This window comes from Streptomyces sp. NPDC051310 (assembly GCF_044455245.1).
GTDB lineage: Bacteria > Actinomycetota > Actinomycetes > Streptomycetales > Streptomycetaceae > Streptomyces.
In genome coordinates this window covers 1-89,066 of record NZ_JBITEO010000030.1, presented here as the reverse complement: position 1 = coordinate 89,066, position 89,066 = coordinate 1, and the positions used below count along the sequence as shown (strand labels likewise).

General features: G+C 72.7%; 82 protein-coding genes, 7 tRNA genes and 1 pseudogene. 20 read left to right on the top strand and 70 right to left on the bottom strand.

The features are described 5' to 3' along the window. Positions 1 to 131: 131 nt before the first annotated feature. The 8 genes from pyrF to pyrR form a co-directional block, all read right to left on the bottom strand. Positions 132 to 974 carry an orotidine-5'-phosphate decarboxylase gene (gene pyrF, locus ACIA79_RS31035; protein ID WP_399431720.1) on the bottom strand — a complete coding sequence of 281 codons (843 nt, stop codon included), beginning with the start codon at positions 972 to 974 and terminating at the stop codon, positions 132 to 134. Beyond that, complete coding sequence (locus ACIA79_RS31030) at positions 971 to 2,074, bottom strand: quinone-dependent dihydroorotate dehydrogenase (RefSeq protein ID WP_399431723.1); 1,104 nt, start codon at positions 2,072 to 2,074, stop codon at positions 971 to 973. Before ACIA79_RS31030 ends, pyrF begins: the two co-directional genes overlap by 4 nt. 75 nt (positions 2,075 to 2,149) lie before the next feature. After that, on the bottom strand, positions 2,150 to 5,461 hold the full coding sequence (gene carB, locus ACIA79_RS31025; protein WP_399431719.1) for a carbamoyl-phosphate synthase large subunit: 3,312 nt from the start codon (positions 5,459 to 5,461) through the stop codon (positions 2,150 to 2,152). Next, positions 5,454 to 6,593 carry a glutamine-hydrolyzing carbamoyl-phosphate synthase small subunit gene (carA, locus tag ACIA79_RS31020; protein WP_399431718.1) on the bottom strand — a complete coding sequence of 380 codons (1,140 nt, stop codon included), beginning with the start codon at positions 6,591 to 6,593 and terminating at the stop codon, positions 5,454 to 5,456. The genes carB and carA overlap by 8 nt, the downstream gene beginning before the upstream one ends. After that, the gene (locus ACIA79_RS31015) at positions 6,590 to 7,156 is read right to left on the bottom strand and encodes a hypothetical protein (protein WP_399431717.1); all 567 of its coding nucleotides are present in this window, start codon (positions 7,154 to 7,156) and stop codon (positions 6,590 to 6,592) included. The genes carA and ACIA79_RS31015 overlap by 4 nt, the downstream gene beginning before the upstream one ends. Continuing rightward, positions 7,153 to 8,439 carry a dihydroorotase gene (locus tag ACIA79_RS31010; protein WP_399431716.1) on the bottom strand — a complete coding sequence of 429 codons (1,287 nt, stop codon included), beginning with the start codon at positions 8,437 to 8,439 and terminating at the stop codon, positions 7,153 to 7,155. Before ACIA79_RS31010 ends, ACIA79_RS31015 begins: the two co-directional genes overlap by 4 nt. Beyond that, on the bottom strand, positions 8,436 to 9,422 hold the full coding sequence (locus ACIA79_RS31005; RefSeq protein WP_399431715.1) for an aspartate carbamoyltransferase catalytic subunit: 987 nt from the start codon (positions 9,420 to 9,422) through the stop codon (positions 8,436 to 8,438). Before ACIA79_RS31005 ends, ACIA79_RS31010 begins: the two co-directional genes overlap by 4 nt. Positions 9,423 to 9,544: 122 nt before the next feature. After that, the gene (pyrR, locus tag ACIA79_RS31000; RefSeq protein WP_399431714.1) at positions 9,545 to 10,123 is read right to left on the bottom strand and encodes a bifunctional pyr operon transcriptional regulator/uracil phosphoribosyltransferase PyrR; all 579 of its coding nucleotides are present in this window, start codon (positions 10,121 to 10,123) and stop codon (positions 9,545 to 9,547) included. Positions 10,124 to 10,320: 197 nt separating this feature from the next. On the opposite strand from pyrR, the gene bldD reads away from it, so the two are divergent. Beyond that, on the top strand, positions 10,321 to 10,821 hold the full coding sequence (gene bldD / locus ACIA79_RS30995; RefSeq protein ID WP_028431622.1) for a transcriptional regulator BldD: 501 nt from the start codon (positions 10,321 to 10,323) through the stop codon (positions 10,819 to 10,821). A gap of 183 nt (positions 10,822 to 11,004) precedes the next feature. On the opposite strand, the gene nusB is transcribed toward bldD, so the two are convergent. The 14 genes from nusB to ACIA79_RS30925 form a co-directional block, all read right to left on the bottom strand. After that, positions 11,005 to 11,433 carry a transcription antitermination factor NusB gene (gene nusB, locus ACIA79_RS30990; protein WP_399431713.1) on the bottom strand — a complete coding sequence of 143 codons (429 nt, stop codon included), beginning with the start codon at positions 11,431 to 11,433 and terminating at the stop codon, positions 11,005 to 11,007. 2 nt (positions 11,434 to 11,435) lie between these two features. Beyond that, a complete protein-coding gene (gene efp, locus ACIA79_RS30985; protein WP_031078254.1) occupies positions 11,436 to 12,002 on the bottom strand; it encodes an elongation factor P in 567 nt (188 codons plus the stop codon). Positions 12,003 to 12,077: 75 nt separating this feature from the next. Then, complete coding sequence (locus ACIA79_RS30980) at positions 12,078 to 13,184, bottom strand: aminopeptidase P family protein (protein WP_399431712.1); 1,107 nt, start codon at positions 13,182 to 13,184, stop codon at positions 12,078 to 12,080. Positions 13,185 to 13,266: 82 nt separating this feature from the next. Next, on the bottom strand, positions 13,267 to 14,109 hold the full coding sequence (locus ACIA79_RS30975; protein WP_399431711.1) for a Pro-rich N-terminal domain-containing protein: 843 nt from the start codon (positions 14,107 to 14,109) through the stop codon (positions 13,267 to 13,269). 132 nt (positions 14,110 to 14,241) lie between these two features. After that, entirely contained in the window at positions 14,242 to 14,682 is a 441-nt protein-coding gene (locus ACIA79_RS30970; protein WP_399431710.1) for a type II 3-dehydroquinate dehydratase, read from the bottom strand. After that, a complete protein-coding gene (gene aroB, locus ACIA79_RS30965; RefSeq protein ID WP_399431709.1) occupies positions 14,679 to 15,773 on the bottom strand; it encodes a 3-dehydroquinate synthase in 1,095 nt (364 codons plus the stop codon). Before aroB ends, ACIA79_RS30970 begins: the two co-directional genes overlap by 4 nt. Further along, positions 15,770 to 16,330, bottom strand: a complete 561-nt coding sequence (locus ACIA79_RS30960) for a shikimate kinase (RefSeq protein WP_399431708.1) — start codon at positions 16,328 to 16,330, stop codon at positions 15,770 to 15,772. Before ACIA79_RS30960 ends, aroB begins: the two co-directional genes overlap by 4 nt. Continuing rightward, complete coding sequence (gene aroC / locus ACIA79_RS30955; protein ID WP_399431707.1) at positions 16,327 to 17,511, bottom strand: chorismate synthase; 1,185 nt, start codon at positions 17,509 to 17,511, stop codon at positions 16,327 to 16,329. The genes ACIA79_RS30960 and aroC overlap by 4 nt, the downstream gene beginning before the upstream one ends. Positions 17,512 to 17,727: 216 nt before the next feature. Then, positions 17,728 to 18,603: a shikimate dehydrogenase gene (locus tag ACIA79_RS30950; protein ID WP_399431706.1), complete on the bottom strand. Its 876-nt coding sequence runs from the start codon at positions 18,601 to 18,603 to the stop codon at positions 17,728 to 17,730. Further along, positions 18,581 to 20,230, bottom strand: coding sequence for an endolytic transglycosylase MltG (gene mltG, locus ACIA79_RS30945; RefSeq protein ID WP_399431705.1), 1,650 nt, complete (start codon positions 20,228 to 20,230; stop codon positions 18,581 to 18,583). Before mltG ends, ACIA79_RS30950 begins: the two co-directional genes overlap by 23 nt. A 101-nt stretch (positions 20,231 to 20,331) precedes the next feature. Continuing rightward, positions 20,332 to 20,796, bottom strand: coding sequence for a Holliday junction resolvase RuvX (gene ruvX / locus ACIA79_RS30940; RefSeq protein ID WP_399431704.1), 465 nt, complete (start codon positions 20,794 to 20,796; stop codon positions 20,332 to 20,334). Beyond that, a complete protein-coding gene (gene alaS / locus ACIA79_RS30935; RefSeq protein WP_399431703.1) occupies positions 20,796 to 23,465 on the bottom strand; it encodes an alanine--tRNA ligase in 2,670 nt (889 codons plus the stop codon). Before alaS ends, ruvX begins: the two co-directional genes overlap by 1 nt. Further along, positions 23,465 to 23,797, bottom strand: a complete 333-nt coding sequence (locus ACIA79_RS30930; RefSeq protein WP_399431702.1) for a DUF6167 family protein — start codon at positions 23,795 to 23,797, stop codon at positions 23,465 to 23,467. The genes alaS and ACIA79_RS30930 overlap by 1 nt, the downstream gene beginning before the upstream one ends. Before the next feature lie 7 nt (positions 23,798 to 23,804). Beyond that, positions 23,805 to 24,242 (bottom strand): DUF948 domain-containing protein, encoded by a 438-nt coding sequence (locus ACIA79_RS30925; protein ID WP_399431701.1) that lies wholly within the window; start codon positions 24,240 to 24,242, stop codon positions 23,805 to 23,807. Between the two features lie 195 nt (positions 24,243 to 24,437). On the opposite strand from ACIA79_RS30925, the gene ACIA79_RS30920 reads away from it, so the two are divergent. Continuing rightward, complete coding sequence (locus ACIA79_RS30920; protein ID WP_399431700.1) at positions 24,438 to 26,591, top strand: ATP-binding protein; 2,154 nt, start codon at positions 24,438 to 24,440, stop codon at positions 26,589 to 26,591. Positions 26,592 to 26,685: 94 nt separating this feature from the next. Here ACIA79_RS30920 and rpsD read toward each other — a convergent pair whose 3' ends face one another. Continuing rightward, positions 26,686 to 27,300 (bottom strand): 30S ribosomal protein S4, encoded by a 615-nt coding sequence (gene rpsD / locus ACIA79_RS30915; protein WP_010470463.1) that lies wholly within the window; start codon positions 27,298 to 27,300, stop codon positions 26,686 to 26,688. 194 nt (positions 27,301 to 27,494) lie between these two features. On the opposite strand from rpsD, the gene ACIA79_RS30910 reads away from it, so the two are divergent. Beyond that, complete coding sequence (locus tag ACIA79_RS30910) at positions 27,495 to 28,193, top strand: DUF2470 domain-containing protein (protein ID WP_399431722.1); 699 nt, start codon at positions 27,495 to 27,497, stop codon at positions 28,191 to 28,193. On the opposite strand, the gene ACIA79_RS30905 is transcribed toward ACIA79_RS30910, so the two are convergent. The 4 genes from ACIA79_RS30905 to ACIA79_RS30890 form a co-directional block, all read right to left on the bottom strand. Further along, positions 28,194 to 29,552 carry a replication-associated recombination protein A gene (locus tag ACIA79_RS30905; RefSeq protein ID WP_399431699.1) on the bottom strand — a complete coding sequence of 453 codons (1,359 nt, stop codon included), beginning with the start codon at positions 29,550 to 29,552 and terminating at the stop codon, positions 28,194 to 28,196. 56 nt (positions 29,553 to 29,608) lie between these two features. After that, on the bottom strand, positions 29,609 to 30,229 hold the full coding sequence (locus ACIA79_RS30900) for a vitamin K epoxide reductase family protein (protein WP_399431698.1): 621 nt from the start codon (positions 30,227 to 30,229) through the stop codon (positions 29,609 to 29,611). 132 nt (positions 30,230 to 30,361) lie between these two features. After that, a complete protein-coding gene (gene hisS / locus ACIA79_RS30895; protein ID WP_399431697.1) occupies positions 30,362 to 31,624 on the bottom strand; it encodes a histidine--tRNA ligase in 1,263 nt (420 codons plus the stop codon). 12 nt (positions 31,625 to 31,636) lie between these two features. Continuing rightward, positions 31,637 to 32,353, bottom strand: a complete 717-nt coding sequence (locus tag ACIA79_RS30890; protein ID WP_399431696.1) for an MBL fold metallo-hydrolase — start codon at positions 32,351 to 32,353, stop codon at positions 31,637 to 31,639. 152 nt (positions 32,354 to 32,505) lie between these two features. On the opposite strand from ACIA79_RS30890, the gene ACIA79_RS30885 reads away from it, so the two are divergent. Continuing rightward, positions 32,506 to 33,285, top strand: a complete 780-nt coding sequence (locus ACIA79_RS30885) for a peptidylprolyl isomerase (RefSeq protein ID WP_399431695.1) — start codon at positions 32,506 to 32,508, stop codon at positions 33,283 to 33,285. 220 nt (positions 33,286 to 33,505) lie between these two features. After that, complete coding sequence (locus ACIA79_RS30880) at positions 33,506 to 34,735, top strand: DUF349 domain-containing protein (RefSeq protein WP_399431694.1); 1,230 nt, start codon at positions 33,506 to 33,508, stop codon at positions 34,733 to 34,735. 72 nt (positions 34,736 to 34,807) lie between these two features. Here the strand turns inward: ACIA79_RS30880 and ACIA79_RS30875 are convergent, their stop codons facing one another. From ACIA79_RS30875 to pgsA, 16 genes are all read right to left on the bottom strand, one after another. After that, positions 34,808 to 37,291: a RelA/SpoT family protein gene (locus ACIA79_RS30875; RefSeq protein ID WP_399431693.1), complete on the bottom strand. Its 2,484-nt coding sequence runs from the start codon at positions 37,289 to 37,291 to the stop codon at positions 34,808 to 34,810. Between the two features lie 264 nt (positions 37,292 to 37,555). After that, the gene (locus ACIA79_RS30870; protein WP_399431692.1) at positions 37,556 to 38,101 is read right to left on the bottom strand and encodes an adenine phosphoribosyltransferase; all 546 of its coding nucleotides are present in this window, start codon (positions 38,099 to 38,101) and stop codon (positions 37,556 to 37,558) included. Continuing rightward, a complete protein-coding gene (secF, locus tag ACIA79_RS30865) occupies positions 38,098 to 39,210 on the bottom strand; it encodes a protein translocase subunit SecF (RefSeq protein ID WP_399431691.1) in 1,113 nt (370 codons plus the stop codon). Before secF ends, ACIA79_RS30870 begins: the two co-directional genes overlap by 4 nt. A gap of 1 nt (position 39,211) precedes the next feature. Further along, positions 39,212 to 40,960 (bottom strand): protein translocase subunit SecD, encoded by a 1,749-nt coding sequence (secD, locus tag ACIA79_RS30860; protein WP_399431690.1) that lies wholly within the window; start codon positions 40,958 to 40,960, stop codon positions 39,212 to 39,214. Between the two features lie 149 nt (positions 40,961 to 41,109). Next, positions 41,110 to 41,568 carry a preprotein translocase subunit YajC gene (gene yajC, locus ACIA79_RS30855; protein WP_399431689.1) on the bottom strand — a complete coding sequence of 153 codons (459 nt, stop codon included), beginning with the start codon at positions 41,566 to 41,568 and terminating at the stop codon, positions 41,110 to 41,112. Positions 41,569 to 41,732: 164 nt separating this feature from the next. Next, the gene (gene ruvB, locus ACIA79_RS30850; protein WP_399431688.1) at positions 41,733 to 42,812 is read right to left on the bottom strand and encodes a Holliday junction branch migration DNA helicase RuvB; all 1,080 of its coding nucleotides are present in this window, start codon (positions 42,810 to 42,812) and stop codon (positions 41,733 to 41,735) included. Positions 42,813 to 42,856: 44 nt separating this feature from the next. Continuing rightward, on the bottom strand, positions 42,857 to 43,465 hold the full coding sequence (gene ruvA / locus ACIA79_RS30845) for a Holliday junction branch migration protein RuvA (protein ID WP_399431687.1): 609 nt from the start codon (positions 43,463 to 43,465) through the stop codon (positions 42,857 to 42,859). Continuing rightward, on the bottom strand, positions 43,462 to 43,995 hold the full coding sequence (ruvC, locus tag ACIA79_RS30840; RefSeq protein ID WP_031078305.1) for a crossover junction endodeoxyribonuclease RuvC: 534 nt from the start codon (positions 43,993 to 43,995) through the stop codon (positions 43,462 to 43,464). Before ruvC ends, ruvA begins: the two co-directional genes overlap by 4 nt. Before the next feature lie 103 nt (positions 43,996 to 44,098). Continuing rightward, the gene (locus ACIA79_RS30835) at positions 44,099 to 44,851 is read right to left on the bottom strand and encodes a YebC/PmpR family DNA-binding transcriptional regulator (RefSeq protein WP_399431686.1); all 753 of its coding nucleotides are present in this window, start codon (positions 44,849 to 44,851) and stop codon (positions 44,099 to 44,101) included. A 114-nt stretch (positions 44,852 to 44,965) separates the two neighbouring features. Then, the gene (pdxT, locus tag ACIA79_RS30830; RefSeq protein WP_399431685.1) at positions 44,966 to 45,556 is read right to left on the bottom strand and encodes a pyridoxal 5'-phosphate synthase glutaminase subunit PdxT; all 591 of its coding nucleotides are present in this window, start codon (positions 45,554 to 45,556) and stop codon (positions 44,966 to 44,968) included. Then, a complete protein-coding gene (gene pdxS / locus ACIA79_RS30825) occupies positions 45,556 to 46,470 on the bottom strand; it encodes a pyridoxal 5'-phosphate synthase lyase subunit PdxS (RefSeq protein WP_031078311.1) in 915 nt (304 codons plus the stop codon). The genes pdxT and pdxS overlap by 1 nt, the downstream gene beginning before the upstream one ends. A gap of 207 nt (positions 46,471 to 46,677) precedes the next feature. Continuing rightward, positions 46,678 to 47,217, bottom strand: a complete 540-nt coding sequence (locus tag ACIA79_RS30820) for a hypothetical protein (protein WP_399431684.1) — start codon at positions 47,215 to 47,217, stop codon at positions 46,678 to 46,680. A gap of 125 nt (positions 47,218 to 47,342) precedes the next feature. Then, a complete protein-coding gene (locus ACIA79_RS30815) occupies positions 47,343 to 48,074 on the bottom strand; it encodes a class I SAM-dependent methyltransferase (protein WP_399431683.1) in 732 nt (243 codons plus the stop codon). Positions 48,075 to 48,346: 272 nt separating this feature from the next. Then, positions 48,347 to 49,510, bottom strand: coding sequence for a glycosyltransferase family 4 protein (locus ACIA79_RS30810; RefSeq protein ID WP_399431682.1), 1,164 nt, complete (start codon positions 49,508 to 49,510; stop codon positions 48,347 to 48,349). Next, the gene (locus tag ACIA79_RS30805) at positions 49,507 to 50,454 is read right to left on the bottom strand and encodes a phosphatidylinositol mannoside acyltransferase (protein WP_399431681.1); all 948 of its coding nucleotides are present in this window, start codon (positions 50,452 to 50,454) and stop codon (positions 49,507 to 49,509) included. Before ACIA79_RS30805 ends, ACIA79_RS30810 begins: the two co-directional genes overlap by 4 nt. Next, positions 50,451 to 51,110, bottom strand: coding sequence for a phosphatidylinositol phosphate synthase (gene pgsA, locus ACIA79_RS30800; RefSeq protein ID WP_399431680.1), 660 nt, complete (start codon positions 51,108 to 51,110; stop codon positions 50,451 to 50,453). The genes ACIA79_RS30805 and pgsA overlap by 4 nt, the downstream gene beginning before the upstream one ends. Positions 51,111 to 51,516: 406 nt before the next feature. Between pgsA and ACIA79_RS30795 the strand changes: the two genes are divergently transcribed. After that, entirely contained in the window at positions 51,517 to 53,718 is a 2,202-nt protein-coding gene (locus tag ACIA79_RS30795) for an elongation factor G-like protein EF-G2 (RefSeq protein WP_399431679.1), read from the top strand. Between the two features lie 225 nt (positions 53,719 to 53,943). Beyond that, positions 53,944 to 55,590 carry a hypothetical protein gene (locus ACIA79_RS30790; protein ID WP_399431721.1) on the top strand — a complete coding sequence of 549 codons (1,647 nt, stop codon included), beginning with the start codon at positions 53,944 to 53,946 and terminating at the stop codon, positions 55,588 to 55,590. A 69-nt stretch (positions 55,591 to 55,659) separates the two neighbouring features. Here ACIA79_RS30790 and ACIA79_RS30785 read toward each other — a convergent pair whose 3' ends face one another. The 4 genes from ACIA79_RS30785 to ACIA79_RS30770 all read right to left on the bottom strand — a co-directional run bounded on the left by ACIA79_RS30785 (position 55,660) and on the right by ACIA79_RS30770 (position 60,226). Next, positions 55,660 to 56,223, bottom strand: coding sequence for an HIT family protein (locus tag ACIA79_RS30785; RefSeq protein WP_399431678.1), 564 nt, complete (start codon positions 56,221 to 56,223; stop codon positions 55,660 to 55,662). A gap of 84 nt (positions 56,224 to 56,307) precedes the next feature. Continuing rightward, positions 56,308 to 58,284 carry a threonine--tRNA ligase gene (gene thrS / locus ACIA79_RS30780; protein WP_399431677.1) on the bottom strand — a complete coding sequence of 659 codons (1,977 nt, stop codon included), beginning with the start codon at positions 58,282 to 58,284 and terminating at the stop codon, positions 56,308 to 56,310. Between the two features lie 119 nt (positions 58,285 to 58,403). Beyond that, positions 58,404 to 59,630: a hypothetical protein gene (locus ACIA79_RS30775; RefSeq protein ID WP_399431676.1), complete on the bottom strand. Its 1,227-nt coding sequence runs from the start codon at positions 59,628 to 59,630 to the stop codon at positions 58,404 to 58,406. Further along, the gene (locus tag ACIA79_RS30770) at positions 59,630 to 60,226 is read right to left on the bottom strand and encodes a DUF4365 domain-containing protein (RefSeq protein ID WP_399431675.1); all 597 of its coding nucleotides are present in this window, start codon (positions 60,224 to 60,226) and stop codon (positions 59,630 to 59,632) included. The genes ACIA79_RS30775 and ACIA79_RS30770 overlap by 1 nt, the downstream gene beginning before the upstream one ends. Before the next feature lie 154 nt (positions 60,227 to 60,380). Between ACIA79_RS30770 and ACIA79_RS30765 the strand changes: the two genes are divergently transcribed. Beyond that, positions 60,381 to 61,109 carry a 3'-5' exonuclease gene (locus ACIA79_RS30765; RefSeq protein ID WP_399431674.1) on the top strand — a complete coding sequence of 243 codons (729 nt, stop codon included), beginning with the start codon at positions 60,381 to 60,383 and terminating at the stop codon, positions 61,107 to 61,109. A 58-nt stretch (positions 61,110 to 61,167) separates the two neighbouring features. Here the strand turns inward: ACIA79_RS30765 and ACIA79_RS30760 are convergent. Both ACIA79_RS30760 and ACIA79_RS30755 read right to left on the bottom strand, forming a co-directional pair. After that, positions 61,168 to 61,239: transfer RNA gene (locus ACIA79_RS30760), tRNA-Val, on the bottom strand. Positions 61,240 to 61,289: 50 nt separating this feature from the next. After that, positions 61,290 to 61,739, bottom strand: coding sequence for an SRPBCC family protein (locus ACIA79_RS30755; RefSeq protein ID WP_399431673.1), 450 nt, complete (start codon positions 61,737 to 61,739; stop codon positions 61,290 to 61,292). A 90-nt stretch (positions 61,740 to 61,829) separates the two neighbouring features. On the opposite strand from ACIA79_RS30755, the gene ACIA79_RS30750 reads away from it, so the two are divergent. Further along, positions 61,830 to 64,157, top strand: coding sequence for an SCO7613 C-terminal domain-containing membrane protein (locus ACIA79_RS30750; RefSeq protein WP_399431672.1), 2,328 nt, complete (start codon positions 61,830 to 61,832; stop codon positions 64,155 to 64,157). 63 nt (positions 64,158 to 64,220) lie between these two features. Here ACIA79_RS30750 and ACIA79_RS30745 read toward each other — a convergent pair. Together ACIA79_RS30745 and ACIA79_RS30740 are read right to left on the bottom strand one after the other, a co-directional pair. Beyond that, a tRNA-Val gene (locus ACIA79_RS30745) sits at positions 64,221 to 64,295 on the bottom strand. 72 nt (positions 64,296 to 64,367) lie between these two features. Beyond that, positions 64,368 to 64,835 (bottom strand): TIGR02611 family protein, encoded by a 468-nt coding sequence (locus ACIA79_RS30740; RefSeq protein WP_399431671.1) that lies wholly within the window; start codon positions 64,833 to 64,835, stop codon positions 64,368 to 64,370. A 190-nt stretch (positions 64,836 to 65,025) separates the two neighbouring features. Between ACIA79_RS30740 and ACIA79_RS30735 the strand changes: the two genes are divergently transcribed. Together ACIA79_RS30735 and ACIA79_RS30730 are read left to right on the top strand one after the other, a co-directional pair. Further along, positions 65,026 to 65,439, top strand: coding sequence for an SsgA family sporulation/cell division regulator (locus tag ACIA79_RS30735; protein ID WP_003959770.1), 414 nt, complete (start codon positions 65,026 to 65,028; stop codon positions 65,437 to 65,439). A 324-nt stretch (positions 65,440 to 65,763) separates the two neighbouring features. Continuing rightward, positions 65,764 to 66,324: a CGNR zinc finger domain-containing protein gene (locus ACIA79_RS30730; protein WP_399431670.1), complete on the top strand. Its 561-nt coding sequence runs from the start codon at positions 65,764 to 65,766 to the stop codon at positions 66,322 to 66,324. Positions 66,325 to 66,334: 10 nt separating this feature from the next. Here ACIA79_RS30730 and ACIA79_RS30725 read toward each other — a convergent pair whose 3' ends face one another. Together ACIA79_RS30725 and ACIA79_RS30720 are read right to left on the bottom strand one after the other, a co-directional pair. Continuing rightward, positions 66,335 to 66,544: a hypothetical protein gene (locus tag ACIA79_RS30725; RefSeq protein ID WP_399431724.1), complete on the bottom strand. Its 210-nt coding sequence runs from the start codon at positions 66,542 to 66,544 to the stop codon at positions 66,335 to 66,337. A 74-nt stretch (positions 66,545 to 66,618) separates the two neighbouring features. Next, the gene (locus ACIA79_RS30720) at positions 66,619 to 67,068 is read right to left on the bottom strand and encodes a hypothetical protein (RefSeq protein ID WP_399431669.1); all 450 of its coding nucleotides are present in this window, start codon (positions 67,066 to 67,068) and stop codon (positions 66,619 to 66,621) included. Positions 67,069 to 67,239: 171 nt separating this feature from the next. Between ACIA79_RS30720 and ACIA79_RS30715 the strand changes: the two genes are divergently transcribed. After that, a complete protein-coding gene (locus ACIA79_RS30715; RefSeq protein WP_399431668.1) occupies positions 67,240 to 67,773 on the top strand; it encodes a DsbA family protein in 534 nt (177 codons plus the stop codon). Positions 67,774 to 67,810: 37 nt separating this feature from the next. On the opposite strand, the gene ACIA79_RS30710 is transcribed toward ACIA79_RS30715, so the two are convergent. The 3 genes from ACIA79_RS30710 to ACIA79_RS30700 are packed head-to-tail and all read right to left on the bottom strand — an operon-like array spanning position 67,811 to position 70,551. Then, on the bottom strand, positions 67,811 to 68,650 hold the full coding sequence (locus tag ACIA79_RS30710; protein WP_399431667.1) for a GNAT family N-acetyltransferase: 840 nt from the start codon (positions 68,648 to 68,650) through the stop codon (positions 67,811 to 67,813). 36 nt (positions 68,651 to 68,686) lie between these two features. Next, positions 68,687 to 69,499, bottom strand: coding sequence for an aminotransferase class IV (locus tag ACIA79_RS30705; RefSeq protein WP_399431666.1), 813 nt, complete (start codon positions 69,497 to 69,499; stop codon positions 68,687 to 68,689). Next, positions 69,496 to 70,551 carry a chorismate-binding protein gene (locus tag ACIA79_RS30700; protein WP_399431665.1) on the bottom strand — a complete coding sequence of 352 codons (1,056 nt, stop codon included), beginning with the start codon at positions 70,549 to 70,551 and terminating at the stop codon, positions 69,496 to 69,498. The genes ACIA79_RS30705 and ACIA79_RS30700 overlap by 4 nt, the downstream gene beginning before the upstream one ends. 145 nt (positions 70,552 to 70,696) lie before the next feature. On the opposite strand from ACIA79_RS30700, the gene ACIA79_RS30695 reads away from it, so the two are divergent. The 5 genes from ACIA79_RS30695 to ACIA79_RS30675 all read left to right on the top strand — a co-directional run bounded on the left by ACIA79_RS30695 (position 70,697) and on the right by ACIA79_RS30675 (position 71,155). Then, a tRNA-Gly gene (locus ACIA79_RS30695) sits at positions 70,697 to 70,769 on the top strand. 35 nt (positions 70,770 to 70,804) lie between these two features. Further along, a tRNA-Cys gene (locus ACIA79_RS30690) sits at positions 70,805 to 70,878 on the top strand. 1 nt (position 70,879) lies between these two features. Then, positions 70,880 to 70,951: transfer RNA gene (locus ACIA79_RS30685), tRNA-Val, on the top strand. Between the two features lie 20 nt (positions 70,952 to 70,971). After that, positions 70,972 to 71,043: transfer RNA gene (locus ACIA79_RS30680), tRNA-Val, on the top strand. 40 nt (positions 71,044 to 71,083) lie between these two features. Next, positions 71,084 to 71,155, top strand: a tRNA-Val gene (locus ACIA79_RS30675). Positions 71,156 to 71,204: 49 nt separating this feature from the next. Here the strand turns inward: ACIA79_RS30675 and ACIA79_RS30670 are convergent. The 4 genes and pseudogenes from ACIA79_RS30670 to ACIA79_RS30655 form a co-directional block, all read right to left on the bottom strand. Further along, positions 71,205 to 71,474, bottom strand: a complete 270-nt coding sequence (locus ACIA79_RS30670; RefSeq protein ID WP_399431664.1) for a zf-TFIIB domain-containing protein — start codon at positions 71,472 to 71,474, stop codon at positions 71,205 to 71,207. A gap of 40 nt (positions 71,475 to 71,514) precedes the next feature. Beyond that, the gene (locus ACIA79_RS30665) at positions 71,515 to 72,477 is read right to left on the bottom strand and encodes a phosphotransferase family protein (RefSeq protein ID WP_399431663.1); all 963 of its coding nucleotides are present in this window, start codon (positions 72,475 to 72,477) and stop codon (positions 71,515 to 71,517) included. A 175-nt stretch (positions 72,478 to 72,652) separates the two neighbouring features. Then, positions 72,653 to 72,850 (bottom strand): hypothetical protein, encoded by a 198-nt coding sequence (locus ACIA79_RS30660; RefSeq protein WP_391812660.1) that lies wholly within the window; start codon positions 72,848 to 72,850, stop codon positions 72,653 to 72,655. Between the two features lie 196 nt (positions 72,851 to 73,046). Further along, a pseudogene (locus ACIA79_RS30655) lies at positions 73,047 to 73,281 on the bottom strand (hypothetical protein). A gap of 242 nt (positions 73,282 to 73,523) precedes the next feature. Between ACIA79_RS30655 and ACIA79_RS30650 the strand changes: the two are divergent. After that, on the top strand, positions 73,524 to 74,705 hold the full coding sequence (locus tag ACIA79_RS30650) for a serine/threonine-protein kinase (RefSeq protein WP_399431662.1): 1,182 nt from the start codon (positions 73,524 to 73,526) through the stop codon (positions 74,703 to 74,705). A 215-nt stretch (positions 74,706 to 74,920) separates the two neighbouring features. Here ACIA79_RS30650 and ACIA79_RS30645 read toward each other — a convergent pair whose 3' ends face one another. The 8 genes from ACIA79_RS30645 to ACIA79_RS30610 form a co-directional block, all read right to left on the bottom strand. Further along, on the bottom strand, positions 74,921 to 75,739 hold the full coding sequence (locus ACIA79_RS30645) for a TrmH family RNA methyltransferase (protein ID WP_399431661.1): 819 nt from the start codon (positions 75,737 to 75,739) through the stop codon (positions 74,921 to 74,923). A 78-nt stretch (positions 75,740 to 75,817) separates the two neighbouring features. After that, positions 75,818 to 77,062, bottom strand: a complete 1,245-nt coding sequence (gene cobA, locus ACIA79_RS30640; protein WP_399431660.1) for a uroporphyrinogen-III C-methyltransferase — start codon at positions 77,060 to 77,062, stop codon at positions 75,818 to 75,820. A gap of 507 nt (positions 77,063 to 77,569) precedes the next feature. Next, a complete protein-coding gene (gene cobT / locus ACIA79_RS30635) occupies positions 77,570 to 81,058 on the bottom strand; it encodes a nicotinate-nucleotide--dimethylbenzimidazole phosphoribosyltransferase (protein WP_399431659.1) in 3,489 nt (1,162 codons plus the stop codon). 308 nt (positions 81,059 to 81,366) lie between these two features. Further along, entirely contained in the window at positions 81,367 to 82,599 is a 1,233-nt protein-coding gene (gene cbiE, locus ACIA79_RS30630) for a precorrin-6y C5,15-methyltransferase (decarboxylating) subunit CbiE (RefSeq protein ID WP_399431657.1), read from the bottom strand. 65 nt (positions 82,600 to 82,664) lie between these two features. Then, positions 82,665 to 83,297, bottom strand: a complete 633-nt coding sequence (locus ACIA79_RS30625) for a GNAT family N-acetyltransferase (RefSeq protein WP_399431656.1) — start codon at positions 83,295 to 83,297, stop codon at positions 82,665 to 82,667. Positions 83,298 to 83,555: 258 nt separating this feature from the next. Then, on the bottom strand, positions 83,556 to 84,416 hold the full coding sequence (locus ACIA79_RS30620) for a MetQ/NlpA family ABC transporter substrate-binding protein (protein WP_399431655.1): 861 nt from the start codon (positions 84,414 to 84,416) through the stop codon (positions 83,556 to 83,558). Between the two features lie 65 nt (positions 84,417 to 84,481). Then, positions 84,482 to 85,153 (bottom strand): methionine ABC transporter permease, encoded by a 672-nt coding sequence (locus ACIA79_RS30615; RefSeq protein WP_399431654.1) that lies wholly within the window; start codon positions 85,151 to 85,153, stop codon positions 84,482 to 84,484. Beyond that, entirely contained in the window at positions 85,150 to 86,226 is a 1,077-nt protein-coding gene (locus tag ACIA79_RS30610) for a methionine ABC transporter ATP-binding protein (protein WP_399431653.1), read from the bottom strand. The genes ACIA79_RS30615 and ACIA79_RS30610 overlap by 4 nt, the downstream gene beginning before the upstream one ends. Before the next feature lie 586 nt (positions 86,227 to 86,812). On the opposite strand from ACIA79_RS30610, the gene ACIA79_RS30605 reads away from it, so the two are divergent. Both ACIA79_RS30605 and ACIA79_RS30600 read left to right on the top strand, forming a co-directional pair. Beyond that, positions 86,813 to 87,172, top strand: coding sequence for a hypothetical protein (locus tag ACIA79_RS30605; protein ID WP_399431652.1), 360 nt, complete (start codon positions 86,813 to 86,815; stop codon positions 87,170 to 87,172). Positions 87,173 to 87,208: 36 nt separating this feature from the next. Next, positions 87,209 to 87,586 carry a hypothetical protein gene (locus ACIA79_RS30600; protein WP_399431651.1) on the top strand — a complete coding sequence of 126 codons (378 nt, stop codon included), beginning with the start codon at positions 87,209 to 87,211 and terminating at the stop codon, positions 87,584 to 87,586. Here ACIA79_RS30600 and ACIA79_RS30595 read toward each other — a convergent pair. Further along, positions 87,564 to 88,040, bottom strand: a complete 477-nt coding sequence (locus ACIA79_RS30595; RefSeq protein ID WP_399431650.1) for a GNAT family N-acetyltransferase — start codon at positions 88,038 to 88,040, stop codon at positions 87,564 to 87,566. The genes ACIA79_RS30600 and ACIA79_RS30595 overlap by 23 nt on opposite strands. A gap of 39 nt (positions 88,041 to 88,079) precedes the next feature. Continuing rightward, the gene (locus ACIA79_RS30590) at positions 88,080 to 88,820 is read right to left on the bottom strand and encodes a sigma-70 family RNA polymerase sigma factor (protein ID WP_399431649.1); all 741 of its coding nucleotides are present in this window, start codon (positions 88,818 to 88,820) and stop codon (positions 88,080 to 88,082) included. Positions 88,821 to 89,066: the final 246 nt, after the last annotated feature.

The following is an 89,066-nucleotide window of genomic DNA, read 5'->3' as shown; positions in this document are numbered from 1 at the left end:
GCCACGCCGGCTCGTGCTGGAACTGGTGGGTGTTCTCCAGCGTGTTCGAGCTGTTCACGGGGCCTTAACATTGCCCCGGCGCCCCGCGGTAGGTGGGGCGGGGGCCGCCGCGCGCGAGGCTCCCGTGCCGGTCAGGCGCCGGTCGCCTCGCGCACCTCGTCCGCGTACCGCAGGGCCGCCTCGCGCAGCGCCGCCGCGTCCGGGCCGTGGCGCAGCACGCCCCGGCTGACGTTCGGCACGACGTTGCGCACGGCGGCGCCGAAGACGCGCGGCAGGTCCGCCGGGGTCGCGCCCTGCGCGCCGATACCGGGCGCGAGCAGGGGGCCGTTGATGTCGAGGTCGTACGAGGAGAGGTTCCCGAGCGTGGCGCCGACGACCGCGCCGAAGGAGCCCATCGGCTCGGCTCCGGCGTTGTCCCGGGCGAGGTGCGCGAGCATGGTCGCGCCGATGGTGCGGCCGTCCTCGCCCGTCGCCCGCTGCACCTCGGCGCCCTCCGGGTTGGAGGTGAGGGCGAGGACGAAGAGCCCGGCGCCGCTCTCGCGCGCGAGGTCGACGGCCGGCCGCAGCGAGCCGTAGCCCAGGTACGGGGAGACGGTCAGCGCGTCCGAGAAGAGCGGGGAGTCCCCGCGCAGGTAGGTCTCGGCGTAGGCGGCCATGGTGGAGCCGATGTCGCCGCGCTTGGCGTCCATGACGACCAGCGCCCCCGCGTCCCGCAGGTCCGCGACGGCCCGCTCCAGGACGGCGATGCCGCGCGAGCCGAACCGCTCGAAGAAGGCGCTCTGCGGCTTGAAGACGGCGACGGTGCCGGCGAGGGCGTCGACGACCGTGCGCGTGAAGGTCTCCAGGCCCGCCACATCGTCGTTCAGGCCCCAGTCGGCCAGCAGGGAGGCGTGCGGGTCGATGCCGACGCACAGCGGCCCGCGGGCGTCCATGGCGGCGCGCAGACGGGCGCCGAAGGGGGCGAGCGGGCTCATGCGGTGGCCTTTCGGGTGTCGGCGCCGACGGCCTCGGCGAGGGAGGCGTACGGGGAGGCGTGCAGCCGGGCGGCGAGGCCCTTGTGGATCGCGCGGGCGTAGAACGGGCCCTCGTAGATGAAGGCGCTGTAGCCCTGGACGAGGGTGGCGCCGGCGAGGATGCGCTGCCAGGCGTCCTCGGCGTTCTCGATGCCGCCCACGCCCACGAGGGTGAGGCGGTCGCCCACGCGCGCGTAGAGGCGGCGCAGGACCTCCAGGGAGCGCTCCTTCAGCGGCGCCCCGGACAGGCCGCCGGTCTCGCTCGTCAGGTAGGCGGGGGACTTCAGGCCCGTGCGGCCGATGGTGGTGTTGGTGGCGATGATGCCGTCCAGGCCGAGCTCGACCGCCAGGTCGGCGACGGCGTCGACGTCCTCGTCGGCCAGGTCCGGCGCGATCTTGACGAGGAGGGGCACGCGGCGGCCGGTGACGGTGCGGTCGGCGGCCTCGCGGACGGCGCTCAGCAGGGGGCGCAGGTGCTCCACGGCCTGGAGGTTGCGCAGGCCGGGCGTGTTCGGCGAGGAGACGTTGACGACGAGGTAGTCGGCGTGGCGGGCGAGCCGCTCGGTCGACTTCACGTAGTCGGCCACAGCCTCGGCCTCCGGGACAACCTTGGTCTTGCCGATGTTGACGCCCACGACCGTCCTGAAGACCGGCACGCGTGTGCGCAGGCGCTCGGCGACGGCGGCCGAGCCGTCGTTGTTGAAGCCCATGCGGTTGATCAGGGCCCGGTCCGCCACGAGGCGGAAGAGGCGCTTCCTGGGGTTGCCGGGCTGCGGCTCGCCCGTGACCGTGCCGATCTCGACGTGGTCGAAGCCCAGCATGGCCATGCCGTCGATGGCGACGGCGTTCTTGTCGAAGCCGGCCGCGAGGCCGAAGGGGCCGTGCATGCGCAGGCCGAGCGCTTCGGTGCGCAGCTCCTTGTGGCGCGGGGCCAGGACGGCGGCGACGAAGGTGCGCAGCACGGGGACGCGGCCGGCGAGGCGGATCCAGCGGAAGGCCAGGTGGTGCGCCTGCTCGGGGTCCATCCGCGTGAAGACGAGGTGGAAGAAGAGCTTGTACATGTGTGTCCTCATGAACGACTTCATGAGAAGGGGGACACCGGTCTGCTGCCGGTGCCCCCCTCCCCCGTGGGCTGGTCAGTCCTCGCGGGCCGCGATCAGGTGCTGGGCGTGCTCCTGGAGGGAACGCACCCCCACCCCGCCGTGGTTGAGGGCGTCGATGCCCTGGACGGCGGCGGCGAGCGCCTGGACCGTCGTCAGGCACGGGACGCCGCGTGCCACGGCCGCGGTACGGATCTCGTAGCCGTCGAGGCGGCCGCCGGTGCCGTACGGGGTGTTGACGATGAGGTCGACCTCGCCGTCGTGGATGAGGCGCACGATGGTCTTCTCGCCGCCGGGGCCCTCGCCCTCGGACAGCTTGCGCACGACGGTGGCGTTGATGCCGTTGCGCTTGAGGACCTCGGCGGTGCCGGAGGTGGCGAGCAGCTCGAAGCCGTGGGCGACCAGCTCGCGCGCCGGGAAGATCATGGAGCGCTTGTCGCGGTTGGCGACCGAGATGAACGCGCGGCCCTTGGTGGGCAGCGGGCCGTAGGCGCCGGCCTGCGACTTGGCGTAGGCCGTGCCGAAGACGGCGTCGATGCCCATGACCTCACCCGTGGAGCGCATCTCCGGGCCGAGGACGGTGTCCACGCCGCGGCCGTGCACGTCACGGAAGCGCGACCACGGCATCACGGCCTCCTTGACGGAGATCGGCGCGTCCAGCGGCAGGGTGCCGCCGTCGCCGTGCTTCGGCAGCAGGCCCTCCGCGCGGAGCTCGGCGATGGTGGCGCCCAGCGAGATGCGGGCGGCGGCCTTGGCCAGCGGTACGGCGGTCGCCTTGGAGGTGAAGGGGACGGTCCGGGAGGCGCGCGGGTTGGCCTCCAGGACGTACAGGATGTCCCCGGCCATGGCGAACTGGATGTTGATCAGGCCGCGGACGCCGACGCCCTTGGCGATGGCCTCGGTGGAGGCGCGCAGGCGCTTGATGTCGAAGCCGCCGAGGGTGATCGGAGGAAGGGCGCACGCCGAGTCGCCGGAGTGGATGCCGGCCTCCTCGATGTGCTCCATGACGCCGCCGAGGTAGAGCTCGGTGCCGTCGTACAGGGCGTCGACGTCGATCTCGATGGCGTCGTCGAGGAACCGGTCGACCAGGACCGGGCGGTCCGGGGAGATCTCGGTGGACTCGGCGATGTACGTCTCCAGGCGCGCCTCGTCGTAGACGATCTCCATGCCGCGGCCGCCGAGCACGTACGACGGGCGGACGAGGACCGGGTAGCCGATCTCGTCGGCGATGGCCTTGGCCTCGGCGAAGGTGGTGGCGGTGCCGTGCTTGGGCGCCGGCAGACCGGCTTCCAGCAGGACGCGGCCGAAGGCGCCGCGGTCCTCGGCGGCGTGGATGGCCTCCGGGGAGGTGCCGACGACCGGTACGCCGTTGTCCTTGAGTGCCTGGGCGAGGCCGAGCGGGGTCTGGCCGCCGAGCTGGACGACGACGCCGGCCAGCGGACCCGCCTGCTGCTCGGCGTGGACGATCTCCAGCACGTCCTCGAGCGTCAGCGGCTCGAAGTACAGGCGGTCGGAGGTGTCGTAGTCCGTCGAGACGGTCTCGGGGTTGCAGTTGACCATCACGGTCTCGTAGCCGGCGGCGCTGAGCGCGAAGGAGGCGTGGACGCAGGAGTAGTCGAACTCGATGCCCTGGCCGATGCGGTTCGGGCCGGAGCCCAGGATGATGACGGCGGGCTTCTCGCGCGGCGCGACCTCGCTCTCCTCGTCGTACGAGGAGTAGAAGTACGGCGTCTTCGCGGCGAACTCGGCGGCGCAGGTGTCGACCGTCTTGTAGACCGGGCGGACGCCGAGGGCTTGGCGGACCTCGCGGACGACGTCCTCGCGCAGACCGCGGATGGCGGCGATCTGGGCGTCGGAGAAGCCGTGGCGCTTGGCCTCGGCGAGCAGGTCGGCGTCGAGGCGGTCGGCGGCGGCCAGCTCGTCGGCGATCTCCTTGATCAGGAAGAGCTGGTCGACGAACCACGGGTCGATCTTCGTCGCGTCGAAGACCTCCTCGGGGGTCGCGCCGGCGCGGATGGCCTGCATGACGGTGTTGATGCGACCGTCGGTCGGGCGGACCGCCTCGCGCAGCAGCTCGTCCTTGTCACCGGCCGGGCCGGTGAAGGCGAACTGGCTGCCCTTCTTCTCCAGCGAGCGCAGGGCCTTCTGCAGGGCCTCGGTGAAGTTCCGGCCGATGGCCATGGCCTCGCCGACCGACTTCATGGTCGTGGTCAGCGTGGAGTCGGCGGACGGGAACTTCTCGAAGGCGAACCGCGGCGCCTTGACGACGACGTAGTCGAGGGTGGGCTCGAAGGACGCCGGGGTCTTCTCGGTGATGTCGTTGGGGATCTCGTCCAGCGTGTAGCCGACGGCGAGCCGCGCCGCGATCTTGGCGATCGGGAAGCCGGTGGCCTTCGACGCGAGCGCGGAGGAGCGGGAGACGCGCGGGTTCATCTCGATGACGATGACCCGGCCGTCCTCGGGGTTGACCGCGAACTGGATGTTGCAGCCGCCGGTGTCGACGCCGACCTCACGGATGATCGCGATGCCGATGTCCCGGAGGGTCTGGTACTCGCGGTCGGTGAGCGTCATCGCCGGGGCGACGGTGATGGAGTCACCGGTGTGCACGCCCATGGGGTCGAAGTTCTCGATGGAGCAGACGACCACGACGTTGTCGTTCTTGTCGCGCATCAGCTCCAGCTCGTACTCCTTCCAGCCGAGGATGGACTCCTCCAGGAGCACCTCGGTGGTGGGAGACAGGGTCAGGCCCTGGCCGGCGATGCGGCGGAGCTCCTCCTCGTCGTGGGCGAAGCCGGAGCCGGCGCCGCCCATGGTGAAGGAGGGGCGGACGACGACGGGGTAGCCGCCGAGCGTCTCGACGCCCTTGAGCACGTCGTCCATGGAGTGGCAGATCACCGAGCGGGCGGACTCGCCGTGGCCGATCTTGGCGCGGACGGCCTCCACGACGCCCTTGAACAGGTCGCGGTCCTCGCCCTTGTGGATGGCCTCCACGTTGGCGCCGATGAGCTCGACGCCGTACTTCTCCAGGACGCCCTGCTCGTGCATGGAGATCGCGGTGTTGAGCGCGGTCTGGCCGCCGAGGGTGGGCAGCAGCGCGTCGGGGCGCTCCTTGGCGATGATCTTCTCGACGAACTCGGGGGTGATCGGCTCGACGTAGGTGGCGTCGGCGATCTCCGGGTCGGTCATGATCGTCGCCGGGTTGGAGTTCACCAGGATGACGCGCAGTCCCTCGGACTTGAGGACGCGGCAGGCCTGGCTGCCGGAGTAGTCGAACTCGGCTGCCTGACCGATGACGATCGGGCCGGAGCCGATGACCAGGACGGACTGGATATCGGTGCGCTTAGGCACGCTCGGCCTCCATCAGGGATACGAAGCGGTCGAAGAGGTACGCGGCGTCGTGCGGGCCGGCGGCCGCTTCGGGGTGGTACTGGACGCTGAAGGCCGGCTGGTCGAGCAGCTGGAGGCCCTCCACCACGTTGTCGTTGAGGCAGACGTGGGAGACCTCGGCGCGGCCGTAGGGGGTGTCGGACACCTTGTCGAGGGGGGCGTCGACGGCGAAGCCGTGGTTGTGCGCGGTGACCTCGACCTTGCCGGTCGTGCGGTCCTGCACGGGCTGGTTGATGCCGCGGTGGCCGTACTTCAGCTTGTACGTGCCGAAGCCGAGCGCGCGGCCCAGGATCTGGTTGCCGAAGCAGATGCCGAACAGGGGCGTCCTGCGCTCCAGCACGGCCCGCATGACGGAGACGGGACCGTCGGCGGTGGCGGGGTCGCCGGGGCCGTTGGAGAAGAACACACCGTCGGGGTCGACGGCGTACACGTCCTCGGCGGTGGCGGTGGCGGGCAGCACGTGCACCTCGATGCCGCGCTCGGCCATCCGGTGCGGGGTCATGCCCTTGATGCCGAGGTCGACGGCGGCCACGGTGAACTTCTTCTCACCGATGGCGGGGACGACGTACGGCTCGGTCGTGGCGACCTCGGCGGCGAGGTCGGCGCCCTTCATCTGCGGGGCGGCCTGCACCTTGGCGAGCAGGGCCGCGTCGTCGGCGACGGCGTCGCCGGAGAAGATCCCGACGCGCATGGCGCCGCGCTCGCGCAGGTGGCGGGTGAGGGCGCGGGTGTCGACGCCGCTGATGCCGACGACGCCCTGGGCGGCCAGCTCCTCGTCGAGGGTGCGGCGGGAGCGCCAGTTGGACGGGATGCGGGCGGGGTCGCGGACGACGTACCCGGCGACCCAGATCTTCCCGGACTCGGGGTCCTCGTCGTTGACGCCGGTGTTGCCGACGTGCGGCGCGGTCATCACGACGACCTGGCGGTGGTAGGACGGGTCGGTCAGGGTCTCCTGGTAGCCGGTCATGCCGGTGGAGAAGACGGCCTCGCCGAAGGTCTCCCCCACGGCCCCGTAGGCACGGCCGCGGAAGGTGCGGCCGTCCTCCAGGACGAGTACGGCGGGAACCCTGGTTCCCCTGGTGGAGGTCGTCATCGTGCGGTGCCTTCCGTCGTGCTTGCGTTGTTCATGGAGGTGAGGGCCTCGACCCAGGCCGTGTGGTCGGCCGCCGTGTCGGAGCGGAAGCCGGAGTCGATCAGCGTGCCGCCGTGCTCCCAGGTGACGACCAGCAGGCCGCCTTCGGCGAGGACCTTGCCCGCGATGCCCTTGTCGAGCCGGGCCCCGCGCAGCTGCCCGGCCGGCACGAAGAAGTCGCGCGCCCCGGGGCGTACGACGTCCAGGCCGGCGTCGGTGAGCGTCAGCTCGGCACGGCTGCGGGTACCCAGTCCGTGGGCGACGATCCGGTCGAGCCACTGTCCGGCGGTGGTGGAGCCGTGGTAGCGGCCGCTCATGGTCAGCAGGGGGGCGCCGGGCGCCCCGGGGGCGGTGGGCAGGTCCGGGAGGCCGGACTGGAGGCTGCCGCGCCACTTCCAGCCCTGGCGCATCAGCCAGTAGACCAGGGCGATGAAGAGCAGCAGTCCGGCGACCCAGCCGAGCCGGGCGGCCCAGTCGGTCACCTCGGCGGATTTCTGCTCCGCGGCCAGTTCGATGAGTGTCACGCCAGCTTCCCGTCCATCAGCGTCGCCCGGCCCCGCAGGAAGGTGTGGGTGACGCGCCCCGGCAGCTCACGGCCCTCGTAGGGGGTGTTGCGGCTGCGGGAGGCGAAGCCCGCGGGGTCCACGGCTCCACGGTATGCCGGATCGACCAGGGTGAGGTTGGCGGGCTCACCAGCCGAGACGGGGCGCCCGTGGCCGGTGGCCCGGCCGATCCGCGCGGGCGCGAAGGACATGCGGTCGGCGACGCCGGCCCAGTCCAGCAGCCCGGTCTCGACCATGGTGTGCTGGACGACGGAGAGCGCGGTCTCCAGGCCGACCATGCCCATGGCGGCCGCGGCCCACTCGCAGTCCTTGTCCTCGTGCGGGTGCGGGGCGTGGTCGGTGGCGACGATGTCGATCGTCCCGTCGGCCAGGGCCTCGCGCAGCGCCATGACGTCACGCTCGGTGCGCAGTGGCGGGTTGACCTTGTAGACCGGGTTGTACGTGCGGACCATCTCGTCGGTCAGCAGGAGGTGGTGCGGGGTGACCTCGGCGGTGACGTCGATGCCGCGGGACTTGGCCCAGCGGACGATCTCGACGGACCCGGCGGTCGACAGGTGGCAGATGTGGACGCGGGAGCCGACGTGCTCGGCGAGGAGCACGTCGCGGGCGATGACCGACTCCTCGGCGACGGCCGGCCAGCCGCCGAGACCCAGCTCGGCGGAGACGACGCCCTCGTTCATCTGGGCGCCCTCGGTGAGGCGGGGCTCCTGGGCGTGCTGGGCGACGACGCCGCCGAAGGCCTTCACGTACTCCAGGGCGCGGCGCATGATCACGGCGTCGTCCACGCACTTGCCGTCGTCGGAGAAGACGGTGACACCGGCGGCGGACTCGTGCATGGCGCCCAGCTCGGCGAGCTTCTTGCCCTCCAGGCCGACGGTGACGGCGCCGATGGGCTGCACGTCGCAGTAGCCGTGCTCCCGGCCGAGCCGGTAGACCTGCTCGACGACACCGGCGGTGTCGGCGACCGGGAAGGTGTTGGCCATGGCGAAGACGGAGGTGTAGCCGCCGCTCGCGGCGGCACGGGTGCCGGTGAGTACGGTCTCGGAGTCCTCGCGGCCCGGCTCGCGCAGGTGGGTGTGGAGGTCGACCAGGCCGGGCAGCAGGATGCGCCCCTCCGCCTCGACGACGGTCGCGCCCTCGGCGCTCAGGCCGGCGCCGACCGCGGCGATGGTCCCGCCGTCGATCAGGACGTCCTGGGCCTCGCCGCCGAGTACCTTCGCACCACGGATCAGGGTCTTGCTCATCGGTCTTGCTTCTCCTCGGTACGGGGGTTGGCGACGGCGGATTCGTTCCCGCCCAGCAGCAGGTAGAGGACGGCCATGCGGATGGAGACGCCGTTGGCGACCTGCTCGACGACCGTGCAGCGGGGGGAGTCGGCGACCTCGGCGGTGATCTCCATGCCGCGCACCATGGGGCCGGGGTGCATCACGACGGCGTGCTCGGGCATCTTCGCCATCCGCTCGCCGTCCAGGCCGTAGCGGCGCGAGTACTCGCGCTCGGTCGGGAAGAACGCGGCGTTCATCCGCTCGCGCTGGACGCGCAGCATCATCACGGCGTCCGACTTCGGCAGGGTGCTGTCGAGGTCGTACGACACCTCGCAGGGCCAGCTCCCGACGCCGACGGGGACGAGGGTGGGCGGGGCGACGAGGGTGACCTGGGCGCCGAGGGTGTGCAGCAGGTCGACGTTGGAGCGGGCCACCCGGCTGTGCAGGACGTCGCCGACGATCGTGATGCGCTTGCCGGACAGGTCCTGGCCGAGCCCGGCGTCCCGGCCGATCAGGCGGCGGCGCATGGTGAAGGCGTCCAGCAGGGCCTGGGTGGGGTGCTGGTGCGTGCCGTCGCCGGCGTTGATGACGGCGGCGTCGATCCAGCCGGAGGTGGCGAGCCGGTACGGGGCGCCCGAGGCGCCGTGCCGGATGACGACGGCGTCGACGCCCATCGCCTCCAGGGTCTGCGCGGTGTCCTTCAGGGACTCGCCCTTGGAGACCGAGGAGCCCTTGGCGCTGAAGTTGATGACGTCGGCGGAGAGGCGCTTCTCGGCGGCCTCGAAGGAGATGCGGGTGCGGGTGGAGTCCTCGAAGAAGAGGTTGACCACGGTCCGGCCGCGCAGGGTGGGCAGCTTCTTGATCGGCCGGTCGGCGACCCTGGCCATCTCCTCGGCGGTGTCGAGGATGAGGACGGCGTCGTCGCGGGTGAGGTCGGCGGCCGAGATGAGGTGGCGCATCATCGGGGGTTTTTTCTCCGGTTTTGTGGAGTTCGAGGGCCGAGGGGTGTCCCGTCGAGGGGCCCGGGAGACATGCGGGCGCGCAGCACGGCGCACCGTACGCACTGGGTCGTACGGAGCGGGGGCTACTGCTCGCCGACCGGGGCGGTCTCCCGCACGCCGAGCAGCACGGTGTCGCGACCGTCCTCCTCGGCGAGCTGGACCTTGACCGTCTCGCGCAGCGACGTGGGGAGGTTCTTGCCGACGTAGTCGGCGCGGATGGGAAGTTCGCGGTGGCCGCGGTCGACGAGGACCGCGAGCTGGACGGCGCGGGGGCGGCCGAGGTCGCCGAGCGCGTCGAGGGCGGCGCGGATGGTGCGGCCGGAGAAGAGCACGTCGTCGACGAGGACGACGAGGCGGCCGTCGATGCCGTCACCGGGGATGTCGGTGCGGGCGAGCGCACGGGCGGGGCGCATGCGCAGGTCGTCGCGGTACATGGTGATGTCGAGCGAGCCGACCGGCGTGGTGCGGCCGGTGATCTGCTCGAGCTTGTCGGCCAGCCGGCGGGCGAGGAAGACGCCCCGCGTGGGAATGCCGAGGAGGACGACGTCGTCGGCGCCCTTGGCGCGCTCGACGATCTCGTGGGCGATGCGGGTCAGTACCCGCGCGATGTCGGGGCCCTCGAGGACGGGGCGCGCGGCATCGGACTGCTGAATGGCGTCCATACGAAACGGACCTCCTTCTCCGCCTCACGGGACGGACCTTAAAGGACGTCGGAATTGCGCCATCCACCGTACCAGGGCGGAGCGACTGCTCCCGCACCGCCCGCGGAAGACCGTCGGTACGGACCATTCGGCTTGACGCAAGCAGGTAACGCTGCGTAACCTCACAGTGAGTTACCACTCTTCGTCCCGGGAGCTATATGTCCAGCGAATACGCAAAACAGCTCGGGGCCAAGCTCCGCGCCATCCGCACCCAGCAGGGCCTCTCCCTCCACGGGGTGGAGGAGAAGTCGCAGGGCCGCTGGAAGGCCGTGGTGGTCGGTTCGTACGAGCGCGGCGACCGCGCCGTGACCGTACAGCGCCTCGCCGAGCTGGCCGACTTCTATGGCGTCCCGGTGCAGGAGCTCCTGCCGGGCACCACGCCGGGCGGGGCCGCCGAGCCGCCGCCGAAGCTCGTCCTGGACCTGGAGCGCCTGGCGCACGTCCCGGCCGAGAAGGCCGGCCCGCTGCAGCGTTACGCCGCGACGATCCAGTCGCAGCGCGGCGACTACAACGGCAAGGTGCTGTCGATCCGCCAGGACGACCTGCGGACCCTCGCCGTCATCTACGACCAGTCGCCGTCGGTCCTCACCGAGCAGCTGATCAGCTGGGGCGTTCTGGACGCGGACGCGCGTCGGGCGGTCGCCCACGAGGACGCCTGAGCCACCACCGGCTCAGCAGAAACGTTGCCGCCGGGTGCGGCGGGAGCCCCAGGGCATCCCGCCGCACCCGGCGGCTTTCTGCGTGCCGCACCCGGGGCCGGCCGGCTTCGGGTACGCCGAAGGGCCCGTCGCGCGCGGACAACGCGCCACGGGCCCTTCGTGCGGCCGTACGGCGTCGGGAGGTCAGTCCCGGCGCAGGCTCGGCTTCAGGTCCTTGAAGCGGCCGAGGAGGCCGTTGACGAACGACGGGGAGTCGTCCGTCGAGAACTCCTTGGCGAGCTGCACCGCCTCGTCGATGGCGACGGCGTCCGGGGTGCCGTCCTCCCAGATCAGCTCGTACGCACCGAGGCGCACGATGTTCCGGTCGGCGACCGGCATCCGGTCGAGCGTCCAGCCCACCGCGTAGGTGGCGATCAGCTCGTCGATCCGGCGGACGTGGTCGGCGTAGCCCTCGACCAGCTGCATCGTGTACTCGCTGACCGGCGGCTGCCGGTCGTCGGACCGTGCGTGCCGGATCCAGTCCGCGAGGACGTTCCGTACGCCGGTGCCGCGCTGGTCGGCCTCGAAGAGGATCTGGAACGCACGCTTGCGCGCGTTGCTCCGGGCAGCCACGGTTAGCTGTTCACCCGGCCGAGGTAGTCGCCGGAACGGGTGTCGACCTTGATCTTCTCACCGGTGGTGATGAAGAGCGGGACCTGGATGGTGTAGCCCGTCTCCAGGGTGGCCGGCTTGGTGCCGCCGGTGGAGCGGTCGCCCTGGACGCCCGGCTCGGTCTCCTGGATGGTGAGCTCGACGGCGGCGGGGAGCTCGACGTAGAGCACCTCGCCCTCGTGCGTGGCGACGGTGGCGGTGAAGCCCTCGATCAGGTAGTTGGCGGCGTCGCCGACGGCCTTGCGGTCGACGTGCAGCTGGTCGTAGGTCTGCATGTCCATGAAGACGAAGTACTCGCCGTCCATGTACGAGAACTGCATGTCGCGGCGGTCGACGGTGGCCGTCTCGACCTTCACACCGGCGTTGAAGGTCTTGTCGACGATCTTGCCGGAGAGCACGTTCTTGAGCTTGGTGCGCACGAAGGCCGGGCCCTTGCCGGGCTTGACGTGCTGGAACTCGACGACGGACCACAGCTGGTCGTTGTCGAGCTTGAGCACCATGCCGTTCTTGAGGTCGTTCGTGGTGGCCACGGTTGCGGAATCTCCTGGACTGACGCTGGTGGACGACCGAGGCGTGGTGCCCTGCGCGCTGACAGGGAGCGAGCCCTAGAGCGCGAGCAGCTCCTTGGTCGTGATGGTGAGTAGCTCGGGTCCGCCGTCCGCCTCCTGGCGTACGACGAGCGTGTCATCGATCCGGACCCCGCCCCGGCCCGGGAGGTGGACCCCCGGTTCGACGGTGACCGGCACACAAGCGTCCAGTTTACCCATGGCGGAGGGGGCGAGCTGCGGGTCCTCCTCGATTTCGAGCCCCACGCCGTGTCCGAGGAACGGTGCGACCGCGTCGGAGTACCCGGCCGCGTCCAGGATCTGGCGGGCCGCGCGGTCCACGTCGCGGTACGCGGCACCGGGCGCGAGGGTCTGGCGGGCAGCCCGCTGAGCGGCGAAGACGAGGTCGTAGAGCTCGATCTGCCAGTCGGCCGGCGCGGTGCCGATGACGAAGGTGCGCCCGATCTCGCAGCGGTAGCCGCGGTAGTTGGCGCCCAGGCAGACGGAGAGGAAATCACCCTCCTCCACACGGCGGTCGGAGGGCCGGTGCCCGCCGCGGCCCGCGTTGGGCCCGGTGGCGACGGAGGTGGGGAACGCGGGGCCGTCGGCGCCGTGGTCCACCAGGCGCCGCTCCAGTTCCAGCGCGAGGTGCCGCTCGGTACGGCCCACCAGGATGGATTCGAGGAGCTCGCCGAGCGCCTGGTCGGTGATCTCGGCCGCGATGCGCAGGCAGGTGATCTCGTCCTCGTCCTTGACGATCCGCTCCTGCTCGATGGCGTGGCCGAGGTCGCTCAGGCGCGTCCGGGGCGCGACCGAGCTCATGGCGCGGTGGCGCGTGACCGTCAGGTGGTGCTCCTCGACGGCGAGCGCGTCCGCCCCCGCCTTGGCGGCGAAGTCGACGGCCGCCACCGCCGGGTCGCCGCCGGACGGCGGCAGGACCACCTGGCGCAGCTGTTCGTCGAGACGGCCCTCGGCCGGGTCGCCGGTGGGCGTGCGGGGGCACACGAGGACGTCGTCCCCGGCGCCGACCAGGAGCACCGCGCCGGGGGGCGAGCCGCCCGCGAGGTAGCGGACGTTCGCGGGGCGGGAAACCAGGGCCGCCGCTGTCCCGGACGCCGCGCACCGGTCGCGCAGCCGCGCACGGCGGACCGCATACACCTCTGACATGTCACGAGCCTACGAGCGCCCGCGCTCCTCGGCAGGTCGGGCAGGTCCGGACGGGTCCGCCGGGGCGCCGTGGGCGCGGGGGTCAGTACGCGGGTGGGCTGGAGATGGCCCGGGCGAGCACGTCGTCGAGGACGCGGGCCGTGGTCTCGACGTCGTACGTCGAGTTGTCGATGATCGGCAGGCCCGACCCGTACCAGCCCGCCATGCGGCCGTGGATGCCGGCCACCTCCTCGTCGGAGAGGCGTCGGTTGCCACTGCGTTCGGCGTTGCGCTCCAGGACGATCTCCAGGCCGGGCAGGAGCACCACCGGGAGCAGGCCGGGGCCGACGTGCCGCTTCCAGCCGCCGAGCCCGACGACGGGTCGGTCGGGGAAGACGGCGTCGTCGAGGATGCAGGAGATGCCGTTGGCCAGGAAGTTGCGCGCGGCGAAGCCGCAGGTGCGGCGGGCCAGGCGGTACTGCGCCTCGGACTGGTCGTTCCAGCCGTCCTGGGGGTCGGCGAAACCGGCGCACACCCATTCGCGGACGTCGTCGAGGCTGATGTGCGCGGTGGGGACGCGGCGGTTCTTGGCCCAGTACCGGGCGACGGTCGTCTTGCCCGCGCCGGCCGGGCCGATGAGCAGCACCGCGAGGGTGGCGCTCCCGGTGCCGTGTTCGGGGTGCGGGGGCGTCGGTGCGGCCACCGGGCCGCCGGGCGGCAGGTGGATGTGGCCGGTGGCGTCCCGCGGCGGCGCCGGCTGCGGGGGCGCGGTCTGCGGGGCGGCGGCGGTCCAGCCCGGGGCGGGCGGGGTGTGCGGGACGGGCGGCGGCGGCCCGTGCGGGGTGGGGGGCTGAGGGAGCGGGGGGTGTGCCTGGTTCATCCATGCGGCGGCCGCGTGCCCCGGCTGGTGGGGGGGCGGGAGCGGAGCCCCCACTGCGTGCTGCATCCGGTGCCACTCCGTCTCGTCCGATCGGCGCTGGTGGGGCGGCCGTTGGGGTCGCCCGTCACCGAACCGTACCCTCCCCGGCCGCCGCAGTGGGAACGGCCGGGGTGGGCGGGCCGTGCCCGGTGGCCGGGGTCAGTCCGTGAGCTCGTCGGCGAGGGCGCGCAGGGCGAGCCGGTAGGAGCCGATGCCGAAGCCCGCGACCGTACCGCTGGCGACCGCCGCGACGACGGAGGTGTGCCGGAACTCCTCGCGCGTGTACGGGTTGGAGATGTGCACCTCGATCAGGGGCGCGGTGCGCTGCGCGGCCGCGTCCCTCATCCCGTACGAGTAGTGCGTGAAGGCGCCGGGGTTGAGGACGACCGGGAGCGAACCGTCGGCGGCCTCGTGGAGCCAGCGGATCATCTCGCCCTCGTCGTTCGTCTCGCGCACGTCGACGTCGAAGCCGAGCTCCCTGCCCAGGGACCGGCAGGCGTCGACCAGTCCGGCGTAGGAGGTGGAGCCGTACACGTCGGGCTCGCGCGAGCCGAGGCGGCCGAGGTTGGGGCCGTTGAGCACCAGCACCCTGCGGGTCACGCGGAGACCTCCCCGTAGGCGGCGACGAGCACGGCCGGGTCGGGGCCTTCGAGCACCGTCGGCCTGGCGAGGCCGTCGAGGACGATGAAGCGCAGCAGGTCGCCGCGGGACTTCTTGTCGACCTTCATGGTCTCCAGCAGCTTGGGCCACTGGTCACCGCGGTAGGTCAGCGGCAGGCCCACCGCTTCGAGGACGGTGCGGTGGCGGTCGGCGGTGGCGTCGTCCAGCCGGCCCGCCAGGCGGCCGAGTTCGGCGGCGAAGACCATGCCGACGGAGACGGCGGCGCCGTGGCGCCACTTGTAGCGCTCGTTCTTCTCGATGGCGTGGGCGAGGGTGTGGCCGTAGTTGAGGATCTCGCGCAGCCCGGACTCCTTGAGGTCGGACGACACCACGTCGGCCTTGACCCGGATGGAGCGCTCGATGAGCTCGGCGGTGTGCGGGCCCTCGGGGGTGCGGGCGGCGGCCGGGTCGGCCTCGATGAGGTCGAGGATCACCGGGTCGGCGATGAAACCGGCCTTGATGACCTCGGCCAGGCCGCTGACGTAGTCGTGGACGGACAGCGAGTCGAGGGCGGCGAGGTCGCACAGGACGCCCGCGGGCGGGTGGAAGGCACCGACGAGGTTCTTGCCCTCGGCGGTGTTGATGCCGGTCTTGCCGCCGACGGCCGCGTCGACCATGGCCAGCACGGTCGTCGGTACGGCGATCCAGCGCACCCCGCGCAGCCAGGTGGCGGCGACGAACCCGGCCAGGTCGGTGGTGGCGCCGCCGCCGACGCCGACGATGACGTCGGTGCGGGTGAAGCCGGTCTGGCCGAGCGCCTTCCAGCAGTACGCCGCGACCTCGGCGGTCTTGGCCTCCTCGGCGTTCGGCACCTGGATGGCGATCGCCTCGTACCCCTGCTCCGCGAGGTCGGCACGCAGCGCCTCGCCGGTCTCGGCGAGCGCCTCGGGGTGGATGACGGCGACGCGCTTGGCCCGGGGGCCGACGAGGGCGGGGAGTTCGCCGAGCAGCTGCCGGCCGACGAGCACCTCGTACGGGTCGGTGCCGGCCGTGCCGCCGACCTGGATACGGGTCACTGCCTGGTCCGTCACTTCTTCTCCTGCCGGGGGTCCGGGGCTTCTCCCCCGGGAAGGGCCGTCTTCGGTCCGAGGGCGTCCAGGACCGCCTGGGCGACCTCGTCGGGGGTCTTGTCGTCGGTGGCCACCACCACGCGGGCCACCTCGGTGTACAGGTGCCGGCGGGCCTCCATCAGCTCGCGCCACTGGCGGCGCGGGTTGACGGCGAGCAGCGGGCGGGCGGTGTTGAGGCCGACGCGCCGCACCGCCTCCTCGACGTCCATCGACAGGTAGGCGACCGGGAGCCCGGAGAGCAGCGCGCGGGTGCCGGCGTCGAGGACGGCGCCGCCGCCGAGGGCGAGGACACCGGTGTGCTCGGCGACGGCCGTGCGGACGGCTTCGCGCTCCAGCTCGCGGAAGTACTCCTCGCCCTCGTCGACGAAGATGTCGGCGATCTCGCGGCCCTGGGCGGCGACGATGTCGGCGTCGGTGTCCCGGTAGGGCACGCCGAGCCGTTCGGCGAGCAGCGCGCCCACGGTGGACTTGCCGGAGCCCATCGGTCCGACCAGGACGATCAGCGGGCCGGTGCTCACCGGATGTGGAGGTTGTCGAGGTACGAGCGGACGTTGCGGCGGGTCTCGGCGACGCTGTCGCCGCCGAACTTCTCCGCGACCGCGTCGGCCAGGACCAGCGCCACCATGGCCTCGGCCACGATGCCGGCGGCCGGGACGGCGCAGACGTCGGAGCGCTGGTGGTGCGCGGCGGCGGGCTCGCCGGTGACGACATCGACGGTCTTCAGGGCCCGGGGCACGGTGGCGATCGGCTTCATCGCGGCGCGGACGCGCAGCAGCTCGCCGGTGGTCAGGCCGCCCTCGGTGCCGCCGGAGCGGCCGGAGGTGCGCTTGATGCCCTCGGGGGTGGAGACGATCTCGTCATGGGCCTGGGAGCCGGGCACGCGGGCCAGCTCGAAGCCGTCGCCGACCTCGACGCCCTTGATCGCCTGGATGCCCATCAGGGCGGCGGCGAGCCGGGCGTCCAGACGCCGGTCCCAGTGGACGTGGGAGCCGAGGCCGACGGGCACGCCGTAGGCGAGGACCTCGACCACGCCGCCGAGGGTGTCGCCGTCCTTGTGGGCCTGGTCGATCTCGGCGACCATCGCCTTCGACGCGTCCGCGTCCAGGCAGCGCACCGGGTCGGCGTCCAGCTTCTCGACGTCGGCCGGGGTCGGGTAGACCCCGTACGGCGCCTTGGCGGCCGCCAGCTCGACGACGTGGCTGACGATCTCGATGCCGGCCGTCTCCTTGAGGTACGAGCGGGCCACGGCGCCCAGCGCGACGCGCGCGGCGGTCTCGCGGGCGCTCGCGCGCTCCAGCACCGGGCGGGCCTCGTCGAAGCCGTACTTCTGCATGCCGGCCAGGTCGGCGTGGCCGGGGCGCGGCCGGGTGAGCGGGGCGTTGCGGGCGGATTCGGCGAGCTCGGCCGGGTCGACCGGGTCGGCCGCCATGACCTTCTCCCACTTGGGCCACTCGGTGTTGCCCACCATGACCGCGACCGGCGAGCCCATGGTGAGACCGTGCCGGACGCCGCCGAGGAAGGTGACCTGGTCCTGCTCGAACTTCATCCGCGCACCGCGTCCATAGCCGAGCCGGCGCCGGGCCAGGTGGTCCGCCACCATCTCCGTGGTGACCGGGACGCCGGCGGGAAGGCCCTCCAGCGTCGCCACCAGTGCGGGGCCGTGCGACTCCCCCGCGGTCAGCCAGCGCAACCTGCTCAACGGTGCTCCTCATGCTCGCGCCTCGACTGGGACGGCGGCCGGGTGCGCGGCCCTGGCCCGCCTCACCCCCGATCCTCCCACGTCCGGGGCCCCGGCCGGTCGGCGGTCCAGCAGTCGGACGCGTCCGTGGACGGGGCGCCGCCCTGGTGGGAGGCGGTGGCGGGCGGCCCTGTCCGGAAGACGAACCCCGGGGGGTGCCTTGTCGATCGGGCCGGATCAGTGAGCGGTGAGCCCCTCCTGGTGACCGGCCTGGTGACCGGCGAGGGCGTGCTCCCCGGCGGCCCTCATGGCGGCCAGCGGGACGGGCGAGCGGCCGGTCATCTGCTCGACCTGGAGGACGGCCTGGTGGACGAGGAGGTCGAGGCCGCCGACGACGGCGCCGCCGCGCGCCGACCAGGCGGCCGCCAGCGCGGTGGGCCACGGGTCGTACAGCACGTCGAAGAGGGTGCCGGGGCGTTCGGGGACCGCGGCGGCGAGGGCGTCGGTGGTCCCGGCGGGGGTGGTGGCGATGACGAGCGGGGCCCGGAAGGCGTCCGCTGCCCGCTCCCAGCCCGCGGTGCGGACGGGGACGCCGAGCCGTGCGCCCCAGCCGCGCATCTCGGCGGCCCGGGCCTCGCTGCGGACGTACGCGGTCACCGGCCCGGTGCAGATGCGGGACAGTGCGGCGAGCGCCGAGGAGGCGGTCGCGCCGGCGCCGAGGACGGCGGCGGACGCGACCTCCTCCACGCCCCGCTCGCGCAGTGCGGCGACCATGCCGGGGATGTCGGTGTTGCCGCCGACGCGGCGGCCGTCCCCGGTGAGGACGACGGTGTTGACCGCCTCGACGGAGGCGGCCGTGTCGGTGATCTCGTCGAGCAGGGGTATGACCGCCCGCTTGAGGGGCATGGTCAGCGACAGCCCCGCCCAGGATCCGTCCAGCTTCTCGAAGAACCCGGGGAGCCCCGCCTCGTCCACCTGGAAGCGGTCGTACGACCAGTGCGTGAGACCGAGCTCCCGGTAGGCGGCCCGGTGCAGCACCGGGGAGAGGGAATGGGCGATGGGCGATCCGAGGACGGCGGCCCGGCGGGCGTCAGTCGCTGCCCTTGCTGTCATTGAATTTGTCCTTCAGCTTCAGGAACTCGGCGTGCGTCTTCGCGAATTCCGTCTTGTTCATGCCGTCGGTCGCGACGAAGTACATCCAGCCGTCCTTCGTCGGGTTCATGGCGGCTTCCAGGGCCACGAGTCCGGGGTTGGAGATCGGCCCCGGAGTGAGACCCCGCTGGGTGTAGGTGTTGTACGGGTCCTGATTGCTGTTGATCTCGGACTCGCTGATGTCGATGTTGCTCTCGCCCTGGAGGTAGTTGAAGGCGGAGTCGAACTGCAGGAGCTGGTTGGTCTCGGTGTTCGTGGGCTTAAGCCGGTTGTACACGACCTCGCTCATCCTGCGGAAGTCGTCGTCCGTCTTCCCCTCGGCCTGGACGAGGCTCGCGACGGTCAGCAGCTCCCAGGGGTTCTTCAGGCCGAGCCCCTTGTACTTGCCCTCCAGGTCCACCTTGCCGTACTCGGCGTTGGCGCGGGCCACCATCTTCTTGAGGACGTCCTCGGGCTTGGTGCCCTTGGCGACCGGATAGCTGGCCGGGAAGAGGAAGCCCTCGAGCGGGTCCTTGACCTCGGGGTGGCCGGTGGCCCACTCCGGCAGGCCCAGCTTCGCGGCCTTCGTCTCGGCCACCGCCGCGGTCGTGCCGGCCTTGACCCCCAGGCGCCGGTCGATCTCGGCGTACACCCAGGAACTGCGCTTGCCCTCGGGGACGACCAGGGCGTTGCGGCTGGACGGCTGCAGCATCAGCTCCACGGCGCTCGCCGCGGACATCTCCTTCTTGAGGGTGTAGACGCCGGCCTGGATCAGCTTGCCCTTGGGGTTCCTGTCCTGCGCGGAGACGAACGCGCCCTGGCTCTTCACCACACCGTTCTTGACGAGGATCGCGGCGATCTCGTAGCCGCCGGCGCCCTGCGGGATCTCCACCTGGACAGTTTCGCCGGTGCCCGTGCCCTCGAAGTCGGGTGCCTCGCCGAACTGGCTCTGCCAGAACTGGTAGCCGAAGTAGCCCACTCCGCCCGCGCCGCCGACCAGGACGAGCGCGACGAACAGGCAGGCCACGCCGTTGCGGCTCTTGCGCTTGCCGGTCTTCTTGGACTTCTTGGACTGGTCGCGCCGCTGGCGGCGGGTGCCCGCGGGCTCGTCGCCCCCGGACCCACGGCCGTCGCCTTCGGAGCCGCGGCCGTCGTCGCGGCCGTCGTCACCGTCCGAGAAGAACGGGTGGTTCTCCTCCTCCGGCTCCTGGTACTGCTGCGGCTCGTCGTGCGCCGCCGCCCGCTGCTCGGGCGCCCGCCGCCGGCCGGGAGGCTGCGGCGGCGGGTACGCCTCGGGGGTGCCGTAGGGGTCCGGGCGGCCGCCCCCGTAGGGGTCGGCCGGGCCGGGGGGCGTTCCGTAGGGCATCGCCGTGTGCTGGCCGCTGTCCCAGCCGGCGTCGTACTGCCGGTCGTTGTAGCCGGCGTAGTCCTGGTACTGGTACTGCTGCTGCTCGCCGTACGGTGCCTCGGGCTGCTGCTGGGGCTGTGCCTGCGGCTGCTGGTAGTACTGCTGGGCGTCGGCCTGCTGACCTCTCCATCCCTGGTCCCCGTACAACGGGTCCTCGGGATGCCACGGTTCGGAGCCGGAGCCCCGTCCATATCCAGTCATCGATCCCCAAACGGCCGCGAGGCTTCCGGACGATCCGCCTCTACGTTGTGCGGCGGTTGTTCGAACGCCACCGCATCGCGCGGAACGTTACCGTATCGCGATCAGATGACCACTTCGACGCTCTCTCCAGGCGGATTACCGGATACCCGTTCGGTCTCCAAAGCATTCTGGAGGATGATCACAGCGGCTGCCTGATCGATGACGGACCGGCCTTTTTTGGACTTCACGCCCGAGGCGCGCAGGCCCTGCGACGCGCTGACCGTGGTCATTCTCTCGTCCACCAGCCGCACGGGCACGGGTGCGAGGGAGCGGGCGAGCTCCTGGGCGAAGACCCGGACCTTGGCCGCGGCCGGACCCTCGCCCCCGCTGAGGGAGCGAGGGAGCCCGACCACGACCTCGAGCGGTTCGTACTCCTCGGCGATCTGCCGCAGCCGCCGGTGGGCGGCAGGGACGTCCCGTCCCGGCACGGTCTCCACCGGTGTGGCGAGGACCCCGTCGGGGTCGCACGAGGCGACCCCGATGCGGGCGTCCCCGACGTCGATCGCGAGGCGGCGGCCGCGTCTCATCAGGCGGTGTCCCCGACGAGCCGCTCCACCGCGTCGATGGCCTCGCCGATGGCGCCGGCGTTCTGGCCGCCGCCCTGGGCGACGTCCGGCTTGCCGCCACCGCCGCCCCCGAGGGTCTTGGCGGCGGTGCGCACCAGCTCGCCGGCCTTGAGCCCGCGCTCGCGGGCGGCCTCGTTGGTGGCGATCACCGTCAGCGGGCGGCCGCCCGCGGTGGTGAACAGGGCGACGACGGCCGGGCGGTCGCCCGGGATGCGGCCGCGGACGTCGAGGACCAGCTTGCGCAGGTCGTCGGCGGAGGTCCCGTCCGGCACCTGGCCGGTCACCACGGCGACGCCACGGACGTCCTTGGCGCCCTCGACGAGGCCGGCGGCGGCCTGGAGGACCTTCTCCGCGCGGAACTTCTCGATCTCCTTCTCGGCGTCCTTCAGCTTGCCGAGCATGGCGGAGATCTTCTCGGGCAGCTCCTCGGCGCGGCCCTTGACCAGCTCCTGGAGCTGGGCGACGACCGTGTGCTCCTTGGCGAGGAAGTTGTACGCGTCGACGCCCACGAGGGCCTCGATGCGGCGCACGCCGGAGCCGATGGACGACTCCCCGAGCAGCTTCACCAGACCGAGCTGGGCGGTGTTGTGGACGTGCGTACCGCCGCAGAGCTCCTTGGAGAAGTCGCCGATGGTGACGACGCGGACCTTCTCGCCGTACTTCTCGCCGAACTCGGCGATGGCGCCCTGCCGCTTGGCCTCGTCGATCGGCATGACCTCGGCGTGCACGTCGAGCTCGCGGGCGAGGACCTCGTTGATCTTCTGCTCGACGTCGGTCATGACCGTCTGCGGCACGGCGGACGGCGAGCCGAAGTCGAAGCGGAAGCGGCCGGGCTGGTTCTCCGAGCCGGCCTGGGCGGCCGTCGGGCCGAGGGCGTCACGCAGCGCCTGGTGGGTCAGGTGGGTGGCGCTGTGGGCGCGGGCGATGGCGCGGCGGCGCTTGACGTCGATGGTGGCGTAGGCGGTGGAACCGACGGTCACCTCGCCGACCTGGACCGACCCCTTGTGGACGGAGACGCCCGGGACCGGCTGCTGCACGTCGCGCACCTCGATGACGGCGCCGCTGTGCAGCCGGATGCGGCCGGTGTCGGCGATCTGGCCGCCGCCCTCGGCGTAGAACGGGGTGCGGTCGAGAACGACCTCGACGTCGTCGCCCTCGGTGGCGGCGGGCGAGGGAACGCCGTTGACGAGCAGACCGACGACGGTCGTCTCGCCCTCGGTGTTGGTGTAGCCCACGAACTCCGTGGCGCCGGAGGTGTCGGCGATCTCACGGTAGGCGGAGACGTCGGCGTGGCCCGTCTTCTTGGCCCGGGCGTCGGCCTTGGCGCGGTCCCGCTGCTCCTGCATCAGGCGGCGGAAGCCGGCCTCGTCCACGGACAGGCCCTGCTCGGCGGCCATCTCCAGGGTGAGGTCGATCGGGAAGCCCCAGGTGTCGTGGAGCAGGAACGCCTTGTCGCCGGGCAGGACCGTGCCGCCGGCGGCCTTGGTCTCGGTGACGGCGGTGTCGAGGATGTTGGTGCCGCCCTTGAGGGCCTTGAGGAAGGCGGCCTCCTCGGCGAGGGCGACGGTCTCGATGCGCTTGCGGTCGGTCTCCAGCTCCGGGTACTGCTCGCCCATGGTCCGGATGACCGTGTCGACGAGCTCGCCGACGACCGGGCCCGAGGCGCCGAGCAGGCGCATGTTGCGGACGGCGCGGCGCATGATGCGGCGCAGGACGTAGCCGCGGCCCTCGTTGCCCGGGGTGACGCCGTCGCCGATGAGCATCACGGAGGTGCGCATGTGGTCGGCGACCACGCGCAGCGAGACGTCGCTCTCGTGGGCCTGCCCGTAGCGGACGCCCGTCAGCTCGGTGGCCTTGTCGATGACGACCTTCAGGGTGTCGGTCTCGTACATGTTCTGTACGCCCTGGAGGATCATCGCCAGGCGCTCCAGACCGAGGCCCGTGTCGATGTTCTTGCTCGGCAGGTCGCCGAGGATCTCGAAGTCGTCCTTGCCGGTGCCCTGGCCGCGCTCGTACTGCATGAAGACCAGATTCCAGATCTCCACGTACCGCTCGTCGTTGACGGCGGGGCCGCCCTCGGCGCCGAACTCCGGGCCGCGGTCGTAGTTGATCTCGGAGCACGGTCCGCAGGGGCCGGGGACGCCCATGGACCAGAAGTTGTCCTTCTTGCCCAGGCGCTGGATGCGCTCGGCGGGCACGCCGACGACGTTGCGCCAGATCTGCTCGGCCTCGTCGTCGTCCTGGTAGACGGTGATCCAGAGCCTCTCGGCCTCCAGACCGTACCCGCCGTGCTCGACCGGGCTGGTCAGCAGCTCCCAGGCGAGCTTGATGGCGCCTTCCTTGAAGTAGTCGCCGAAGGAGAAGTTGCCGCACATCTGGAAGAACGTGCCGTGGCGGGTGGTCTTGCCGACCTCTTCGATGTCCGGCGTGCGCACGCACTTCTGCACGCTGGAGGCGCGGGTGTACGGCGGCTTCTCCTCACCCAGGAAGTAGGGCTTGAACGGCACCATGCCGGCGTTGACCAGGAGCAGAGTCGGGTCGTCCGCGATGAGCGACGCCGAAGGGACGACGGTGTGCCCGCGCTCCTCGAAGAAGCTCAGCCAGCGGCGGCGGATTTCAGCCGACTCCATCAGTGGTCCTCATTCCGGTTGTTCGAGTGGTGGTGGGGATGGGGGTGGGGAGCGCCGTCGAGCGCCGCGGACCGGCGCGGCGCGGGGAGCGCCGGATCGTCGACCGGTGCCGCCAGACCGAGCGCCTCGCCCAGTTCCGCTTCGCGCTGGAGCATGCCCGCCCGGACGTCGAGCGCGAAGTCCTTGAGCCGGTGGCCGGCTTCGATCGCCTTGTCGGCGGCCTGCGCGGCGAGGCTCTCGGGGGTCAGCTGCTTCAGCTTGCGGTTGACCTTGGTGGTGGCCCACACACCGGCTGCGGCGCCGGCGGTGAACCAGAAAGCACGGCGGAACATCCCTGCGTCAGCCCTTCCGCTTGGTCCTGTTGCTGCGGGCCGACGGGACCGTACGGCCGACGATGACCGTGCGCCGGGACGGTCCGGCCGGCTTGTCGTCCTTGTTCCGGCTCATCGCCCGGCGTACGCCGTAGCCGAAGGCCGCGACCTTGACCAGCGGTCCGCCGAACGTCGAGGCGACCGTGGTGGAGAGCGCGGAGGCGTTGGACGTGACTTCCTGGACGTCCGACGCGATGGCGTCCACCCGGTCGAGCTGCGTCTGCGCGGCGCGGACGGTCACGGAGGCGTCCGCCAGCAGCGGGACCGCCTGCTCCGTCACCTCCGCCACGAGTTTGGTCGTCGCCCTGAGCGTCTGGGCCAGCCTCACCAGCACCACGGCCAGGAAGGAGACCAGGATCGCCCAGAAGACGGCCACCAGAATCCCGGCAACCTCTCCACCGGTCACTGCGCACCGCTCTCTGCTCGTCGATTCGTCGAACTCGGTCGAACTCGTCGCATGGATGCTTCGAAAGTCGTCCTCCGAGCCTATCGCGCCCGCGCTCGCTCCCCGTACCGCATTCCCCGTGGCCGCAGCGGGAGTCGATCGGTCCGATTGTACGGAGTGCGGTCACCTCGGTACGCTCCGTGTTCCATGTGTTCCATGCGACGGAGCAACCTCCCGGCCGAGCTGAACCGGTTCGTCGGACGCGACCGCGAACTCGCGGACCTCGCGGGGCTGCTGGCGGAGTTCCGGCTCGTCACGGTGGTCGGTGTGGGCGGGGTGGGCAAGACGCGGCTCGTGACGCACGCGGCCGCTGCGGTGGCCGCGGAGGCGAAACGCTCCTGCGACGGGGTCCGGCTCGCCGAGCTGGCGACGCTGCGCGACCCGGGGCTGCTGGAGTACGCGCTGGTCGAGGCGCTCGGGCTGACGGACCACACCTCCAGGCCGCCGCGGGAGGTGCTCGTGGAGCACCTCGCGGATCGCCGGCTGCTGCTGGTCCTGGACGGCTTCGAGCACCTCGTGGAGGCATGCGCCCCGCTCGTACGGGAGTTGCTGCGCCGGGCACCGGGGCTGACGGTGCTGGCCGCCGGGCGCCGGCCGCTGCGGGTCCGCGGTGAGGCCGTGCTCCCGCTGACGCCGATGTCCGACGAGGACGCGGTGCGGCTGTTCCTGGACCGGGCGGCCGCGGCCGTGCCCGGCTTCCGCGCGGGCGGCCAGGACCCCGCGGCCGTACGGGAGCTGTGCCGGCGGCTCGACGGGATCCCGCTGGCGCTGGAGCTCGCGGCCGGACGGCTGCCGGCCCTCGGCCTGGACGGGCTGCTGCACCGGCTCGACGACCGCTTCCAGCTGCTCACCTGCGGAGACCGCGGCGAGCCGGAGCGCCACCGGACGCTGCGGCTCGCCATCGGCTGGAGCCATGAACTGTGCACGCCCGAGGAGCGGCTGCTGTGGGCGCGGCTGCCGGTCTTCGCCGGGCAGTTCGACCTGGAGGCCGTGGAGTACGTGTGCGGCGGGCCGGAGCTGCCGGCCGAGCGGGTGCTGGACGTGCTCGCCGAGTTGCTGGCGCAGTCCGTGGTGCTGCGGGAGGACACGGCGGCGGGCGTGCGGTACCGGATGCTGGACACGGTCCGGGCGTACGGCGCGGAGTGGCTGGCCGAGCTGGGCGACGAGGACCGGCTGCGGCGGCGGCACCGCGACTGGTACCTCGGCCTGGCCGCCTGGTGCGAGCTCGACTGGTTCGGCCCGAATCAGGCGGAGGTGGCGGCGTGCGCGGACAGCGCCCTGCCGAACCTGCGGGCCGCGCTGGAGCGGTGCCTGGACGAGCCGGAGGAGGCGCACCTGGCGCAGCACCTGGCGGGCACGCTCTGGTTCTACTGGGTGGGGTGCGGCCGCCTGGCGGAGGGCCGGCACTGGCTGGACCGGGCGGTGGTGCTGGAGTCGCCCGGGCACGACCGGGCGCGGCTGAAGGCACTGTGGGTGCTCGGGTACGTCGCGATCCTGCAGGGCGACAACACGGCGGCGGTCGCCGCGCTGTACGCGTGCGAGGAGGACGCGGCGCGGACGGGGGACGCGCTGGCCGCCGCGTACACCACCCACCGGATGGGCTGCCTGGCGCTGCTGTCCGACGAGATGCCACGCGCCGAGGTGCTGCTGGCCCGGGCGGTGTCGGCCTACCGCGAGCTGGGCGAGCTGAACAGCCAGGTGCTGATGGGCCGGGTCGAGCTGGCCATGGCGAAGGTGTTCCTGGGGGACCTGGAGGGCGCTGAGGCGCTCTGCGAGGAGGTCCGCGAGGTGTGCGAGGAGCGCGGCGAGCAGTGGACCCGCGCGTACGCGCTGTACGTGCTGGCCTATGCCGCCTGGACCCGTGAGGAGCACGGCGAGGCGCGGCGCCTGCTGGGCGAGTGCATCACCATCGACCACACCTTCCACGACCTGGTCGGTCTGGTGCTGGCGGTGGAGCTGCTGGCCCTCGTGACGGCGAGCGAGGGGGATCCCGCGGAGGCGGCGGTGCTGCAGGGCGCGGCCGCCCCGATGTGGGAGGCGGTGGGCCTTCCCCTGTTCGGTTCGGGCCACTTCGGCGCGCCGCGGGCGCTGTGCGAGCGGCGCGCGGTGGAGCTGCTGGGCGCGGAGCGCTTCCGGTCGTACGAGGCGGAGGGGCGGGCGCTGGCCCTGGACGCGGCGGTGGTCCGGGCCCTGTCGGGACGCCCGGCGCCGTCCGCGCGCCCGTCGGTGCGGGGGGTCCAGGCGTTGCGGCCGCCCCGGCGCCGGCCCGCCGCGTCGCCGGCGCCCCGCCCGGGTGAGGGCCAGGCCTGACGGCGGGCGCCGGGAGAACGCGGAAGCCCGCCGCCCCTCCGCCGGGGAGGCGGGGGAACGGCGGGCTGTCGACCGCGGTGGTGCTACGCCAGGGTCAGCGGGCGTAGTACTCGACGACCAGCTGCTCGTCGCAGATGACCGGGATCTCCTTGCGGTTCGGCTCGCGGTCCAGGCGGAAGGCCAGGGCCTTCAGGTTGACCTGGAGGTAGCGCGGGGTCTCGCCGTCGGGGGCGAAGCCACCCTCGCGCGCGACCTGGAAGAGGGTCTTGCTGCGGCTGCGCTCGCGGACCATCACGACGTCGTCGGGACGGACGCGGAACGACGGCTTGTCGACCTTCTGGCCGTTGACCTCGATGTGGCCGTGGACGACCATCTGGCGGGCCTGGTAGATGGTGCGGGCGATGCCCGAACGCAGGACCAGGGCGTCGAGACGGCGCTCGAGCTCGACGACCAGCGCCTCGCCCGTCTTGCCCTCGGCCTTCTTCGCGCGGTCGTAGGCGCGGGCCATCTGGCGCTCGCTGATGTCGTACTGGGCGCGCAGACGCTGCTTCTCGAGCAGACGGACCTTGTAGTCCGAGTTCTGCTTGCGGCCACGGCCGTGCTCACCCGGCGGGTACGGGCGGGCCTCGAAGTACTTGACAGCCTTCGGCGTCAGCGCGATGCCGAGCGCACGCGACTTCTTGACCTTGGGACGCGACTGGTTAGGCACGTTCTCCAGACCTCCGATATAGGTTAGGTTAGGCTTACCTTAATCAAGGAGATCGCATGTCGAGCCCTGGGAACACCACGCGCATCACAGACAGCAGCACAAAGAACGATGCTCCTGCTTCGCAGAGCATCGATGTGACGGAGGTCCGATCAGCTCATGGTCAGCCGCGTCCCAGCGGGCTTGAAATCGCCCGGATGCCGTCAGCAGCCGAGCGCACACGAACTCTCGTACAGAGTACATGCTCCGCGGTGCTCATCGTTCCCGGGGCCGAGGGCGCCCGCCCCGACCAGCTCGTCCCCGACGCCCGCACCGTGGGCGCGGACGGCGAGGTCTTCCTGCTCTTCCCGGCCGACGCCCCGCCCGTCCGCGCCGCCACCCACGCCCAGGACGACGAACTGCCCGCCGTCCTGGAGCTCACCGACGTCGCCCCGGTCGCCGTACCGCACCGCATCCGCGGCCGCGCCTGGGTCTCCGGCTGGCTCACCTGCGCGCCCGGCATCGCCGCACCCGGCCTGATGATGCTGCGGCTGGAGGTCGGCGAGGTGTACGTCGACGACCTGTGGGGCGACGCGGCGGTCGACCCGGAGGACTTCACGCGCGCCCGGCCGGACCCGCTCGCCGCGTACGAGACCGATCTGCTCCAGCACCTGGCCGCCGCCCACGACGACCACCTCCAGGCGCTGGCCTCCCTGCTCGGCCACCGCGCCGGCGGCCCGTCCGCCGTGCGCCGGGTGGTGCCGCTGGCGCTGGACCGGTTCGGGCTGCGCGTGCGGTGCCGGGACGCGGCGGGGCGCTCCTTCGACGCGCGCTTCGACTTCCCCGAGCCCGTGCGGGACATGCCGGGCCTGCGCCGCGCCATGCACACGCTCTTCGAGGCGGCGGCGCACGACTGACTACGCGCCGCCTTCGCCCCGCAGCCGCTCGCGCACCTTCTCCACCACGTCCGCGTACCGCGCCTCCGCGCCGTACCGGGTCGGCTCGTAGTACCGCTTGCCGTGGATCGCGTCGGGCGCGTACTGCTGGGCGGCGATGCCGCCCGGGACGTCGTGCGGGTAGACGTACCCCTGGGCGTGGCCCAGCTTGGCGGCGCCCTTGTAGTGACCGTCCCGCAGGTGCGGCGGAACCGGTCCCGCCAGCCCGCCGCGGACGTCCGCCCGGGCGGCGGCTATCGCGGTGGTCGCGGTGTTCGACTTCGGCGCCAGCGCGAGGGCGATGGTGACGTGGCTGAGGGTCAGCGCCGCCTCCGGAAAACCGATCATGGCGACCGCCTGTGCCCCGGCGACGGCCAGCGGCAGCGCCGCCGGGTCCGCCAGCCCGATGTCCTCGCTCGCCGAGATCATCAGCCGCCGGGCGATGAACCGCGGGTCCTCCCCCGCCTCGATCATCCGCGCCAGATAGTGCAGCGCCGCGTCCACGTCCGAGCCGCGGATCGACTTGATCAGCGCGCTCGCCACGTCGTAGTGCTGGTCGCCGTCCCGGTCGTACTTCACCGCCGCCCGGTCGACCGTCTCCTCCAGGGTGGCCAGGGTGATGTCCGGCTCCCCCTTCGCGAGGGCCGCCCCGGCCGCCGCCTCCAGCGCGGTCAGGGCCCGGCGGGCGTCACCGCCCGCGATCCGCAGCAGATGCGCCTCGGCGTCGTCCGGCAGCGTCACCGCGCCGCCCAGACCGCGCTCCTCCGTGAGCGCCCGCCGCAGCAGTCCGCTCACGTCCTCGTCGGTGAGCGGCTCCAGCGTCAGCAGCAGGGAGCGGGACAGCAGCGGGGAGATGACCGAGAAATAGGGGTTCTCGGTGGTCGCCGCGATCAGCGTCACCCACCGGTTCTCCACCGCCGGCAGCAGCGAGTCCTGCTGGGCCTTGCTGAAGCGGTGGATCTCGTCCAGGAAGAGGACGGTCTCCTTGCCGAAGCCTCCGGCGGCGCGCCGGGCGCCGTCGATGACCGCCCGCACCTCCTTGACGCCGGCCGTGATCGCCGACAGCTCCACGAACCGCTTGTTGGTCGCCTTGGAGACCACGTACGCCAGGGTCGTCTTGCCGGTGCCGGGCGGGCCCCACAGGATCACGGACGAGGCGCCGGCCGGGCCGCCCGCGCCCTCGCCGACCAGCCTGCGCAGCGGTGACCCGGGCTTCAGCAGGTGCTGCTGGCCGACGACTTCGTCCAGGGTGCGCGGGCGCATCCGGACCGCCAGCGGACTGCTGGACGGGTCCTTCTCCTGGCGTTCCTCTGCTGCGGCGGTGAAAAGGTCGGGCTCCACATCCAGAAGCCTATGTCAGCCCACCGACAGTCCCGGCGGGGCCGGTCGCCCGGCCCTCAGCCGGTCCAGAAGTCCCACCAGCGGGTGAGGACCAGCATCCCGATGATCCCGATGTGCAGGACCGGCAGCACCCAGGTGAACTCGTCGAAGAAGCTCCGCAGCGCCCGCGGCGCAGGCAGCAGGCCGCCGCACACGTTGTGCGAGGTGACGTACCAGAACATCACGATGGTGGCGACCCAGGCCAGGCTGCACCACAGGCACAGCGAGTTGATCTCGTACAGCGACTGGTACATGAGCCACATGCAGAAGCCGACGCCGAACAGGGTGCCCGCGTTCAGGCCGAGCCAGTACCAGCGGCGGTAGCGCGCGCCCGCCAGCAGACCGACGCCGATGGCGATCACCATGCCGTACGTGACCAGGCCCAGCATCGGGTTGGGGAACCCGAAGACGGCGGCCTGTTCGCTCTTCATGATGTTGCCGCAGGAGACGATGGGGTTCAGGCTGCAGCCCGGCGTGAAGTTCGGGTCCTCCAGCAGCTTGAACTTGTCGAGGGTGATCACCCAGGCCGCGAGCAGCCCCGCCGCGCCCGTGACCACCAGCATCCACGCGAACGCCCGGCTCGCTCCCGTACCCGTGCCGGGGTCCGAGGACACGTCGTCAGCCGTCGCAGTCGTCATATCGCCGTTCCTCGTTCGGGGGCCGGTGGGGCAGTGGTCATTTTGCCGCACGGGGGAGGCTGTCCGCCGTTCGGTGGACATAAGGAAGGCGAGGACCGGCCACATCCGGTCCTCGCCCCTGCCTCGTGCGGATCAGGCGTAGCGGGTCTGGAGCACCTGGACGATCTCGTCCACGGCCACCGCCTGCTGCTCGCCGGTCTCCATGTCCTTGAGCTGCACCACGCCGTCGGCGAGGTCTCGCTCGCCCGCCACGACGGCGTACCGCGCGCCGGACCGGTTGGCGTTCTTCATGGCGCCCTTGAGGCCCCGGCCGCCGAAGGAGAAGTCCGCCGCGACACCCGCCCGGCGCAGCTCGGTGACGATGCCGAACAGGACCCGGCGCGCCTCCTCGCCCAGCGGCACGGCGTACACGCTGGTGGGGGCCGGCAGGTCCAGGCCGATGCCCTCCGCCTCCAGCGCCAGGACCGTGCGGTCGACGCCGAGCGCCCAGCCGACGGACGGCAGCGCGGGACCGCCGATCATCTCGGACAGGCCGTCGTAGCGGCCCCCGCCGCCCACCGCGGACTGCGAGCCCAGGCCGTCGTGGACGAACTCGAAGGTCGTCCGCGTGTAGTAGTCCAGGCCGCGGACCAGCTTCTCGTCGTCCTCGAAGGCGACGCCCGCCGCGGTCAGCAGCGCGCGCACCTCCTCGTGGTAGGCCTTGCACGCGTCGCACAGGTAGTCGCGCAGCAGCGGCGCGCCCCCGAGCTGCTTCTGCACCTCGGCGCGCTTGTCGTCGAGGACGCGCAGGGGGTTGATCTCGGCGCGGCGGCGGGTGTCCTCGTCGAGGTCGAGGCCGCGCAGGAAGCCCTGGAGGGCGTCGCGGTAGACGGGGCGGCACTCCTTGTCGCCGAGCGAGTTCAGCAGGATGCGGAATTCGCTCAGGCCGAGGGAGCGGTACGCCTGGTCGGCCAGGATGATCAGCTCGGCGTCGAGGGCCGGGTCCTCCGCTCCGATGGCCTCGGCGCCGACCTGCGAGAAGTGCCTGTAGCGGCCCTTCTGCGGGCGCTCGTAGCGGTAGTACGAACCCGAGTACCAGAGCTTGACGGGCAGGTTGCCGGACTTGTGGAGGTTGGCCTCCAGCGCCGCGCGCAGCACGGACGCGGTGCCCTCGGGACGCAGGGCGAGCTTGTCGCCGCCCTTGGTCTCGAAGGCGTACATCTCCTTGGTGACGATGTCGGTGGACTCACCGACACCGCGCGCGAACAGCTCGACGTTCTCGAAGCCGGGGGTCTCGACGTATCCGTAGCCGGAGTTCCTCAGCGGCGCGGCGATGGCCTCGCGCACCGCCAGGTAGGTCGCGGAGTCCGGCGGGAGCAGGTCGTACGTGCCCTTGGGGGCCTGGAAAGTACTCACGGAAGTCTCTCGTCACATTCCTCGTCGGGGAGCGTCGCTGGCGCTCCCCGTCTGACGGCCGGCGGCCACCTCCCGCAGGAAGGGGTTGGTGGCGCGCTCGCGGCCGATGGTGGTCTGGGGGCCGTGGCCGGACAGCACCACGGTCGAGTCGTCGAGCGGCAGGCACACGCGGGCCAGCGACGCGAGCATCTCGTCCATGTCACCGCCGGGCAGGTCGGTGCGTCCGATGGAGCCGGCGAAGAGCAGATCGCCCGAGAAGAAGACCGGCGGGATGTCCGCCGCCTCGGGCATCGCGAAGGTCACCGACCCCTTGGTATGGCCCGGCGCGTGCGCGACAGAGAACTCCAGACCCGCGAGCTTCAGCTTCGCCCCGTCGGTGAGCTCGTGGACGTCGTCCGGCTCCCCCACGGTCAGCTCGCCCATGAGGGGCATCCCGATGGAACGGCCGAGGGCCTTCTCCGGGTCGCTCATCATGTACCGGTCGGCGGGGTGGATCCACGCGGGTACGTCATGGGCGCCGCAGACGGGGACGACGGAGGCGACGTGGTCGATGTGGCCGTGGGTGAGCACGACGGCGACGGGCTTCAGCCGATGCTTCCTGAGCGTCTCCTCGACTCCCTGGGTGGCCTGGTGGCCCGGGTCGATGATCACGCACTCCTCGCCGGCGGCGGGGGCGACCACGTAGCAGTTGGTCCCCCAGGCCCCGGCGGGGAACCCGGCAATGAGCACGATCGTCCTTAAAAGTCGTCCGGCGGAATGTCTGCAGGAGGAATGGCAGCAGATCAGAGCCTACCGGCGCTGCGTGTTCCACAGCCAACCCGTATACGGTACGGGCACACTCCGCCAGGACAGGTACGGACGACCGACAAGGAGAAGACCCGGTGGTCACCAGCGATCAGCGGCGGCGCCAGCTCGCCAGGGAGAAGTACGAGCGGCAGCTGCAGCGCCGCGAGGAGGCCCGTAAGAAGGCCAAGCGCCGCAACGCGATCATCGCCGCCGCGCTCGCCGTGGTGCTGGCCGCGGGCGCCGCCGCGTACGCCTCGGTCGGGCTCTCCGACGGGGACACCAGGAGCGACGGTGCGACGGCCTCGGACACCCCCTCGCCCGCGAAGAGCGAATCGGCCGAGCCGAAGATGGCGATCGACGCCAAGGCGAAGTACACGATGGCGCTGACGATGAACCACGGCAAGGTCGAGGTCGCGATGGACGCGGCCAGGACACCCCGCACGGTGAACTCGTTCAAGCACCTCGCGGACAAGAAGTACTTCGACGGGACCAAGTGCCACCGGCTCACCACGCAGGGCATCTTCGTGCTCCAGTGCGGCGACCCGACGGGCAACGGCACGGGCGGGCCCGGCTACACCATCCCGGACGAGAACCTGAACGCCCTGGGCAAGGCCGGCGCGGACGGCGCCGTGACCTTCCCCGCCGGCACCGTGGCGATGGCCAACACCGGTCAGCCGGGCAGTGGCGGCAGCCAGTTCTTCCTGGTCTACAAGGACACCAAGCTGCCTCCGCAGTACACCCCCTTCGGCACCATGGACGCCGCCGGCCTGAAGGCGGTCCAGGAGATCGCCGCGGGCGGGGTCGAGGGCGGCGCCACGGACGGCGCGCCCAAGAAGGCCGTCACCATCGAGAAGGCCACCGTCACCAAGGCGTGAGGCCGGGCCGGGCGTACCGTCCGGCCCAGGGCCCGGCCGCGGCGTGAACTGACGGATTTCGGTCGCGCTGAGTGCGGACAGCCGGGCGGCCGGTCGCCTAGATTGGCGTTGTGCAGCGCGGGTCGAAACGCGCTGTGGAGGGCGGGCGAGGCCCGCCGGGAAACTGTGGACGATGCCCAGGGGGCAAACCCCTCGCGCGGCATCATGTGGAGGAGGCGCTGTGAGCAGCGACCCGTGGGGCCGCGTCGACGAGACGGGCACCGTGTACGTGCGTACAGCCGACGGCGAGCAGGTCGTCGGATCGTGGCAGGCCGGATCTCCCGAGGAGGCACTGGCCTACTTCGAGCGCAAGTACGAGGGCTTGGTGGTCGAGATCGGCCTCCTCGAGAAGCGGGTGAAGACCACCGACCTGTCGGCCAAGGACGCGATGGCCGCGATCGACCACATCCGCCACCAGGTCGACGAGCACCACGTCGTCGGCGACCTCGAGGCGCTGCGCAAGCGGCTCGACAAGCTGGTCGAGACGGTCGAGGCGCGCCGCGAGGAGCGCAAGGCGCAGAAGGCCCGCCAGACCGACGAGGCGCGCAAGGCCAAGGAGGCGCTGGTCACCGAGGCCGAGGAGCTGGCGCAGAGCGAGCAGTGGCGGGCCGCGGGTGAGCGGCTGCGGGCGCTGGTGGACACCTGGAAGGGCCTGCCGCGGCTCGACCGGAAGTCCGACGACGAGCTGTGGCACCGCTTCTCGCACGCCCGCTCGGCGTTCTCCAAGCGGCGCAAGGCCCACTTCGCCTCGCTGGACGCGCAGCGCGAGGAGGCCCGCAAGGCCAAGGAGAGGCTGGTCGCCGAGGCCGAGGCGCTCTCCGGCTCCACCGACTGGGGGGTCACGGCCGCCCGGTACCGCGAGCTGATGGCGGAGTGGAAGGCGGCGGGCCGTGCGCAGCGCGAGCACGAGGACGAGCTGTGGAACCGCTTCCGCGGTGCGCAGGACGTCTTCTTCGCGGCGCGCAGCGAGGTCTTCGCGGAGCGGGACGCCGAGCAGGCGGAGAACCTCAAGCTGAAGGAGGAGCTCGCCGGCGAGGCCGAGAAGCTGCTCCCGGTGACGGACCTGAAGGCGGCCCGCGCCGCCTTCCGGACCATCAATGAGCGCTGGGAGGCCATCGGCCACGTCCCGCGCGACGCCCGGTCGAAGGTCGAGGGCCGGATGCACGCCGTGGAGCGGGCCATCCAGGAGGCCGAAGAGGCCGAGTGGCGGCGGACGAACCCGGAGGCCCGCGCGCGTGCGGAGGGTCTGACGGGGCAGCTCCAGGACGCGGTCGACAAGCTGAAGAAGCAGATCGACGCGGCCCGGGCGGCGGGCAACGACGCCAAGGCGGACAAGCTGACGCGTGAGCTCGAGGGCCGTCAGGCGCTGCTGGACCAGGCGCTGAAGGGCCTGCAGGAGTTCGGCGGCTGAGGCGCGCGGTACCTCCATGAGGAAGGGCCTCCCCACGGCGGGGAGGCCCTTCTTCGTGCCGGCTGTCCGCCGTTACGGCCGGCGGGCCGAGGTCACGCGGTAGACGTCGTACACGCCCTCGACGCCCCGCACGGCCTTGAGGACGTGGCCCAGATGCTTGGGGTCGCCCATCTCGAAGGTGAAGCGCGAGGTGGCCACCCGGTCGCGGGAGGTCTGGACGGCCGCCGACAGGATGTTGACGTGCTGGTCGGACAGGACTCGGGTGACGTCCGACAGGAGCCGGGAGCGGTCCAGCGCCTCGACCTGGATGGCGACCAGGAAGACCGAGGACTGGGTGGGCGCCCACTCGACGTCGAGGATCCGCTCGGGCTGCTGCGACAGCGAGTCCACGTTGACGCAGTCGGCGCGGTGAACCGATACGCCGCTGCCGCGGGTGACGAAGCCGATGATCGGGTCGCCCGGCACCGGGGTGCAGCAGCGGGCGAGCTTGACCCAGACGTCCTCGACGCCCTTGACGACCACACCCGGGTCGGCCTTGGCGCGGCGCTTGGCGCGGCCCCGGCTCGGCGGGGCCGACTCGGCGATGTCCTCGCTGGCGGCCTCCTCGCCGCCGAGGGCCTGCACCAGCTTCTGCACGACGCCCTGGGCGGCGACATGGCCTTCGCCTATGGCGGCGTACAGCGACGAGATGTCGGGGTAGCGCATCTCGTGCGCCAGCGTGACCAGCGAGTCACCGGTGAGGATGCGCTGGATCGGCAGGTTCTGCTTGCGCATGGCGCGCGCGATGGCGTCCTTGCCCTGCTCGATGGCCTCGTCGCGGCGCTCCTTGGAGAACCAGGCGCGGATCTTGTTGCGGGCACGCGGCGACTTGACGAAGCCGAGCCAGTCGCGGGACGGGCCCGCGCCGGCGGCCTTGGAGGTGAAGACCTCCACCAGGTCGCCGTTGTCGAGGGTCGATTCGAGCGGCACGAGCCGGCCGTTGACCCGGGCTCCTATCGTGCGGTGGCCCACCTCGGTGTGGACGGCGTACGCGAAGTCGACGGGGGTGGCACCTGCGGGCAGCGCTATGACGTCACCCTTGGGGGTGAAGACGAAGACCTCGTTGCGGGAGAGGTCGAAGCGCAGCGACTCGAGGAACTCGCTGGGGTCCTCGGTCTCCTTCTGCCAGTCGAGCAGCTGGCGCAGCCACGCCATGTCGTTGATGTGGTCGTCCTTGCCGGCCTTCTTCGGCACATCGGTGCGCACCTTGGAGGCGCCGGCGACCGCCTCCTGCTTGTACTTCCAGTGGGCGGCGATGCCGTACTCGGCGCGGCGGTGCATGTCGAAGGTGCGGATCTGCAGCTCGACGGGCTTGCCGTTGGGGCCGATGACCGTCGTGTGCAGTGACTGGTACATGTTGAACTTCGGCATCGCGATGTAGTCCTTGAACCGGCCGGGGACCGGGTTCCATCGCGCGTGGACGGTGCCGAGGGCGGCGTAGCAGTCGCGGACCGTGTCGACCAGGACGCGGATGCCCACCAGGTCGTAGATCTCCGCGAAGTCCCGGCCGCGGACGATCATCTTCTGGTAGACGCTGTAGTAGTGCTTCGGGCGTCCGGTGACGGTGGCCTTGATGCGGGCGGCGCGCAGGTCGGCCTGGACCTCGTCGGTCACTATCGCGAGGTACTCGTCCCGCTTGGGGGCGCGCTCGGCGACGAGGCGGACGATCTCGTCGTACATCTTGGGATAGAGGATCGCGAAGGCGAGGTCCTCCAGCTCCCACTTGATGGTGTTCATGCCCAGGCGGTGGGCGAGCGGCGCGTAGATCTCGAGGGTCTCGCGGGCCTTCTTCTCCTGCTTCTCCCGCTTGAGGTAGCGCATGGTGCGCATGTTGTGCAGGCGGTCGGCGAGCTTGATGACCAGGACGCGCGGGTCCTTGGCCATGGCGACGACCATCTTGCGGACGGTCTCGGCCTGCGCGGCCTCGCCGAACTTGACCTTGTCGAGCTTGGTGACGCCGTCGACGAGGAGGGCGACCTGGTCGCCGAAGTCCTTGCGCAGCTGCTCCAGGCCGTACTCGGTGTCCTCGACCGTGTCGTGCAGGAGGCCCGCCATCAGCGTGGCCGGGTCCATGCCGAGCTCGGCGAGGATGGTGGTGACGGCGAGCGGGTGCGTGATGTACGGGTCGCCGCTCTTGCGCTTCTGGCCGCGGTGCCAGCGCTCGGCGACCTGGTAGGCGCGCTCGATCTGGCGGAGGGTCGCGGTCTCGATCTTGGGGTCGTTGCTGCGGACGATGCGCAGCAGGGGTTCGAGGACCGGGTTGTACGGGGACGACCGCTGCACTCCGAGCCGGGCGAGGCGGGCGCGCACGCGGTTGGAGGAGCCGCCGGAGCGGGCGGCGGAGGGCGGCGTGGGCTTCGGGGCCGAGACGGGCGTCGGGCCGGTCGCGCGCTGTGGCGCCGCCGGCTTGGCCGTACCCTCCGCGGGCTTGTTCTGGGGCGTGGCTGGGGCCGCCGCGGCCTGGTCGGCCCGCTGGTCGGGTTTCGCGGCGGAGAGTGGCTGGGCCTCGTCTGGCAAGAGCGCTCCTCGTGCGGGTCCGGGTCCCCCGGTCGAGCCCGGACACCCATGGTATCGACCCGGGCGGGCCGGTGCTCACGAGCCCGTACCGCACGACGACGGCGGGGGGGGGGGGGGGGGGGGGGGGGGGGGGCGGCCGGCCGGGGGGGGGGGGGGGCGGGGGCGCGCGGCGGGGGGCCCCGGCCCCCCCCCCCCCCCCCCCGGCCGCGGGGGGGCGGGCGGGGGGCCCCCCCCCCCCCCCCCCCCCGGCGATGTCGCGCCTGGTCAGAGCGTGATCAGGGCCTCCAGCGGAGCGCCGCGCAGAGCGGGCTCCAGGCGGGCCCGGCCGCCGAGGAAACCGAGTTCCATGAGGACCGCGACACCCGCGACCTCGGCGCCGGCCCGCCGGATGAGTTCCAGCGAGGCCTCGGCGGTGCCGCCGGTGGCCAGGACGTCGTCGATGACCATGACGCGGTCACCGGCGGCCAGGTCCTCGGCGTGCACCTCGATCTCGGCGGAGCCGTACTCCAGGTCGTACGCCTGGCTCAGGGTGGCGCCGGGGAGCTTGCCCGCCTTGCGTACCGGGATGAAGCCCAGCTCCGCGGTGACGGCGACCGGTGCGGCGAGGATGAACCCGCGCGCCTCCAGGCCGACGATCTTCGTCGCGCCGCTGCGGAGGCACAGCTCGGCCAGCGCGCCGGTGAGCGCGTGGAACGCCTGCGGGTCCGCGAGGAGCGGGGTGATGTCCTTGAACACCACGCCCGGCTTGGGATAGTCCGGGACGTCCCGGATGCGGCTGAGCAGCAGCTCCTGGGTGCTGACGGCGGTCACCGGCGCTTCCCCCGGCCCCGGGTGGGCTGGCGGCGCTGGCCGACGACGGCACCGGCGGGGGTGACGTCCTCGGGACCGCCGTCGTGGGCGCCGTCCGTGTCCTCGGTGCCGTCCGCGCCCTCGGGGGATTCGCCCCGGGTGGCCGCGGCGGCCCGCTTGGCGAGGACGCGCTTCTTCAGGGCCTTCATCTGCGGGTCGCGTTCCTTGAGGTCGGCGACGAGCGGCGTGGCGATGAAGATCGAGGAGTACGCACCGGCGGCGAGGCCGACGAAGAGCGACAGCGAGATGTCGTTCAGCATGCCGGCGCCGAGCACGCCGCCGCCGATGAAGAGCAGGCCGGCGACCGGCAGCAGCGCCACGACGGTGGTGTTGATGGAGCGCACCAGGGTGCTGTTGAGGCTGCGGTTGGCGATCTCGCTGTAGGTCCAGCGGGTCTGCTTGGTGATGTCCTTCGAGCCCTCCTTGAGACCGTCGAAGACGACGACGGTGTCGTAGAGGGAGTAACCGAGGATCGTGAGCAGACCGATCACGGTACCGGGGGTGACCTCGAAGCCCACCAGGGCGTAGATGCCGACGGTGATCGTGAGGTCGTGGATCAGGGCGATCAGCGCGGCGAGGGCCATGCGCCACTCGAAGGCGATGGCGAGGTAGATCACCACGAGGATCATGAAGACGCCGAGGCCGGTCCACGCCTTGTTGGCGATCTGCTCGCCCCAGCTGGGTCCGACGAGCTCGGCGTTGAGCTTGTCCTCCGAGACCTTCAGGTCGTCGGCCAGGGCGGTCTTGATCTTGTCCGCCTGGGCGGTGTCCACATCGCTGATCTGGATGCGGAGCCCGCCGGTGCCCAGCTCCTGGACGATCGGGATGTGCCCGGAGACCTCTTCGGCGACCTCGCGGGCCTCGGTCACGGACACCGCGGTCCTGGGCGTCGTGATGACCACGCCGCCCTTGAACTCGATGCCCATGTTGAGGCCCTGCACCATCAGGCCCGCGACGGCCGTGATGGTGATCAGGATGGAGATGCCGTACCAGATCATGCGCTTGCCGACGAAGTCGTAGCCGACCTCACCGCGGTACAGGCGGGCGCCGATGCTGCCGAGTCGTGACATCTCACGCCTCCTTCGGGTCGATGGTCGGGGCGGCGGCGCGGCGCGAGCGGCGCAGCGGCGGCTTGGCTCCGAGCCGCTTCGGGTCCAGACCCGACCACGGGTGGCCACTGCCGAAGAACTTCGTACGGGCGAACAGCGTCATCAGCGGCTTGGTGAAGAGGAACACCACGACGACGTCGAGCAGGGTCGTCAGGCCGAGCGTGAACGCGAAGCCCTGCACCTTGCCGACGGTGACGATGAACAGCACCGCGGCGGCGAGGAACGAAACGAAGTCGGAGACGAGGATGGTGCGCCGGGCACGCGGCCAGGCACGCTCGACGGCCGGGCGGAGCGTACGGCCTTCCCGGATCTCGTCACGGACGCGTTCGAAGTACACGATGAACGAGTCCGCGGTGATGCCGATGGCGACGATGGCACCGCACACGGCCGGCAGGTTCAGCGCGAAGCCGATGGCCGGGCCGAGCAGGGACATCAGCGCGTAGGTGAGGATCGCCGAGGCGAGGAGGCTGAGGAGGGCGATCACCGACAGGCCCCGGTAGTACACGACCAGGTAGATCACGACGAGGGCGAGGCCGATGGCACCGGCGATCAGACCGGCCTTGAGCTGCTCGCCGCCGAGCGCGGCGGTGACGGTGGTGACGCTCTCCTCGACGAACGACAGGGGCAGCGCACCGTAGGACAGGATGTTGGCCAGGTCGGTGGCGGAGTCCTGGTTGAAGCTGCCGGAGATCTCGGCGCTGCCGCCGCCGATCGCGCTGCTGACGGACGGGGCGGAGACCACCTGGCCGTCGAGCATGATCGCGAACTGGTTCTGCGGCGGGGCCTGCGAGGCGAGCTTGCCGGTGGTCTGGGCGAACTTCTTGGTGCCCTTGTCGGTGAAGCCGAGCTGGACGATCCACATGCCGCGCTGCGGGTCGAGGACGGCCTTGGCCTCGTCGACGTCGGTGCCCTCGACCTCGGACGGGCCGAGGATGTACTTGGCGTCGCCCTCGCTGCCGCAGGCCACGGTGGGCTTGGCGGGGTCGGCGTTGCGCGCCGGGTTGGGCACCTCCTTGGTGCCCTTCTTCGGGGTGCAGTCGAGCGCGGCGAACTGCTTGTCCAGGGCGGCGGTGCCCGGGTCGGCGGGACCGCTCGGCACGGGGGCGGTCGGGCTCGGCCGGGTGCCGGGCTTGCCGGAGGCGCCGTCCGAAGGCGTGGGCGCCTTCTTCAGCGCGTCGGTGACGGCACGGCCCTGGGTCGTGGCGCCCGGCGTGGGCGTGGCCTTCCCGCTGGGGCTCGCCTTGCCGCTGGGCGTGGCGCTCGGCGTGCTGTCGGCCGACGGGTCGGGCAGCGGCGTGTTGCCCGAGACCGCGACCACGGGCCGGAAGTACAGCTGGGCGGTGGTGCCGACCTGCTCACGGGCCTGCTCGGAGTTCGTCGCCTTGGGGATGTTGACGATGATGTGCCGGTTGCCCTGCTGCTGGACCTCGGACTCCGAGACACCCAGACCGTTGACGCGGCGCTCGATGATGCCGATCGCGGTCTGCATGTTGGTGTTGTTGATCGAGTCCGGCTTGCCCGGCTGGTTCTCGGCCCTGAGCGTGATGCTCGTACCGCCGGCGAGGTCGATGCCCAGGCGCGGGGTGAGGTCCCCGGTCGCGAACATGCCGCCGACGAGGGCGCCCATGACGACCAGGATCAAGGCCAGGGCGCGCCCCGGCCTGCCCTGGCCCCCCGTCGCCGGCCCTCTGCCCTTCTTGGGTGCTGCCACCTTCTCGTTTCTCCCTGTCCAACCGCCATGCGCCGGGTGAGCGCCGTGGCGGCCACGAAGTGGTGTGGGGATTGCCCCGCGTGTGTCGGCACGGACGCGCGGACCGCGGTACGCCGCCCGGCGGCGTCACGCGGTCCCCGGATGATGCCTTACTTCGCGTCGGTGTCGCCGTCGGTCTTGTCGTCGGTCTTCGCGTCGCGCCGGCTCTCCTCGGCGTCCTTCTTGCCCAGGTCGATCTTGTCACCCTCGGCGGCCTCGGCCTGCGCGGCCTCGGTCAGCGACGAGGCGTCGTCCGGGACGACGGGGGTGTCGGTCTTGAGCTCGGTGTCGCCGTGGACGATGCGGTTGTACTCGTCGTCATCGAGCACGGCACCGACCGCGTTCTTGGCGTAGACGGCGTGGACGCCCGGGGCGACCTCCAGGAGGACCGTGTCCTCGCCGACCTCCTTGACGGTGGCGTACATCCCCCCGATCGTCCGCACGCCGGTGCCGGGCTGCATCTGGTTGCGCATTTCGACCGCCTGCTGCTGCTTCTTCTTGGCAGAGCGGGTCATCAGGAACATGGCCCCGATGAGGACGATGAACGGGAGGAGGGTCATGATGCTCACGGGACGACAAATCCTTCACACGGTCGCGGTGCACCGCGGCCTGATCTTCGGGGGTGGGCACGCCGACCGAAGGGTCGGCATCGGCGGAGTCTAGGCGAGTCCGCATCGATGGAACAACGCCCAGCATGGCACCGTGGTTCCTGCCCCGGCGACTGACGCCGCCGTCACGCCCCGAACAAGCCCTGTTGTCCGCTGCCCGGGCCTTTGGCCTGCGGCGGTACCAGGCCGAGGTGGGTCCAGGCGGCGGGGGTGGCGACCCTCCCCCGGGGCGTGCGGGCCAGCAGACCCTCCCGGACGAGGAACGGCTCGGCGACCTCCTCGACCGTCTCGCGCTCCTCGCCGACGGCCACGGCGAGCGTGGACAGTCCGACCGGGCCGCCACCGAAGAGCTTGAGCAGCGCCTCCAGCACCGCGCGGTCCAGGCGGTCCAGGCCGCGGCCGTCCACCTCGTACACCTGCAGGGCGGTGGCCGCGATCCGGCGCGTGATCACGCCGTCGGCCTTGACCTGGGCGTAGTCGCGGACGCGGCGCAACAGCCGGTTGGCGATACGGGGCGTACCGCGGGAGCGCCCGGCGATCTCGGCGGCGCCGTCGGTGTCGATCTCGACGTCGAGCAGCTGGGCGGAGCGGTGGATGACGCGCTCCAGCTCGGCCGGGGCGTAGAACTCCATGTGGGCGGTGAAGCCGAAGCGGTCGCGCAGCGGGGGCGGCAGCAGGCCGGCCCGGGTGGTGGCGCCGACCAGGGTGAAGGGCGGCAGCTCCAGCGGGATGGCGGTGGCGCCGGGGCCCTTGCCGACGATGACGTCGACGCGGAAGTCCTCCATCGCCATGTAGAGCATCTCCTCGGCGGGCCGGGACATCCGGTGGATCTCGTCGAGGAAGAGGACTTCCCCCTCCTGGAGGGAGGAGAGGATCGCGGCGAGATCTCCGGCGTGCTGGATGGCGGGGCCGGAGGTGATCCGGATGGGAGCGCCCATCTCCGCGGCGATGATCATGGAGAGGGTGGTCTTGCCGAGGCCGGGGGCGCCGGACAGCAGGACGTGGTCGGCGGTGGCGCCGCGGGCGAGGGCGGCCTTGAGCACCAGGTCGAGCTGCTCGCGCACCCGCTCCTGGCCCACGAACTCGTCCAGCGACTTGGGGCGCAGCGCGGCTTCGACGGCCTGGTCCTCGCCGTCGGCGGAGGCGCCGACCAGTCGCTCGCCGGCGGTGTCGTCGCTGGTGGGTGCGGTGTCGTCCCAGTTCACAGTGGATTGCCTCTTGCCTCGTGCCTCGGGGGCGGCGGTACGGGTCAGCGGGTGCGGTTCAGGGTCTGCAGGGCGGCCTTGAGGAGCTGCCCGATCGGCGGCTCGCCGCCGGCCGCCTCGGCCTGGGGGGTCACCGCGGCGACGGCCTCGTCGGCCTCGCGGGTGGCGTAGCCGAGGCCGAGCAGCGCGGCGTGCAGCTGGTCGCGCCAGGAGGCGGTGACCGCCGAGCCGACGGCGGGGGCCGCGCCCGTCGGTGCGCCGAGCCGGTCCTTGAGCTCCAGCAGCAGCTTCTGCGCGCCCTTCTTGCCGATGCCGGGCACGGCGGTGAGCGCCTTCTCGTCACCGGAGGCCACCGCGGCGCGCAGTGCGTCGGGGGAGTGCACGGCGAGCATGGCCTGGGCCAGGCGGGGGCCGACGCCGCTCGCGGTCTGGAGCAGCTCGAAGACCTGCCGCTCGTCGTCGTCGGCGAAGCCGTACAGCGTGAGCGAGTCCTCCCGGACCACCAACGAGGTGGCGAGGCGGGCTTCCTGACCCACCCTCAGACCGGACAGGGTGTCGGGGGTGCACTGGACGGCCATGCCGATGCCGCCGACCTCGATCACGGCCGTGGTCGGGGCGAGGGCGGCGACGGGGCCGCTCACGAAGGCGATCATGCGGTACGGCCTTTCATGGCTCGATGGGCGGCGACGGCTTGCTGGAGCCGGTTCTGGGCGGGGGCCCGCCAGATGTGGCAGATGGCGAGGGCCAGGGCGTCGGCGGCGTCGGCCGGCCTGGGCGGGGCGTCCAGCCGCAGGAGCCGGGTGACCATGGCGCCGACCTGCGCCTTGTCGGCACGACCGCTGCCGGTGACGGCGGCCTTGACCTCGCTGGGGGTGTGCAGGGCGACGGGCAGTCCGCGGCGGGAGGCGCACAGGATGGCGACGGCGCTGGCCTGGGCGGTGCCCATCACCGTCCGTACGTTGTGCTGGCTGAAGACCCGCTCCACCGCGACCAGTTCGGGCCGGTGTTCGTCCAGCCACTCCTCGATGCCCCGCTCGATGGCGACCAGGCGGTGGCCGGTCTCCGCGTCCGCGGGCGTACGGACCACACCGACGCCGAGCATGGTCAGCGGACGTCCGGCGACACCCTCGACGACGCCGACACCGCACCGCGTCAGGCCTGGGTCCACCCCGAGAACGCGCACGCCACCCCTCCTTCGACAACTGTTCGTGCAGGCTAGCGGGTGGCACTGACAACGCGACGGGCCGACGGGGTGTGTTCCCGTCGGCCCGTCGCACCGGCGTGGGTCAGGCGTCGACCTTCGCCATGACCTCGTCCGAGACGTCGAAGTTGGCGAAGACGTTCTGCACGTCGTCGCTGTCCTCCAGGGCGTCGATCAGCTTGAAGATCTTGCGCGCGCCCTCTTCGTCCAGCTCGACCTGCATGGTCGGGACGAAGTTGGCGTCGGCCGAGTCGTAGTCGATGCCGGCCTCCTGGAGGGCGGTGCGGACCGCGACCAGGTCGGTGGCCTCGCTGATGACCTCGAAGCTCTCACCGAGGTCGTTGACCTCCTCGGCGCCCGCGTCCAGGACCGCGCCGAGCACGTCGTCCTCGGTCAGCTCGCCCTTGGGGACGATGACGACGCCCTTGCGGTTGAACAGGTACGACACGGAGCCCGGGTCGGCCATCGAACCGCCGTTGCGGGTCATGGCCACGCGCACGTCGGAGGCGGCGCGGTTGCGGTTGTCGGTGAGGCACTCGATGAGCACCGCGACGCCGTTCGGCCCGTAGCCCTCGTACATGATCGTCTCGTAGTCGGCGCCACCGGCCTCCAGGCCGGCGCCGCGCTTGACCGCCGAGTCGATGTTCTTGTTCGGGACGGAGCTCTTCTTCGCCTTCTGAATGGCGTCGTAGAGCGTCGGGTTGCCGTCCGGGTCACCGCCGCCGGTGCGGGCCGCGACCTCGATGTTCTTGATCAGCTTCGCGAAGAGCTTGCCGCGCTTGGCGTCGATCACGGCCTTCTTGTGCTTCGTCGTAGCCCATTTAGAGTGGCCGGACATCTGCCTGTCTCCTTCGCGTAACCCATTTCAGAACGAACCCGAGAGATCCTACCGGGACCGGCCCGCCCGTCGCCCGGCCACCGCCCCTCACGGAGCGCTGACGCGCGCACCTTCTCAATGCGCGGCGCGCACCATGTCGACGAACAGGGCGTGCACCCGGTGGTCGCCCGTGAGTTCGGGGTGGAACGACGTGGCCAGGGCGCTGCCCTGCCGTACGGCGACGATGTGGCCGTCGTGCTCGGCGACGACCTCGGCCCGGGCGCCGACCGACTCGACCCAGGGGGCGCGGATGAAGACGCCCTCCACCGGGCCGCCGTCGATGCCCTTGACCTCGACCGCGGCCTCGAACGACTCGTTCTGCCGCCCGAAGGCGTTGCGGCGCACGATCATGTCGATGCCGCCGAGGGTCTCCTGGCCCGAGCGCGGGTCGAGGATCTTGTCGGCGAGCATGATCAGGCCGGCGCAGGTGCCGTAGACGGGCATGCCCGCCGCGATGCGCTCGCGCAGGGGCTCCATGAGGCCGAACAGGACGGCCAGCTTGGAGATGGTGGTGGACTCGCCGCCGGGGATGACGAGGCCGTCGACCTCGGCCAGCTCCTCGGGGCGCCGGACCGGCCTGGCCACGGCGTCCGCCGCGGCCAGGGCGATCAGGTGCTCGCGTACGTCGCCCTGGAGAGCGAGGACGCCGATGAGCGGAGTGGTCATCACCAGCCCCGGTTCGCGTAGCGCTCGGCCTCGGGGAGGGTGTCGCAGTTGATGCCGACCATGGCCTCGCCCAGGTTGCGGGACGCGTCCGCGATGATCTTCGGGTCGTCGTAGAAGGTGGTGGCCTTCACGATGGCGGCGGCGCGCTTGGCCGGGTCGCCCGACTTGAAGATGCCGGAGCCGACGAAGACGCCCTCGGCGCCGAGCTGGCGCATCAGCGCGGCGTCGGCCGGGGTGGCCACGCCACCGGCGGAGAACAGCACGACCGGCAGCTTGCCGAGCTCGCTGACCTCCTTGACGAGCTCGTAGGGGGCGCGCAGCTCCTTGGCGGCGGCGTACAGCTCGTTGTTGTCGAAGCCGCGCAGCTTGGCGATCTCGTTCTTGATCTGGCGCAGGTGGCGGACGGCCTCGACCACGTTGCCGGTGCCGGCCTCGCCCTTGGAGCGGATCATGGCCGCGCCCTCGGCGATGCGGCGCAGGGCCTCGCCCAGGTTGGTGGCGCCGCAGACGAAGGGGGTGGTGAAGGCCCACTTGTCGGAGTGGTTGACCTCGTCGGCCGGGGTGAGGACCTCGGACTCGTCGATGTAGTCGACGCCGAGGGACTGCAGGACCTGGGCCTCGACGAAGTGGCCGATGCGGGACTTGGCCATGACCGGGATGGAGACCGCGTCGATGATCTCCTCGATCATGTTCGGGTCGGACATCCGGGCCACGCCGCCGTCCTTGCGGATGTCGGCCGGGACCCGCTCCAGGGCCATGACCGCGACGGCACCGGCGTCCTCGGCGATCTTCGCCTGCTCGGCGTTGACCACGTCCATGATCACGCCGCCCTTGAGCTGCTCGGCCATGCCGCGCTTGACGCGCGCGGTGCCGGTCTCGGGGGACTGCGGGGTGGTGGGGAGCGTGCTGGACACGAGGGACCTCACTCGAAGGAAACGGGGGTTACGACATCAGTGAGGAAACCCGGCACGGCCAGTCCACATCAAGGGCCAATAGGGAGCCGGTGGCTCGTTTTCGCGTGCGGGACCGGTTCAGGGCCGGTCCGCGAGCACCGGCACATGCCCGGTTCACGGCGGGCCACGACCGGTCCCCCGCCGGTCCACGGGCGGCCGACGGCCGGTCTACGGCCGGTCCGCGAGCGCCGTGGGGGGCTCGTCGTCCATCTCGAAGGCCATCGGGAACGGCGCGTGCCCGGCCAGCCGGAACCAGCGCACGGTCCGGTGCCGCCGCAGCGCCCGCGCGGCGCGCACGGCGTCGTTGTGGAACCTCCGGGCCATCGGCACCCTGCGCACGGCAGCCGCCAGCTCACCGGCCGCTTCCTCACCGCCGGGAACCTCCCGGACCGCCTCCATCTGCTCCGGCTCCCCGAAGACGGCGCGCAGCGCCTGGCTCAGTTCGCTCTCGGCGACCTCCCGGTGCTCCTCCTCGGCCTGGCGGGCGGCGTGCGCCGCCTCGTACAGCACGATGGACGCCGCCGGGTCCAGCACCTTGGAGGTGGCCAGTTCCTGGGCGACCGAGGCGCGGCGTACGAGCTGGGCGTCGAGCGCCGCGCGGGCGGCGTCGATCCGGGCGTGCAGCCGGTCGAGCCGCCCCGCGGTCCAGCTCAGGTAGAGACCGATCGCGACAAGGCCGACGACGATCCAGATGAGGGTTTCGATCACGGGCGCACAGGCTACCGGGACACCGGCGCGGCCCCTTCCCGGGCCGAGCGGCCCCGCGACGCCCCTGGGGTCATCCGTCCGGAGCAGGACACCCCGGGCCCCGGGGGGTTCCTGAACGGCAGGCCCTAAGCGGCGCGGCGGAAGAGGGCGGTCCAGAGGAACCCCTCGCCGAACGTCGCGGAGTCGGCCGCCTCGTCCCGCATCCGCCGCAGCTCCACCTCGGTCAGGCCGCCGAAGATCCGCCGCAGCGATTCCGGGGTGTAGGCGAGGCCGCCCTGGAGGGCCCCTTCGCGGTAGAAGTGCGCGTCGGGGAGTTCGGAGCCCATGCCGCCGGGCCCGGCCGCGAAGCAGGTGAGCGCGAAGTGGCCGCCCGGCGCGAGGACGCGGTCGAGCAGCGCGAGGTAGCTGACGCGGCGGTGCGGCGGCAGGTGGTGGAAGCAGCCCGAGTCGTACACCAGGTCGTACGGGCCGCCGGCGTCCCAGGTGAAGGCGTCCCCGCAGTGGAAGCGCACCGCGGCGCCCGCCTCGCGGGCGCGCTCCCCCGCCCAGGCGACGGCCGCCGGGGACAGGTCGACGGCGTCCACGGCGAAACCGCGCGCGGCGAGGTACAGGGCGTTGCGGCCGGGGCCGCAGCCGAGGTCCAGGACCCGGCCGCCCGGGGGGATCACACCGCCCTCGACGTACGAGACGAGGTTCTCGTCCGGCTTGGCGACGAAGAACGGCACCGGCTTGTCCCGGTCGGCGTAGAACCCGTCCCACCAGTCCGACGCGCCGGCCGTCCACCGGTCGGCCTCCGCTGCGAAGAGTCCGTCCAGCAGCGCCATGACGTCGTCGGTCGTACGTATGTCCCGGTCCATCCGGTCCCCCTCTCCCGAGGGCCCAATCCTAGGCCGGGACACGACAAAACCCCAGATCAGAGCGGGTGTACTGAGAGCCGAGGCAGCCGCTCGACGGCCTCGCGGCGCCCGCCGCACCCCCGTCGACCGGGTGGGCTCCCCGGGCCGCCGGAAGGCCCGCGGAGAGCCTTCACGGGGCCTTGGCGGCCCGTCCTGGACCGGCTTTTTCCTCCGGGAACTGACCTCTGCTCCCGAGCACGGGTGGCGGCCGGTTCGAGGGCGATCCAGGTCCGCTAGTCCCGCGCCAGCCCCCACCGCGCCCGCAGGCCGCCGGTGCGCTCGTCCGTGGCGACCGAGGCCGCTCCGTCCGCCACCGTCTCGTAGACGGCGAGGATGTCCGCGCCCACCGTCGACCAGTCGAAGCGGCGCACGTGCGCGCTGCCCCGCTCGTGGAGCTCCCGGCGGCGTACCGGGTCGCCGAGCAGGCGGATCGCCGCGTCGGCCAGGGCGTCGGCGTCCTCGTTGGCGAACAGCTCGCCCGCCGCACCCTGGTCCAGCACCTGGGCGAACGCGTCCAGGTCGCTGGCGAGTACCGGCGCGCCCGCCGACATGGCCTCGACGAGGATGATGCCGAAGCTCTCGCCGCCCGTGTTGGGCGCCACGTACACGTCCACGCTGCGCAGCAGCCGCGCCTTGTCCTCGTCGCTGACCATGCCGAGGAACTCCACGCGCCGGCGCATGTCCGCGGGGAGCGAGGCGACGGCCTCCTCCTCGTCGCCCCGGCCCGCCACCAGCAGCCGGGTCTCCGGGCGTGCGGCGAGGATTCTGGGGAGCGCCTTCATCAGCACCGGCAGGCCCTTGCGGGGCTCGTCGATGCGGCCGATGAACCCGAGCGTGCCGCCCTGCCACTCGACCTTCGGTTCGGCCTTCGCGAAGAAGTCGACCTCGACGCCGTTGGGGATGACGACCGCGTCCCCGCCCAGGTGCTCCACCAGGGTCCGGCGGGCGTACTCGCTCACCGCGATCCGCGCGCTGATCTTCTCCAGCGCCGGCTGGAGGATCGGGTACGCGGCGATCATCGCCCGCGACCGCGGGTTCGAGGTGTGGAAGGTGGCCACGATCGGGCCCTGGGCGGCCCAGCAGCTCAGCAGTCCCAGCGACGGCGACGCCGGCTCATGGATGTGGATCACGTCGAAGGTGCCGTCGTGCAGCCACCGGCGGACCCGGGCCGCCGACAGGAACCCGAAGTTCAGCCGGGCCACGGAGCCGTTGTACGGCACGGGCACCGCGCGTCCCGCCGACACCACGTACGGCGGCAGCGGCGTGTCGTCGTCGGCCGGGGCGAGCACCGAGACCTCGTGGCCCAGCCGGATCAGGTGGTCGGCGAGGTCGCGGATGTGGAACTGGACGCCGCCCGGCACGTCCCAGGAGTACGGGCAGACGATGCCGATCCTCACGCGGCCGGTCCCTTCGCGCCGCCCCGGCCGGGACGGCGGCCCGGGTCCGGGGTGTCGAGGTCGGCCAGCCACAGCCGCTGGAGCATGTGCCAGTCCTCCGGGTGCTCGGCGATCCCGGTGGCGAAGGCATCGGCCAGCGCCTGCGTCATCACGGCCGTCCGCTCGGCCCGCGTGCCGGTCTCCGGCACGTCCACCGGCGGGTGGACCCGGCCCTTCATGACCGGTGTGCCGTCGTACCAGAGCGTCACCGGCAACAGCAGCGCGCCCGTCTGCTGGGCCAGCATCGCCGGCCCGGCGGGCATCCGCGCGGTCTCGCCGAAGAACTTCACCTCGGCACCCGACGACGACAGGTCCCGGTCCGCCACCAGGCACACCAGGCCGCCTGCGCGCAGCCGCCGCGCCAGCGTCCCGAACGCCGACCCGCCGGTGTGCGGCAGCACCTCCATGCCCAGGGACTCGCGGTACGCCACGAACCGGTCGTACAGCGACTCCGGCTTCAGCCGCTCGGCGACCGTCGTGAACGGCACGCCCAGGGTGCGGGTCGCCCACACGCCGGCCAGGTCCCAGTTGGCCAGGTGGGGCAGGGCGACGACCACGCCCCGCCCCGCGGCCAGCCCGTCCGTCAGGTGGTGGACGTCCTGGATGTCGATGCTGTCCCGGACCCGCTGCGCACTCCAGGCGGGCAGGCGGAAGGACTCCATCCAGTAGCGCATGTACGAGCGCATCCCGGCTTTCGACAGCTCGGAGAGCCGCTCCGGCGACGCGTCCGGCACCACGCGCGCGAGGTTGGCCTCCAGGCGCAGCACGCCCTTGCCGCGCCGCTGCCACACGGTGTCGGCGATGCGCCGCCCCAGGCCCGTGGCGACCGGTTCCGGCAGCTTCTTCACCGCGGTCCAGCCCAGTCCGTACAGCGCGTCCGTCAGACGCTCGGTCATCGCGCTCATGTGGCCTCACTCCCCCTCGGTCCGGCCGCGTCCGCCTCCGCGGCCTCGCGCCGCACCGTCACCACCCGCTGCCCCAGGGTCACCGCGCTGCCCACGGCCACCACCCACAGGGCGATGGGCAGCAGGATCCGGATCCCGGGCACCCCGAACGCGTGCAGTCCGGAGAACCCGGCGGCGACCAGCGAGATCACCAGCCGCTCGGCCCGCTCGACCAGTCCGTTCACGGCGACCGGCAGGCCGATCGACTCACCGCGGGCCTTGGTGTACGACACGACCTGGCCGCTCGCGAGGCAGAAGATGGCCACCGCGCACAGCACGTTGTCGTCGCCCCCGCCCGCGTACCAGAGGGCGAAGCCGCCGAAGATGGCGCCGTCGGCCACCCGGTCCAGCGTGGAGTCCAGGAAGGCGCCCCACCGGCTGGAGATCCCGGCCTGGCGGGCCATGTTGCCGTCGACCAGGTCGGAGAAGACGAACAGGGTGATGACGATGGTGCCCCAGAAGAATTCGCCCCGTGGGTAGAAGACCAGCGCACCGGCCACCACCCCGGCCGTGCCGATGAGGGTGACGGCGTCGGGGCTCACTCCGCGGCGGAGCAGAAACGCGGCGAACGGTGTGAGAACACGCGTGAAAAACGCACGCGCGTACTTGTTCAGCATGGCCTTCCCGAGGGGTCGGTGGGCCGCGCGGCCCCTACGGCCACCGGCTGGCCCATCGTAGCCAGCACGGCACCGCTCCCACCGACGGGCACCGCGCAGCCGTCCCCGGCGTCGTACGGCGTCCGCCGACGGCGCCGCCGGGACCACCGGGCCGAACGTCGTACCGCGTCCGCCGCCGGCGCCGCGGGACCGCGGGCCGAGCCGAGCCGGCGGCCGGCGGTCCCGGCGCACCGCGGCCGGAGCGGCGGCGCATGTCCGTCGTATGGACGCAGGCTGACCGGAGTGGAAAGCTCGAAAGACCACCGCGGGCATCATCGGGGCTGCCCCGCAGGGGTCGTTCCCCCCTGGCGCCCGCGCCCCCACCTCCACCGTGCACCCCGTGCACCGGCGATCAGGAGGAAGAATCATGGGCGACAAGGCGAACACCCACCCAGGAGCCGCCGGCAGGGCTCTTACGGCCGACCAGCCCGCATCGGTGCGGAATGTGGTGCTGGTCGGCCACAGCGGATCCGGCAAGACGACGCTCGTCGAGGCCCTCGCGCAGACCGCCGGGGCGGTCAACCGGGCGGGCCGCGTCGAGGACGGCGCCACGGTCTCCGACTACGACGAGATCGAACACCGCCAGCAACGCTCCGTACAGCTCTCGCTCGTCCCCGTCGCGTGGGACGGCCACAAGATCAACCTGCTCGACACCCCCGGATACGCCGACTTCGTCGGTGAGCTCAGGGCCGGTCTGCGCGCCGCGGACGCCGCCCTGTTCGTCGTCTCCGCGGCCCAGGAGGCCGACGCCGTGGCCGGCTCCACCCGCATGGTGTGGGAGGAGTGCGCGGCCGTCGGCATGCCCCGCGCCATCGTCGTGACGCACCTCGACACGGCGCGCACCGACTTCCGGCGGCTCACCCAGGTCTGCGCCGACATCTTCGGCGGTGACGACCCCGACGCCGTCCTCCCCCTCTACCTGCCGGTGCACGGTCCGGAAGGGCCCGACGGGCACGCCCCCGCCACCGGCCTCGTCGGCCTGCTGACGCAGAAGATCTTCGACTACGCGTCCGGTGAGCGGAAGGAGAACCCCCCGGACGGCACCCAGCGCGACCTGATCTCCGAGGCCCGCAACCGGCTCATCGAGGGGATCATCGCCGAGAGCGAGGACGAGACCCTCATGGACCGCTACCTCGGCGGCGAGGAGATCGACCTCAAGACCCTCGTCGACGACCTGGAGAAGGCCGTCGCGCGCGGCACCTTCCACCCGGTCCTCGCGGCCGCCCCCGCCGCACCCGGCGGCAAGCAGGGCCTCGGCACCGTCGAGCTGCTGGACCTGATCACCCGCGGTTTCCCCACCCCGCTGGAGCGCGAGGCACCCGCGGTCACCACCCCGCAGGGCGCACCGCGCCCCGCGATCACCTGCGACCCCGACGGGCCGCTCGTCGCGGAGGTCGTCAAGACATCGTCCGACCCGTACGTCGGCCGGATCTCGCTGGTCCGCGTCTTCTCCGGCACCCTCCACCCCGACGAGACCGTCCACGTCTCCGGTCACGGCCTGGCCGACCGGGGCCACGAGGACCACGACGTCGACGAGCGCGTCGGCGCCCTGTCCGCCCCGTTCGGCAAGCAGCAGCGGCAGATGAGCCATTGCATCGCCGGCGACCTGTGCTGTGTCGGGAAACTCGCGCGCGCGGAGACCGGCGACACCCTGTCCGGCAAGGACGACCCGCTCCTCATGGAGCCCTGGACCATGCCGGAGCCGTTCCTGCCGATCGCCATCCAGGCGCACAGCAAGGCGGACGAGGACAAGCTCTCCCAGGGCCTCGCGCGGCTCGTCGCCGAGGACCCCACCATGCGCCTCGACCAGAACCAGGACACCCACCAGGTGGTCCTGTGGTGCCTCGGCGAAGCCCACCGGGACGTGGCCCTGGAGCGGCTGCGCAACCGCTACGGCGTGCAGGTCGACGTCGTACCCCACAAGGTGGCGCTGCGCGAGACCTTCGCCGACCGGTCGGCCGGGCGCGGACGGCACGTGAAGCAGTCCGGCGGGCACGGCCAGTACGCCATCTGCGAGATCGAGGTCGAGCCGCTGCCGCAGGGTTCCGGCATCGAGTTCGTCGACAAGGTGGTCGGCGGCGCCGTTCCGCGCCAGTTCATCCCCTCCGTCGAGAAGGGCGTACGGGCCCAGGCCGCCAAGGGCGTGGCCGCCGGGTACCCCCTCGTCGACGTGCGCGTCACCCTCCTCGACGGCAAGGCGCACTCGGTGGACTCCTCCGACGCCGCCTTCCAGACCGCCGGGGCGCTGGCGCTGCGGGAAGCCGCGGCCGACGCCCGGATCCACCTCCTGGAGCCGGTCGCGGAAGTCCAGGTGCTGGTGCCCGACGAGTACGTCGGGCCGGTGATGAGCGACCTGTCCGGCCGCCGCGGCCGGGTCGTCGGCACCGAACAGGCGGGCCCCGGCCGGACGGTCGTCCGGGCGGAGGTGCCCGAGCTGGAGATCGGGCGGTACGCCGTCGACCTGCGCTCCATCTCCCACGGCACGGGCCGGTTCGACCGCGTGTACGCGCGGCACGAGGCCATGCCCGCACAGGTCGCCGACAAGGTCCGCGAGCCCGGCGGGAGTTGACCAGCGGTCACCTCGGGGGCGCCGGGTGCCGTCCGGCCCGCCACGGCGCGGCGGACGGCATTCGGCCGTCCGGGGGCGCACCGCGCCCGCCCCCGATACGCTGGAGTGCCCCAGCCCGGCCCGGGTCACCAGGTGTGCGGGGCGCGGTGGTTGGGAAGGCCGCAGAGCGGACGGACGCGCAGGCGGCAGGCGGTACACGCGGCAATGGGGGCGGCGGCAGTGACGATGGACGGTTTCTTCGGCCCCGGGGCACAGGTCCCGCTCCAGGGCTCGGACGGACAGACGGTGGCGACGCATGCGCTCGCCTCCGCCGCGTACCGCGACGATCGCGTGGAGAAGATCCTCGACGCCAACAACGAGTGGCACGAGTCGACGGTCAAGAAGGGCAAGTTCTCGCTGTTCGAGCCGAACCTAGGTGAGGCGTTCTCCCGGGCCGTGCAGGTCCGGATGCTGGGCGGGGCCCGCAAGCCCCTGATCCAGTCGTTCGGCACCGAGCCCCAGCCCGTCGTCGAGCACTGCCTGGCCGCCACCAACATCCGCAAGCAGCGCGACAAGCTCCTCACCCTCATCACACTCGTCTTCGGTGTCGTCTTCCTGCCCGGCATGCTCCTGTGGATGGCCGTCTTCCAGCTGCGCCGGACCCTGGCCGGCTCGGCCGAAAAGAAGCGCTCCGGTGCCCTCGGCGCCGCGCTGCTCGTCGCGGTCGGGATCCTCGCCCTGCTGTTCCTGTTCCGGCTGCCGTTCGGCGGCTTCCTGGCGATCTACCTGCGGGTCATGATCGTCGCCCCCGTCATCGGCTGGTTCCTCGCCAAGCGGGTGTGCGAGTCCACCGCCAAGGACCTGCGGGCGCGCTGGGACTCCCTCCTCAGCGGTGGCGGCGGCGTCGGCCCCAAGATCCCCGAGGCCGTGCCCCAGGACCCCAACGAGACGGCCGCCGAGGAGCTGCGCCAGTCCCTGGAGAAGCTGACCGCCGAGCAGCGCTCCAACGTCGTCTTCTACGCCGGCCCCAAGGGCATACTCGGCATGGGAACGCGCTGGGGCAGCTGGCACCTCGCCGAGGAGCTCGTGCCCAAGGAGGGCAAGGAGATCCACGCCTTCCGCACCTGGGACGTGATCCGGCCCATTCACGACCAGCTCAAGCTGCTGGAACGCGGCACCCTCAAGACCGGCTTCCCGGCGCCGTCCGTGAAGCACTGGATCGTCATCCCCGTCGGCGAGGGCGCCAAGGAGGTGGCCAGGCCGGAGGGCGAGGACATCGTCGCCTACCAGGTCAAGCCGCACGAGATACAGCGCGTCTGCAACGAGAACCAGTTCGGCAAGGGCAACCGGCACTACCTGGGCGTGCAGTTCGTGCTCTGGGACGGCCAGCTGGTCCTCACCATGATGGTCACCGTCACGGCCCTCCTGCACACGCTGCGCATCGAGGTGACCGGTCATGCGCTGGGCCCCGTGCACTCGCTCTTCACGACGAAGCCGGAGCCGAAGAAGAAGGAGGTCTCCAAGACCGTCAGGTTCTGGGAGACCAAGGAGATCATGCTGCCGCTGATCGACAACGACGAGGTGGTGCGGCTGGCCGTCCGGGCCCCACTGACCTGGTTCCCGCCGGTCCTGGACTTCCTCGGCGGCAAGCTGGTCCTGCCCGAGCCGTTCGGTCTGCGGCACGCGTGGGCGGCGCAGCCCTGGCGCCACCGCTTCATGGCCGACGACGCCATCCGCGCGGCGACGCCCGTGCTGCGGGCCGTCCATACCGCCACGATCAAGATGCTCGACGAGCACGGGGTGGACACGGAGCGGTTCACCAACCGCTCGATGGTGCTCAGCGGCCTCGTGCAGGACCCGATGCCGAAGAAGGCGGACGTGTACGACGCGTGATCAGCACGTCCGGGGCCCGCTCCGAGGGAGCGGGCCCCGAGCGGTCACGGGCCGGGCGCGGAGAGGCGCCTAGGTGGTGGCGGGCCAGGCGTCGGCGAGCATCTGCCGGGTGTCGGCAAGGAGTTGCGGCAGCACCTTGGTGTGGCCGACGACCGGCATGAAGTTGGTGTCACCGCCCCAGCGCGGCACGATGTGCTGGTGCAGATGGGCGGCGATCCCGGCGCCGGCGGCCCCGCCCTGGTTGATGCCGATGTTGAACCCGTGCGCCCCGGAGGCGGTGCGCAGCGCGGTCATCGCCTGCTTGGTGAGCAGCGCGAGCTCGGCGGTCTCGGCCTCGTCCAGCTCCGTGTAGTCGGCGACGTGCCGGAACGGCACCACCATGAGGTGGCCGCCGTTGTAGGGGTACAGGTTGAGCACCGCGTACACCGTCTTCCCGCGGGCGACGACCAGGCCGTCCACGTCGGACTTCGCCGGGATGGTGCAGAACGGACAGCCGTCGTCGGCACCGGGGCCGGTCGGCTTGTTCTCCCCCTGGATGTACGCCATCCGATGGGGCGTCCACAGTCGCTGGAACGCGTCGGGCGTCCCGACTCCGATCTGCTGCTCCGGCTCAGTCGTCATGCGGGCCAGCATATTCGCTGCCGGTTACAGCCGGAGCGGCGAGGGGCGGCCCCTGTCCGGGACCGCCCCTCGCCTGCGGCGTGTGTCACGCCCGGGTCACACCTGGACGCGGCGCTCCACGACGTCGGCCAGCTTGGCGAGGGCCTCGTCCTTGGGGATGCCGTTCTCCTGGGAGCCGTCGCGGTAGCGGAAGGAGACCGTGCCCGCGTTCATGTCGTCGTCGCCGACGATGACCATGAACGGCACCTTGAGCTTCTGGTGGTTGCGGATCTTCTTCTGCATGCGGTCCGAGGAGGCGTCCACCTCGACCCGCAGACCCTTCCTCTTCGCCTCGGCGGCGAACTCCTGCAGGTACGGCACGTGCGCGTCGCCGATCGGGATGCCGACGGCCTGCACCGGGGCCAGCCACGGCGGCATGGCGCCGGCGTAGTGCTCCAGCAGCACCGCGAAGAAGCGCTCGATGGAGCCGAACAGGGCGCGGTGGATCATGACCGGCCGCTGGCGGGAGCCGTCGGGCGCGGTGTACTCCAGGTTGAAGCGCTCCGGCAGGTTGAAGTCGAGCTGGATGGTGGACATCTGCCAGGTCCGGCCGATCGCGTCCTTGGCCTGGACGGAGATCTTCGGGCCGTAGAAGGCCGCGCCGCCCGGGTCGGGGGTGAGCGGGAGGCCCTGCTTCTCGGCCACCTGCCGCAGGGTCTCGGTGGCCTCTTCCCAGATCTCGTCCGAGCCGACGAACTTCTCCGGGTCCTTGGTGGACAGCTCCAGGTAGAAGTCGGTCAGGCCGTAGTCGCGCAGCAGGTTCAGGACGAAGGTGAGCGTCTTGTCGAGCTCCTCCGCCATCTGCTCCTTGGTGCAGTAGATGTGCGCGTCGTCCTGGGTGAAGCCGCGGGCGCGGGTCAGGCCGTGCACGACGCCCGACTTCTCGTACCGGTACACCGTGCCGAACTCGAACAGGCGCAGCGGCAGCTCCCGGTAGGACCGCCCGCGCGCGTCGAAGATCAGGTTGTGCATCGGGCAGTTCATGGGCTTGAGGTAGTAGTCCACGCCCTCGTCGAGCTGCATGGGCGGGTACATGCCCTCGGCGTACCAGTCGAGGTGACCGGAGGTCTCGAAGAGGCGGCCCTTGGTGGCGTGCGGGGTGTAGACGAACTCGTACCCCTCCTCCTCGTGCCGGCGGCGCGAGTAGTCCTCCATGACCCGGCGGATGATGCCGCCCTTGGGGTGGAAGACCGCGAGGCCGGAGCCGATCTGGTCCGGGATGGAGAACAGGTCCAGCTCGGTGCCCAGGCGGCGGTGGTCGCGCTTCTCGGCCTCGGCGAGGAAGTCCAGGTGCGCCTTGAGCTCGTCCTTGGACGGCCACGCGGTGCCGTAGATGCGCTGGAGCATCGGGTTCTTCTCGCTGCCGCGCCAGTACGCGGCGGCGTTGCGCATCAGCTTGAACGCCGGGATGTTCCGGGTGGTGGGCAGGTGCGGACCCCGGCAGAGGTCCTTCCAGCACAGCTCGCCGGTCTTGGCGTCGAGGTTGTCGTAGATGGTCAGCTCGCCGCCGCCCACCTCGACGTCCGCGCCGTCGTCGCTGGACGCGGCGCCCTTGATCCCGATGAGCTCCAGCTTGTACGGCTCGTTCGCCAGCTCCTCGCGGGCGGCCTCGTCGGTGACGACGCGGCGCGAGAAGCGCTGGCCGCGCTTCTGGATCTCCTGCATCTTCTTCTCGATGGCCTTGAGGTCATCGGGCGTGAAGGGGCGCTCGACGTCGAAGTCGTAGTAGAAGCCGTCCTTGACCGGCGGGCCGATGCCCAGCTTGGCCTCGGGGAAGAGCTCCTGCACGGCCTGCGCCATGACGTGCGCGGTGGAGTGCCGCAGGATGTTCAGGCCGTCCTCGGAGGAGATCTCGACCGGCTCGACGGTCTCGCCGTCCTGGATCTCGTACGCGAGGTCCTTGAGCTCGCCCGCGACGCGCGCCGCCACGATGGTGCGGTCACCGGCGAAGAGGTCGGCGGCGGTAGTGCCCGTCGTCACCACGCGCTCTTCCCGCTCGGAATCGCGTTGGATGATCACACGGACGTCTGACACCGGTCTCTCCTGCCTGAAGGGGAAGCGCCGCAGTCGTATCGCGCGCGCCGTACCGCATGGTACCGAGCGACCGCCTCGGCCCGCGAAACGGTTTCCCCTCGTCCGCGCCGTCCGGGCGGTCAGCAGCCGGGCCCGCCGCCCTCCCCGAAGCAGCCGAGGTTCTCCTGGAGCGACTTCATCAGCCGGTCCCGTTCCTCCTCGTCCACCTGCACCGGTGCCACTTCGCAGGCGTCGGTCAGCCGCCGGAAGCCACCCCGGCTCTCCAGCCGCCCCGTGACCTGGACGGGCAGCCCGAGCAGGTGGGCCTGCCCGGCCGTGCGGTACGCGTCCTCGTCCAGCGCCACCCGTACGTGCGGCACCTCGGCGCCCGCCAGCACCCGCAGCCGCACGGTGCCGGCGCCGCGCGGCCCGGACCGCCGCATCCGTACGACCGCGCCGGTGATCCGGACGGGGACGGACGGCTCGTCCCGGAGGTAGCGCGCCCCGGCCTCGCGCAGCGCGGGCAGGTCGCCCGGCGAGAACTCCACCGGTTCGGGCCGGGCGGCGCACCCCTCGGGCACGCCCGCGGCCGGGGCCCACTCCAGGGCGATCCGGGCGCCTTCGCAGCCGCGTACGAGGGTGACCAGCGCCTCGGTGAGCTCGCGGCTCACGCCCGCTTCGACGGCGGCGTCGAAGGCCTCGTGGCGGCCGGTGGCCCGCCGGTAGTCGACGGCCTCCCGGGTGGCGTACAGGGCGTGGTAGAGGCGGGCGGTGACGGGCCTGCCCGGTTCGACGGGAACGAACGCCGTCAGCCCGCGCCCGCCCGGCGCCGCCGCGACGAGCACACCGTCCAGGAGGGCCTGGGCCTGCCGCCGGTGCCGTGCGCCGTGGTAGCCGGCACGGCCGCGCACCGCGAGGGCGCCGGCGAGCAGGACCTGGCGGGCGGCGGAGCGCAGGTGGTCCTCCGCGGTCCAGGTGGCGGTGCCCGAGGGGCCCGGGGGGACGTCGCGCCACCAGCGGATCTCGTCGCTGGGCACCGTCAGGCCGACGAGCACCTCGCGGGCGGAGGGCGCGGGGCAGCGGGCGAGCGCGGTGAGCGCTTCCCCGAGCAGGTCCTCGCTGTCGGGGAAGGCACGGCTCTCGGGGACGAGGAGGCTGATGGGGGCGGTGCCCGGGCCCGGCGGGGTCCAGCGGCTGTAGCGCCCGGCCGCGCCGCCGCGCCGGCGCCAGCCGTGCCGGCCCAGCAGCGCGCCGAGGACGAGCGGGTCGACGTGGGCGGGGTCGGGGGCGGCGCCCTTCCACGGGGGCGGGGGGCCGGTCGGGGGGCTGGGGTGGGGCCGCAGGGGCTCGTCGCTCGGCCGGTGCATCAGGGTCTTCCTCCCGCCCCGACCCGGGTCATGATCTCGCAGAGCGCCCGGTCGTCGAAGATCCGCGTCGTGGGGATGCGCACGGTGGTGCGGCGCCTGCCGGTGACCGGGTGGCCCGCGAGGTTGGTCCAGTAGCAGCAGTGCCTCAGGTCGAGGCGGTCGTGGCCGGCGCGCAGCCAGTCATCCCGCGCTCTGGGGACGATCATCACGACCAGGATCTTGTGCACCGAGACGGGGGTCCGGGCGAGTTTCACCAGGTGGTCGTTGTCGAGGGTGAAGGAGAACGCGGGCCCCGGGGGGTGCGGGGGGAGCTGGTACGTGGCCTTGAGCTGCACCTTGATGGTGACCTCGTCGTCGACCACGTGTCCCGGCGCGCTGTGGCTGACGTGCCAGTCGATGCCGTTGTCCGGAAAGGGCTGGGAGAGCGAGCAGCCCGCGGCGGCCGCGACCGCGTGGAGGTAACCCACTTGGAGGGTCTCCATGCAGGCGGTGGTGGCCAGTCCGCCCCGCAGCGGTGCGAGTTGCTGGGGCAGCAGCCCTCCCCCGCGGCCGTCGGCGCGGGAGGTGCCCCCAGGTTCGGGCTGCGCGAGCGCCATGGCTCCTCATGCCTTCCGGGCGACGACGGGGCGTCAGTTGGACAGTCCCTCACCTGTGTTGTCACCACGTTGCGTACGGGGCAAACGGCGCGGGTATCACCGTTTCGGGCAGGGGATCACGCCATCTGCCGGGCATGTGCGAGGAGTTCGGGGTATGACGCTCTGGTTCGAGGGGCCCCTGGCCGCATTCGACACGGAAACCACCGGAATCGACGTCGAGCAGGACCGCATCGTGTCGGCCGCCGTCGTCGTCCAGGACGCCGCGGGAGGGCGGGTCCGGACCACCCGCTGGCTGGTCAATCCGGGCATACCGGTACCGCCGGCCGCGACGGAGGTCCACGGCCTGACGGACGATCACCTCCAGCGCAACGGGCGCTGGCCGGCGCCCGTGATGGAGGAGATAGGCCGGACGCTGGCGGAGCACTGCGCGGCGGGGCGCCCGCTGGTGGTGATGAACGCGCCGTTCGACCTGACGCTGCTCGACCGGGAGCTGCGCCGCCACCGGGCTTCGTCGCTCGACCGCTACCTGCAGAACGTGCCGCTGTGCGTGCTGGATCCGCGCGTCCTGGACAAGCACGTGGACCGGTACAGGAAGGGCCGGCGCACGCTGACGGACCTGTGCGCGCACTACGGGGTCGCCCTGGAGGGCGCGCACGACGCCGCGGCCGACGCGACGGCGGCGCTGGAAGTCGTACGGGCCGTGGGGCAGCGGTTCGCGACGCGGCTGGAGCGGCTGTCGCCGGCGGAGCTGCACACCCTGCAGGCGGTGTGGCACGCGGCGCAGGCCCGGGGGCTCCAGGCGTGGTTCGCGCGCAACGGGTCGGACGAGGCGGTGGATCCGGCGTGGCCACTGCGCCCGGGGGTCCCGGCGGCCGCCGCGTGACACGCCGCCACGGGAAGCAAAAAGCCGGCCCGTGCGATGACGGACCGGCTTTTCCCGGTGGGCGATACTGGGTTCGAACCAGTGACCTCTTCGGTGTGAACGAAGCGCTCTCCCACTGAGCTAATCGCCCGGGAACGCACTGAACCATACAGGTCCGGGCGCGTTTCCTTCAAACCGCGTTCAGGCCCCGGCCAGCCGGGCGGCCAGAGCCCGGCGCCCGGCACGCATCATCAGCGCGTGATTGACGCGGAAGAAGGGGCGGGCGGGAACGGCGAGACGCCGCAGGAGGGGCCGGCGGACGTCCACCTCCTGTTCGTAGACGGCGCGGGTGGCGTGCGCCCCGTCGGCGGCCACGGTCCAGCGGGCCCAGCCCTGGAGGTCGCCGCCGAGCTCGACCTCCAGCACGCGCGCGTCCGGGTCCTCGCGGCGCGCGGTGACGGTGACCCGGAGGTCGTACGGGAGGACCGACCGCACGCGCATGCGGCCCCGGCGCTCGTCGAGCCGGACCGCCTCGCGCACCTGGGGCCACCAGCACGGGTAGTCGTCGGGCGCCGCCAGCACCGCGTAGACGGCGGCCGGCGGGGCGGGCAGGTTCCAGACGCTGCGGAAGCGGTAGTGACTCCAGTCCATGGCAGGAAGTCTCGCCGCCGGGGGCGTACTCACACCGATCTGAGTACGCGCACCCATGCCGAGCGCTGTGGCGCGGACCACACTCCCGGTATGGAAAACGTTCCTCCACCCGCACAGGAGCTGGTGCTCCTCGACCGCGAGCTGGCCCGACTCGACGCGCGCCGTGCGCAGTTGCTCGCCCGCAGGGCATGGCTGCTGGGCGTGCTGTACCCGGCGACCCCTTCCGCGCCGCCGCGCGCGGCCCGGGAGACCACCCCCCGCAGCGCGCAGAACGTCCTGCTCACGCTGGGCGGGCTGCTGCTGGCGGTGGCCGCAGTCGCCTTCACGCTGGTGAGCTGGGGCCACTTGGGCATCGGCGGCCGCGCGGCGGTGCTGGGTGCCGTGACGGTCGCGGCGCTGGCGGCGCCGGTCGCGCTGCTGCGGCGCGGGCTGGCGTCGACGGCCGAGTCGGTGGCGGCGCTGGGTCTGCTGCTGACGGTGCTCGACGCCTACGCGCTGCACCGGGTGGCGCTGCCGGGGACGGAGGGCCTGGGGTACGCGGCGGTGGCCTCCGGGGTGCTCGCCGCGCTGTGGACGGCGTACGGCCTGGGCGCGCGCCGGCTGCGGGTGCCGCTGCCGGCCGCGGTGGTGGCCGGACAACTGCCGCTGCCGCTGGGCGCGCTGGCCGCCGACGCGGGGGCGCTGTCCCTGGCGTGGGCGGCGTTGCTGACCGCGGCCGCCGGCACGGCGCTCGCACTGTGGGCGCGGCCGGCGGCGGCGGTCCGGTGGGTGGCCTGCGGCGCGGCGTGCGCGGCGGGTGCCTGGGCGGTGCTGTCGGGCGGCCGGCTGTCGCTGGTGGAGGGCGGTGCCGGTCCGGCCGCGCTGCTGCTGGCCGCGGCGGGCCTGGCGCTGTACGCGGCCTGGCACGCACCGGCGGCGGTGGCGTGCGCCTCCGCGGCGGGCCTGCTGGCGGTGGCCGGGGCGGGCGGCCTGGCGCGGGAGGCGCTGCCGCAGGGGTGGGCGGTCCCGGGGTACCTGCTGTGCGCGGTCGCCGTGGCGGCCGCTGCGCGCCGCGGGCCGGTGCCGCGCGGAGCCGCGGTGGGGCTGCTGGCCGCGTCGGCGGTGGTCCAGGCGCTGTCGGTGGTGTGGGCGGCGGCCTTCCTGGTGCCCGCCCTGGTGCGGCCCGGCCAGGGTGTGCCGTGGCCGGTCCCGGTGGTGCTGCTGACGGTCGCCGCGGCCCTGGCGGTGCCCCGCCGCGCGGAGGCGCGCTCGGGCGCGGTGGCCCTCGCGACGGCGGCGGCCCTGTCCCTCCCGGCGGCCCTGGGGCTGCCGTCCACCGGGACGGCGGTGTCCCACCTCGTGCTGACGGCCGCGCTGCTGTCCCTGATGGTCCGCCCGGCGGTCCTGACGCGGGGGCTGCCCGCACCCCAGGCGCAGGCCGGGCCGGCGACCGGTGCCGTGCCGGCCGCCGACCGGGAGGTCCTGGGGTACGTCGCCCTCGTCTGCGCCCTGGTGTCCGCGGGCGGCGCGGCCCTGGCGGTGGCCGGGAGGGGGCCGGCCGGTGTGGTGGTGCCGGGGGTCGTCGCCGCGCTGTTCGCGGGCGCGGCGCCGTTCGCCCGGGGCACGGTGCGGGCGGTCGCGGCGTGCACCGGGGTTCTCGCGGCGGCCGGCTGTGCCGGGGCCGGCTCCGCGCTCGCCTCGCTGCCCGCGCACCACGCGGCCCTCGCGCTGCTCTGCGTACCGGCCGCGACGGCGGTCGCCGGGGCCCTGCTGCGGCGGCACCCGGTGGCGCTGCCGGTCGAGTCGGCCGGTGCCGCCGTCGCCCTGGTGGCCCTGGCGCTCCCGGTCGCCCGCCCCGCGTACCTGGCGCTCGTGCTCGCGCTGTGCGGGATCGTCGCGTCGGCCACGGCCCTGCGTCCGGAGCGCCGCCCCGCCGCGGGGTACGCGGCCACGGCGCTGTTCGTGGCGGCGACCTGGGTCCGGCTGGCCGTCTCGGAGGTGTCGGCCCCGGAGGCGTACGCGCTGCCGGTGGCGGTGCCGGCGCTCGTGGTGGGGGTGCTGCGCAGGCGGCGCGTCCCGGAGGCGTCGTCGTGGGCGGCGTACGGCCCCGGGCTCGGCACGGCGCTGGTGCCGAGCCTGGTGGCGGCCTGGGGCGACCCGGACTGGCCGCGGCCCCTGCTGCTCGGCGCGGGCGCGCTCGCAGTGACCCTGGTGGGCGCCCGGTGGCGGCTGCAGGCCCCGCTGGTGCTGGGCGGCTCGGTGCTCGGCCTGGTCGCGCTGCACGAGCTGGCCCCGTACATCGTGCAGGTCATGGGTGCGCTGCCGCGCTGGCTGCCGCCGGCCCTGGCGGGTCTGCTGCTGCTCGCGGCGGGCGCGACGTACGAACAGCGGCTGCGGGACGCGCGCCGCCTGCGGGAGACCCTCGGCCGGATGCGCTGACGCCCCCGGGGCGGACATGCCGAAGGCCCGGAGACCGATCGGTCTCCGGGCCTTCGATCCGGGTGGTGGGCGATACTGGGTTCGAACCAGTGACCTCTTCGGTGTGAACGAAGCGCTCTCCCACTGAGCTAATCGCCCGGGCGCACCGCAAACATTACCCCATGTCGGAGGGCTCCCCCGCCGCGGGCGGGAGGAGGAGCCCCCCCGCCGTCAGCGGTCGATCTTCCACGGCATGACGATGCCGTACTTCCACACGTAGATCCCGACCAGGACCGCGACGATCACCAGTCCGACCGTCGTGAGGATGATGTTGCGCCTGCGTACCTTCGGATCCAGCGCCCGCTGCGCCGCCTCGGTCACCTTCCGCTTCGTCCAGCGCAGCACGAGCTGTGCCCATACGAACTCGGTGGCCCAGATCGCCATGCCGGCGAAGATCACCAGCCAGCCGGGGCCCGGCAGCGGCAGCATCACCACACCGGCCCCGACCACGGCGAGGCCGACGACGAACACGCCGACCTGCCAGCTGAGGTGCAGCGTGCGCCGCGCCTTGATGAAGTCGGGGGCGCGCGAGCCGAGCTCCTGCTCGCCGGCCGCACCCTCCTCCGTCACGTCCCCCGTGGCGGGGCGGCGGACCACCGGCTCGGCGACCCTCCCCCGCTCGTCACTCTCCGCGTTCATGAGGCCCAACCTACCCGACGGGAGCGCATCACCGGAATGGACGTATAACCACCGGTTACAGCCCGCCGAACGAGCTACCTCATCCATCACAAAACAGACAGAGGGGTTTACAACGGCACCGTAGGTGGCATGTCGATTTCGCCGACGTGCGAATCCCCGAGCGCACACTGAGCGAAAGGCCCTGGCGCTTATGAACACCACGGTCAGCTGCGAGCTGCACCTGCGCCTCGTTGTATCGAGCGAGTCCTCACTGCCTGTACCGGCGGGCCTGCGGTATGACACGGCCGATCCCTATGCCGTGCACGCCACCTTCCACACCGGAGCCGAGGAGACGGTCGAGTGGGTGTTCGCCCGCGACCTTCTCGCCGAGGGGCTGCACCGCCCCACCGGCACCGGCGACGTCCGCGTCTGGCCGTCCCGCAGCCACGGCCAAGGCGTTGTCTGCATCGCGTTGAGCTCCCCGGAGGGCGAAGCCCTGCTCGAGGCCCCAGCGAGAGCCCTGGAGTCGTTCCTGAAGCGGACCGACGCCGCGGTACCTCCGGGCACCGAGCACCGACACTTCGACCTCGACACGGAGCTCTCCCACATCCTGGCCGAGAGCTGACCGGCCGACCAGCCGGCACACGCTGAGCCAGGCCCGCAAGCCGCACGGCGCCGTCCGAACTCGGGGCGACGGCGCCGCGTGGACAACCCCACACGGCCCTCCACCGGCCACCGGCACGGACACCTGCGCCGTCACCGCGGAAACCACCGCTGTGACGGCGCGGTCGCGTTCCGGCCCCCCGCCGCCCCCGCACGGAACCGGCCGCTCCGGCACCGGCGGGGCCCAGGGGGCCGGGACGCCCGGGGCTGCGCCGTACGGGAGCCGCTAGAGTCTGCGCTCATGCGGCGGGCACCCGCCCGCGGGAGCAGGCCAGGGAGCGAATGCGTGCTGATCCCTCACGACACCCGGATCGCCCTCGACACCGTCGTCGATCTGATGAACACCGCACCGGAGGGTGACCGCGGCGACGAGCTCGGGGACGTCGCGGCGCTGTACGGGTTCGTGCGGAGCCACAACGTCAGTGGCGTCGGCGAGCTGGGCGCGCAGGACCTGAAGGCGGTGCAGGACGTACGGAAACGGTTCACCGACGTCTTCGCGGCGCCGGACGCCCACGCCGCCGCCGCGCTGATCAACCAGCTGGTGGCGGCGGCCGGCACCACGCCGCAGCTCACCGACCACGACGGCTACGACTGGCACGTGCACTACTTCGCGCCGGGCGCGTCGGTCGCCGACCACCTGGCCGCCGACTGCGGCATGGCCCTCGCGTTCATCCTGGTCGCGGGCGAGCGGGAGCGGCTCCGCCGCTGCGAGGCCCCGGACTGCGGGCGCGCGTTCGTCGATCTGTCACGCAACCGCTCGCGCCGCTACTGCGACAGCCGTACCTGCGGTAACCGCCTGCATGTGGCGGCGTACCGGGCCCGCCGCAAGGAGGCCACGTCCGACTGAGCCCTCGTGCTCACAGCAGGAACAGGTCGTGGACGGCCGCCATCAGCAGCAGGCATCCGATCACCCCGAGGAAGATCATCAACGGGGGCTGGGAGAGCGCGAACAGACAGCCGCGCGGCTCCTCGGTCGGGGCGGGGTCGGTCCCCCGCGAGGTATCCAGCATCTCGAGGCCGATCATCGCGCACACGGCGGCCCGGACACCGCCCAAAGGGATGCGCAACACGCCTGAGGGTGACGCCGGTTCACCGGATCAGGCGCCGCGTGTGGTAATGGGGTCCGCGGCCCCGTACCCCCTCAGATCCCGTGCTTCCTGAGGATGGCCTCGATGTCGCTGAAGTCGTCGGCGGGGGCGGCCGCCCGCTTCTGCTCGCGCGCCGGCCGGCCCGCGGCCGGCCCGCTCCGGGCGCCCGCCGCTCCCCCGGCCCCCGCGCCCAGCGAGGGGGCCGGTGCGGCCGGGGCGACCGCGTCCGGCCCCGCGGTCCGGCCGGCCCGGCGCCGCTCGACGGCCCGGGTGGTCATGAACAGCAGCCAGGACACCCCGAGCACACCGAAACCGGCCCAGGCCACCGGACTGAAGGCCGTCCGGGCCAGCCACTCCACGGCCCCGGTCATGACCAGGCCGAGCGGCACGAGCGCGTAGGCGGTGATCCGGGCGGCGGCGAGGAACCGCTTGCGGTACGCGGTGATGGCCGCGACACCCAGCCCCGCCGCGGCCACAGCGGCGCACATGGTCTCGGCAAGCATCCGGTCCTCCAGGCGTGAGCGGGGCGATACGTCCCTTCCATCCTGCACCGGGCGGTGGTGCGGCGGCCATGGTGCCCGCGCAACCTCAGGGAGATCTCCGGGACGGCCTCGTCCCCCGGGGTGATCACGGCCCGGTTGGGGTGTCCGCCGCGCTCCTGGGAGACTGCTCCCATGAGTGACTCCACCCCCGACCGCACCACCGAGCCCGTCGTCCTCGACGTCTGGTGCGAGCTCCAGTGCCCCGACTGCCACGCCGCCCTGGACGACGTGCGGGCCCTCCGGGCCCGTTACGGCGACCGGATGGAGCTGCGGCTGCGGCACTTCCCGCTGGAGAAGCACCGGCACGCCTACGCCGCGGCGCAGGCCGCCGAGGAGGCGGTGGCGCAGGGCAAGGGCTGGGCGTACGCGGAGGCCGTGCTGGCGAGGACCGCGGAGCTGGCGTCGAGGGGCGAGCCGGTGCTCCTGGAGGTGGCGGCGGAACTGGGGCTGGACGCGGAGGAGTTCGACACGGCCCTGATCGACGGCCGGCACCTGCTGATCGTCGACGCCGACCAGGCGGAGGGCCAGGCGATCGGCGTCACCGGCACGCCCACGTACGTGATCGGCGGCGAGCGGCTGGACGGCGGCAAGAGCCAGGAGGGGCTGCGCGGGCGCATCGAGGAGATCGCCGACCGCCTCCTGGCCGGGCCGTCCGGAAACCAGTGAGTCTCTGCTCGCGCGGCCCGATCCACCGGACAGGCCCCTACAGCAGGTGCTTGAAGCTGTTGATGTGCGTCGTGCGGTAGCCGAGCGACTCGTACAGCCGCAGGGCCGGGGTGTTGTCCGCGAAGACGTGGAGCGCGATCACGTCCAGGCCACGGTCGCGGGCGGTCCGCTCGGCGAGGAGCATCAGCGCGCGGCCGTACCCCTTGCCGCGCGCGGCGCCGGCGACCTCGACGTCGTACACGTACGCCTCCAGCACTCCGGGCGCCGTCTCCCGCTGCCCGGTCCACAGACGGCCGACGACCTCGCCGTCCTGGACGACGACGTGGAAGGCGGCGCCTTCGGTGGCGAGGCCGTCCGGCAGGGCCTCCCGGTGGCTCGCCTCCGACTTCGCCCGGGCTGCCGCTTCGGGTACGCCGCGGGCGATCCACTGGCGGGCGAACGTCTCCCGGGCCGTGGCGTGCCAGTCCTCGAACTCGGCCGCGGTCATGGGCCGCAGCGTCACCCCCTCGGGCAGGGCGGGCGCCGGCCCCCCGAGCCGCTTGGCCATGTTGCGGCTGCGCTCGGTGTAGCCGAGGGCGTCCGCCATCCGCAGCGCGACCGCCGCATCGGCCGGCACCGAGATCTGGACCTGGCGGCAGCCCCAGCCCCGCAGGACCTCCTCGGCGGCGAGCGCGGCCACGGTCCCGCGCCCCCGGCCGCGGTCCGGCTCGTCGATGTCCAGCGAGCGGATCACGCCGATCGCGGGCCCGAAACCGGGCATCGTGCCGAGCTCGACCACGCCCACGGGACGGCTGTTCACGCAGACGTCGTACGAGCGTGAACGGGTGCCGTCGGGGCTCTGCTGAAGCGGCCCGGTCGGCCGCAGGGTGGTGGTCATCGGTGGTGTTCTACCCACCGCACGGCCATATCCGCCTCACATCTGCGCCGCGCGCTCCGCGAAGATCCGCATGGCCTTGGCGGTGACCGGACCCGGCGCTCCGGGCAGGTCCCGGCCGTCGACGCGGTGGACGGCCTGGACGTCGCGAAGGGTGGAGGTCAGGAAGATCTCCTCGGCCGTCTCCAGCACGTCCAGGGGCAGGTCGGCCTCCCGGGCGCCCGTCCACTCCACGGTCAGGGCACGGGTGATGCCGGCGAGGCAGCCCGAGGCGACGGGCGGGGTGAGCAGCTGTCCGTCCACGACGACGAAGACGTTCGAGCCCGTGCCCTCGCAGAGCTGTCCCACGGTGTTGGCGAAGAGCGCCTCGGAGGCGCCCTGCCGGTGCGCGGCGGCGAGGGCGACGACGTTCTCCGCGTACGAGGTGGTCTTGAGGCCCGTGAGGGCGCCGCGCTCGTTGCGGGTCCAGGGGACGGTGATGACAGCGGTGGTGTCGGGGCGCCGGGTGGTCTCGCCCACGGCCACGACCAGCGTGGGACCGGCGTCGCCGCGGTCCGAGCCGAGCGGGGAGACCCCGCCGGTGTAGGTGATGCGCAGCCGGCCCAGGGGCATCGGGTTCGCCTCCAGCACGGCGTCGCAGGCCCGGCGGATCTCGTCGAGGTCCGGGTCCGGCAGCCCGAGGCCGCGCGCGGAGCGGGTGAGCCGGTCGAGGTGGGGCTCCAGCGCGAAGAGCCGGCCGTCCTCCGCCTTGAGCGTCTCGAAGACGCCGTCGCCCACGGTCAGGCCGTGGTCCAGCACGGACACCCGGGCGGTGTCCGCGTCACGCAGCCCGCCGTCGACCCACAGCTTCATCGTCCGATGGTCCTTCCACTCGCCTCGTACGCCCCCGACGCTATCGCGAGCAGTCGGGAGGCCTTGAGCTCGGTCTCCTCCCACTCCCGCTCCGGGTCCGAGCCCCAGGTGATGCCGGCCCCGGTGCCGAAGCGCAGGACGCCCTGGCCTTCGGTGCGGTCGATCCAGAAGGTGCGTATGCCCACGGCGAGCTCGCCGGTGCGGCGGTCGGCGTCGACCCAGCCGATGCCCCCGCAGTACGGCCCCCGCGGGGCGGTCTCCAGCGCCTCGATGATCCTCAGGGCGCTGGACTTGGGGGCGCCGGTGACGGAGCCGGGCGGGAAGGTGGCCGCGAGGAGGTCCTTCCAGCCCGCCCGCGGGGCGAGCTCGCCCCGCACGGTGGAGACGAGGTGGACCAGCCCGGGGTGCGCCTCCACCGCGCACAGGGCCGGGACGGTGACCGAGCCGGTCGCGCAGACGCGGCCCAGGTCGTTGCGGACCAGGTCGACGATCATCACGTTCTCGGCGTGGTCCTTGTCGAGCAGGTCCTCGGCGGTGCGGCCGGTGCCCTTGATGGGTCCGGACTCGACGGCGCGGTCGTCGCGCCGCAGGTAGAGCTCGGGGGACGCGGTGGCCGTCTCCACGCCGTGCGCGGGCAGGCGAATCGTTCCGGCGTACGGCGCCGGGTTGCCGCGGGCCAGCAGCGCCGTCAGCGCGTCGACGTCCGCGCCGGGGTCCGGCAGGGGCGCGGAGAGCACCCGGCACAGATTCGCCTGGTATACCTCGCCGGCGGCGATGTGCTCGCGGATCCGGCGTACGCCGGCGGTGTACGCGGCGCGGTCGAGCGAGGACGTCCAGTCACCGGCCGCTGGTCCGCGCCAGGCGCCGGGGACGGGCGCCGGCACCGGGGCCGTACGGACGTCACCGAAGCGAGCGCAGGTCAGACGGCCTTCGAAGTCGGCGCAGACCGCCCAGAAGCCGGACGAGTCCAGGGCCTCGGGGTCACTGGTGACATCCCTCAGGTCGGTTGCGAGGAGGCCGCCGAAGCGGGCCAGAGGAGCGAGGTCGTGCACGGGTGCGAGTGTATGGCCGGGGCCGGGAGGACGCTGCGGAGCGAGGGCAGCGCAGCACGCTGGGCAAACGCGTTTTTGTACTGGCCCGGGAATCCGCTAGAGTTCAACACGTCGCCGGGACGCGCAAGCGAAACGGAAACGACAAGCGGACGTGGCTCAGTTGGTAGAGCATCACCTTGCCAAGGTGAGGGTCGCGAGTTCGAATCTCGTCGTCCGCTCGAAGTGGGGGATCTTCCCGACCCCCTGCACTCCGGGTGGAGTGGCCGAGAGGCGAGGCAACGGCCTGCAAAGCCGTCTACACGGGTTCAAATCCCGTCTCCACCTCCAAGGACGATTAGCTCAGCGGGAGAGCGCTTCCCTGACACGGAAGAGGTCACTGGTTCAATCCCAGTATCGTCCACTGGATCTTCGGATCCCCCCGCGCGATTAGCTCAGCGGGAGAGCGCTTCCCTGACACGGAAGAGGTCACTGGTTCAATCCCAGTATCGCGCACGCAGTGCACATGATCCCGATCACCGGATCATGGTCCCGAGGACGATTAGCTCAGCGGGAGAGCGCTTCCCTGACACGGAAGAGGTCACTGGTTCAATCCCAGTATCGTCCACACGCCCCGGAGCCCCGGCCGCATCAGCGGCCGGGGCTCCGTCGTCGTCTCAGGAGGAGAAGAGCATCCGCCCGAAGCCGCGGTGGTGACCGTGGTGACCGTGGTGCGGGGCACCCCAGGCCGGGGCGTGCTGGGCGGGGTACGGCTGCGGGGCCGGCGGCGCGGGCGGGGCCTGCTGCACCCACTGCGCCTCCAGCCGGGTCAGCGCCTCGAGCTCGCCGTAATCGAGGAAGATCCCCCGGCAGCCGCTGCACTGCTCGATCTGGACGCCATTGCGGTTGTACGTGTGCATGGGCGCGTGGCACTTGGGACACTGCATGCTCGGCTCAACTCCTCGCCGTTCGGATGGTGTCCTCACCCTACGACGCGGGCTCGGGGTCCGACTCGGGAGGGAGTGTCGCAATTCTGGTACAGGCGTCGATGACGCTCCGTTCCACGTCGTCCAATGCGCGGTGCGCGGCCGACGACTTGGCGACGGCGAGCGCCGCGGTCTGGACGGTCAGGGCGCGGGCCGCAGTCTCCAGCCGGGGCCAGGGGTCCCCCTCCGACGGCACCGCCGGACCCCCGGCCGCGCGGTACGCGCCGAGGAACCGCGCCCAGATGCCGGGTGCCAGCAGCCCGGCCGCGAACCAGGCGGCGGGCCGGGCGAGGTCCCACGCGGGGTCCCCGAGGCCGAGGTCGTCGACGTCGATCAGCAGCCACGGACCGGTGGACGCCGGGTGGCGCACGAGCTGGCCGAGGTGGAGATCGCCGTGGCACAGCCGGCCGGGGCCGGGCGAGGGCGCCTCGTCGCGGGCCCAGGAGGGCAGGCGGGCCCAGGCGGCCAGCACGGGCGCGGCCGCCGGGTGCGGTCCGGCCGCCCGCATCCGCGCCACGGCCCGCGCCGCCTTCGCCGGGCCGCGCATCGGCGGCAGCGGGCCCGGGAGTCCGGCGGGCGGTACGGCGTGGAGACGGGCCAGCAGCGTCGCCGCCTCCTCCCAGGGCGCGGCGTCCGGGTCGGCGGGGTCGACGGGCGAGCCGTACGGCCAGGCGGTCACCGGACGCCCCCGCACCTGAGTGCCGGCCACCGGCAGCGGCGGCAGCAGGATCCCGGTGAGACGCGGGTGCGCGGCGACCGCGAGACGGGTGCGGTGCGCGGACCCGTCGGTGCCGGGCGCGTGCGCCTTGGCCACCGCGCGCCCGTGCCGTACGACGGTGCCGTCCGCGCGGTCGGCGAGCACGGCCGGCGCGTCCCGCCCGCAGGCGCGGCACCCCGCGCCCGGGGCGTGCGCCGCCCCTCGCGCGACCGCCGCCAGCTCCCGTACGAGCACCCCGTCGTCCATGCCCCGACCCTACGTGCCGGGCCGGCGGCCTCTCCCCCGGCCACCCGCGAAAAGGCAGTGGCCGGCAGCTCCCCAGCTGCCGGCCACCGATAGCCGTCCGCCGCACCCCCGTCCCCACGGGGTTGTTGGCCGGATGTCGTCGACCCGGGCCGCTCTCCCGGGTCCGGAGCGCCGCTCAGCGCCCCAGCATCACGCCCACGGACGACGCCTGTGTCACCACTGCGTCCCAGCCGCCGAAGGCGACCACCAGCAGGGCGGCCAGGGGAAGGACCATCGCCGTCGCCACCAGCGGGTGGCGGCGGGCGGACGGGCGGTCGCCGAACGGGCGGCTGCCGTGCGGGACGTGCCCCTTCAGCGATGCCATGTCCGCCATGGTTCCGGTTCCTCTCCTGTCGAGTCTGGCAGCGGCGGGTGCTTTACCTCGGGGGACGAGAGCTCCACCCGCCGCTTGTCTTCAACAGTAGGGACACGGCAGGTCCCGGGCGTCATGCCCGCGTACCGATTGACGGGCCTCCCCGAGGATGAGCCGCCGGTCCGCGGCGTACTCCCCTGGGTGGAGACCGGCCCCCCTACGCCTCAGGGTCGTCGGCCCGCGGTACCGGCTGCTCGACCACGACCTAGCACCCGGTTGGCCATGAAGCGGGCCGTCCGCACCACTGCCCCGGTACGGGTGACTTCGCTCACTTCCACCACCCCCCTGCGGACCGCCGTATCGACCCTGCGTCCCGCCCGGCTTGCCACCACTTCGTACGTCCGCGTCGTGTCCCCCGCGTCCACGACCATCTCCACCCGCTCGCCCTTCATCGATCCAATCCCCCTTCTGTGATGGATCATTGGGACTTCCCGCGGCCCGAGGAGCCTGCGTCGGCGGCCCCCTGACCACTCCTCAAATCTCCCACCGGGCACTGACAATCGATCGGCCCGCGAGGGCGCGGCCTATGAGCACACCGGGGCGCGGGTACGTAAGCTGTGCGACGTCAAAGGGAGTCAAACGGATAACCGCGGCTGCGGAGGTGGGGGCAACCCACCGTAGGTAGGGGACGGACATGGCGATGATGCGGCTCCGGCGCGAGGATCCGCGTGTCGTCGGCTCGTTCAGGCTGCACCGGCGGCTGGGCGCGGGCGGTATGGGGGTCGTGTACCTCGGTTCCGACCGGCGCGGGCAGCGGGTGGCCCTGAAGGTGATCCGGCCGGATCTCGCCGAGGACCAGGAATTCAGGTCGCGGTTCGCCCGCGAGGTGTCGGCCGCGCGGCGGATCCGCGGCGGGTGCACCGCCCGGCTCGTGGCGGCCGACCTGGAGGCGGACCGCCCGTGGTTCGCCACCCAGTACGTGCCGGGGCCGTCCCTGCACGACAAGGTCGCCGAGGAGGGGCCGCTGTCGGCGGCCGACGTGGCCGCCATCGGCGCCGCGCTCTCCGAGGGACTGGTCGCCGTCCACGAGGCGGGCGTCGTGCACCGGGACCTCAAGCCCTCGAACATCCTGCTGTCGCCCAAGGGCCCGCGGATCATCGACTTCGGCATCGCCTGGGCGACCGGCGCGTCCACGCTCACGCACGTCGGCACGGCGGTGGGCTCCCCCGGGTTCCTCGCCCCCGAGCAGGTCCGGGGCGCCGCGGTCACCCCCGCCACGGACGTCTTCTCGCTGGGCGCCACCCTGGCGTACGCGGCGATGGCCGACTCGCCGTTCGGACACGGCAGTTCCGAGGTCATGCTCTACCGCGTGGTGCACGAGGAACCGCAGCTGCGCGGCGTGCCGGACGCGCTGGCCCCGCTCGTACGGGCCTGTCTGGCCAAGGACCCGGAGGAGCGCCCCAGCACGCTGCAACTGTCCATGCGGCTCAAGGAGATCGCCGCGCGGGAGGCGCAGGGGCTGTCCGACGGGCGGCCGCTCGTGCCCCGTCCGGCCGCACGGCCCGCGGACGACCGCACGACGGGGCAGCTCACCGAGCGGTACACGGAGCGCACCGCGGAGCGGAGCACGGAGCGCGGCGCCGCGCGCACCACGCAGGGGCGCGCGCAGCGCACGCCGGCGCCTCACCCGTCACGCGGCGGCGCGCGGACCGGCGGTGGCGGGCGCCCCGCGTCCCGGCCGGGCGGCGCACGGCCCACGTCGGGCGGACGCAGGCCCGCGAACCCCCGGCTGCTGCGGCAGCGGATCGTCGTCTTCGTCGTCGTGACGCTGATCGTCCTGCTGGGGATCGCCGCGGCGCAGGCCCTGCAGGGGTAGCCGGGCGGACCCGGCGTCCCGCGGCCGCCGCTGCTGCGCGGGGCGCGTGCCCGGCCGGGGGCCGGGGAGGGGTGCGGGGGTCAGGCGGCGGGGCGGCCGGCGGTGACGGTGGGCAGGTCGGAGCGTCAGGCGCCGGGGCGGCCGGCGGTGACGGTGGGCAGGTCTGAGCGTCAGGCGCCGGGGCGGCCGGCGGTGACGGTGGGCCGGTCGGGGCGTCAGATGCCGGGGCGGCCGGTGGCCACCGCGTAGAACGCGACCGCCGCCGCGGCGCCCACGTTCAGCGAGTCCACTCCGTGCGCCATCGGGATGCGGACCCACTCGTCGGCAGCCATCAGCGCCTTCGCGGACAGGCCGTCGCCCTCCGCGCCCAGCATCAGCGCCACCCGCTCCAGACGGTGCGGAGCGGCCTCGTCGATCGCCGTCGCCTTCTCGTCGGGGGTCAGCGCGAGCAGCTGGAACCCTGCCTCCCGTACCGTCTCCAGGCCCCGGGGCCAGGACTCCAGGCGGGCGTACGGGACGGAGAACACCGCCCCCATGGAGACCTTCACGGAGCGGCGGTACAGCGGATCCGCGCAGTCCGGCGACAGCAGCACCGCGTCCATGCCGAGCGCGGCGGCACTGCGGAAAATGGCACCGATGTTGGTGTGATCGTTCACGCCCTCCATCACGACCACCCGGCGGGCGTCCCGCAGCAGTTCCTCCGCCGACGGCAGCGGCGTGCGCTGCATCGAGGCGAGCGCCCCGCGGTGCACGTGGTAGCCGGTGACCCGCTCCGCGAGATCCGGGTGCACCGCGTACACCGGGGCCGGGACCTCGTCGATCACGTCCCGCATGGCGTCGACCCACTTCGCCGACAGCAGCATCGAACGCATCTCGTAACCGGCCTGCCGGGCCCGCCGGATGACCTTCTCGCCCTCCGCGATGAACAGGCCCTCCGCCGGCTCGCGGCGGCGCCGCAGCTCGACGTCGGTCAGGCCCGTGTAGTCACGCAGGCGCGGGTCGTCGGGGTCGTCGACGGTGATGAGATCTGCCACAGGGTGATACTGCCTTGTCGTGCGTACGGTGCCAACGCCGTGCCCGGCGCGGGTCACCTCGGGTGACGAGTGTGCGGCTCAGACGGAGGACGGGGCCGGCCTCTTGTCGGGGCCCTCCTGGACGACGTCGCCGATGACGATCACGGCCGGCGGACGGACGTCCTCGGCCGCGACCCGCTCCGCCACCGTCGCCAGCGTGGCGTCCACACGGCGCTGCGCGGCCGTCGTGCCCTCCTGGATCAGCGCCAGCGGTGTGTCCGGGGCCTTGCCGTACGCGACCAGGGCCCGCGCGATGGCCCCGATCTTGTCCACGCCCATCAGGATCACCAGCGTGCCGCGCAGCTTGGCGAGCGACTCCCAGTCGACCAGCGAACGCGGGTCCTCGGGAGCCACGTGGCCGCTGACCACCGTGAACTCGTGCGCCACCCCGCGGTGCGTCACCGGGATGCCCGCGGCGCCCGGGACGCTGATCGAGCTGGAGATGCCCGGCACGACCGTGCAGGCGATGCCCGCCTCGGCCAGTGCCTGCGCCTCCTCCATGCCGCGCCCGAACACGAACGGGTCACCGCCCTTGAGGCGGACCACCGACTTGCCCGCCTTGGCGTGCTCGATGAGGGCGTTGTTGATGGCTTCCTGCGCCATGAAGCGGCCGTACGGGATCTTCGCCGCGTCGATCACCTCGACGTGCGGCGGCAGCTCGTCCAGCAGATCACGGGGGCCGAGGCGGTCCGCGATGACCACGTCCGCCTCCGCGAGCAGGCGGCGGCCGCGGACCGTGATCAGGTCCGGGTCGCCGGGGCCGCCGCCGACCAGCGCGACGAAGGGCGTACGGGCCCGGTGGTGCGGTGCGCCGATCGAGCCGTCGCGCAGCCCCTCGACGATCGCGTCCCGCACCGCCGCCGAGCGCCGCGGGTCGTGGCCCGTCAGCACCGCCACCGTGACGCCCTCGCTGCGGCCGGTCGCCGGGGTCCATGCCGTGGCCGCCTCGGCGTCGTCCGAGCGGACGCACCACACGCGGTGGCGCTCCGCCTCGGCGGACGCGCGTGCGTTCGCCTCCGGGTCGGTGGCCGCGATCAGCGCGTACCAGGCGTCGGCGAGGTCGCCGTCCTCGTACCGGCGCCGTACCCAGGTGATCTCTCCCGCCTCCGCCATCGCCTCGACGGACGGCGTCGCGGACGGGGAGACGAGGGTGATGTCCGCGCCCGCCGCGATCAGGGCGGGAAGACGGCGCTGGGCGACCTGGCCGCCGCCGATGACGACGACACGGCGCCCGGACAGGCGAAGTCCGACGGGGTAGGCGGGCTGCTCGGCGTACTCGACCATGGGGATGCGGCTCCTCGGCGAGGCGGTGATGCGGTGTGCGGGGCCGCTGCGACGGTGAAGCGGCTGGTGGGGCGGGGGGTGGAGCGGGGGAGGTCGCTTGCGACCACCTTACGGTGCGGGGCAAGGCACCGGTCCGGGGGCAGGGGCTACGGGACCGGAGCGGGGGCTGTCGGGGCCGGGGCGGGTGGCGCCCTGGGCCCGGGACGGGTGGTGTTGGTCCGGGCCCGGGGCGGGTGCTGCTGGTGTGGGCCAGGACCGTGCTGCTGGTCCCGCTCGGGACGGTGCTGCTGGTGTGGGCCTGGGCCGGGTGGTGCCGGCCCGGGCCCGGGACGGGGGGTGCCGGGGAGCTGTCCGGTGGGCCGTGGTCGGGGGGCGGGAGTTCCGGTGGGGGGCGGTCGGACTCTCGTTCACCGCGCTTCGCGCGAGTTCAGTCGCCCTACGTCCGACCACCCCCCACGCTCCGCCCCCGCCCCCCTCACGTACGTGGGCGGCGCACTCCCGTACCCGTCACTTCTCGGTGACACCCGCCGAGTCGAACGTCGCCACCTCGTGCATCGCGCGCGCCGCGCTCTGCACGATCGGGAGCGCCAGCAGCGCACCCGTGCCCTCGCCGAGGCGGAGGTCGAGGTCCACCAGCGGGCGCAGGCCCAGCTTGTTGAGGGCCGCCACGTGGCCCGGTTCCGCGCTGCGGTGGCCGGCGATGCAGGCGGCCAGCGACTCGGGTGCGATGGCGCGGGCCACGAGCGCCGCGGCGCCCGCGCTGACTCCGTCCAGGACGACCGGTGTGCGCAGCGACGCGCCGCCCAGGATGAAGCCGACCAGTGCCGCGTGCTCCAGGCCGCCGACCGCGGCGAGGACGCCCAGGGGGTCCGTCGGGTCGGGCTGGTGGAGGGCCAGCGCCCGGCGGACGACGTCCACCTTCCGCGCGTGCATCTCGTCGTTGATGCCCGTGCCGCGGCCGGTGACCTCCGCCGGGTCGACCTCCGTGTAGACGGAGATCAGCGCGGCCGACGCCGTGGTGTTCGCGATGCCCATCTCGCCGGTGAGCAGCGCCTTGTTGCCCGCCGCGACCAGATCGCGGGCCGTCTCGATGCCCACCTCGACCGCGGCGAGGACCTCCTCGCGGGTGAGCGCGGGACCGGTGGTGAAGTCGGCCGTGCCGGGGCGCACCTTGCGCGGCAGGAGGCCCGGCGTCGCGGGCAGGTCCCCGGCGACCCCGACGTCGATGACGCAGACCTCGGCCCCGACCTGGTTGGCGAACGCGTTGCAGACCGCGCCTCCGCCCAGGAAGTTGGCGACCATCTGGGCCGTCACCTCCTGCGGCCACGCCGTGACGCCCTGGGCGTGCACGCCGTGGTCGCCCGCGAAGATCGCCACGGCCGCGGGCTCGGGGATCGGCGGGGGGCACATCCGGGACAGGCCGGAGAGCTGCGCGGAGATGATTTCGAGCATGCCCAGGGCCCCGGCGGGCTTGGTCATGCGCTTCTGCCGCTCCCATGCCTCGCCGAGCGCCTTCGCGTCCAGGGGGCGGATGTTGGAGACGGTCTCCTGGAGGAGGTCGTGCGGCTCCTCGCCGGGCAGCGCGCGGCGGCCGTAGGTCTCCTCGTGGACGACCCACGACAGCGGGCGCCGCTTGGACCAGCCCGCCTGCATCAGCTCCGGCTCGTCGGGGAATTCGTCGACGTAACCGACGCAGAGGTACGCGACCACTTCGAGGTGCTCGGGCAACCCGAGGGCGCGGACCATCTCGCGCTCGTCGAAGAAGCTGACCCAGCCGACGCCGAGGCCCTCGGCGCGGGCGGCGAGCCAGAGGTTCTCGACGGCCAGCGCCGACGAGTACGGCGCCATCTGCGGCTGGGTGTGACGGCCCAGCGTGTGCCGGCCGCCCCGGGTGGGGTCGGCGGTGACGACGATGTTGACCGGCGTGTCGAGGATCGCCTCGATCTTCAGTTCCTTGAACTGCTTCGCCCGGCCCTTCGGCAGCGACTTCGCGTACGCCTCACGCTGGCGCTGTGCGAGCTCGTGCATCGTCCGCCGGGTCTCGGCGGAGCGGATGACGACGAAGTCCCAGGGCTGCGAGTGCCCCACGGACGGAGCGGTGTGGGCGGCTTCGAGGACCCTGAGCAGTACCTCGTGCGGGATCGGGTCGCTGCGGAATCCGTTGCGGATGTCACGGCGCTCACGCATCACGCGCAGGACCGCCTCACGCTCGGCGTCGTCGTAGCCGGGGGCGGGAGGGGCCGGCGGGGCGACCGCCGTCGTCTCCTGGGCGGTGCCGGTGGTGGTGTCGGCGCCGTTGTCCGCAGTGACGCCGGCGGTGGTGTCGGCTTCTGTGGCCGTGTCCGCGGTGGCGGCGTCGTCCGCGGTGGTGGCGTCGTCCGTGGCGGCGTCGTCCGTGGTGGCGTCGGTCGTGGCGGCCGGGGCGGTCGGCTGCTCCTGCGGCTGAGCGGACTCAGGGGTCTCCTGGGGCTCCTGCGCCTGCGGGGCCTCCTGCGTGAGGGCGCCCGCCGGTTCCCCGGCGGCCGGAGCCTCGGACGCAGGGGCCTCGGCGACCGGAGCCTCGGCAACCGGGGCCTCGGCGACCGGGGCCTCGGCGACCGCAGGCTGGGCAGCGGGAGCTTCCGCCACCGGAGCCTCGACCGCAGAAGCCTCGGCACCCGGAGCCTCGGGCGCGGGGGTCTCGGCGACCGGAGCCTCCGCGACCGCAGGCTGCGCAAGGGGAGCTTCCGCCACCGGAGCCTCGGGCGCAGGGATCTCGGCGACCGGAGCGTCCACGACCGGAGGCTGGGGCGCAGCGGCCTCGGCAACCGGGACCTCGGCAACCGGAGCCTCGGAGGCCGGGGCCTCCGGCGTCGCGTGCGCGGCGGGCGCGGGCTCGGGCTGCTCGGCGGCCGGGGCGGGCTCGGCGGGGGCCGGGGCCTGCGGCTCCTGCGGGTCCGCGGCGGCGGCCGGCTCCTGCGCGGTCTCCGCGACGGGGGCCGCCACCGGGTGGGCGTCGCCGTCGCGCGGCGCCGGAACCATCGGCTGCGGAGCCGGCTCGGCGGCCGGCGTGGGGGCCAGGTGAGGTGTCGTCGGAACGGACCCCTCGACCGGGACGAACTGTGCGGCGGGCGGCTCCGGAACGACCGTTTCTGCTGCGACGGGAGCCGGCGCCTGCGGTTCCTGGGGCTCGTGGGCCGGCTGGGACGGCCACGGCTCCGCGCCCTGCGGCGGGATCTCGGCGAGCTGGGGTCCGGACAGGCCGGGGGCGGGCTCCTCGCGCGGCACGTCCAGGTACTCGGGGCCGGTCATGGCCGGGGCCGGGTGGTGCACCGGCGCGGTGGCCGGTCCCCGGTCGGCGAGCGAGCGGACCACGCCGGACGGCGCCTCGGGCACGGGCGGGCCCATGTGGAGGGGGCGCCGCGCGGGCTGCGGGCCCTGCGCCGCGGGAGCCGCGACCGGCGCGGGGGCCGGGGCCTCCGCCGGAGCGGGTGCGTGCGGCGCCATGCGGACGGCGCTGAGGTCCACCGACCCCGAGTCACGGCCGCCCGCCACATGCGCGTCGGCCTCCGGCGCGACCTGCTCGTACCCGGCCGGCTCGTAGCCCTCGTACGTCTCGTACACGGGCTGCGGCTGCTCGGGGACGGTGAACTCCGGGGCAGGAGCGGGGGCCGCGGGAGCGTCCTGCGCCGGCGGGGCCGGGACGCCCGCCGCGGCGGGCGCCTCCGCCGGAGCCGGAGCGGGCGCGGGGGCGGACGCGGACGCGGATGCTGCGTGCTGCGGTACCGGGACCTGGTGCGCCGGCATCGGGTGCACCGGCGGCGCGACGGCGGCGGTCTGCGGATCGCCGCCCCACGCGCCCTGGGCGCCCGGCATCAGCAGCAGATCGTCGTCCTCGGCAGCGCTTTCGGAGGGGTCGAGGAAGGTGTACGCGCCCGGAGCGGGGATGCTCGGCTGCTCCACCATGCCTGCGTTCTCCGGCTGCCCCTCGCCCGGGACCTGGCCGGTGTCAGTCATGCGTACCCCTCGCCCATCGGTTGTGCTCCTTCAGACCTACGCCCGCACCAACAAGAACGAGCGTGCGCGCCGCGCGGCACGAAGGGCCGCGGACACCACGTATTCTCGCGGGCTTCCCCCAGGCATGGCAGCGTGATCCGCCGCCGGTGACTGTGGACTGCGCCACGTCGCGCGCCCCCCCTGATACGCCGTACCACAGTCGCAGCCTCAAAGAAGGTCACTTTTCCGGACATTGACGAAGGAACCGCCGAACGCCCGGCTGCGGTACAACAATCGGCCAGCCTACCCGGCGTGCCGTAGTGGCTCGGTCACGGGGCCGCGGCCGACCGGCTCCCGGCCAGCAGGAAGACCACCGAGCGGTCCCGTTCCTGCCAGTCGGCGGTGTCGAGTTCGACGGTCTGGAGCAGTGCGCACTCGACGGTGTACCCGCCCTCCGTGAGGGCGGCGCCGATCGCCTCGGCCTCGTCCCTGGTGGTGGCGTGCGCGACGATCCGCTCGGGGCGGCGGTCGGCGCAGGCGGCGACGACGGCCGCTCCCCCGCCCCCGACGCGTACGACGTCGGGCTCCGGGATCCGCTCCAGCACGTGCGGCGCGTGTCCAGCGACGGTCTGCACCTGCACGCCGTGGCGGCGAGCGGCGGCCTCGGTGCGGGCGCAGGCACCGGGGTCGGCGTCGACGGCGATGACGGCCGCGCCGAACCGGGCCGCTTCCACGGCGAGGGCGCCGGAGCCGCAGCCGATGTCCCAGACGAGGTCGCCGGGGCGCGGCCCGAGGCGGGCCAGCTGGGCGGCGCGCAGGTCCGCCGACTCGCCCCTGCCCGGTGCTCCGTCGTACGCGCCGGGCGGCAGCGCCCAGCCGCGTACGGTGCCGGGGTCGCGGCCCATCAGCCACGGCCCGCTCGGCGCTCCCGCGGCGGGCGGGGCGGCGGGTGCGGCCGCGGAGCCGCCGATGACGATGACGACGTTGGGGTCGCGCCAGGCGTGGTCGGCGGCCTTGTCGGAGGTGAGGACGCTGACCTGTTCCCGCTCGGTACCGAGCTCCTCGCAGATCACGAAGGTGCGGTGGACGCCTTCGAGCAGCAGTGCGAGCTCGGCGGGTCCGGCGCCCGGGGAGGTGAGGACGGCGACCTTGGGGTGCGCCCGGCAGATGTTGACGGCGCGGCGCAGCGTACGGCTGTGCGCGACGACGATCTGGGCGTCGTCCCACGGCATGCCGGCGCGGGCGAAGGCCGCGGCGACCGAGGAGACCGCGGGCACCACCTCGACCTCCAGTCCGTACTGGGGGGCGCGCAGGGTGCGGACGACGCCGAAGAAGCCCGGGTCGCCGTCGGCGAGGACGACGGCGGTGCCGCGGTGGCCGGCGATGCGGCGGGCGGCGAGGTCGACGCTGCCGAGGCGGATGCGCTCGGCGGCGGGCGGGATCTCGGGGAGCGCCAGGTGGTGGGCGGCTCCGGCCACCAGGGTGGCGGCCGACAGGGCGGACCGCGCGGCCGCGGTGAGGGGCGAGCCGTCCCAGCCGATCACCGTGACCCGGTCGGCCATCTTCGTCTGCCTCCTGGTGAGTTGGTGCAGGTCGGGCAGGGCGAGGGTACCTCGGTTCGCTGTCGTCAGTTCCAGTCGGTGAAGCCGGAGTAGCCGGCGTCGGCCAGTTGGTCGGCGCCGTCGAAGTCCTCCGGGAGCAGGCTCCACACGATCAGGTCGGTCCTGACGTCGGTCCAGCCGCCGTCCTCCGTCCGGGTGCGCGCTATCCAGGCGTTGCGCAGGACGCCTTCGCTGATGCAGCCGATCTTCTGGGCGACCTGCTGGGAGGCGGTGTTGTCGGCGGGGGTGCGCAGTTCGAGGCGCTCGAAGCGCAGGTCGCGGAAGAGCCACTGCGCGACGGCGAGGACGGATTCGGTGGCGTACCCCTCGCCGCGGGCCCAGGGGGCGGTGATGTAGGAGACCTCGGTGGCGCGGATGCGCCAGTCGGTGTTGCCGAGGCGGATGGTGCCGACGAGCCGCTGGGTCAGGAACTCGGTGACGGCCAGGGCGATCCCGCGGCCCGCGGTGCGCTGTGCGGGAGCGATCCTGCGGACCCACTTCTCGGCGTCCGCCGTCGTGTAGGGATGGGGCACGGCGGTCCAGGCGACGACCGTCTCGTCGTTCATCATCTCGGTGTGCGCGGGGACGTCCGCTTCCTCGTAGGGGCGCAGCACCAACCGCTCCGTGCTGATGGAGATGTCCGGGAAGGTGGTAGTCATGCGCTGCTCCATGCCGAAGACCGTCCGTAAAGCCATGAACGCACAGCATGCAGCATGGGGCACAGGGTGCGCATGGGTGGGTCGGTACGGCTGCGTCGTTACGTCACCGTTGTGACGCCGGCCGGTGCCCGGGATCCGTGCCGGGACGCGTTCGCTGCCCGTGCCCGGCGGGCCGTGGGCGGCCGGGGATGTGCCGCAGGCCCCCCGCACCGGACGGGGTGCGGGGGACCTGCGGACGGCGGCTGCGGCTGCGGCTTGTTACTTGACGGCGCCGAAGGCCGGGACGACCGAGCCGTTGCTGTAGGTGTCCTCGATGTACTTCTTCACCTCGGGCGAGTTGAGCAGCCCGGCGAGCTTCTTCACCCGCGGGTCGCTCTCGTCGCCCTTCTTGACGGCGAGGAAGTTGGCGTACGGGTTGCCCTCGGCCTTCTCCAGCGCCAGGGCGTCCTTGGCCGGGTTGAGCTGGGCCTCGATGGCGTAGTTGCCGTTGATGACGGCGGCGTCCACGTCGTTCAGGGCGCGGGGCACGGTGGCCGCCTCCAGCTCCTTGAACTCCAGGCCCTTCCTGTCCTCGATGTCGGAGAGCTTGGCGTCGGCGCCCACGCCGTCCTTGAGGGTGATCACACCGTGGTCGGCGAGGAGCTTGAGCGCGCGGCCCTCGTTGGTGGTGTCGTTGGGGACGGCGACGGTCTGGCCGGGCTTGAGGTCCTTGAGGTCCTTGACCTTCTTGGAGTAGAAGCCCAGCGGCTCCAGGTGCACGTTGACGACCGGGACGATGTCGGTCTCGTTCTTCTTGTTGAAGTCGTCCAGGTACGGCTTGTGCTGGAAGTAGTTGGCGTCGACCTGACCGGACTGGGTGGCGGTGTTGGGCAGGACGTAGTCCGTGAACTCCTTCACCTCCAGCTTGAGGCCGGCCTTCTCCGCCAGGTTGTCCCGGACGTAGGTGAGGATGTCGGCGTGCGGCGTCGGGGACGCGGCGACGACGAGCGGCGTGGCGGCGCCGTCCTTGCCCGAGCCGGACGAGGAGGCCGGGTCGGAGGCCGTGCCGCAGGCCGTGAGGCCGAGGGTGAGGACGGTGATGCCGGCGAACGCCGTGGTGAGCTTGATGTTCTTACGCACGAAAAGTGCCTCTTTCTGGTGGTGCGGACTGCGCCCGGACAAGGAGTGCGGGCTGGAGGGGGAAGTCAGTTGGTGGTGCGGCCCCGGCGCGCGAGGAGGCGTACTGCCCCGTCGCCGATGAGCTGGACGACCGTGACGATGACGATCAGCAGCACCACGGTGATGAGCATGAAGTTGGTCTCGAAGCGCTGGTAGCCGTAGGTGATGACCTTGGAGCCGAGGCCTTCGCCCCCGACCGCGCCGGCCAGCGCCGAGTAGCTGATCAGCGTGATCACCGTGGTGGTGAGGGCCGCGATCAGGGAGGGCAGGGCCTGCGGGAGCAGCACCTTCCCCACGATGGTCGGGATGGAGCCGCCCATGGACTGCACGGCCTCGACGAGCCCGTGGTCCACCTCGCGGACGGCCGTCTCGACCAGGCGCGCGAAGAACGGGATGGCGCCGATGGAGAGCGGCACGATCATCGCGGAGGGACCGATGAAGGTGCCGACCACCAGGGTCGTGAAGGGGATCAGGGCGATCAGCAGGATGATGAACGGCAGCGAGCGGCCGATGTTCACGATCCCGCCGATGACCTTGTTCACCGGGCGGTTCTGCAGCAGTCCGCCCTTGTCGGTCAGGACGAGCAGGACACCGAGCGGGAGGCCGCCGATGACGGTGACGACGGTGGACCACAGCACCATGTAGAGCGTGTCGATGGTGCCCTGCTCCAGCAGGGGCCGCATCTCTTCCCAGGTCACTTCGCGGTCTCCTTCACCAGGCCCTGCGCGGGCACGTGCAGCTGCTGCGGCCGGCCGGGCCGCTGCGCCTCGTCGTCGACGACGTCGACCTGCAGTCCCTGCTCGCGCAGGAAGCCGATGGGCACGACGTTGTCCTCGTACCGGCCGGGCAGCTCGATGCGCATGCGGCCGATCTGCCGGCCGCCGACGGTGTCCATGGCGGCGCCGAGGATGGAGATGTCGATGTTGTACGTGCGTGCGAGCTGCGAGATGACGGGCCGGGTGGCGGCCTCGCCGTGGAAGGTGACGTCGATGACCGTACGGTCGGGGCCGGATGCCTGCCCGTTCACCGGGAACAGCTCGTGGGCGAGTTCGGAGCCCGGCGTGGCCAGCAGGCCGGCGACCGTGCCGGACTCGACGATCCTGCCCTTCTTCATGAGGGCGGCCGAGTCGCAGATGGTCTTGACGACGTCCATCTCGTGCGTGATGAGGAGGACGGTCAGGCCGAGCTGCTGGTTGAGGTCGCGCAGCAGCTGGAGGATGGAACGGGTGGTCTCCGGGTCGAGCGCGCTGGTGGCCTCGTCCGAGAGCAGCACCTTCGGATTGCCGGCCAGCGCCCGGGCGATGCCGACGCGCTGCTTCTGCCCGCCGGAGAGCTGGGCGGGGTACGCCTTGGCCTTGTCGGCGAGGCCGACGAGGTCGAGGAGTTCGAGGGCGCGGCGGGAGCGGTCGGCTCCGGAGACGCCGAGGATCTCCAGGGGCAGCTCGACGTTGTCCTGCACGGTGCGCGAGGACAGCAGGTTGAAGTGCTGGAAGACCATGCCGATGCGGCTGCGCGCGCGGCGCAGGTCCTTGCCGGCGCGGCGGCCGCGGCCGGCGAGCGCGGTGAGGTCGGTGCCGTCGACCGTCACGGTGCCGGCGGTGGGGCGCTCCAGGAGGTTGACGCAGCGGATGAGCGAGGACTTGCCGGCGCCGCTCTGTCCGATGACGCCGAAGACCTCGCCCTCGCGGACGTGGAGGTCGACGCCGTCCAGAGCGGTGACCTGGCGGCCTCTCGACTCGTAGACCTTGGTCAGGCCCGAGGTGGTGATCACAGGGGTTTTCCGTCACTGTCGAGTGCGCGGCGCGGAGTCCGCCGGGCACGGGGCGTTCGTCGATCCGACGCACGGCACGGCTGATTCGGCTGGTGGCCGGGGATGCGTGCGCGCGGGGCAGGGCGTCGCGGTCCGACGGTGGGTACGGACGCGGCGGCTCGCTCGCTGTCGGTCTCGCTTCGGGGCGCGAGGCTCAGGCAGGGGCCCTCAGAAGGCGCACATTCGACACATACAACGAGCACCGGGCGTCGTCATCGCCTCGGTCGCAAGGGTGCGGCTGCTCGTCGTGGTCATGCGTGCCAGTAAAGCAGACACGTCTTCGCGGGCCGGACGATTGTCCGAATAGCGGACCGCACCAGTGCAGCATACGGACATCCGCCTGCCGTATTTGCCACCCGGATCTCCTGCTCCCACGCCGCTGACCTGCGCGAACACCACCGAAGGCGGTGCTCGGCGGCGCTCGCTCCGAACGGCGCGGGCCGGCCTCCTGTGGTCAAGACCACGGTCGGTCGCGGTGCCCGGGCCGGCGCTGCCGCCACCGGGGGCGGTCGCGGCGGCTCCGGCGTCCCGTATTAACCTCGGGCGCATGCTCGACGCCTTGACGATCGCGGTCTCCGCGGCCGCGCTCGCCCTCGCCGCCTGGTGCGGCTTCGCCGCCTACCGGGACCAGCCGACGAAGGACTGGCACTTCATCGGTATGGCGGTGGTGACGGTGCTGGCGCTGGCGCAACTGGTCGTCGGGGTCGTCCGGCTCGCCCGGGGTGAGAAGGCCGACGAAGGCACGGCCATCTTCCTCGCCTATCTGATCGGCGCGTTCTGCGCGGTGCCGGCGGCCGGGTTCATGTCGCTCGCGGAGCGCACCCGCTGGGGATCGGCGACGGTGGCGGCGGGCGCGGTGGTGCTGGCGGTGCTCGAAGTGCGCCTCTTCGACATCTGGGAGGGCTGAGAGGTGACGGAGCGCCGGTTGGCGAAGGGCCCGGGCATGCCGCTCGTCTGGCTCTACGGCGTGATGTCCGTGGGCGCGGTGTCGCGGTCGGCGCTGCAGATCGCCACCGAGTTCGGCCGGGCCCCGCTGGCGTACACGCTGTCCGCGCTGGCGGCGTTGGTGTACGTCTTCATCACGTACACGCTGGTGCGGGGCGGGGAGACGGCCCGCAGGGCGGCGCTGGTGTGCTGCGCCGCCGAGCTCGTGGGCGTGCTGGTCGTGGGGACCTGGACGGTGCTGGACCCGGGGGCCTTCCCGGACGCCACGGTGTGGTCGAAGTACGGATTCGGATACGTCTTCATCCCGGTGCTGCTGCCGGTGACCGGGATCATGTGGCTGCGGAAGGCCGGGGTCAGGCGGCCTTCTCCAGCGTGACGAGGGTGAGGCGCGGGCCCACTTCCCGGGTGGCGACGGCCTCGTAGCCCCTCTTGCGGTAGAGGCGGAGGTTGCCCTCGCTGCGGTGGCCGGTGAAGAGCTGGTACCGCTGGGCGGCGGGGTCGGCGGCGAAGTGCTGCTCGATGGCGTCGAGAAGACGTCCGCCGAGGCCGTGGCGGCGCATCCGCGGGTGGACGATGAGCTTGGCGATGCGGGCCGTGCCGGTGTCGTCGATCTCGCCGCGTACGGAGGCGACGACCTCGCCACCGAGACGCGCCACGAGGGCGTGGCCGCGGGCGATTTCGGCCTTGAGGTCGTCGAGGCTCTGGGTCAGGGGCTCGATGGAGTAGTCGCCGTAGAGCTCGGCTTCGCTCTGGTAGCACAGGTACTGCAACTTCAGGATGTGTTCCGCGTCCTGCTCGTCCGCCGCTGCGATGGTCACGCTCATGCCCATGTGTGCCTGCCTCCGGCTCACCTGATACGCCCTGTCGGTCTACCGCACCTTTCCCCGATGTTCAGGAGCGGCAACCTCTGCCGCGAGCATTCTGCGCAGACATCCCAGGCAGCGGGAACGCATCGGCCCCAAACTGCCTTGTGAGATACCCAACTCTCCTGCGATTTCGCGGTATGTGGGATCCTTCGGCGACAGCATCGCAGTCAGCAGCCGTCGGCAGTGGGCGGGCGTCCGGTCGATCGCGGCGCGCAGGACGCGGCGGCGCTCGGCGACGAGGGCCGCACGCTCCGGCTCGGCGGCGTCGGGGCCGGGACCGTCGCCGTCGCCGCCTCCCCCGGCGTAGGGGCGTTCGCGCCCGGCGGTGCGGCGGGCCCGGCGGGCCTCGGCTCGGACGGCGCGGCGCAGCCAGTCGGCGGGTTGGGCCGGTACGCCCGGGCCGTCGTCGTCCAGCCGCTCAAGGAGCCGGAGCCACACGGCCTGTTCGAGGTCGCCCGCCTCCACCCCGGCGGCCGCCGCCTCGGCCTGCGACTCGGCGGCGAGGAGCGGCGCGAGGGCCCTGACGAGCTCCCGCACGGCATGCGCCGCGCCGCGCGGCGACGGGGTGTCCCGGGCCTGCGCGGCGGCCCGGATGCGCGCGGCGCCGCAGCCGGACGCGGCGCCACGCGCCGACGGGGTGCCGCGGCCGGGCGCGACGCCCCTGGTGCGCGTCGGGGCTTCGGCGGGCGCGGACGCGGTGGCAGTGGCGGACGAATCGGCGGGCTGTCCGGTCGGTGTCGTCATGCCGCGCACGACACCCGCCCCGCCGCGCACGGTTTCACCCCCGCGCCCAAACCCCCCGTCCGGATGGACGCTGCGGCACGGAGTTGACGCAGGCGCGGGCGAGCCGGAGGCGGGGGGCGGGCGTGGGCGTGGGCGTGGCGGCCCCGGCCCGCCCCCCCCCCCCGGCCCCCCGGGGGGGGGCCCCCCGGGGGGGGCCCGGGGGGGGCGGCGGGGGGGGGCGGCGCGCCCCCCCCCCCCCCCCCCGGC

Bases quoted from the DNA above. Each gene is read 5' to 3' on its own strand.
- bldD (WP_028431622.1), top strand. From the start codon at position 10,321: ATGTCCAGCGAATACGCAAAACAGCTCGGGGCCAAGCTCCGCGCCATC.
- ACIA79_RS30735 (WP_003959770.1), top strand. From the start codon at position 65,026: ATGAACACCACGGTCAGCTGCGAGCTGCACCTGCGCCTCGTTGTATCG.
- ACIA79_RS30815 (WP_399431683.1), bottom strand. From the start codon at position 48,074: ATGGACCGGGACATACGTACGACCGACGACGTCATGGCGCTGCTGGAC.
- ACIA79_RS30775 (WP_399431676.1), bottom strand. From the start codon at position 59,630: ATGCACCGGCCGAGCGACGAGCCCCTGCGGCCCCACCCCAGCCCCCCG.
- ACIA79_RS30590 (WP_399431649.1), bottom strand. From the start codon at position 88,820: ATGACGACACCGACCGGACAGCCCGCCGATTCGTCCGCCACTGCCACC.
- ACIA79_RS30595 (WP_399431650.1), bottom strand. From the start codon at position 88,040: ATGGGCATGAGCGTGACCATCGCAGCGGCGGACGAGCAGGACGCGGAA.
- alaS (WP_399431703.1), bottom strand. From the start codon at position 23,465: ATGGAGTCGGCTGAAATCCGCCGCCGCTGGCTGAGCTTCTTCGAGGAG.
- ACIA79_RS30600 (WP_399431651.1), top strand. From the start codon at position 87,209: ATGCCGCTCGTCTGGCTCTACGGCGTGATGTCCGTGGGCGCGGTGTCG.
- ACIA79_RS30750 (WP_399431672.1), top strand. From the start codon at position 61,830: ATGGAAAACGTTCCTCCACCCGCACAGGAGCTGGTGCTCCTCGACCGC.
- ACIA79_RS30795 (WP_399431679.1), top strand. From the start codon at position 51,517: ATGGGCGACAAGGCGAACACCCACCCAGGAGCCGCCGGCAGGGCTCTT.
- ACIA79_RS30605 (WP_399431652.1), top strand. From the start codon at position 86,813: ATGCTCGACGCCTTGACGATCGCGGTCTCCGCGGCCGCGCTCGCCCTC.
- ACIA79_RS30705 (WP_399431666.1), bottom strand. From the start codon at position 69,499: ATGAAGCTGTGGGTCGACGGCGGGCTGCGTGACGCGGACACCGCCCGG.
- ACIA79_RS30765 (WP_399431674.1), top strand. From the start codon at position 60,381: ATGACGCTCTGGTTCGAGGGGCCCCTGGCCGCATTCGACACGGAAACC.
- ACIA79_RS30770 (WP_399431675.1), bottom strand. From the start codon at position 60,226: ATGGCGCTCGCGCAGCCCGAACCTGGGGGCACCTCCCGCGCCGACGGC.
- ACIA79_RS30625 (WP_399431656.1), bottom strand. From the start codon at position 83,297: ATGACTACCACCTTCCCGGACATCTCCATCAGCACGGAGCGGTTGGTG.
- cobA (WP_399431660.1), bottom strand. From the start codon at position 77,062: ATGGTCGAGTACGCCGAGCAGCCCGCCTACCCCGTCGGACTTCGCCTG.
- ACIA79_RS30720 (WP_399431669.1), bottom strand. From the start codon at position 67,068: ATGCTTGCCGAGACCATGTGCGCCGCTGTGGCCGCGGCGGGGCTGGGT.
- ACIA79_RS30710 (WP_399431667.1), bottom strand. From the start codon at position 68,650: ATGACCACCACCCTGCGGCCGACCGGGCCGCTTCAGCAGAGCCCCGAC.
- ACIA79_RS30755 (WP_399431673.1), bottom strand. From the start codon at position 61,739: ATGGACTGGAGTCACTACCGCTTCCGCAGCGTCTGGAACCTGCCCGCC.
- ACIA79_RS31005 (WP_399431715.1), bottom strand. From the start codon at position 9,422: ATGATGCGCCACCTCATCTCGGCCGCCGACCTCACCCGCGACGACGCC.
- cobT (WP_399431659.1), bottom strand. From the start codon at position 81,058: ATGACTGACACCGGCCAGGTCCCGGGCGAGGGGCAGCCGGAGAACGCA.
- ACIA79_RS30930 (WP_399431702.1), bottom strand. From the start codon at position 23,797: ATGTTCCGCCGTGCTTTCTGGTTCACCGCCGGCGCCGCAGCCGGTGTG.
- ACIA79_RS30910 (WP_399431722.1), top strand. From the start codon at position 27,495: ATGCCGTCAGCAGCCGAGCGCACACGAACTCTCGTACAGAGTACATGC.
- ACIA79_RS30900 (WP_399431698.1), bottom strand. From the start codon at position 30,229: ATGACGACTGCGACGGCTGACGACGTGTCCTCGGACCCCGGCACGGGT.
- pgsA (WP_399431680.1), bottom strand. From the start codon at position 51,110: ATGCTGAACAAGTACGCGCGTGCGTTTTTCACGCGTGTTCTCACACCG.
- secF (WP_399431691.1), bottom strand. From the start codon at position 39,210: ATGTCACGACTCGGCAGCATCGGCGCCCGCCTGTACCGCGGTGAGGTC.
- ACIA79_RS30975 (WP_399431711.1), bottom strand. From the start codon at position 14,109: ATGCAGCACGCAGTGGGGGCTCCGCTCCCGCCCCCCCACCAGCCGGGG.
- ACIA79_RS30920 (WP_399431700.1), top strand. From the start codon at position 24,438: ATGCGACGGAGCAACCTCCCGGCCGAGCTGAACCGGTTCGTCGGACGC.
- ACIA79_RS30805 (WP_399431681.1), bottom strand. From the start codon at position 50,454: ATGAGCGCGATGACCGAGCGTCTGACGGACGCGCTGTACGGACTGGGC.
- pdxT (WP_399431685.1), bottom strand. From the start codon at position 45,556: ATGACCACTCCGCTCATCGGCGTCCTCGCTCTCCAGGGCGACGTACGC.
- ACIA79_RS30715 (WP_399431668.1), top strand. From the start codon at position 67,240: ATGAGTGACTCCACCCCCGACCGCACCACCGAGCCCGTCGTCCTCGAC.
- ACIA79_RS30835 (WP_399431686.1), bottom strand. From the start codon at position 44,851: ATGTCCGGCCACTCTAAATGGGCTACGACGAAGCACAAGAAGGCCGTG.
- pyrF (WP_399431720.1), bottom strand. From the start codon at position 974: ATGAGCCCGCTCGCCCCCTTCGGCGCCCGTCTGCGCGCCGCCATGGAC.
- ACIA79_RS30740 (WP_399431671.1), bottom strand. From the start codon at position 64,835: ATGAACGCGGAGAGTGACGAGCGGGGGAGGGTCGCCGAGCCGGTGGTC.
- ACIA79_RS31010 (WP_399431716.1), bottom strand. From the start codon at position 8,439: ATGAGCAAGACCCTGATCCGTGGTGCGAAGGTACTCGGCGGCGAGGCC.
- carA (WP_399431718.1), bottom strand. From the start codon at position 6,593: ATGACGACCTCCACCAGGGGAACCAGGGTTCCCGCCGTACTCGTCCTG.
- ACIA79_RS30980 (WP_399431712.1), bottom strand. From the start codon at position 13,184: ATGTCAGAGGTGTATGCGGTCCGCCGTGCGCGGCTGCGCGACCGGTGC.
- ruvX (WP_399431704.1), bottom strand. From the start codon at position 20,796: ATGAGACGCGGCCGCCGCCTCGCGATCGACGTCGGGGACGCCCGCATC.
- ACIA79_RS30650 (WP_399431662.1), top strand. From the start codon at position 73,524: ATGGCGATGATGCGGCTCCGGCGCGAGGATCCGCGTGTCGTCGGCTCG.
- cbiE (WP_399431657.1), bottom strand. From the start codon at position 82,599: ATGGCCGACCGGGTCACGGTGATCGGCTGGGACGGCTCGCCCCTCACC.
- ruvA (WP_399431687.1), bottom strand. From the start codon at position 43,465: ATGATCGCCTTCGTGAGCGGCCCCGTCGCCGCCCTCGCCCCGACCACG.
- mltG (WP_399431705.1), bottom strand. From the start codon at position 20,230: ATGACTGGATATGGACGGGGCTCCGGCTCCGAACCGTGGCATCCCGAG.
- ACIA79_RS31030 (WP_399431723.1), bottom strand. From the start codon at position 2,074: ATGTACAAGCTCTTCTTCCACCTCGTCTTCACGCGGATGGACCCCGAG.
- ACIA79_RS30670 (WP_399431664.1), bottom strand. From the start codon at position 71,474: ATGCAGTGTCCCAAGTGCCACGCGCCCATGCACACGTACAACCGCAAT.
- ACIA79_RS30950 (WP_399431706.1), bottom strand. From the start codon at position 18,603: ATGACAGCAAGGGCAGCGACTGACGCCCGCCGGGCCGCCGTCCTCGGA.
- ACIA79_RS30785 (WP_399431678.1), bottom strand. From the start codon at position 56,223: ATGCTGGCCCGCATGACGACTGAGCCGGAGCAGCAGATCGGAGTCGGG.
- ACIA79_RS30790 (WP_399431721.1), top strand. From the start codon at position 53,944: ATGGACGGTTTCTTCGGCCCCGGGGCACAGGTCCCGCTCCAGGGCTCG.
- pyrR (WP_399431714.1), bottom strand. From the start codon at position 10,123: ATGGACGCCATTCAGCAGTCCGATGCCGCGCGCCCCGTCCTCGAGGGC.
- ACIA79_RS30665 (WP_399431663.1), bottom strand. From the start codon at position 72,477: ATGGACGACGGGGTGCTCGTACGGGAGCTGGCGGCGGTCGCGCGAGGG.
- ACIA79_RS30660 (WP_391812660.1), bottom strand. From the start codon at position 72,850: ATGGCGGACATGGCATCGCTGAAGGGGCACGTCCCGCACGGCAGCCGC.